General features: G+C 34.5%; 99 protein-coding genes, 1 other RNA gene and 2 pseudogenes (2 of these 102 only partly in view). 83 read left to right on the plus strand and 19 right to left on the minus strand.

The annotated features are described in order from the left end of the window. The 11 genes from ACIQXJ_RS15600 to ACIQXJ_RS15650 all read left to right on the plus strand — a co-directional run. Window positions 1-1,348, plus strand: the 3' end of a protein-coding gene (locus tag ACIQXJ_RS15600; RefSeq protein WP_403055309.1) for a phage tail tape measure protein. Its footprint begins 3,569 nt before the window's first position; only the last 1,348 of its 4,917 coding nucleotides appear in the window; its start codon lies off the left edge, out of view; it ends in the stop codon at window positions 1,346-1,348. 11 nt (window positions 1,349-1,359) lie between these two features. After that, complete coding sequence (locus tag ACIQXJ_RS15605) at window positions 1,360-2,265, plus strand: phage tail domain-containing protein (RefSeq protein ID WP_403055307.1); 906 nt, start codon at window positions 1,360-1,362, stop codon at window positions 2,263-2,265. 2 nt (window positions 2,266-2,267) lie between these two features. Next, window positions 2,268-3,374, plus strand: coding sequence for a siphovirus ReqiPepy6 Gp37-like family protein (locus ACIQXJ_RS15610; protein ID WP_403055305.1), 1,107 nt, complete (start codon window positions 2,268-2,270; stop codon window positions 3,372-3,374). Continuing rightward, on the plus strand, window positions 3,375-5,585 hold the full coding sequence (locus ACIQXJ_RS15615; protein ID WP_403055303.1) for a hypothetical protein: 2,211 nt from the start codon (window positions 3,375-3,377) through the stop codon (window positions 5,583-5,585). Continuing rightward, on the plus strand, window positions 5,582-5,917 hold the full coding sequence (locus ACIQXJ_RS15620) for a hypothetical protein (RefSeq protein ID WP_403055301.1): 336 nt from the start codon (window positions 5,582-5,584) through the stop codon (window positions 5,915-5,917). The genes ACIQXJ_RS15615 and ACIQXJ_RS15620 overlap by 4 nt, the downstream gene beginning before the upstream one ends. A 21-nt stretch (window positions 5,918-5,938) precedes the next feature. Then, a complete protein-coding gene (locus ACIQXJ_RS15625) occupies window positions 5,939-6,091 on the plus strand; it encodes a hypothetical protein (RefSeq protein WP_403055299.1) in 153 nt (50 codons plus the stop codon). An 86-nt stretch (window positions 6,092-6,177) separates the two neighbouring features. Further along, a complete protein-coding gene (locus tag ACIQXJ_RS15630; protein WP_403055297.1) occupies window positions 6,178-6,576 on the plus strand; it encodes a phage holin family protein in 399 nt (132 codons plus the stop codon). Then, window positions 6,573-7,241, plus strand: a complete 669-nt coding sequence (locus tag ACIQXJ_RS15635) for a M15 family metallopeptidase (RefSeq protein WP_403055295.1) — start codon at window positions 6,573-6,575, stop codon at window positions 7,239-7,241. The genes ACIQXJ_RS15630 and ACIQXJ_RS15635 overlap by 4 nt, the downstream gene beginning before the upstream one ends. Window positions 7,242-7,384: 143 nt before the next feature. Further along, entirely contained in the window at window positions 7,385-7,675 is a 291-nt protein-coding gene (locus tag ACIQXJ_RS15640; RefSeq protein ID WP_403055293.1) for a hypothetical protein, read from the plus strand. Further along, window positions 7,656-7,877 (plus strand): transcriptional regulator, encoded by a 222-nt coding sequence (locus ACIQXJ_RS15645; protein ID WP_403055291.1) that lies wholly within the window; start codon window positions 7,656-7,658, stop codon window positions 7,875-7,877. Before ACIQXJ_RS15640 ends, ACIQXJ_RS15645 begins: the two co-directional genes overlap by 20 nt. Then, entirely contained in the window at window positions 7,874-8,233 is a 360-nt protein-coding gene (locus tag ACIQXJ_RS15650) for a YhjD family protein (RefSeq protein ID WP_403055289.1), read from the plus strand. Before ACIQXJ_RS15645 ends, ACIQXJ_RS15650 begins: the two co-directional genes overlap by 4 nt. 22 nt (window positions 8,234-8,255) lie before the next feature. Here ACIQXJ_RS15650 and ACIQXJ_RS15655 read toward each other — a convergent pair whose 3' ends face one another. The 3 genes from ACIQXJ_RS15655 to ACIQXJ_RS15665 all read right to left on the minus strand — a co-directional run bounded on the left by ACIQXJ_RS15655 (window position 8,256) and on the right by ACIQXJ_RS15665 (window position 10,132). After that, the gene (locus tag ACIQXJ_RS15655; protein ID WP_403055287.1) at window positions 8,256-8,525 is read right to left on the minus strand and encodes a DNA-binding protein; all 270 of its coding nucleotides are present in this window, start codon (window positions 8,523-8,525) and stop codon (window positions 8,256-8,258) included. Between the two features lie 432 nt (window positions 8,526-8,957). Further along, on the minus strand, window positions 8,958-9,836 hold the full coding sequence (locus ACIQXJ_RS15660) for a hypothetical protein (RefSeq protein ID WP_403055285.1): 879 nt from the start codon (window positions 9,834-9,836) through the stop codon (window positions 8,958-8,960). Between the two features lie 77 nt (window positions 9,837-9,913). After that, window positions 9,914-10,132: a helix-turn-helix domain-containing protein gene (locus ACIQXJ_RS15665; RefSeq protein WP_403055283.1), complete on the minus strand. Its 219-nt coding sequence runs from the start codon at window positions 10,130-10,132 to the stop codon at window positions 9,914-9,916. A gap of 181 nt (window positions 10,133-10,313) precedes the next feature. Between ACIQXJ_RS15665 and ACIQXJ_RS15670 the strand changes: the two genes are divergently transcribed. The 5 genes from ACIQXJ_RS15670 to ACIQXJ_RS15690 all read left to right on the plus strand — a co-directional run bounded on the left by ACIQXJ_RS15670 (window position 10,314) and on the right by ACIQXJ_RS15690 (window position 14,520). Then, on the plus strand, window positions 10,314-11,201 hold the full coding sequence (locus ACIQXJ_RS15670) for a helix-turn-helix domain-containing protein (RefSeq protein WP_403055281.1): 888 nt from the start codon (window positions 10,314-10,316) through the stop codon (window positions 11,199-11,201). Between the two features lie 136 nt (window positions 11,202-11,337). After that, window positions 11,338-11,505 (plus strand): hypothetical protein, encoded by a 168-nt coding sequence (locus tag ACIQXJ_RS15675; protein ID WP_403055279.1) that lies wholly within the window; start codon window positions 11,338-11,340, stop codon window positions 11,503-11,505. A 705-nt stretch (window positions 11,506-12,210) separates the two neighbouring features. Then, a complete protein-coding gene (locus ACIQXJ_RS15680) occupies window positions 12,211-13,005 on the plus strand; it encodes a basic amino acid ABC transporter substrate-binding protein (protein ID WP_403055277.1) in 795 nt (264 codons plus the stop codon). Window positions 13,006-13,096: 91 nt separating this feature from the next. Next, window positions 13,097-13,801, plus strand: a complete 705-nt coding sequence (locus ACIQXJ_RS15685; RefSeq protein WP_401012929.1) for an amino acid ABC transporter permease — start codon at window positions 13,097-13,099, stop codon at window positions 13,799-13,801. Then, window positions 13,798-14,520, plus strand: a complete 723-nt coding sequence (locus ACIQXJ_RS15690; RefSeq protein ID WP_403055276.1) for an amino acid ABC transporter ATP-binding protein — start codon at window positions 13,798-13,800, stop codon at window positions 14,518-14,520. The genes ACIQXJ_RS15685 and ACIQXJ_RS15690 overlap by 4 nt, the downstream gene beginning before the upstream one ends. A gap of 50 nt (window positions 14,521-14,570) precedes the next feature. On the opposite strand, the gene ACIQXJ_RS15695 is transcribed toward ACIQXJ_RS15690, so the two are convergent. Beyond that, complete coding sequence (locus tag ACIQXJ_RS15695) at window positions 14,571-15,185, minus strand: spore coat protein (protein ID WP_340822526.1); 615 nt, start codon at window positions 15,183-15,185, stop codon at window positions 14,571-14,573. Window positions 15,186-15,345: 160 nt separating this feature from the next. Between ACIQXJ_RS15695 and ACIQXJ_RS15700 the strand changes: the two genes are divergently transcribed. The 23 genes from ACIQXJ_RS15700 to ACIQXJ_RS15810 all read left to right on the plus strand — a co-directional run bounded on the left by ACIQXJ_RS15700 (window position 15,346) and on the right by ACIQXJ_RS15810 (window position 41,552). Beyond that, entirely contained in the window at window positions 15,346-15,927 is a 582-nt protein-coding gene (locus tag ACIQXJ_RS15700) for a LemA family protein (protein WP_403055275.1), read from the plus strand. Next, window positions 15,927-16,700: a TPM domain-containing protein gene (locus ACIQXJ_RS15705; RefSeq protein ID WP_403055273.1), complete on the plus strand. Its 774-nt coding sequence runs from the start codon at window positions 15,927-15,929 to the stop codon at window positions 16,698-16,700. Before ACIQXJ_RS15700 ends, ACIQXJ_RS15705 begins: the two co-directional genes overlap by 1 nt. A gap of 414 nt (window positions 16,701-17,114) precedes the next feature. Further along, entirely contained in the window at window positions 17,115-19,391 is a 2,277-nt protein-coding gene (locus ACIQXJ_RS15710) for a S9 family peptidase (protein ID WP_403055271.1), read from the plus strand. Between the two features lie 310 nt (window positions 19,392-19,701). Beyond that, a complete protein-coding gene (locus ACIQXJ_RS15715) occupies window positions 19,702-19,938 on the plus strand; it encodes a glutaredoxin family protein (RefSeq protein ID WP_403055269.1) in 237 nt (78 codons plus the stop codon). Window positions 19,939-20,240: 302 nt separating this feature from the next. Next, entirely contained in the window at window positions 20,241-20,363 is a 123-nt protein-coding gene (locus ACIQXJ_RS15720; protein ID WP_255313811.1) for a hypothetical protein, read from the plus strand. A 231-nt stretch (window positions 20,364-20,594) separates the two neighbouring features. Next, on the plus strand, window positions 20,595-21,623 hold the full coding sequence (locus tag ACIQXJ_RS15725; protein WP_403055267.1) for a sugar-binding transcriptional regulator: 1,029 nt from the start codon (window positions 20,595-20,597) through the stop codon (window positions 21,621-21,623). Window positions 21,624-21,660: 37 nt separating this feature from the next. Further along, a complete protein-coding gene (gene gap / locus ACIQXJ_RS15730) occupies window positions 21,661-22,677 on the plus strand; it encodes a type I glyceraldehyde-3-phosphate dehydrogenase (protein WP_340822535.1) in 1,017 nt (338 codons plus the stop codon). Between the two features lie 351 nt (window positions 22,678-23,028). Beyond that, window positions 23,029-24,213, plus strand: a complete 1,185-nt coding sequence (locus ACIQXJ_RS15735) for a phosphoglycerate kinase (protein WP_403055265.1) — start codon at window positions 23,029-23,031, stop codon at window positions 24,211-24,213. Between the two features lie 18 nt (window positions 24,214-24,231). Beyond that, a complete protein-coding gene (tpiA, locus tag ACIQXJ_RS15740; protein WP_403055263.1) occupies window positions 24,232-24,993 on the plus strand; it encodes a triose-phosphate isomerase in 762 nt (253 codons plus the stop codon). Further along, the gene (gene gpmI / locus ACIQXJ_RS15745) at window positions 24,986-26,527 is read left to right on the plus strand and encodes a 2,3-bisphosphoglycerate-independent phosphoglycerate mutase (RefSeq protein WP_403055261.1); all 1,542 of its coding nucleotides are present in this window, start codon (window positions 24,986-24,988) and stop codon (window positions 26,525-26,527) included. The genes tpiA and gpmI overlap by 8 nt, the downstream gene beginning before the upstream one ends. Window positions 26,528-26,529: 2 nt before the next feature. Then, complete coding sequence (gene eno / locus ACIQXJ_RS15750) at window positions 26,530-27,822, plus strand: phosphopyruvate hydratase (RefSeq protein WP_401012913.1); 1,293 nt, start codon at window positions 26,530-26,532, stop codon at window positions 27,820-27,822. 514 nt (window positions 27,823-28,336) lie between these two features. Continuing rightward, the gene (secG, locus tag ACIQXJ_RS15755; protein ID WP_173479464.1) at window positions 28,337-28,564 is read left to right on the plus strand and encodes a preprotein translocase subunit SecG; all 228 of its coding nucleotides are present in this window, start codon (window positions 28,337-28,339) and stop codon (window positions 28,562-28,564) included. A gap of 180 nt (window positions 28,565-28,744) precedes the next feature. Further along, entirely contained in the window at window positions 28,745-29,491 is a 747-nt protein-coding gene (locus tag ACIQXJ_RS15760; RefSeq protein WP_403055259.1) for an alpha/beta hydrolase, read from the plus strand. A 38-nt stretch (window positions 29,492-29,529) separates the two neighbouring features. Then, window positions 29,530-31,983, plus strand: a complete 2,454-nt coding sequence (gene rnr, locus ACIQXJ_RS15765) for a ribonuclease R (protein ID WP_403055257.1) — start codon at window positions 29,530-29,532, stop codon at window positions 31,981-31,983. A gap of 57 nt (window positions 31,984-32,040) precedes the next feature. Further along, window positions 32,041-32,508 carry an SsrA-binding protein SmpB gene (gene smpB, locus ACIQXJ_RS15770; protein WP_340822545.1) on the plus strand — a complete coding sequence of 156 codons (468 nt, stop codon included), beginning with the start codon at window positions 32,041-32,043 and terminating at the stop codon, window positions 32,506-32,508. Window positions 32,509-33,188: 680 nt separating this feature from the next. After that, complete coding sequence (locus tag ACIQXJ_RS15775) at window positions 33,189-33,728, plus strand: RNA polymerase sigma factor (protein WP_403055255.1); 540 nt, start codon at window positions 33,189-33,191, stop codon at window positions 33,726-33,728. Continuing rightward, complete coding sequence (locus ACIQXJ_RS15780) at window positions 33,709-35,073, plus strand: anti-sigma factor family protein (RefSeq protein ID WP_403055253.1); 1,365 nt, start codon at window positions 33,709-33,711, stop codon at window positions 35,071-35,073. Before ACIQXJ_RS15775 ends, ACIQXJ_RS15780 begins: the two co-directional genes overlap by 20 nt. Window positions 35,074-35,318: 245 nt before the next feature. Then, window positions 35,319-35,674, plus strand: a transfer-messenger RNA (tmRNA) gene (gene ssrA / locus ACIQXJ_RS15785). A 163-nt stretch (window positions 35,675-35,837) separates the two neighbouring features. Further along, a complete protein-coding gene (locus ACIQXJ_RS15790; RefSeq protein WP_403055251.1) occupies window positions 35,838-36,812 on the plus strand; it encodes a tyrosine-type recombinase/integrase in 975 nt (324 codons plus the stop codon). A 144-nt stretch (window positions 36,813-36,956) separates the two neighbouring features. Beyond that, window positions 36,957-37,688, plus strand: coding sequence for a hypothetical protein (locus ACIQXJ_RS15795; RefSeq protein WP_403055249.1), 732 nt, complete (start codon window positions 36,957-36,959; stop codon window positions 37,686-37,688). A 795-nt stretch (window positions 37,689-38,483) separates the two neighbouring features. Further along, window positions 38,484-38,717, plus strand: coding sequence for an SU10 major capsid protein (locus ACIQXJ_RS15800; protein ID WP_403080875.1), 234 nt, complete (start codon window positions 38,484-38,486; stop codon window positions 38,715-38,717). 232 nt (window positions 38,718-38,949) lie between these two features. Next, complete coding sequence (locus tag ACIQXJ_RS15805) at window positions 38,950-39,135, plus strand: helix-turn-helix domain-containing protein (RefSeq protein WP_403055247.1); 186 nt, start codon at window positions 38,950-38,952, stop codon at window positions 39,133-39,135. A 1,097-nt stretch (window positions 39,136-40,232) separates the two neighbouring features. Beyond that, window positions 40,233-41,552: a hypothetical protein gene (locus ACIQXJ_RS15810; RefSeq protein WP_403055245.1), complete on the plus strand. Its 1,320-nt coding sequence runs from the start codon at window positions 40,233-40,235 to the stop codon at window positions 41,550-41,552. A gap of 896 nt (window positions 41,553-42,448) precedes the next feature. Here ACIQXJ_RS15810 and ACIQXJ_RS15815 read toward each other — a convergent pair. Then, window positions 42,449-43,876, minus strand: a complete 1,428-nt coding sequence (locus ACIQXJ_RS15815) for an SEFIR domain-containing protein (RefSeq protein ID WP_403055243.1) — start codon at window positions 43,874-43,876, stop codon at window positions 42,449-42,451. 256 nt (window positions 43,877-44,132) lie between these two features. Between ACIQXJ_RS15815 and ACIQXJ_RS15820 the strand changes: the two genes are divergently transcribed. The 3 genes from ACIQXJ_RS15820 (at window position 44,133) to ACIQXJ_RS15830 (ending at window position 47,638) form a co-directional block, all read left to right on the plus strand. Next, entirely contained in the window at window positions 44,133-44,870 is a 738-nt protein-coding gene (locus ACIQXJ_RS15820; protein ID WP_403055242.1) for a hypothetical protein, read from the plus strand. A 443-nt stretch (window positions 44,871-45,313) separates the two neighbouring features. Next, window positions 45,314-46,372, plus strand: coding sequence for an SEC-C metal-binding domain-containing protein (locus ACIQXJ_RS15825; RefSeq protein WP_403055241.1), 1,059 nt, complete (start codon window positions 45,314-45,316; stop codon window positions 46,370-46,372). 9 nt (window positions 46,373-46,381) lie between these two features. Further along, window positions 46,382-47,638, plus strand: a complete 1,257-nt coding sequence (locus ACIQXJ_RS15830) for a hypothetical protein (RefSeq protein WP_403055239.1) — start codon at window positions 46,382-46,384, stop codon at window positions 47,636-47,638. 369 nt (window positions 47,639-48,007) lie between these two features. Here the strand turns inward: ACIQXJ_RS15830 and ACIQXJ_RS15835 are convergent, their stop codons facing one another. The 7 genes and pseudogenes from ACIQXJ_RS15835 to ACIQXJ_RS15865 all read right to left on the minus strand — a co-directional run bounded on the left by ACIQXJ_RS15835 (window position 48,008) and on the right by ACIQXJ_RS15865 (window position 54,365). Then, window positions 48,008-49,171 (minus strand): tyrosine-type recombinase/integrase, encoded by a 1,164-nt coding sequence (locus tag ACIQXJ_RS15835; protein WP_403055237.1) that lies wholly within the window; start codon window positions 49,169-49,171, stop codon window positions 48,008-48,010. Between the two features lie 275 nt (window positions 49,172-49,446). Beyond that, window positions 49,447-50,385, minus strand: a complete 939-nt coding sequence (locus ACIQXJ_RS15840; RefSeq protein WP_403055235.1) for a hypothetical protein — start codon at window positions 50,383-50,385, stop codon at window positions 49,447-49,449. A 652-nt stretch (window positions 50,386-51,037) separates the two neighbouring features. Further along, entirely contained in the window at window positions 51,038-51,691 is a 654-nt protein-coding gene (locus ACIQXJ_RS15845; RefSeq protein WP_403055233.1) for a site-specific integrase, read from the minus strand. A gap of 93 nt (window positions 51,692-51,784) precedes the next feature. Beyond that, window positions 51,785-51,955, minus strand: coding sequence for an Arm DNA-binding domain-containing protein (locus ACIQXJ_RS15850; RefSeq protein WP_403055231.1), 171 nt, complete (start codon window positions 51,953-51,955; stop codon window positions 51,785-51,787). A gap of 36 nt (window positions 51,956-51,991) precedes the next feature. Continuing rightward, window positions 51,992-52,201: pseudogene (locus tag ACIQXJ_RS15855) on the minus strand (helix-turn-helix domain-containing protein); the annotation flags it as partial. Between the two features lie 332 nt (window positions 52,202-52,533). Further along, the gene (locus ACIQXJ_RS15860) at window positions 52,534-53,454 is read right to left on the minus strand and encodes a DUF5655 domain-containing protein (protein WP_403055229.1); all 921 of its coding nucleotides are present in this window, start codon (window positions 53,452-53,454) and stop codon (window positions 52,534-52,536) included. Window positions 53,455-53,477: 23 nt separating this feature from the next. Further along, window positions 53,478-54,365 carry an AlbA family DNA-binding domain-containing protein gene (locus ACIQXJ_RS15865; protein WP_403055227.1) on the minus strand — a complete coding sequence of 296 codons (888 nt, stop codon included), beginning with the start codon at window positions 54,363-54,365 and terminating at the stop codon, window positions 53,478-53,480. Window positions 54,366-54,637: 272 nt separating this feature from the next. Here ACIQXJ_RS15865 and ACIQXJ_RS15870 point away from each other — a divergent pair, with 272 nt between their 5' ends. The 7 genes from ACIQXJ_RS15870 (at window position 54,638) to ACIQXJ_RS15900 (ending at window position 66,918) form a co-directional block, all read left to right on the plus strand. Beyond that, window positions 54,638-55,738 carry a hypothetical protein gene (locus tag ACIQXJ_RS15870; RefSeq protein WP_403055225.1) on the plus strand — a complete coding sequence of 367 codons (1,101 nt, stop codon included), beginning with the start codon at window positions 54,638-54,640 and terminating at the stop codon, window positions 55,736-55,738. Between the two features lie 225 nt (window positions 55,739-55,963). After that, entirely contained in the window at window positions 55,964-57,082 is a 1,119-nt protein-coding gene (locus ACIQXJ_RS15875; protein ID WP_403055223.1) for an SIR2 family protein, read from the plus strand. Beyond that, complete coding sequence (locus ACIQXJ_RS15880) at window positions 57,075-58,871, plus strand: ATP-binding protein (RefSeq protein ID WP_403055221.1); 1,797 nt, start codon at window positions 57,075-57,077, stop codon at window positions 58,869-58,871. The genes ACIQXJ_RS15875 and ACIQXJ_RS15880 overlap by 8 nt, the downstream gene beginning before the upstream one ends. A gap of 405 nt (window positions 58,872-59,276) precedes the next feature. Continuing rightward, window positions 59,277-60,161, plus strand: coding sequence for an HNH endonuclease (locus tag ACIQXJ_RS15885; RefSeq protein WP_403055219.1), 885 nt, complete (start codon window positions 59,277-59,279; stop codon window positions 60,159-60,161). Between the two features lie 273 nt (window positions 60,162-60,434). Next, window positions 60,435-63,656, plus strand: coding sequence for a type I restriction-modification system endonuclease (gene hsdR, locus ACIQXJ_RS15890; RefSeq protein ID WP_403055217.1), 3,222 nt, complete (start codon window positions 60,435-60,437; stop codon window positions 63,654-63,656). Between the two features lie 369 nt (window positions 63,657-64,025). Beyond that, the gene (locus ACIQXJ_RS15895; RefSeq protein WP_403055215.1) at window positions 64,026-65,456 is read left to right on the plus strand and encodes a class I SAM-dependent DNA methyltransferase; all 1,431 of its coding nucleotides are present in this window, start codon (window positions 64,026-64,028) and stop codon (window positions 65,454-65,456) included. Continuing rightward, window positions 65,446-66,918 carry a restriction endonuclease subunit S gene (locus ACIQXJ_RS15900; protein WP_403055213.1) on the plus strand — a complete coding sequence of 491 codons (1,473 nt, stop codon included), beginning with the start codon at window positions 65,446-65,448 and terminating at the stop codon, window positions 66,916-66,918. The genes ACIQXJ_RS15895 and ACIQXJ_RS15900 overlap by 11 nt, the downstream gene beginning before the upstream one ends. Window positions 66,919-68,019: 1,101 nt before the next feature. On the opposite strand, the gene ACIQXJ_RS15905 is transcribed toward ACIQXJ_RS15900, so the two are convergent. Together ACIQXJ_RS15905 and ACIQXJ_RS15910 are read right to left on the minus strand one after the other, a co-directional pair. After that, the gene (locus ACIQXJ_RS15905) at window positions 68,020-68,925 is read right to left on the minus strand and encodes an NAD(P)/FAD-dependent oxidoreductase (protein ID WP_403055211.1); all 906 of its coding nucleotides are present in this window, start codon (window positions 68,923-68,925) and stop codon (window positions 68,020-68,022) included. A gap of 75 nt (window positions 68,926-69,000) precedes the next feature. After that, window positions 69,001-69,405, minus strand: coding sequence for an Rrf2 family transcriptional regulator (locus tag ACIQXJ_RS15910; RefSeq protein ID WP_112117987.1), 405 nt, complete (start codon window positions 69,403-69,405; stop codon window positions 69,001-69,003). 411 nt (window positions 69,406-69,816) lie between these two features. Between ACIQXJ_RS15910 and ACIQXJ_RS15915 the strand changes: the two genes are divergently transcribed. The 5 genes from ACIQXJ_RS15915 (at window position 69,817) to ACIQXJ_RS15935 (ending at window position 75,250) form a co-directional block, all read left to right on the plus strand. Next, entirely contained in the window at window positions 69,817-70,293 is a 477-nt protein-coding gene (locus tag ACIQXJ_RS15915; protein WP_403055209.1) for a DUF2975 domain-containing protein, read from the plus strand. A gap of 10 nt (window positions 70,294-70,303) precedes the next feature. Beyond that, entirely contained in the window at window positions 70,304-70,534 is a 231-nt protein-coding gene (locus ACIQXJ_RS15920; RefSeq protein ID WP_403055207.1) for a helix-turn-helix domain-containing protein, read from the plus strand. A gap of 281 nt (window positions 70,535-70,815) precedes the next feature. Further along, window positions 70,816-71,571: an alpha/beta fold hydrolase gene (locus ACIQXJ_RS15925; RefSeq protein WP_403055205.1), complete on the plus strand. Its 756-nt coding sequence runs from the start codon at window positions 70,816-70,818 to the stop codon at window positions 71,569-71,571. After that, entirely contained in the window at window positions 71,568-72,413 is an 846-nt protein-coding gene (locus ACIQXJ_RS15930) for a DUF2785 domain-containing protein (protein WP_403055203.1), read from the plus strand. Before ACIQXJ_RS15925 ends, ACIQXJ_RS15930 begins: the two co-directional genes overlap by 4 nt. An 875-nt stretch (window positions 72,414-73,288) precedes the next feature. Further along, a complete protein-coding gene (locus ACIQXJ_RS15935) occupies window positions 73,289-75,250 on the plus strand; it encodes a methyl-accepting chemotaxis protein (protein ID WP_403055201.1) in 1,962 nt (653 codons plus the stop codon). A 260-nt stretch (window positions 75,251-75,510) separates the two neighbouring features. Here ACIQXJ_RS15935 and ACIQXJ_RS15940 read toward each other — a convergent pair whose 3' ends face one another. Next, window positions 75,511-75,843, minus strand: coding sequence for a cobalamin biosynthesis protein CobN (locus ACIQXJ_RS15940; protein ID WP_403055199.1), 333 nt, complete (start codon window positions 75,841-75,843; stop codon window positions 75,511-75,513). 331 nt (window positions 75,844-76,174) lie between these two features. Between ACIQXJ_RS15940 and ACIQXJ_RS15945 the strand changes: the two genes are divergently transcribed. The 4 genes from ACIQXJ_RS15945 to ACIQXJ_RS15960 all read left to right on the plus strand — a co-directional run bounded on the left by ACIQXJ_RS15945 (window position 76,175) and on the right by ACIQXJ_RS15960 (window position 81,150). Then, the gene (locus ACIQXJ_RS15945; protein ID WP_403055577.1) at window positions 76,175-76,705 is read left to right on the plus strand and encodes a GNAT family N-acetyltransferase; all 531 of its coding nucleotides are present in this window, start codon (window positions 76,175-76,177) and stop codon (window positions 76,703-76,705) included. 590 nt (window positions 76,706-77,295) lie between these two features. Beyond that, entirely contained in the window at window positions 77,296-78,915 is a 1,620-nt protein-coding gene (locus ACIQXJ_RS15950) for a spore germination protein (RefSeq protein ID WP_403055197.1), read from the plus strand. A 13-nt stretch (window positions 78,916-78,928) separates the two neighbouring features. Next, a complete protein-coding gene (locus tag ACIQXJ_RS15955; protein WP_403055195.1) occupies window positions 78,929-80,032 on the plus strand; it encodes a GerAB/ArcD/ProY family transporter in 1,104 nt (367 codons plus the stop codon). Next, window positions 80,029-81,150: a Ger(x)C family spore germination protein gene (locus ACIQXJ_RS15960; protein ID WP_403055193.1), complete on the plus strand. Its 1,122-nt coding sequence runs from the start codon at window positions 80,029-80,031 to the stop codon at window positions 81,148-81,150. The genes ACIQXJ_RS15955 and ACIQXJ_RS15960 overlap by 4 nt, the downstream gene beginning before the upstream one ends. Before the next feature lie 718 nt (window positions 81,151-81,868). Here ACIQXJ_RS15960 and ACIQXJ_RS15965 read toward each other — a convergent pair. Then, a complete protein-coding gene (locus ACIQXJ_RS15965; protein ID WP_403055191.1) occupies window positions 81,869-82,888 on the minus strand; it encodes a 2,3-butanediol dehydrogenase in 1,020 nt (339 codons plus the stop codon). Window positions 82,889-83,620: 732 nt separating this feature from the next. On the opposite strand from ACIQXJ_RS15965, the pseudogene ACIQXJ_RS15970 reads away from it, so the two are divergent. Next, window positions 83,621-83,719 (plus strand): annotated as a pseudogene (locus ACIQXJ_RS15970) (3-ketoacyl-ACP reductase); the annotation flags it as partial. 198 nt (window positions 83,720-83,917) lie between these two features. Here ACIQXJ_RS15970 and ACIQXJ_RS15975 read toward each other — a convergent pair. Next, window positions 83,918-84,652 (minus strand): NADPH-dependent F420 reductase, encoded by a 735-nt coding sequence (locus ACIQXJ_RS15975; RefSeq protein ID WP_403055189.1) that lies wholly within the window; start codon window positions 84,650-84,652, stop codon window positions 83,918-83,920. A 189-nt stretch (window positions 84,653-84,841) separates the two neighbouring features. Here ACIQXJ_RS15975 and ACIQXJ_RS15980 point away from each other — a divergent pair, with 189 nt between their 5' ends. The 24 genes from ACIQXJ_RS15980 (at window position 84,842) to ACIQXJ_RS16095 (ending at window position 113,127) form a co-directional block, all read left to right on the plus strand. Next, window positions 84,842-85,201, plus strand: coding sequence for a winged helix-turn-helix transcriptional regulator (locus ACIQXJ_RS15980; protein ID WP_403055187.1), 360 nt, complete (start codon window positions 84,842-84,844; stop codon window positions 85,199-85,201). Between the two features lie 769 nt (window positions 85,202-85,970). Then, on the plus strand, window positions 85,971-87,632 hold the full coding sequence (locus ACIQXJ_RS15985; RefSeq protein WP_403055185.1) for an ABC-F family ATP-binding cassette domain-containing protein: 1,662 nt from the start codon (window positions 85,971-85,973) through the stop codon (window positions 87,630-87,632). 110 nt (window positions 87,633-87,742) lie between these two features. After that, window positions 87,743-88,501: an SDR family NAD(P)-dependent oxidoreductase gene (locus ACIQXJ_RS15990; protein ID WP_403055183.1), complete on the plus strand. Its 759-nt coding sequence runs from the start codon at window positions 87,743-87,745 to the stop codon at window positions 88,499-88,501. 147 nt (window positions 88,502-88,648) lie between these two features. Next, window positions 88,649-88,798 carry a hypothetical protein gene (locus ACIQXJ_RS15995; protein ID WP_403055181.1) on the plus strand — a complete coding sequence of 50 codons (150 nt, stop codon included), beginning with the start codon at window positions 88,649-88,651 and terminating at the stop codon, window positions 88,796-88,798. Window positions 88,799-89,099: 301 nt separating this feature from the next. Next, window positions 89,100-89,429: a radical SAM family protein gene (locus tag ACIQXJ_RS16000; protein WP_403055179.1), complete on the plus strand. Its 330-nt coding sequence runs from the start codon at window positions 89,100-89,102 to the stop codon at window positions 89,427-89,429. Between the two features lie 130 nt (window positions 89,430-89,559). Continuing rightward, window positions 89,560-90,375, plus strand: coding sequence for a hypothetical protein (locus ACIQXJ_RS16005; protein ID WP_403055177.1), 816 nt, complete (start codon window positions 89,560-89,562; stop codon window positions 90,373-90,375). A 737-nt stretch (window positions 90,376-91,112) separates the two neighbouring features. Next, window positions 91,113-92,054, plus strand: coding sequence for an oxygen-dependent tRNA uridine(34) hydroxylase TrhO (gene trhO / locus ACIQXJ_RS16010; RefSeq protein ID WP_403055175.1), 942 nt, complete (start codon window positions 91,113-91,115; stop codon window positions 92,052-92,054). Window positions 92,055-92,791: 737 nt separating this feature from the next. Next, on the plus strand, window positions 92,792-93,388 hold the full coding sequence (locus ACIQXJ_RS16015) for a DUF1643 domain-containing protein (protein WP_403055173.1): 597 nt from the start codon (window positions 92,792-92,794) through the stop codon (window positions 93,386-93,388). 202 nt (window positions 93,389-93,590) lie between these two features. Then, entirely contained in the window at window positions 93,591-94,889 is a 1,299-nt protein-coding gene (locus ACIQXJ_RS16020) for a DUF262 domain-containing protein (RefSeq protein ID WP_403055171.1), read from the plus strand. Window positions 94,890-94,892: 3 nt separating this feature from the next. Continuing rightward, a complete protein-coding gene (locus ACIQXJ_RS16025; protein WP_403055169.1) occupies window positions 94,893-96,683 on the plus strand; it encodes a DUF262 domain-containing protein in 1,791 nt (596 codons plus the stop codon). A 72-nt stretch (window positions 96,684-96,755) separates the two neighbouring features. Continuing rightward, on the plus strand, window positions 96,756-97,502 hold the full coding sequence (locus tag ACIQXJ_RS16030) for an alpha/beta family hydrolase (protein ID WP_403055167.1): 747 nt from the start codon (window positions 96,756-96,758) through the stop codon (window positions 97,500-97,502). Window positions 97,503-97,846: 344 nt separating this feature from the next. Further along, the gene (locus ACIQXJ_RS16035; protein ID WP_403055165.1) at window positions 97,847-98,614 is read left to right on the plus strand and encodes a hypothetical protein; all 768 of its coding nucleotides are present in this window, start codon (window positions 97,847-97,849) and stop codon (window positions 98,612-98,614) included. Window positions 98,615-98,795: 181 nt separating this feature from the next. Beyond that, window positions 98,796-99,713 carry an HNH endonuclease gene (locus tag ACIQXJ_RS16040; protein ID WP_403055163.1) on the plus strand — a complete coding sequence of 306 codons (918 nt, stop codon included), beginning with the start codon at window positions 98,796-98,798 and terminating at the stop codon, window positions 99,711-99,713. Between the two features lie 366 nt (window positions 99,714-100,079). Next, window positions 100,080-102,884 carry a putative Ig domain-containing protein gene (locus ACIQXJ_RS16045; RefSeq protein WP_403055161.1) on the plus strand — a complete coding sequence of 935 codons (2,805 nt, stop codon included), beginning with the start codon at window positions 100,080-100,082 and terminating at the stop codon, window positions 102,882-102,884. 335 nt (window positions 102,885-103,219) lie between these two features. Continuing rightward, entirely contained in the window at window positions 103,220-103,942 is a 723-nt protein-coding gene (locus ACIQXJ_RS16050; protein ID WP_401012844.1) for a GntR family transcriptional regulator, read from the plus strand. An 85-nt stretch (window positions 103,943-104,027) separates the two neighbouring features. Next, entirely contained in the window at window positions 104,028-105,329 is a 1,302-nt protein-coding gene (locus tag ACIQXJ_RS16055; protein ID WP_403055159.1) for an SLC13 family permease, read from the plus strand. A gap of 10 nt (window positions 105,330-105,339) precedes the next feature. After that, window positions 105,340-106,107, plus strand: coding sequence for an amidohydrolase family protein (locus ACIQXJ_RS16060; RefSeq protein WP_403055157.1), 768 nt, complete (start codon window positions 105,340-105,342; stop codon window positions 106,105-106,107). A 187-nt stretch (window positions 106,108-106,294) separates the two neighbouring features. Then, window positions 106,295-106,867, plus strand: a complete 573-nt coding sequence (locus ACIQXJ_RS16065) for a hypothetical protein (protein ID WP_403055155.1) — start codon at window positions 106,295-106,297, stop codon at window positions 106,865-106,867. A 489-nt stretch (window positions 106,868-107,356) separates the two neighbouring features. Continuing rightward, window positions 107,357-108,661, plus strand: coding sequence for an MFS transporter (locus ACIQXJ_RS16070; protein WP_403055153.1), 1,305 nt, complete (start codon window positions 107,357-107,359; stop codon window positions 108,659-108,661). A gap of 70 nt (window positions 108,662-108,731) precedes the next feature. Then, window positions 108,732-109,337: a TetR/AcrR family transcriptional regulator gene (locus tag ACIQXJ_RS16075; protein WP_403055151.1), complete on the plus strand. Its 606-nt coding sequence runs from the start codon at window positions 108,732-108,734 to the stop codon at window positions 109,335-109,337. Between the two features lie 328 nt (window positions 109,338-109,665). Next, window positions 109,666-110,220 carry a hypothetical protein gene (locus tag ACIQXJ_RS16080; protein WP_403055149.1) on the plus strand — a complete coding sequence of 185 codons (555 nt, stop codon included), beginning with the start codon at window positions 109,666-109,668 and terminating at the stop codon, window positions 110,218-110,220. Then, entirely contained in the window at window positions 110,204-111,247 is a 1,044-nt protein-coding gene (locus tag ACIQXJ_RS16085) for an arginase family protein (protein WP_403055147.1), read from the plus strand. The genes ACIQXJ_RS16080 and ACIQXJ_RS16085 overlap by 17 nt, the downstream gene beginning before the upstream one ends. After that, entirely contained in the window at window positions 111,231-112,130 is a 900-nt protein-coding gene (locus ACIQXJ_RS16090) for a hypothetical protein (protein WP_403055145.1), read from the plus strand. The genes ACIQXJ_RS16085 and ACIQXJ_RS16090 overlap by 17 nt, the downstream gene beginning before the upstream one ends. Beyond that, window positions 112,099-113,127 (plus strand): class I SAM-dependent methyltransferase, encoded by a 1,029-nt coding sequence (locus ACIQXJ_RS16095; protein ID WP_403055143.1) that lies wholly within the window; start codon window positions 112,099-112,101, stop codon window positions 113,125-113,127. The genes ACIQXJ_RS16090 and ACIQXJ_RS16095 overlap by 32 nt, the downstream gene beginning before the upstream one ends. Before the next feature lie 151 nt (window positions 113,128-113,278). Here ACIQXJ_RS16095 and ACIQXJ_RS16100 read toward each other — a convergent pair whose 3' ends face one another. Both ACIQXJ_RS16100 and ACIQXJ_RS16105 read right to left on the minus strand, forming a co-directional pair. Beyond that, window positions 113,279-114,895, minus strand: coding sequence for an MFS transporter (locus tag ACIQXJ_RS16100; protein ID WP_403055141.1), 1,617 nt, complete (start codon window positions 114,893-114,895; stop codon window positions 113,279-113,281). A gap of 193 nt (window positions 114,896-115,088) precedes the next feature. Beyond that, window positions 115,089-115,343 carry the 3' end of a TetR/AcrR family transcriptional regulator gene (locus ACIQXJ_RS16105; protein WP_403055139.1) on the minus strand. It continues 312 nt past the right edge of the window, so only the last 255 of its 567 coding nucleotides appear in the window; its start codon lies off the right edge, out of view — the gene reads right to left on this strand; it ends in the stop codon at window positions 115,089-115,091.

A 115,343-nucleotide genomic window follows, 5' to 3' on the forward strand; every position in this document is an offset into this window, starting at 1 on the left:
AATTGCTGAAATTGAAAAGAAAGCAACAAAAGAATCTGTTAACTTGCTTACCAAAGAGCAACAAGAAAAGTTAAAAGAAATTAAGTTGTTTATTGATAATAAAAAATCTTTAGGTGAATTAAGTCTTGAAGAAGAAGCTCAGATTTGGAAAGAGTCGTTAGATCAATTTGATTTATATTCAAAAGAGCGCGTAACAGCCCAAAAAGCTTATAACAAGGCTATAGATGATTTTAACAAAAAGGATTTAGAGGATATTAAACAGTATATTGCTGATAAAAAATCAGCGGAAGAATTGTCACTTGTTGAAGAAGCGAAGATTTGGGAAAGAACAATTGGGCTATTTGAAGAAGGTAGTAAAGAACGTATAGAGGCACAGAAGAACTACAAAAAAGCTGTAGAGGCTGTTAACAAAGAAATCGTTTCGGTTAATAAGGACTTTCAAGGACAAATGAAAACTGTCATGGATGATTTGGAAAAGCAGGAAGAACAGCAAAATAAAGTTTACGAAGATGCCTTTGATAAACGGTTATCTACCCTTATGTCATTCGCTGGTACTTTTGATGCCTTTAAAATGGAGTTAAATCGCACAGGGTTAGAATTAATGGATAATCTCCAATCACAAGTGGATGGTTTCAAACGATGGCAAGATGAATTTGCTAAATTATCAGAGCGTGAAATTGATGCGAATTTATTAAGTGAGTTGTCAGGGTTAGGTGTTAAAGCATTACCGGAACTAGTTGCGTTAAACAGTATGACAGATGAACAGCTATCCAAATACAGTGAATTGTATCGTGAGAAATCACAATTGGCTCGAGAACAAACTGAAAAAGAATTAGTAGGTATGCGTGAAGATACGGATATGCAAATCCAAAAATTACGTGAAGCTGCTAATGATAAATTGAACCTTATCCAGAAAGAGTGGGATAAGGCTATTCGTAATTTAACGAGAACAACAGCTAATGAATTATCATCCTTACAACAAATCGGAATCGACGCGGGACAAGGCTTATTAAATGGATTAGAGAGCATGCGTGGACCATTGATCGATAAAGCTACCGAAATAGCAAACAGCATTAAAGAAGCTATGCAAGGTGCATTAGATATTCATAGTCCTTCACGTGTAATGAAAGGGTTCGGTATCAACATTGCAGAGGGATTAATACAAGGTATGAATAGCATGATTGCACAAGTTGAACAGTCTTCCACAGGATTGGCTAATGCAGTTGTAGGTGGTCAGAATAGTTATGATTACTCAAAACAATTTAGTCCAAGTGTAAATATTTACACACAAGATAGTGGATCGCGTGAAATGGAGCGTACGTTACGACGTATGGCATTCGGATTTTAGGAGGTGACGATTTGAATATAAAAGAATTAAAGATTACTAATAGTCGTGACGATTCGATAACATTCGGTCGTCATTTCTTTTTGACTGAAGACTTTCAAATTAGTGGACTTAAAGCAAATGTAAACACATCTACCTTTACGAGTGATGGGGCACATTATCAATCCACTGTATTGAATGTACGTGAAGTGGATATTCCGTTTTATATAAAACGCGATGGAAATGAAGCGTGGTGGATTGAAGAAAAACGGCACGAAATGTATACGGTTTGTAATCCTAAACATAATCCGATGCGACTGGACTTCACTACGAAAGCAGGTCATGAGTTTTATCTATATGCGAATGCTGAAATGGCACCAGTCTATAACAATGGTTTTGAACATGACAATAAGAAGTGGCTAAAAGGGTTACTACAATTTGTTGCCACTGATCCATTCATCTATGAAAAAGATGATTATTTTGCAGAAATCGGATTATGGAATCCAGGGCTTGAATTTGCACTAGACATACCTGAAGGCGGAATAGAATTGGGATACCGTACGCCTTCCACAATGATTAATGTGGAGAACACAGGGCAAGAAGCTACTGGAATGATAATTCGATTTAAGGCTACAGCAACTGTGAAAAATCCATCGTTAATCAATGTAAATACGTATGAATCATTAAAGTTAAATACAACTAGGCTTCCAGGTGGTGCGATGCTTCCAGGTGATGAAATCTTCGTAAATACGAATCGTGGTAAAAGATCCATTATATTAAGCCGGAACAACGTTCAGACGAATGTATTTAATATATTGGAATTGTCCTCCACATTCTTGCAGATAGACGCAGGAGACAACCTATTTAGGTATGAAGCAGAGGAAAACATCGACTTTTTGGAAGTGTCATTTAACTATCGCGCTCGAAGAATAGGGGTGTAAATATGGTTGATTTATTTGTCTTTGATTTAAATTTCAATACTCTTGGAGAAATAAGTGAGTATAAAAAGCTTATTCTGCAAAGGAACTATTATAAATTCAGTATGCTTACTTTAATTGTACCTGGAACACCTGAAATGATTGAGCTTCTAAAAATGGACAACATTATTACAACACAATCAGATCCAAATTACGGCTATATCATTCAGCACTTTGATTACATTGATCAAAATGGCAGTGAAATTGAAGTGGTTGCATACTCACTAAACTTCTTAACTTCTTGGCGAGTCATTGAAAGGCAACAACGGTATGTAGGAAATGTGGAGGACATTATTAAATCCTTCATTTCATCTAATGCAATCAATACAAGTCCAAATAAGATATTGCCAAATTTAAGACTAGCGGCGAATACAGGCATAAAGATTGTGGACGACAGCACTAAAACAGGTGGGCCAGTAAGTGAGCATTGTTTTTCATTATGCCAAAAGCACGAAATGAGCTATGATATTTTGATGAATCACAAGGATAAAAAGTATGAAGTGTTTACATGGCAGGGTGAAGATCACAGCATTACCCAAACTTTATTACCACACGTGATTTTTAGCAAAGAGTTTGATAATGTCATTAAACAAAACTATGTGAACAGCAATGTAGAAACAAGAACAACTGCTATCGTGGCGGGTGAAGGTGAGGGTACTGACAGAAAGACTGCAACAGTAAACGATCATTTAAAAGGTTTTAACAGGCGTGAATTGTATGTAGATGCAAGGGACTTACAAAGCAGTTACTTAGATGATAATAATAACAATGTCACATTAACTCCTGTGCAATATATAGCGACTTTACAATCAAGAGGTAATGAAAAGTTAGCTGAATACCAAGAAATCGAAACATACGAAAGTGAAATCGATATGTTCGCTCAGTTTGAATACGGCATCGATTATTCCCTAGGTGATGTAGTTAGTATCCGAAATGATGAGCTTACAAAGGTGATGCATGCAAGGGTAGTGTGCGCTGAATTAACAGTTGATAGGGACGGCCAAGAATTACGTGTAGAATTTGGCTCGAATATTCCTACATTGAACGAGAAATTAAAAAAGGCGGTGAGGTAATTGGCTATACGAAGTGGAATGTTTAATAGTGTAAATGGTGATAGAAAAGTTGATGCAGCATTCTTCTCTTTATTCTTTTCTACTTTTATCGGTGATGGTGTGTTTCCTAATCCATCAACAGGACTACAAATTGTGGAAGGCCAAGGGATGCAGACTATTGTTAAACCAGGTAAGGGGTGGATACAAGGTCGTTTCGTGATAAATGATAGTAACCACATTTTTAAGCATGATATTGCTGACGGTGTATTAAAGCGAATTGACCGTGTGGTGATGCGTCTTAATCATTTAACAAGACAAATTGAAATAGTGTTAAAAAAGGGGTCACAGGCATCAAGTCCAACAGCTCCAACTATTCAAAGAGATGCAGAGGCATATGAATTAGTTTTAGCCGATGTTTTAATTAATGCTGGCACCACTCAAATAACACAAGGTAACATCACAGACCAACGATTAAATAAAAGCTTGTGTGGTATTGTTCATGGCGTTGTAGACCAAGTAGATACAACAACAATCTTTAACCAATATCAATCTTGGTTTAATCAGTATAGTCATGTTAAAGCTCTTGAATTTGAAGAATGGCAAGCTCGTGTTACATCAGAACTTGAGGCATGGATTCAAGCTGAAGAGTTAGATTTCACAGTATGGAAAGCAGAACAAGAGTTAACTTTTTCCCAATGGTCAGAAGGTCGTAAAGACGCATTCGATGTGTGGTTCGCTACAATCAGAGGAATATTGGATGAAGAAGCCGCGGGTAACATTATGAATGTTATTAACGACCATAAAGATTCACCAGTACCTCACAAATATTATGACGAAGAACTTGCTCAACCTATGTTATATGGGTTAAAGCGTAATGCTGATTTAAACACCCCTGCATTTGTTTACGGTGCTACCGAGGCAGGACATCATGACGTGATTAATCTTCCAAATTATGAGCAGGTAGAGGATGTTAAGACAGTACTTACGGCGGCGATGGAAGCCACTGGCGGTAAAGTGGCCGATGTTAACGGTAAGATGTACAAGGCCGTTATGCTTGAAGGATTTGAAATACGACACGGTTTTGGAGCCGATTATTGGGACCCAATTATACAATCATATAAAACGAAGTACCCAAGTCTTGATGCTGAATTTTCCGCGCTTGGTATTATGGCGAATCTTAAAATTAAATTATGGGACGATTTGTATATGGTTACCAACGGTAATAATATAATCGTGTTTATAGATATGGTTAAGTTTGAGACAGTATCGGCCACTAAGATTGTTGCATCTGGTTTATTCAATGGTTTCGTTAAAACTGAGAACGGTTGGTTTGTTGATGCTAAGTATTTATACGTCAGAGGTCAATATGGCACAACTACCAAATTAGTAGTCTTCGATAGAGCGACGTTAAATTATGTCAGAGTAATAGCCCAAGGTGTTGATACAACTGGTTCTTTCACAAACACTGAAACGCTCATTGGTGAAATGGTATGTCTTGATAGCAATTTCTTTGTTATTATGGCAACTAACAATCTTATATGGGTCTATAAAATACATTACGATTCGTCTGGGGTTCCGACACAATGGGTGTATGATTATTCGCGGGCATTCGGAAATGGTAATCAAAGCGCCGTTGCTTTATTAAGTGAGGGTATATACTTATATGTAATAGTGCGTAATGATAGTAGCTCGAATTATGTTGAACAATGGAATTATAACCCTCTAAGTAAAACACTTACTAGGAACTATAATGTTTATAATTCGGCAGCTACCTCTGGCAATAGTAGATGGAACTATAAATATAAAATCGACGGCATTAGATATGTTGTGATGACTTTAGGAAATTCTTCTATACAGATGTATAACTTAACTACTGGTAAACTACATCAATTAATACAGTCGGCACCATTTCTTAACGAATTTCCAACATTTGACTATAAAAACGGGGATAGACTAATAATTCAACCCCAAACTGTTGTCGGTTATGATATATCAGGAAATACTTATAACGTAGTATATGAGATGCATTTATTAGATAATATGTGGATTTCAAAACCATTTTATATGCTAGGGATTAAACCACCTGGGGGAACCACAGCAAGTAATCAAGTTAGTTTCGGTTCTTATGGTTATTATAAAGATAGACAACTTTATGCACGATTTGCTAATGAGTACGCTAGAAAAATTGAAACCGTAAATCTCATTGCGGCATATAAGGAGGTTACTGAATGATTAGAGGCTATGCATATCGTAATCCAGATGATTCTTACACATTATTCTATACTTTAGAAGGTATTCCTGAAGTAATCAAAAAGGACTTAATAGAAGCCGAAGTACCTGATGGAGAGGGTATATTAAGACGTGGGGAAGATGGTTCGTTCTATTGGGAAATTCCTGTCAAGGAACCAGAAGCAATTCCAGAACCCGAACCAGAGCCAGAGCCACCAGTCGAAACAAGCATTGAAAAACGTTTAGAACAAATCGAATTGACATCAGCATATACACAATTACAAGTTGATTATGTAGCATTCTTAACAGAAATCTTGACAACACAACCTAAATAATAAAACTTGGAGGAATTAAATATGAATATCACATATGTAAATGCAAAAAAAGTAATCGGTTCGGGGAATTATAATCCGCAACAAATGATGACATTGCTTGATTTATATGTAGCATACAATCGAATTACTACTGAGCAATATGCTGAATTGATGGATATGATGATTACACAGTAAACGCAAGCATAGCTTAGCGTTATTTTTTATGCCTTCCATAGTATCTGTGGAGGGCTTTTATTATGCCAAAAAGAAGGGTGAGATAAATGGACATGTTAGAATACTTACAACGTTTTTTAGAATCAGATAGCACAAAATTAATTTACATCTTAGCACTAATTTTAAGTGCAAATTTGATAGATTTTTCAACAGGATGGCTCAATGCTAAGTTTAATCCAAAAGTAAAGTTTAGTAGTGCTAAAGCTATTTTTGGTATAGCTCGTAAGTTGATACTATTTATCGTATTGGTTTATGCAATACCTGTAGCATTGTTAATGCCAGAACCTTTAGGAATTAGCGCGCTATACGTGCTGTACATTGGTTATCTTTTAAGTGAAATAAACTCGATATTGAATCATTTCAAGCTAACAGATGATGATAAAAGCATCGACCCATTCATTGAATTTTTTAAAGGGTTAATGAAAAGGGGCGGCGATAATCAATGAGCGTAACTACTACATGCCGAGACTTATTTGAACTATTGCCTGCAGCACAAACAGCATGTCGTTTGCTATTTCAGGAGTGCTTCAAGGCTGGCATTAAAAACATCTTTATTACTGAAACATATCGCTCTCAGGAACGACAAAAATACCTCTATGCACAAGGTAGAACGCGACCAGGGCAAATTGTAACTTGGACGTTAGATAGTAATCATAAATCACGATTAGCATGGGATATCGCTGTTGGCCCTCCACAGTCATTGTATGATGTCGTTACATTAAATCGAGTAGGGGCAATTGCACGAAAGTTAGGCATTACTTGGGGCGGTGATTGGATAGGCAGTATTGACCGACCGCATTTTGAAGTGAAACCAACTTGGTTAATGCCTAAAGGCTATAAATTAGAAGGACAAGTAACTGTTCCGACTAATAGCAAAGGACAAGTTCAATTAATTGTGGAAGACAAGAAGGAGGAAATTATAGTGGCAATTACAAATTGGAATCCAGGTTCACCAGCTATGAAAACTGAGACAGAAAACTTTATTGCTCAGGCTGTTAAAGATGGTATTATTCAAGATTCACACTTGAAAGATTTACAAAATGGTGTGATGACAACGGATCGCTTGATTGGTTTATACATTACAATACAGCAACGGCGAGGAAATAAATAAACAATAATGACCAGGTTATCACTTAATGTGAGCCTGGTCTTTTTTTATTTCTCAAAAATTTACACTTGTCAAAACACGAACGATTGTTCTAATATGTATACAAACAGATGTTCTTGTATAGGATAGGTAAAGGGGAAATTATTGTGCCAATAATAACAAATAATAATACACAGCTGATATTCGGAGTAGGCGATATTTCAATACAAACTGGTTATAAAAGATTTAAAACTCCAGGTATTGTTCAATTTTTAGAAGTGGATTCATTACCTATAGGAACTAAATTAGAAATTGGCACAAATGAAAAAGTTAAGATGGATGAAGCTCCCGTCACATTTATTTTTAATCAAGTTGAAAGTTTAGATGTTGTTATCAATCAATTACTAAAACTACGCGAGGTTATGGGAGGAAAACAAGATGCGAAATCAATTAGTTAAAGCAATGCAACGTAATCAAATTGTGAATATGATGTACTTAGCTAAAACTGGTGAGGTTACCAAAAGACGTATTAAGATAATCAAAGTTGTTGGCGGTACATTTCAAGCATACTGTTTTACAAGACAGGCAAAGCGTACTTTCATGATTGATAGCGTATTAGCAGTTGTTCCAATCATTCACAAGGAGCGTTCAGTTGTATGATTAAAGCAGAGCAAAGACAACTACTTCATAAATATGTCATTTATGATATGGCAGTACAGACATTACAACGTGACTACAAGGTGATTGAAAATCTTAAAATGAGCAATGTTTATTTGCCTATACTCGATAAGCTTTTAGACGACATTTCGCAAGAATGTTACAACTCTAAAAGATTGTTGGCAAAAGATAAAATAAGAGTCGTGAGATGGGAAAAGACTGATGAATACTTTAGTGATTTAATTGTTGCTACAGCAGGTGAGGACCTTGTGTTGACGTATGCAAATATGGCTTTGAAAACGCAAGTGGAAAAATTATTATTAAGTCATCTAAATAAACAACCAGGCGCTCATAGTTAATTGAGTACCTGGTCTTTTTTGTTTATTCATCGTAAGGTCTATATTTTTTACGAAGCGATTCAAGTTCATCTTTTTTCTCAAGCAGTACACTTTTTAAAAACATTTTAGGCTGTTCTTTAGCTGCTATTAACTTTCCGTCTTTTACTAATTGTCCGAGTCGAGCTTTCGATATTTCTAATACTTCAGTTGCTTCTGCTGCAGATAACAACTCTTCGTTTAAAAATTCCAGAAGTTCTTCCGTTGATCCAAAAGTGTATTTATTTTGCTCTTGTTGATTTTTCGACAAGTTCATCACGTTCCTTCAATAATCTTTTTTGCTCACGTTTTAAGAAGTAACCTCTTACATATAACGCAAGCAAGGCAATAAGTAAGACAATGAGTAGGATGCTTAAAATTTTCATTCGCTTGTAGTATACTTAGTGATGAGGGAGGGGATTAACCCCCTCGTCTCATTCTTCTTATTTCTAGCTCTAGCTTCTTGTTTTCCAACTTCTTCTTCTGGTTGTCGAGCCACTTTGAATGAAGTTGTAATACAGTGAATGCTAGGGCTATTATTGTTCCTAAGTATGCCACTTGTTCACCTCCTTTCTATAAATTAATTATACTATATCTATTTAAAAAAGTAAATAGGTTTTGTATATTTATTTTACTTTTATTGAAATAAATTACTGTATCGAGTGAAATAAAAAAGCCACTCGATTGAGTGACTACATTATATTAAATTCTAATGGATTCCAACCTCTGTAGCGTTCATAGCACCTGTCATTCCTACAACGTTATTTACTCCTAAATCAGATGCAGCATATCCATCGCCAGACAATGGTCCCCAAAATTCTAAGATATCTCCATTGGATGCATCTATTTCATGTGGTGTGAAAACAGGCATTACATAACCCTGTTCATTCTTAATTAATAGAGCATCTTCCATGTTGCCGAATAACCCTTCTAACTTCTTAACACCAATTAATTCACCTTTAAAGTAATAATTCATTCCTTTGAATTTTGATTCGGTTTTATCATAAAGCATTGCGCCTGGTTCTGCTGGATATTTTTCGGCATTTGCTTCACCTTCGGTTATATATGTAGGCTCACTTGGTTCTGATTGAGGTTTTGTTTCTTCTTGTTTTGTAATTAGACCATATTCAATAATAACATCTGCTTTTCCACCATTGAACATAATAGTCACAGAAGAATCTTCATCTACGCCACCTTCGCCATCAAAATATAATGACACTACACTTTCATTAAAATTCTTATCGTTAGTAGCTGTACCGCCGATGATTTTTTTTACTTGATCGTAACTCATGCCCGTTTCAATTTGTTTAAATTCTTCAGGTGTAATTGTTGCTACTTTCATCTTTTCGCTATCGGTTGAAGCTGTTATTTTTTCTACATCTTCAGGTTGAGCAGAATCAGTTGGTTCTTCAAATAAACTAGAAATGAGTGATAAAACCATGATTATAGCAAAAGATAACCCTGTGAATTTTAAGAATTTCTTTCCATCAGTTTTATTTTTTTGTTTGAACTTCACAATAGAAACTACAAATAAAACAAACATTACCACGGAAATTAATCCTACAACACTTGCGATAAAATTATACAAATAAATAACCTCCCTCTATATTCCCATTTTAGGAAATTTGGTAATGAAAGTACATACAAAAAAACAGACAACCCTAATTAGTTATCTGCTTCATGTACTGTTTGAAATAATTCACCGATATTATCAATATTTAGAGCAACCATAATTTTTTCTAAAGCTTCCTTTGGATACATCTTCACTTTATTATTGGCAATCTCACTTATTAAGCGTGTAGTCAAGCCTGTTTTCTCCGCTAAATCCTTCTGATTCATATCTCGTTCTGCAAGTAATATTTTTAACCGTGATTTAAGATACACGCATTTCACCTACCTTCATTTCTTATTCCATAATTTAATTATAAATTAATAAACAAAATTACGCAATTAGTAATTGCATTATTATTTTTGTGGTGTTATCATGTGAGTAACGAAATTACTTTATTAATAATTTTTTTATTTCTAAAGTAACAATATTACTTTTTAAGCGAGGTGAAAAACGTTGGCATTCGAATACTTAGCACAATACACAACATTCGATTCAGTAGCAGATATGGATAAGAGTGTGGAAGACCACATGGCGGTTCACTATTACGACCTAACAGAATCAGAACGAGCAATAGTTTACAAACTCGCTAGTCACAGCTTAGAACATACAGGAGCGTGTCATTTAAAAGCTTCTACAATAGCTGATGCTTTGGAAATTAGTACAAAGACGGTTTATCGAAGTGTTAAGAAATTAGTGGAATTAGGAATCGTCGAAAAGGTAGCTCAAAGCAAATTAAACGGCATTAAAGGTGCAAGCATTTATCGCATTCTACCTTATGTCCCATCGAGCGTGTCCCAACGAACGATAGTCGATGAAATCAGTAATGACGCGGTTTGCCGTCCACAATTTGAAAACCAATCATCAAAATCTTTTAATCTTTTAAGTTCTAAACAAGCAAATAATATTATGAGTCTTGGAAATGAATTAGCTTTGCAAGCTGAAAAGAAAAAAGAATACATGAACGAGTACCAGGTGATGCTATTCGATTTCATGAATAGCTTGCCTTTAGCAGATAACCTAAAAGATGAACTACACAAAGTTGTATTAGCTACACAGGTTCAAAATGCACCTGACTTCATTAAAGCGAAAAATGTTCTATTCAAGATTGCTATGGATATTAAAGAAGGTGCTTTAACTGTAGCAAGTACATTAAGAGCTGTATTTGTAGGAGCATATAACAAGGCTGTTGACCGTTTAGAAAGTAAGTCGAGTAAATCTTTAACTATAGAAGAAACCCCTTATAAAGAACGACAAGTACCGTTTTACAATTGGTTAAAGGAACGTGATACCAGTACACAAATATGTAGTAAACCCAATTTAGAAAATTGGTTAGAATGGTGATCGCTATGAACTATAGGGGAAAGAAAAAGGGGTTTAGTCAGTTTGGAGTTCATAGCGATTCCCCCTTACAGATTTCATCATTTACTTAACTGGAATGTTTTAAACAATAAATTATTTATAGAGAGGTGAATAGAATATGACTCATTTCGAATACATGGAACAACAGGGGCAATTAACGATATTTGATTTATTGGACCAATATGAAGAAATTCAATTTAAAAAGCTTTCCACAAATGTTAATAAGCCTGTTGATAAGAAGAAATTAAAAGGGCCACGTATTGTTGGCTATATTGTGCGGAGATAAAAAAATGAACCGCCTATTTAAGGGCGGTCTGAAAAATGTTTTTTTATAATGGACGAATCATAAAATATCTGTTAAAATTTCAAACGTTGGTGAAAGTGTTTTAAAAAATAAAGATTTTACACCAAATTTACACATAAAAAGTGTAAAACCTTATAATATCAAGCCTTAGAAGGGGTCAAAAGATTCCCTCCGAGGGCGCCATTTACTGATTAATTGATTTATTTTTATAGCTCGTTTCTCCTGATAAGTAGCTTAGCAGCCTGCTTAGTGGAGAAAGAGAGGAATATGGTGGAAATCTGCCCCGTAGGCATTATTCCCATAATTATTTCTTTCTAAACCATCAAAAGCAATAACTCCAAAAAGTTTTTTAGTGAACATACTGATCGTGAGGCTAGCATGCTAGCCCAAAAGAAGAATCCTATCTGAGGGGATTCTTTTTTTGTGGTCAAAAATATCTAAAATTAGCATAAAAATCATCTTAGGATTGCATAAGTATACATTTTTCGACACGGATATTGTTTTTATTACATAATTTCTCTACATTCTGTATAGTAAAATTCATTATTATGAAAAAATAATCACTTTTATGCGAAATCGTATTGTATATCAACTCTTTTGACACTATAATTGACCTAATAGTCTAACATTTCCGAATTGATAAAAATGAATTAGTCGGAAAATATTAATTGTTTAGGGGGAAAAACTATGAAAAAACGTTTTTGGACGTTATTGATGATTGTAGCAGCATTTACGCTAGTGCTAGTTGGCTGCGGTACAAAAGATGATGCATCTTCTGGCGACGCAGGTTCTGATGGCGGCGGTAAGGACAAAGTTTATAAGGTAGGTACAGAGGCTACTTTTGCACCATTTGAATCGATTGACGATAAAGGGAATATTGTAGGATTAGATGTCGATATTTTGCAAGCGATTGCAGACGAAATGGGCATTAAAGTGGAATGGGAAAACATTGGTTGGGAGCCTGTATTCCAAACAATTAAAAATGGTGAAACACACATCGGTGCATCGGGTATTACTATTAATGAAGAACGTAAGGCTTCATTTGATTTTACAGAGCCATATTATGAATCTCAATTATTAATCGTAGTTAAAGAGGATTCGGATATTACATCATTAGCAGATTTAAAAGATAAAAAGATTTCAGTACAAATAAATGCAACTGGTCATATGGCTGCGAAAAAATTACAAGGTGATGCAAGCACAAACATTATGGCATTCGAAAGCCAACCTGTTGCTATTCAAGAAATGTTAAACGGTAACGTTGATGCAACAATTGGCGATAATGCAGTTATTTACGAATATATTAAAGCTAACCCAAAAGCAAAACTTAAAGTAATTGAAGATGATGCATTTGAAAAAGAATACTACGGATTCATGGTGAAAAAAGGCAATACAGAATTATTAAACCTATTAAACGAAGGTCTACAAAAAATTAAAGACAATGGTAAATTAAAAGAAATTACTGGTAAGGACTTTAAGTAATGGATGATGCCGTTAGCCTAATCATGCTAGCGGCTCATTTGATTTATTAGCGTATTTAGTAGAGAAATTGATAGGGAAAGTAGGGGTTCTAATGGACATCTTTGATTTACGCTGGGACATAGTTTGGAACTACCGTGATATGTTTATCCGTGGTATTGGTATAACAATCATCTTAACGCTCAGTGGTTATTTTGGTGGTATAATTTTAGGCTTACTGTTAGGTTTAGGGAAAGTATCTAAAAATAAATTTATTTACTGGCCATGTAAACTATATGTAGATTTATTCCGTGGGACACCAATGCTAGTGCAAATTTTATTAATTCATTTAGCGGTTATTCCAACGATTTTTGGCCATTCATTAGGATATATGGTATCAGGTATTACCGCACTTGTATTAAACTGTGCAGCCTATAATGCAGAAATATTCCGTGCGGGTATTCAAAGTATAGATAAAGGACAAATGGAAGCAGCGCGTTCGCTTGGTTTAACACACAATCAAGCGATGAAAAAAGTTATTTTACCACAGGCTTTTAGACGTATGATTCCGCCACTTGGTAATGAATTCATTGCATTATTAAAAGACTCTTCTTTAGTAACGGTTATTGCAGCGCCAGATATTTTATATGCAAGTAAAGTTGTGGCAGGTGCGAGCTTCCGTTTCTGGGAACCGTATATCGTAGCCGCATTACTATACTTGGTTTTAACATATGTTGTAACAAAAGTAGTAGCATTTATCGAAAAACGATTCAGCAATAGCTATGTCCCTCGTAAAGCAGAAGGGAGAGAAGCAAGATGATTAGAATTGAAAACCTACACAAATACTTTGGAAAACTAGAAGTGTTAAAGGGCATCGATTATGAAATACATGAAAAGGAAGTTGTCTGTGTAATTGGACCATCAGGATCAGGAAAAAGTACTTTTTTACGTTGCATTAATATGCTAGAAGAAGTGACAGATGGTGCAATTTATGTAGAGAATGTGAAGGTAAATGGACCAAAAACGAATATTAATGCTATACGAGCAGAGGTCGGTATGGTATTTCAACAGTTTAATTTGTTCCCTCACATGAATGTAATTGATAATGTAACAATGGCTCCAATGCAAATTCGTAAAATGAATCGTGCGGATGCAGAGAAACTAGGCCATGAGCTACTGCAAAAGGTTGGTCTAGATAGTAAGGCTTACAACTATCCTGAGCAGCTTTCAGGTGGACAACAACAACGCGTAGCGATTGCAAGAGCATTAGCGATGAAACCTAAAGCTATTTTATTTGATGAACCAACTTCAGCACTTGATCCAGAAATGGTTAAAGAAGTTTTAGATGTTATGAAAAATCTGGCATCTGAAGGAATGACAATGATTGTAGTGACACATGAAATGGGCTTTGCACGAGAAGTAGGAGATCGTGTTGTGTTTATGGATGGTGGCTATATTGTAGAAGAAGGTACGCCAGAAGAAATCTTTGGCAAGCCGAAAAATGAGCGTACAAAAGCCTTTTTAGGAAAAGTACTATAATGAAAATGGAAAACCATTCAAAGCGAAAGCAATGAATGGTTTTTTTTCATTTAATGGAGGGGATTTGTTGTTGTCGCATAGGCATCAAGCATTGCACGCATATCTTGTTGCGTGTATTGTGGCACTTGATAATAGCCATGCTTATTTTGGTAAATAGATACTTCGTATGCCATCTCGATACAGTTGGGAATACTATCAGCAACAACACGGCGGACAACTGGATTTGTTGTTTCTGTCGCTGCAGCAGTCATACATTTAGCTGAACCTTTATGTGCACCAAGTAAGAAGCCAGAAATGACTTCATCATTTATCTCACTTGCATTTTGCATTGGCTTTTTCGGCTGTGAGGGCTTAATACCATATTGAAAGTTGTTCCCTGTTTGCATTTCATAGCGACCAGTTGGAACTGAAGGATCATGCCCTGTTTTAAAAGATTCCACAATCGTATTGTACATACCGAGCGTGAAATTGTATTGGTTATCCAAAATGCTAAGTAGTTCTGGATCTTTTACTTGTGGACGTAAAATAATGGATAAGTTTAGTCCAGCGATTATTTCGCCAATTGTTTCATGCATGTCCATAACTTCGTGGCCACCATGATTTAGGCTTTGTTGTTGGTTAGGTGTTGTTGCATCATTAGATTCATTATAAAAAGATTGTGACAAAAAAAACGCCTCCTGAATTGTATAGTTTGTTGCAGTTTTTAGTATGTCTTGTTCGTCCTATTTCATACGATGTAAATCCGTTTGCATATATTTAGCATAGTGATGTTTTTTTGTAACACATTAGAGGTATAAGAAAAGAAAGTTAAGGGAGGATATAAAATTGAAAAAAGTACTTGGACCTGTGGGAATAATCATCATTGTTTTAGCTGTATTAGCTTTACTATTTATTCCAAAATATAATGGCCTTGTGACGGCGGAGGAAAATGTTGATTCGAAGTGGGCTCAAGTCGAAAATCAACTACAACGCCGCTATGATTTAATTCCGAATTTAGTGGAATCTGTAAAAGGATACGCTAATCATGAGCAAGAAGTCATTACCAGTATTACAGAGGCGCGTGCACAGATGGGTAATGCACAAACACCAGAGGAACAAGCGAGTGCCAATGATGCGTTAAATGGTGCACTTAGTCGATTGCTTGTAGTCGTAGAAAATTATCCGAATTTAAAAGCCGATGCAAATTTCCGTCAATTAATGGATGAGCTTGCGGGGACTGAAAATCGATTAGCAGTAGCACGGGAAGATTATAATAATGAAGTACAAGGCTTTAATAAAAAAGTAAAACGCTTCCCAGGTAATATTATCGCAGGAATATTTGGCTTCGATCAAAAGGAATACTTTAAGGCAGCAGCCGGAGCTGAAAAAGCACCTGCAGTTGATTTTAGTGATTCGGGTAAACAATAATGAAACGTTTGACAGTAACGCTTTTAGTTGCTTGTTTAATGTGGTTTGTAACAGCTAACAGCGCGCTAGCACAGTTGCCCACACCAATGAAAAATACGTACATTCATGATTTTGCGAATGTGCTTTCAACTTCTGTAAAGGAAGAACTTAATCATTATTCAGAGCAATTAGATAAAGGCACAGGTGCAGAAATAATGATTGTAACGGTGGATAGCATTCAAGGGCAAGAGGCTAAAATGTATGCAACGAAATTAATTCGTGCTTGGGGCATTGGAGATGCAAAGAAAAACAATGGTGTCCTACTATTGGCCACATTTGGGCAAGGACAAGGAAATAATGATGTAGTCATTGCTGTTGGCCAAGGTTTAGAGGGAGCGTTACCAGATGGAAAATTAGGACGTATGTTAGACGATGCTTTTTATCCATACGCGAGTAACGGTGAAGTCGATCAAGCATTTCAAGCGACATATGCTGAATTATTTCAAACTGTAGCAAAAGAATATAATTGGGATGGAGAGATGCCTACACAAGCAGTGGAGGATGAGTCGATGCCTAATTGGCTCTTTGTGTTACTAGTTATTTTAGTACTCGTTGTCATTATCTTCTCAAATGGTGGAGGCGGACCGCGTTCAAGGGGACGCGGAGGTTATCCAGGAGGTTTTGGTGGTGGCTTTGGTGGCGGTTTTGGCAGAGGTGGTGGTTCAGGTGGCGGAGGCTTTGGAGGCTTTGGCGGTGGATCATCTGCTGGTGGCGGCGCCAGCCGAAAGTTTTAAAATTTTAAGTGTCAGGCACCCAAACAATTCTGAAAATTTTAAGTGTCAGGCACCCAAACAATTCTGAAAACTGTAAGATCTGATTTTTATAACTAAGTAAAAATCCACGAAGACTCCTGCGGGAACAGCACCCGACGTAAGACGCAATAATCCGCGCGTAGCGAGGGTTGCGACTTACGCAGTGCCCGCGGAAAGCGAAGTGGATTTTTTACGCTTTAGAAGGACTGAATTGTTTAAGTGTCAGGCACCCAAACAATTTATCAAAGGACTCTCCTTTATAGGAGGGTCCTTTTTACTTGGAGGAAAAGGATAAATAAATAAGTATTATCAATTATTGACAAATTAACTAATTTTGTTATAATTTCATTGTATCGACAAACGTTATAACGCACACTGATATAAGGAGGAATTACTTTGAAAAAAAGATTTTTATCAGCATCTTTAGCGGTCATTTTAACAGCCTCTGTTGTTTATCCTGTTTCAGTACAGGAAGTACGCGCTGCTAATGAAACTAGCAATACTACTATTGCCCAAGAGGAGCGCCTAACAGCAAAAGAATTTCTTGATTTAGCTGTCACATCTTTAACATTCCAACATGGCTCAGAGTCAATGCGTCAAGAAGTAATTAATAAGTGGGTTAAAGACGGAGAATTAGAAAACCTAAGTAGTACGATTAAGCGCGATGAAGCCGCACGAATTTTAGTAAGAGCTCTTGATAAAGAAGAAAAAGAAGTAACACTAGCAGACTATCTGGAAAAAGCAAATAAGCTAGGCTTATTTAATAATATTTCAGAAAATAGTGATACAATTTCAAAACAAGACGCTACTAAAATATTTACTACATTTAAGAGTTTAAAAGATGGTGCTAGTAACGAAGGTGTTAAAGAAATTTCTGTAGAGGATTTTATGAAAAATCCAGGAAACTTCGGCTATCAGCTTTCGCCAGATGGTAATTACATTACGTTTGCATCAGCATGGGAAAACCGTTCAAATGTTTTTGTGAAAAAAATGAATGATGATAGTGAACCTGTTCGTGTATCTAATTCAAAAGATCGTGATATTGCTGGATTCTTCTGGAAAGATGATACATTGCTTTATGCTAAAGATAAAGGTGGAGATGAAAACTTCCACATTTATTCTTCTACATTTAATGGAACAGAAGAAAAAGATTTAACGCCATATCCAGGTGTAACAGTAGCGGTATTAAGTGGGTTACAAGGTGTTAAAGACGAGATTTTAATTATGATGAACAAAGAAGATGCAACAGTATTCGATGTGTACAAGCTAAATGTAAAGACAGGCGAAACAAAACATGTTGCAAAAAATCCTGGTAACATCGCAGATTGGCTAGCTGACCGTGATGGTAATATTCGTATTGCAGTTGTTTCAGATGGTGTAGAAGGCATGATTCTATATCGTGATTCAGAAAAAGACGAATTCAAGCCATTTATTGAAATGGCAGCGGGCGATGAAGTAATGCCACTTGCGTTCTCAAAAGATAATAAGCATATTTACGCAACTTCTAATAAAGGTAGAGATAAAGTTGAAGTAGTGAAATATGATCTTGAAGGTAACGAGGAAGTCATTATGTCTAACGAAGAAGTAGACGTAGCGGGCGTATTATATAGTAGTGAGCAAGATAAAATTTTATACGGTGCATATGTAACAGATAAAGCACATTACCAATTCTTCGATGAGAAATTTGAGCAGTTATTCCGCAAAATTCAAAACAAGCTAGGTGTTGAAGAAAGCGAACTAGGCATCAACGACTACAATAAAGAAATGACAAAATTCATCGTCAGCGTGTCTAGTGATACTGTGTACGGCAAATATTATTACTATGACTCAACTACTGATGAAATGACAGAACTTGCAACATTAAGCCCTTGGTTAAAATCAGAAGAGCTTGCAGAAATGCACCCAATTTCTTATAAGAGCCGTGATGGTCTGACAATTAACGGTTATTTAACATTGCCGAAAAACAAAGAGGCTAAAGACTTACCGCTTATCGTGAATCCACATGGTGGTCCATGGGCTCGTGATATGTGGGGCTTTAACCCAGAAGTACAGCTACTTGCAAACCGAGGATATGCTGTGTTACAGGTGAATTTCCGTTCATCTACTGGTTACGGAAAAGAGTTTTTACAAGCTGGTAATAAACAATGGGGTCTGAAAATTCAAGATGATATTACAGATGGCGTTCAATGGGCAATCGATCAAGGCATTGCTGACCCTGACCGCATCGGTATTTATGGTGCATCATTTGGAGGTTACGCAACGTTAGCGGGTATTGCGTTTACACCTGATTTATATGCAGCAGCAGTTGACTATGTGGGTGTATCAAATATTTTCACATTGCTAGATACAGTGCCTCCATATTGGGAAACTATGCGTAACATGTTCTATGAGCGTGTAGGGCATCCAGAGAAAGACAAAGAACTGTTAACAGCAGTTTCACCAGTCTTCCATGTTGATAAAATTAAAACACCATTATTTGTTGCGCAAGGTGCAAATGATCCGCGTGTAAATCAGGCAGAATCTGATCAAATCGTTGAAGCATTACGTGCAAGAGGTGTGGATGTAGAGTATATGCTGAAAGAAAATGAAGGACATGGCTTCCAAAACGAAGAAAACCGCATTGAATTCTATAATGCAATGGTTAAATTCTTTGATAGTCATTTAAAAAAATAACGATAATGAGGCTGTGCAGAAAATTTACTTGCACAGCCTTTTTTCATTTAAAATAGATGAAGATGAATATGGCCGTTGATTTCCGCGGCGGCAATTGTTTGAGTGCCTGGCACCTTCTAAACGTAAAAATCCACTGCGCTTTCCACAGGCACTGCGTAAGCCGCGACGCTTACTTTCGCGCGACTTGCCCGCGTCTTACGCTGCATATGTTCCCGCAGGAGTCTTCGCGGATCTTTACTTGAATATCTTACTAGCAAAATTCAGAATTGTTTGAGTGCCTGGCACCTAAATAGGAAGGGGGTGTGTGTAAATGAACGTGACTTTTTTTAGTCGTTCGCATTGTGAGCTTTGTGTAGAAGGATTACGTACACTCAAGCTTGTTCAAGAAGAACTAGGTTTCTCAATCGACATCATCGATATAGAAAAAGACGATGCAGTGCATGAAAAATATATGTTGATGATACCGGTAGTAGAAAAGGATGGAGAAGTCATACAGTATGGCAATTTAGACTATGTAACATTGATGGAACATTTGAGCAGTGAATAACCGATGCATCTATGAAATTATTTAACACTTAAAAAATTCGTTATTCACCTAGTGAAGCGCGGATTTTTTTGGTTTCTTCTATTATATAATTAAACCCATTATTCACGTTATTCACAAATTGTTCAATGAAAGCGTTATGAATATGAACAGTTTGTGAAGAACTTCACACAAAGCTTTATTTTTGAAAAAATTGGAGTAGAATAGGAATCAAGTAAGAGGTTGTTATAAAACAGTTTATCAAAAGTATCACATTTTTACGTGGTTGTTATATTACAAAAATAAACTTAAAGGGAGATTTGATTATGTGGGTTATTACAGTATTTGAACAAAAGGACGTTCGTATTTTTGAATACACAAACAAAACGGAAGCAACAAAAGCTTTAGCAGGCTTCAAGAAAAACGCCGTGTTATCTTTCACAAAATAAAAACATGCAGTCCCGTAGCCAAACGAATTGGTTGCGGGATTTTTTATTTTTACAAGTAACGCTTTTTTTACAAACCTTATGTCAATAGCGTATAAAGTGTGTAAAAGCAACCCATACCATTATTTACTTGCTCTTTTTTATAAAGCATATTATAATAAAATTACAAGTGGGACATAATTTTTTATAGTGGGATAAAAGTTGTCCCGTTAAAGTGAGAGGGAGTAGATATAGATGTTAACTGTACCTGAGGCACAGCAAAGACTACTTCCAGAAATGAATCCACTTCTACAATCGAGATACCGTATTTTGCAATCGGTTCAGTTAATGCAACCAATTGGGAGACGAACACTAGCGGAGTCACTCAAAATGACAGAGCGTGAAATCCGTAAAGAAACAGATATTTTACGTGATCAAGGGTTATTAGATTCCCAAAAGTCGGGTATGGTATGTACGAGTGATGGTGAATTAGTTATTGAACAGCTTAGAGCATTAGTTTACGAATGGTCTGGTCTAACGCAGCTTGGCAAAGCGCTCGAAAACCATTTAGGGTTACAGCATGTACTAGTTGTTCCAGGCGATTATAACGATGACGAAACCGTATTAACATTGCTTGGAAAAGAAGCGGCACAGCAATTTCTTTCGACTATTGCTAATGAGCAAGTAGTAGCTATTACTGGAGGAAAGTCAGTCGCTTCGCTAGCGCAGTTTTTACAACCAGTCGATGCTCAGCACAATGTAACATTTGTTGCTGCTCGTGGTGGTATCGGACACGAAATGCAAATGCAGGCCAATACACTCGTTGCAACATTTGCTATGCAGATGGAAGCGCAGTACCGTACATTGTTTTTACCCGAGCATTTAAGTGAACAGGCATATCAGGCAATGTTAATGGAGCCAATGGTTACAGAAATAATGGCTTATTATGACCGAGCTGATTGCGTTATTCATGGTATTGGCTCTGCTGAAGAAATGGCGATTCGTCGTAATTCATCGGCCGAAGATTTACGTATTCTCGAGGAAAAGGGTGCTGTTAGTGAGGCATTCGGCTATTATTTCAATGCCGAAGGAGAAATTGTACATCGTATTCGTACGATTGGCATTCAACTTGAACAAGTTGAAAAATGTAAGCATATTATTGCGGTTGCAGCAGGAAAACAAAAGGTGAATGCAATGCTATCTTACTTTAAGGTGGCGCCGAAGCAAACGATTTTTATAACAGATGAGGCTGCTGCGAAAGCAATCGCTGAACGTTTACTGTAAAAAATAAATCAATAAAACATTATTGGAGGAATTGACAATGGCATTAAAGTTAGCAATTAATGGATTTGGTCGTATTGGACGTTTAGTATTTCGTGAAGCAATGAAACATGATGAGTTTGAAGTAGTTGCAGTGAATGACTTAACAGATGCAGGTCAACTTGCACACTTATTAAAATACGATTCTGTACACGGTATTTATGATGCTGAAGTCAATGCAGATGAAGATTCTTTCGTAGTGAATGGAAAAACGGTTAAAGTATACGCTGAAAAAGACCCAGCACAATTGCCTTGGGGTGAGCTTGGCGTAGACGTTGTACTTGAATGTACAGGTCGATTCCGCTCAATGGAAGAGGTAGGAAAGCATATTGAAGCAGGTGCTAAAAAAGCAATTTTATCTGCACCAGCTAAAGGCGATATGCCGACATTCGTAATGGGTGTTAACCACGAAGATTACAATCCTAAAACAGATGATGTTATTTCAAATGCATCTTGTACAACAAACTGTTTAGCGCCAGTAGCTAAAATTTTAGATGAGAAATTTGGCATTGAGCGCGGTATGATGACAACAATTCACTCATATACAAACGATCAACGTATCCTTGACTTCCCGCACTCTGATCCACGTCGTGCACGTGCAGGAGCAGTGTCAATGATTCCAACAACAACAGGAGCAGCAGTAGCCGTTTCTAAAGTATTACCTCAATTAAAAGGTAAGCTCGATGGATTCTCTATGCGTGTTCCTACACCGAACGTTTCATGTGTGGACTTAGTTGTAGAACTTAAAGCAGATGTAACAAAAGATTCCATTAATGCGGCTTTAAAAGAAGCTTCAGAAAATGAGCTAAAAGGTATTTTAGGCTACAATGAACTACCATTAGTATCAATTGATTACAATGGCAACCATAACTCTTCAACTGTTGATGGCCTTTCAACAATGGTTTTAGAAAATAGCATGGTGAAAGTTCTTGCTTGGTATGATAATGAAATTGGTTACTCTACTCGTTTAATGGACCTTGCATTATATATCGCACAACAAGGATTAAATCATAAATAAGTGTCATAATTCGCAATTTGAAGTAAAAAGTGTGACATAATACGGCTTTTTACGCACAAAAAGTATAGCCTTTATAATATCGAAAAGATATAATAAACAAGGGTAATAGGAGTAGGGGACGTTTACCCTACTCCTTTTTAAATACAAATATCTTGGATAAAATATGGATGACTTGCTATCGTGTAAATAGGTAGTAGTCACCTTGTCTTTTACGAGACACCGAACGTTACTTTTGCTACTATAAAAGCTAATAAAGGTATATTTTAACTTGGTCTAAAGTGTGTAAAGCCAAGATGGGTGGAGCACATTTTATTTATGTCCGTATTACAAAACTTTGAAGGGGGTTTCTTCATGTTAAATAAGAAAACAATGAAAGATATTGATGTAAAAGGTAAGCGCGTCTTCGTACGTGTCGATTTTAATGTACCGATGGCAGATGGGGTAATTACAGACGAAACACGTATCCGCGCAGCTATTCCAACAATTGAATATTTAGTCGAACAAGGTGCAAAAGTTATTTTAGCGTCTCATTTAGGTCGTCCAAAAGGCGAAGTAAAAGAAGATATGCGTTTATCTGCTGTTGGTATCCGCCTTGCTGAAATTTTAGGTAAACCTGTTACTAAATTGGATGAGTCAATCGGCGAAGCAGTAGAAACAGCTGTTGCGAATATGCAAAACGGCGATATCGTTCTACTGGAAAACGTGCGATTCCATGCTGGTGAGGAGAAAAACGATCCTGCACTTGCAGAACAATTTGCTAAACTAGCAGACGTTTATGTGAACGATGCATTCGGTGCTGCTCACCGTGCACATGCCTCAACGGAAGGTATTGCGAAACACATACCAGCTGTATCAGGCTTCCTTATGCAAAAAGAATTGGATGTGCTAGGTAAAGCACTATCAAATCCTGAACGTCCTTTCACTGCTATTATTGGTGGTGCAAAAGTAAAAGATAAAATTGGCGTTATCGAGAGCTTACTTGAAAAGGTAGACCACTTAATTATTGGTGGCGGTCTGTCATTTACTTTCATTAAAGCGCAAGGTCATGATATCGGTAAATCTTTATTAGAAGAAGATAAAATTGAACTAGCAAAATCGTTCATTGAAAAAGCACATGCTAAAGGCGTGCAGTTACATATGCCAATTGATGCAGTGGTAGCCAATGAATTTTCAAAAGATGCGGAGACTAAAGTTGTCGATGTAGATGCTATCCCAGCTGATTGGATGGGTCTTGATATAGGACCAAAAACAGCTGCTCGCTACGCAGAAGTTATTCAACATTCAAAATTAATCATTTGGAATGGACCAATGGGCGTTTTTGAATTAGAACCATTTGCAAATGGTACGAAAACTGTTGCAGACGCGATGGCAGCAACTGCTGGCTATACTGTAATTGGTGGCGGAGATTCCGCAGCGGCAGTAGAAAAATTTGAAGTAGCTGATAAAATGGACCACATTTCTACGGGTGGCGGCGCTTCACTTGAATTAATGGAAGGCAAAGAGCTTCCTGGTATTGTAGCATTAAACGATAAATAATAGATAGGAGGCATAACGATGCGTAAACCAATTATTGCAGGTAACTGGAAAATGTATAAAACATTTGAAGAGGCAATACAGTTTGTCGATAGCGTGCAGGATAATATTCCTTCCAATGACAAAGTAGATGCTGTTATTTGCGCACCGGCACTTTTTCTACCAACACTTGTGCAGGTCGCTAGTGAATCTGAACTAGCAATCGGTGCTCAAACAATGCATTACGAAAACGAAGGTGCGTTTACAGGCGAAATTAGCCCTGCGCAGCTTGCAAGCGTTGAGGTAGACTATGTGATATTAGGACACTCCGAACGACGTGAATATTATAACGAAACAGATGAGGCTATCAATAAAAAGGTGGCAGCAGCACTTTCTCATAATATCGTGCCAATTATTTGCTGTGGTGAAACACTAGAAGAACGTGAGGCAGGTACGACAGAGCAAAAGGTAGCTGATCAAATTACAGCGGCTCTTGCAGGTTTTGCCGCTCAGGATGTAGAGCATATGGTTCTTGCCTATGAGCCTATCTGGGCAATTGGGACAGGGAAAACAGCAACAGCAGAAGATGCCAACCAAGTATGTGGTGCCATTCGTGCAGTTGTTGAAAAATTATATGATAACACAACAGCAGAGGCTGTACGTATTCAATACGGCGGTAGCGTAAAGCCTGATAATATTAAAGAATTATTGTTAAAAGAGCATATCGATGGTGCGTTAGTCGGTGGTGCAAGCTTACAAGCTGATTCATATTTAAAATTATTGGAGGCGGCAGCAAATGCCTAAAAAGCCAGTAGCATTAATTATTTTAGATGGTTTTGCATTTCGTGATGAAACATTTGGGAATGCGGTTGCTCAAGCAAAGAAACCAAATTTTGATCGCTTTTGGAACCAATTCCCGCATGCAACTTTAACAGCATCAGGTGAAGCAGTAGGGTTGCCAGACGGTCAAATGGGGAACTCTGAAGTTGGACACTTAAATATTGGCGCTGGCCGTATTGTGTATCAAAGCTTAACGCGCTTAAATAAATCGATTCGCGAAGGAGACTTCTTTACGAATCAAGCATTTTTAGATGCGGTAGCCCATGTTAAAGCACATCAATCAAAGCTACATGTCATGGGCTTACTATCAGATGGCGGTGTACATAGCCATTATGAGCACCTGTTTGCGCTGTTAAAGCTTGCAAAAGAACATGGGCTGGACGAGGTATTTATTCATGCATTTTTAGATGGTCGTGATGTTGGACCAACAACAGCTATCGGCTATATCGAAGAAACTGAAAAACAAATGGCTTCGATTGGCATTGGTAAATTTGCTTCGATCCATGGACGTTATTATGCAATGGACCGTGACAAGCGTTGGGATCGTGTGGCATTAACTTATAATGTTCTTGTTGATGGGGTTGGACAAACGGCGGAAAGCGCAAAGGGTGGCGTAACAGAATCCTATGAGCGTGAAGTAACTGACGAATTTGTTATTCCATTTAGCATCCAGGAACATGGAGAGCCAGTTGCGACAATTGAAGATAATGATGCAGTTATTTTCTTTAACTTCCGACCGGACCGTGCTATTCAATTATCAAAAGTATTTACGAATTCGTCATTTGACGGCTTTGCCTTATCAGCAAAACATCCGCAAAATGTAAAATTCGTATCGTTTACACATTATAGTGATGAAGTGAACGCACAAGTTGCTTATGAAAATGACAACTTAAAAAATACGATTGGTGAAGTGTTAGCCTCTAATGGTAAAACACAGCTACGTATTGCAGAAACAGAAAAGTATCCACATGTTACATTCTTTATGAGTGGTGGTCGTGAGGAGAAATATAACGGTGAAGAACGTATTTTGATTGCTTCTCCAAAAGTTGCCACATACGATTTGAAACCTGAAATGAGTGCGTATGAAGTAACAGACGCATTGCTTGCAGCGATTGCAACTGACAAATTTGATGGCATCATTCTAAACTTTGCGAACCCTGATATGGTGGGACATAGTGGAATGCTAGAGCCAACAATTAAAGCAATCGAAGTTGTCGACGAATGTCTAGGAAAAGTAGTAGATGCCCTGCTTGAAAAAGGCGGAGCAGCTATTATTACAGCTGACCACGGTAACTCTGACGAGGTTGTAACGTTAGAAGGAAATCCGATGACAGCTCATACAACAAACCCTGTTCCAGTAATTGTGACGAAAGCAAATTTAATGTTAAGAAATGGTGGCATTTTAGCCGATTTGGCGCCAACCATGTTAGAATTATTAGAGGTGTCACAACCTATTGAAATGACAGGTAAATCACTAATCGAAAAAGAGGAGAATTAATTATGCCATTTATTACACAAGTTTATGCGCGCGAAGTTTTAGACTCACGTGGGAACCCAACAGTAGAAGTTGAAGTATTTACAGAATCAGGTGCTTTTGGTCGTGCAATCGTGCCATCAGGTGCCTCTACAGGTGAATACGAAGCGGTAGAATTACGCGATGGTGACAAATCACGTTACCTTGGCAAAGGTGTATTAAAAGCAGTCGAAAATGTCAACACAATTATTGCACAAGAATTAGAAGGTAATTTCTCAGTTCTTGACCAAGTAGTAATCGACAAAGCTTTAATCGAGCTAGATGGCACAGAAAACAAAGGTAAACTAGGAGCTAACGCAATCCTAGGTGTATCAATGGCAGTTGCACATGCTGCAGCAGATTATTTAGATGTACCTCTTTATCAATATCTTGGCGGTTTCAACTCAAAACAATTACCAGTACCAATGATGAACATCTTAAATGGTGGTGCACATGCGGATAACAACGTAGACATCCAAGAATTCATGGTAATGCCTGTTGGCGCAGAAAACTTCCGTCATGCATTACGTATGGGTGCTGAAATTTTCCATAGCTTAAAAGCAGTATTAAAAGACAAAGGCTACAACACAGCTGTAGGTGATGAAGGTGGTTTCGCTCCAAACCTTGGTTCGAACGAAGAAGCAATTACAGTTATCCTTGAAGCAATCGAAAAAGCTGGCTACAAAGCTGGTGAAGAAGTGAAATTAGCAATGGACGTTGCGTCTTCTGAATTATTCAACAAAGAAGACGGCAAATACCACTTAGATGGTGAAGGCGTTGTGAAAACTTCTGAGGAAATGGTGGACTGGTACGAGCAGTTAACTGCGAAATACCCGATCATCTCAATCGAAGACGGCTTAGACGAAAACGACTGGGCTGGTCATAAATTATTAACAGACCGCATTGGCGCTCGCGTACAATTAGTAGGAGATGATTTATTCGTAACAAATACGAAAAAATTAGCTGCGGGTATTGAGCAAGGTGTTGGTAACTCAATTTTAATTAAAGTAAACCAAATCGGTACGTTAACAGAAACATTTGAAGCAATTGAAATGGCGAAACGTGCTGGTTACACAGCAGTTATTTCTCACCGTTCTGGTGAATCAGAAGATGCGACAATCGCTGATATCGCTGTTGCAACTAACGCTGGTCAAATTAAAACAGGTGCTCCATCTCGTACAGACCGCGTTGCAAAATACAACCAACTTCTTCGCATCGAAGATCAACTTGGTGCAACTTCAGAATATCTTGGTTTAAAAACTTTCTATAACTTAAAATAAGTGAACGGCTAGTAACTAGCAGTTCCTTTAATGAAAATTGCCTCGAAAGCATGGATGTGCTTTTCGAGGCAATTTTTTTGAGTAAATGAATAAGCTCAGCGCGTAATTGAGACGGAGAGTTCTACAACGATGATTTCCGTTGCGGGCGGACGCCTTCCGCTGCAATCAACAAAATTGTGTGAGTGCCTGGCACTTTTCATATCACTTCGCTTTTCGCGGGCATGTTGTAAGTCGCAAAGCTCGCTGTCGCAGGAGTATAAATGTGGAAAAATTCAAAATTGTTTCGGTGCCAGGCACTGCATTTTGGATTTGAAATGTTTTTATATTTTTTTGTATAATAACAGTAAAGTAGACTGAGTCTTCTCCTTTTTAATAATTTTCAAGTCAATCTTTTATGTATTGTACATAGTATTTGGAAAAGTAATACCATTTTGTAATCTGTGTTTGTCATGGGAACCTTTATTTGTTATAATATAGTGTGTTGTGATGTTTCAAAGTTCGGGAGGTGCAGTGGATGCATACAGCAGTATTAATAGCTTTAGTTATCGTATCATTAGCATTGGTTGTCGTAGTTTTATTACAATCTAGTAAAAGTGCAGGCTTGTCAGGTGCCATCTCGGGTGGAGCTGAACAACTATTTGGAAAGCAAAAAGCACGTGGTATGGATTTAATTCTTCACCGTGCAACAATTGTTTTATCAATTTTATTCTTTCTTTTAGCAATCGCTATTGCAAAAATATAATAGTTGAAGATATTCCGCCTAACCTAGAATGGTTGGGCGTTTTCTTTTATTTTCAGTACATAGATGAACTTAGACGAATAATGTAGATTTTATACGTATGAAAGATGCTAAATTACGCCAATGTATAATGGATATGGCTATAATAGAGTGAATATGTTTTACAGTGAAGGAGAACTTGCCATGAACAAATCATTATCTCAGCCATTTTTCTTTCAAGCAGGTCCGCGTGCAGTGTTATTATTACACGGATTTACAGGTAGCTCTGCAGATGTGCGTATGCTTGGTAGATATTTAGAGAAAAAAGGGTATACTACATTAGCGCCTCATTATAAAGGGCACGGTGTGCAACCTGAAGAACTCATTACAACAGGACCTGCTGATTGGTGGCAAGATGTCAAAGCTGCGTACCAACAATTACAAGATGCTGGCTATGAGGAAATTGCCGTAGCAGGACTATCACTTGGCGGTGTGATGGCTTTAAATGTAGCGCTAAACAATCCTGTAAAGGGCATTGTAACAATGTGTGCACCAATGATGATGCGAACTACAGACGTTATGTTTGAAGGTGTATTGAAGTATGCAAAGGAATACAAAAAATTTGAAGGCAAAATCGACGCAGAAATTGAAGCGGAAGTGTCGTTAATCGCTGAAAAAGGTATGCCATCATTACAACAACTTCGTGAGTTTATTGCGCAGACTCGAAAAGAAATAGATATGATTTATGCCCCTATTTTTGTCGTACAGGCGACAAATGATGAGGTAATAGAGACAGAATCTGCCAACATTATATATAATCAAACTGAGTCACTAGAAAAATACATCAAATGGTATGAAAACTCAAAGCACGTTATAACATTAGATCAAGAAAAAGATCAATTACATGAAGATATTTATCGTTTTTTAGAAGGCCTAAATTGGGCACACTAAAAATGATTTAGGATTTTTACATGAGGGAGGGTATAAGTATGACGGACAAAAAAGATTCACTACAAAGTCGATTACTCGATTTTTTCGGTGAAGAAGAATATAAACCTTTAACCGTTGGAGAAATTGAAGAAGAATTTGGGTTTGAGGATGCAGAGGAATTTAAGGAGCTCGTTAAAACGCTCGTGCGAATGGAGGGGCAAGGCTTAGTTGTACGCTCACGCTCGAATCGTTACGGCTTACCAGAGCGCATGAACTTACTACGTGGTAAATTTATCGGCCACGCAAAAGGATTTGGCTTTGTCGCACCTGATGTTGAGGGCATGGACGATGTCTTTATTCCACCGCACGAAGTAAATGGTGCCATTAATGGCGACACAGTACTTATTCGTGTGTTAAAGGAATCATTTGGCGATCGCCGCGAAGGTACAATCACAAAAGTTGTAGAACGCGGGCAAACGTCATTTGTTGGAACATTCCAAGCAAATAGGGGCTTCGGCTTTGTCGTATTGGACGATAAAAAACTACCAATGGACATTTTCATCGCTAAAGGCGATACATTAGGCGCTGTTGATGGGCACAAAGTTGTCGTTGAAATCGCGACATGGCCAGAAGATTTAAAATCAGCAACAGGCTATATTACAAAAATTTTAGGACATAAAAATGACCCAGGTGTCGATATTTTATCAATCTTATATAAGCACGACATTCCACCAGAGTTCCCTGAAGAAGTCGTTGCTGCTGCACAACGAGTGCCAGATGAAATTTCTCCTGCCGATTTAGAGGGACGTCGTGATTTACGTCATGAAACGATTGTCACAATTGATGGTGCAGATGCAAAAGATTTAGATGATGCGGTAACTGTTACAAAAAATGTCGATGGTACTTACAAGCTTGGCGTACATATTGCAGATGTCAGCTACTATGTAACACAAGGCTCTGTAATAGACATTGAAGCATATGACCGAGCGACAAGTGTATATTTAACAGACCGTGTTATTCCAATGATTCCACATCGACTATCGAACGGTATTTGTTCTTTAAATCCACAGGTAGATCGACTAACGCTATCGTGTGAAATGATTATTGATGGCAATGGTAATGTCATTTCGCATGAAATTTTCCAAAGTGTCATTAAAACGACAGAGCGTATGACTTACAAAGATGTTTACAAAATTTTAGAGGAACAAGATGAAGAGCTAATTGCTCGCTATGAGCCACTTGTACCGATGTTTAAACATATGTTAGAGCTTTCAAAAATTTTACGCCATAAACGTGAGCAACGCGGTGCCATTGACTTTGATTTTAAAGAGTCGAAAGTGATCGTCGATGAAGATGGATGGCCAGTAGATATTGAACTACGTGAACGAACTGTAGCAGAGAAATTAATTGAAGATTTCATGCTTGCTGCCAACGAAACCGTTGCAGAACATTTCCATTGGATGAATGTACCGTTCCTATATCGTATTCACGAAGATCCAAAGCCAGAAAAGCTACAACGCTTCTTTGAATTCGTAACGAACTTCGGTATTTTAATTAAAGGTACAGGCAATACGGTGCATCCAAAAGCATTGCAAGATGTCTTATCAGCAATTGAAGGCATGCCAGAAGAACCTGTTATTTCAACGATGCTACTACGCTCAATGCAACAAGCGAAATACTATCCAGAAAGCATCGGTCACTTCGGTTTATCGACTGATTTCTATACACATTTCACTTCACCAATTCGTCGTTATCCGGACTTAGTTGTACACCGTTTAATTCGCACGTACTTAATTAATAAAGACACGTCGCAAGAAACGGTTGCACAGTGGTCGATGGCAATGGATGAAATTGCCGACCACACATCAGAACGCGAACGTCGTGCAGTCGATGCAGAACGTGATACAGACTCGCTGAAAAAAGCACAATATATGTCAGATAAAATCGGCGAAGAGTTTGAAGGCATTGTTTCTTCTGTCACGAACTTCGGTATCTTTATCGAGCTACCAAATACGATTGAAGGACTTGTGCACATTAGCAATATGACCGACGATTATTATCGCTTCGATGATCGCCAAATGATTATGATTGGCGAACGTACGAACCGTCAATTCCGCATCGGTGATGAAGTAAAAGTACGTGTAGCAAACGTCATTATTGAGGAGTCATCGATTGACTTTGAAATCGTAGGAATGGTAACTTCTTATGGAAGAACAAGAAAAGCAACACCTACAGTCATTCATGCGCGTAAAAATTATAATGATAATAAAGATGGCCGCAGTAGCCGTAGCAGTCGTTCAGGTTCAGGCGGTGGAAGAGGTCGCCGTGACGATGAAAAACAAAGCAATGGTGACTCACAAAAACGCAGAGAACGCGGTGGAAGTGACCGTGATCCACGTGGCCAACGCAAAGATAGCTCAAGCCCAGGCCCTAAAAAAGGCGTAAAGCAAAAGCAAAAGTTTTACGAAGGCATCGCCAAAAAAGGCAAAAAGAAAAAAACAAAACGTAAATAAAAAATCCAGCGTGAGCAGGCTAAGTCCTGCTCAACCTTTGAATTGAGGGTGAACAAGATGGCAAAAGGTACTGGGAAAGTATTAGCACAAAACAAAAAAGCAGGGCATGACTACTTCATCGAAGAAACGATTGAAGCGGGCATGGTACTAACAGGCACAGAAATTAAAGCCATTCGTGCAGGTAAAGTCCAATTACGAGACTCTTACGTTCGAATCACAAGCGGCGAAGCATGGATTAGCAACATGCATGTCAGCCCATTCGACCAAGGTAACCGTTTCAACCACGACCCACTACGCGCCCGCAAATTGCTCCTACATAAAAAGCAAATCGGCGAACTAGTTGGCGCGGTCAAACGTGATGGCTACACAATCATCCCATTGAAAATGTACATTAAGGACGGCTATGCCAAACTCCTTATCGGCGTCGGCAAAGGGAAAAAAGACTACGACAAACGCGACGACATGCGCAAAAAAGAAGCAAAACGCGAAATGGAACGTACCTTCAAAGCAAAAAATCAATATTGATAGATTAAGAGGGAAGCTCACCACTTGTGTGGTGAGCTTTTTTCTTGCGGGAGCAAGGTGAAGACCTTGGGCACAGGTTATCAGCGAAGCGGGTGAGATTTCCGCTACGGGCGTGCGCTTTCCGCGGGCACGGCTCCACCATTACTGCGGCCACTCGCCGCAATAATGGTTTGAGAAAGATAATTCCGCGAAGTAAGGTGAGGATTCCGCGAAACGAGGAGCTAATTCCGCGGAACAATGAGATATTTCCGCGAAACAGGGGAGAATCCCGCGGAGCAGGAGGTTAATTCCGCGAAATAAGGTGAGGATACCGCGGTACAAGGAGGTAATTCCGCGGAACGAGGAGCTAATTCCGCGAAGCAGGGGAGAATCCACGAAATGAGGGGAGAATCCCGCGGAGTAGGAGGTTAATTCCGCGAAATAAGGTGAGGATTCCGCGGAACGAAGAGGTAATTCCGCGGAACAATGAGATAATTCCGCGAAGCGAGAGGATAATCCCGCGGAGCAAGAACAATTCAAACCCATTAAAAAATGAGATGGAAAAACTTCGTGTTTTTCCATCTTTTATTATTTTCTTGTACAATAAAAAGAATGTTTCGACGTTCATTTCAAAATATATTTCCGCGTAGGTGAGATTTTTTTAAAGATTTTACGTTTTTAATGTAAGGAGGTGTGGTCTCATGGAAATGCAGCTGATACAAAAAATCATTGCCGGGGATCAACAAGCATTTCGCATCATTGTTGATACATATAAGCAGCCACTTGTCAGCTATTTAACCTATCAAACGAATGACGAGGAATTGGCGAAGGATATTGCACAAGAATCATTTATCAAATGCTATGAAAGCTTACTTCATTTTAAAGGTGGATCTTTTAAGGCATGGCTTTTTCGTATCGCGATTAATCAACTGATTGATTTTAAAAGAAAGCATAAGGAAGATGCAACACCACTTGAAGAAACGCCCTCATTAGAAACACCTGAATCGTTAATAATCGAAAAAGAACAGAACGAATTGCTTCAACAATGGCTTAAAACATTGGAACATACAACGTACCAAGTTTTCGTCCTGAAGTATGCTAGTAATTGCTCTTACGAAGAAATCGCTGAGACACTTAATATTCCAATATCGGAAGTACGAAACCGACTGCATAGAACAAAGAAACGGCTAAGAAACGCTATGTTGAAGGGGGAGATTAATAATGAACTGCTTATCAACTGAAGAAATGCACGACTTTATTGACGGACGAATAGAAGATAACACAATGATGCAAATGGACAAGCATATTCAATCATGTGCAACCTGCTCTGCATTATTGGATGAACAACTTGAAACAGAACAGCTCATAAGCTCCCTGTTTCCTGTAGTGCATGTTGACGATACATTTACAAATCAAGTGATGGATCAATTACCAAAGAAAAAGACTTCCCATACAAAAAAGCGCGGCTGGCGAGCAACTTTTGTAGCAGCCGCATTCGTCACAGCCGCATTATTATTTCTATTAATTTCGACTGTGAAACAGGAGCCTGTAACTAGTTCTACGCCTATTACGATAAAAGTAAAAGACGTTAAACTAACAGATGCTTTCATAACAGTAACGTTAGCTACATCTGGCTATAATGGTAAGGAAATGTTCTTTAATGAATCAACCAAGGGTGATGTTGCACTCGTGCTACCAAATGGGAAAAGCGAAGCAGCAAGTTACGCTGCAGATCAATCAGCGAATGAAATCACCTATGAATTCCCATTATTTAATATGACGCATGATGAATTTAAGCTTCTATTTAACTACCAACACATTTATGACGAGGATGGTCAGTGGACTCTTGAAGTACCGATTGATCGCAAGGAATTGTTAGCCCAAACAGAGACTGTCACACTACGTTCTACGTTTGAGAAAGACGGCGTTGACGTAAACTTTATCCGTGCACAACATGGACCACAGAACTCTCTCTTCAAATTTGAAACCAAATTTACGGAGGAGATGGCAACATTCGTAGAGCAACAAGTAGAAAAATATACAGCTGATTTACCGCTAAAGGAAAAGGAAGCTTATGCAGGCTATAATGCACAAATACTTTATGACGTTATTGACGCTGATGGACAAAAATTAAAACGCTCGGTTCCTGAAGATAATATAAATATTCAAAATGATCGCTACGCGCATACCGATACAATAAGTGCCTATCCAAGCGTACAAGAAGGAGGTTATATAGCTGTTACTGGTGCCAAGTATGAGTTGCCAACGAATGTCCGACACCCGCTAACATTGGACCAATTACCTTACACCTTTACTTATAAAGATACAGTATATGAAGTAAAGCTCTTACCCGACCAACGTCTTGAAATTTCATCAGACGCAAAGGCAACGACAATTAAAGACTGGCATATTACAGTGAATAATAAAACAGCATGGGATACAGCCCGATTCCGAGAGGATAAAGAAAAAAAGTATACAACAATCACATTCGATGAGGGGATTCAATTAGATTCGTTTATCCTTTATGGTCAAACAGAATTAAAATATGTTTACTTTGATGAACCGATTCGTGTGGATATACGATAATAGCTTAGATGAAAAAAACACCTTTATTATTTTCAAAAAGGTGTTTTTTGCTATGCATTTTAGGAGTGGATATAGAACTATAAATCTGTAAATAAGGCACTATACTTGAAGTACAGCTAGGTTTGTTTTATAATAAGTATTGTTAATGCCAGCATGTATTGAAGCGTAGTACTACTCTTCAACCGTACTAGAAGCAATTCTAGCTCTTTGTTTGATCGAGGCAACAAGCTTCGCATCATATTCAAGGGGACGTTACGGATTCGACAGGGATGGTTCAAGCTTTGGTCGCGCGTCGGAGGTCTCGGCTCCGTCATCAACGGAAGTTATATAATAACTGGCAAACAACAAAACTTAGCTTTCGCAGCGTAAGCTCGTAAGCGCTCTGCCTCTCTATCGCCCATGTAGAGAACGTGGGGCCCAACTTTAGTGGGATACGGTCGATGGTGCCACCTGAGTCACCGGCAAGAGATTTCCAGGTTAGCGTACAGGACGCCTGTTTGTCGGCATAATGCTACGCGAATTGCGAATGGACAAACTACACGCGTAGAAGCTGAAGTATTGGAGTCTTTGGACGCGGGTTCGACTCCCGCCGTCTCCATACAAAAAGATGCTACAAACATAGTCATATCAACGATTTTAGAAGCTAGGGATATTGAACGGGAGTTGAACTCTTGTTGAATATCCCTTTTTTCATACCTACATATTTTATGATAATTTGGCTCCTAGACCTTCTAATTCAAACTTTGTATTGGGAGGTTTTTTGTATGTCAAAAGGACGTAAACATGGCATATTTGCCGTTAACGGTGATGTATTAGTTATGCCTACAAAGAAGAAAGAGGAAAGAAAAGATGAAATAACAATTGAAGCGGCTCTTAATACAGTATTTCAGCAAATGAGAATAGCGGGGAATAGACCACGTACTATTGATAGTTATTCGTATAACTTTGAACAGTTTACTTCTATATGTCATATCGAGTATGTAGAGGATATTAACCTAGATAAGCTCTATCATTACTTGGATGTTTTAGAAGTAACCCCTGCTACAAAATTAATACGCTTAAAGTCAATTAAAGCTGTACTAAGTAAGTTCTATAACAATGGATGGATTAAAGACCGCTTCTGGAGCAATATTCAAATTAAGATTGATAAGGAAGTGAAGAAAGGAGCTAAGGAAAGTGACATTGATATGCTATTGACGCTCATTGACCAAACAACCTTTATAGGTTTTAGAGATGCTTGTGCGGTCAAGTTGATGTTCAAGACAGGTATTCGTATACGTACTTTAGGTGAGCTTAGAGAGCGTCATATAGACTTTGAGAATCTATGTCTGAACCTTGATGGCTCGACATTGAAGAATCATAAATTTTTAAAGTTGCCAATTGATAATGAGGTGGCTGAAATGTTAAAAATGCTTATTAAGCTGAATGAAGGAATCCGCACTTACTATCGTGCGGACAATAGGAACGTCTTTATCACTCAGAATGGGTTGGCGATGAATACGAGTAAGTCGTCTAACTGTGCTATCTCAAAGCAATTGAACAAATATGCGAAACGCTTTGGACTTGAGAATATCAATGCACATGCTATTAGACGAGCTTATGCGAAGAATTTGCATAATAAAGGAGCTAGTATAGCCTTAATCTCAAAAGCTCTAGGTCATTCAGATTTAGCTGTCACAACTCAGTATCTTGATTTAGATGTTGAAGAAGTAGCGAATGATTTGAGGGAGTATCTATAAATTTTTAGTAGCTGTCCATTTCATAGATTCTTTTCAGTTAGTTTCTAAAACTTAGGCAGTCCTTTAACTACCGACTTAGGCTTCATGGTAAGGTAAAGTTAATTGAATAATCAAGTGATTATGAATATTTGAGGGGGCGACTGTATGGGTAAGATATATACTCGATTCGGTATTGATATACCATGTGTAGGTGGTGGAATTGTTACAAAGGCATACAATCTTCATGAACCTGAGGAATTGTACTATAAATTAATTGGATTGGAACTACAAGATTTTAAATGTTATTTAGATGATATGAAGGTAAGTGTAGAGAAAATTAAGAACGAAATGCTTGAAAGAGACTTAGACGCTTTTAATCTCCTGTTGTCTAATGACTATGAGTATGCACACCGTATTGATATTAGGTATCCGCATTTACTTAATAATTCTGTATTCATAAGTATATATAGTCTTTTAGAGGATGTTCTTTTCAGGTTCTTTGAAACTTGTAAGTATCGTTTGAAGAAAGATGTGAAGTTAAAAGAAAATAAAAGGTTATCCATACTAAGCAAGTATTTTAGCGCCATAGAAGAAGCCTTGAATTATAATATTTCTAATAACTTTAAAAAGGAATTTTCTAATTATCGAAAAGTAAGGAATTGTATTATTCATAAAAGAGGATATGTTACTTGGGCGGGAGTAACAGATGAAACTGTACTGATGGCGGTAAAGAGTTTATCTGATAAAGGAATAAGTTTATCAGATAATAAAAAAGGTATTAATTTAAGTGAAGAAGCCTGCGATAGTTTTATTATAGAGATAGAAAAACTATTTAGATTACTATGTGAAGTTCTAATAAAAGAAGAATCTAAATTGGATGGTCTGAGTCTCTCATAACAGTAGAATAAGCATTTACGCTACGTGTAAGGCACGTATAAGGATTACAACAACTATCGGGGGCAGAAGTAGATTAGTAGATGTATTGTTCGAGAGAGCGCATTTAAACAAGGGCATACATATACGGATTCGTGTGGCAATGACTGCCTAAGTTTTAGATTCTATTTAATTAGTTTCTAAAACTTAGGCAGTCATTTTTTTGCACCAAGCCGTTGTCCTCAATTCATGCTTTAGGATGTGGTAAGTCGAAATTATTTGTCAACTATAATACTATCATATAACCAAACTATTTAATTGATTCTGAAATCATACAGACGTTCTAATAATATAGTCGATACATTTATCATGTTAAATTTATTATACCTAAAATCAATTGGAATTAATTAAATATGAGATGATAGATAATACCTTTTCTTTAACTGGAGCGTAGAGTGCAGCAATCTTAAAGTAGACACATAGAATATTATTTTGCTTTCCAAAAATGATAAGCAAAAATGGAATAAAGGTTGATTGTCCGGACGCTCTGTCTGAACTGACCCACATCATGTAGGTGTGTCAATTTCCACAGATATTTCTAGTATCCCAAGGAATCTATTCTAACTCTAATTAATTCCTAGACTTAGTAGTGGGGATGTGATTTTTCAAACGTAGCGCAGAGAACGCAGCCTCCAAAGGAAGCTGAGGATATTATTAAATCATTTATTAAGAGCAGGATTCCTCATTTCTTTGTATATGCCAAAGACAAAGGGGAGAGATTGATATGGCTACACTCATAAAACAATTAACTCTGTTCTAATCGTTGATACTCTTAACACTAACTTTGGTGTAGTAAACGTTGTATTGTCTCGTTATATCCCAAAAGAGAATATCGTTTTATTCAATGATGGCTATGTTGATTTAGTTGCATTACGTGATGCTCATTTTGAGCCACTTGCTAAGACAGGTGATAGCGTAAAGGGTCAAGTAGTCGGTGAGTATTCTCTCAAAGTTGCATCACCAAAAGCAGTAGCGATTTTAAAGGTAGTTTAATTTAAAGGGCAGTTACACGATGTAACTCTCATTATATTTTAACCAAGTATGAGAGGGACACGCTGTCCCTCTGTTCTTTAATTTCGTTGTTCCACTCAGGTACATCGGATTTTACAACTAAGTAGGAGAGGTACACGATGTAACTCTCTTCTAACTAAGTAGGATGTTGCTCAGAGCAACATCTTTATTCTTTATCAACTTTTCAACTAAATCTAATCAGAGGGGAATGCAAATGTCAAAATTAGAATTATATATGTTACGCAAAAAAAAGAAAATCAGACTACATGAAATAGCAGAGTATATTAATTGTTCAGTTGCATCCTTATCATACTTTGAAAATGGCGAGAGAAGTTTTGATACGAAAAAACTTGAACTATATTCAAACTTTATTATCAACTATGTACCAACTAAGAAATAAATAATGAGCAAAAACTAAAATGAATTACAAAGGATGTGGGAAAATAGGTGAAATTAAAACTATTTCTCCTTTTATCTAAAACCTGATATAGCAAAATGTTATGAGAGGTTCATTGGCAGATAAAAGGAGAAAGGTACCTATGATGATATTCGAGGATATATTTAAGTTTTAAGTGACAGTCCAGATTTGGACTCATCAAATTTCCTCATTATGATGATGTAGGTGCTTATATGGTGAATTACCGTAGTAGTGTTGCACAAAGCAGCACTAGCCAAAAAGTAGAAATAGGATTATCTTTCCTATTCAAATATGATGATATCAGAATTAAAGAATTTATTTCCTCTATGGGTGAAGACAAATCAAGATAGAAATTTAATTATGTCAAATGACTTAGATAGTATTCTGTCATGTACTCTATTAAACATAATATTCGGATATGAAATTAATGGTTACTATTCATTCGAGGAAGGTCTTGGATTCTAGGCTTTGAGGAATTAATCGAATTTGGCGAACGTCATAATAAAATTTAAAAATAAATACAGAAAAATTTTGTCTTTATAAGCCAGTCTTGTATATGATATAGATAGTGGTAAATTTATAAAGGATTGTAAAGAGATAGAATTATTTATCCCTACTTAACAATTCCATTTACATATAGAAATTCAATCGGTTTGTAAAACATTGTGGGATGCTCACCATTTATCTAAAGATGTGGATGAATTTTCTTTTGCTGTTATAAGTCCGGATAAAGTTATATGTACGACTATTGTTAATTGAAAAATCATAAAGCATAAGGAAACTTTAGTTTCTGTTGCTAAGTGTTAATTGTTACTGAATCACCATGAGCGAGGTAGCGAATGGATGGTGAAGTTATATTAACGCAATAGTGTAAGAGATAATAGACTGAGGGAGAGCATAAACCTTTGCAAGCAAAGCTTTATTGCTTTTTGCATCCCCCAGACCCCCTGCGCGGTCTCTATAAATATATGAATAAAAAATTCCCACACATTAACTGTATATAAAGAATATATTATTATATACAACCAATGTGTGGGAATTTCAAAAATAAAAGTTTAATTATAGGAGAGTAATAAAAAATGGCGGAATTACGATTAAAAGAGATAAAAACAATTGAGTTAACAGTAGAACATGGTTATGACGGTGAAGAGTTAGATTCAGCAAAGTTTAAAAAGAATGGATGCCTCGACGGTGAACGAGATAAAGTAACAGGTGAGTTCAAGAATCGTTCAATGATTAAATTCATTCGTAAACTTGAAACAATTTATGAATCAGTGAGAGTAGAGGGGAAAGGTAAAAATCGGGAATATATCCTTAATGGTAAACGTGATGAAGTATTAGAAATGGAAGACAAGCGTAAGAATAACGGTATTACAGACGATGATGCTATTATGTCTAAATTCTTCTTTAATAGACTCACTTATATGAACGCAGATAAGCCAAAGACATTGTATCAATGGGCAGTAGATGTTGGTGCATACAATCCTAAATTGGTGAAAATCGAAAGAATAGAGCGTATTTTCGGTGATATGTATTATGGTGAAGATAATTATTTTATTTACAATCAATTCATTACTTACATGAAAAATCGCAATCGTGCGGTATCGGATATGTGTATTAAACTATTAAAGCGTGATGGTAGAATCGACACGATGGAATATAAAATGGGCTTAGATGAAAACGATGAAGTGGTAGTCATTACTGAAAATGAATACAAATACTATGCTTCACGCAAAAATGAAATTTTAGGTAGGTATGAATTAACTGCTTTTAACTATGAACATCATTTAAAAAAGAATGATTTATTAAAGAATGATATAGAAAAATTGATAAAAGAGACTGGATATCAAAGTGTATGGATTGCATATAAGATTGAACTGATATCAACGGAACAGTTTGAAAATGTTGATTATAATTCATTTCAAGAAGCATATTGGAACAAAACTGCATTGTTAATCGATAATTTAAAAACAGATGAGAGTAAGCTATACTCATTTGCTAACGTTTATAAAAAGTTTAATCTCGCAACTATTATCAAATCTGTAGGATTCAAAAATGAAGCAATTGATAGCATTGCTAAAAAATATCAACCAACACAAGTTGATATAGACAGTACGATGCATATTAGAAAAGATAAACACTATAAGATGCCGGATAGTTGGACTATTGAACAAGTTAATAAGATAAGAGAGAGTCAGTCTTCAATTAAAATAGAACAAATTCATAATGATGCTACAGACAAAAGTGTTAAGAGCATGACAATTGATGATATCGTTGATTTTGATTCAATTGTTCTAAATGAATATGACGGTTCATCTATGGATTCTCTTATTGATATAGAAGATACGAATAGATTTATAGCATATGATACAAGCGTATATGACAATGAAGTTAAATAATGTAGTTAATATGTTTAGAAATGAATTTAACAAATCTATTGAGAGCCAACCAATAGCGGTTGGTTCTTTTTAATCTACATGTATCTGCTGTCACAGTTAACATAACGCCTTGAGGTAGTCCAAAAATGGATTATCCTTTATTAGTTGAATGAGACAAACTTATTTAAATTTAGTACATTAAATTATTTAAGTATGTGTTACAAACGTACACCCATATTATATACCGATGTCGAATGTATTAAAAAAAGGCACCATCAAGCTAACATAAACATATTTGAAATCCATTAAAACCTATGTAAATAAGGGATTTAATGCTATTCGACAAATTGTATAATATAGCATTATCAATCGTAAACGCACTCGCAGCACCCCGACTAAAACCTGAGTTTATTAGGGTTAAACATAAATGAAATTCATGTCAATTTTCCGGATGCTTGATTTTTAAGTGGGAATAGGTCACGAACGTTGACTACTGGGGGTTTTAGCGATAACAAATAAAACAATCATTTTATTGTAAGTATTCCCGATATTATGCATAAGCGTATTAATACAGAAGTGTTAGCGGAATGTAGTTAGGATTTATCTCTGTTCATCAAACACGCTTGTATGATTAAACTAGGTACTATATACGGGGGCTATTTAACATTAATTAGGTAATAGTTGGTTAGACAGAAAGCCATACCACTTACATCTCCACACCATGAATTAAAAATATAGTGATGGTCTATGTTTACAAGTCCTAATTTTTTTGTCTAACTTAATGTAGCTTATTCAGTTAATGAAAGTTCAAATGAAAGAAAGGCAAATTTAAATTTGATTAAAATTATGTTTAAAATCAAATATAGCGTTTCTCATTTTATACAGAGAAACGCCTGAGGAAATCAAGTAACTTGTAGTCAAGCCAATGTGCAGACAGTAGTTGTATCAATTTTTGTAGATGGGTGAGGAATACCATGCCATGACCCACTATAACCTCTATCTAACTGGAAATTAGTGATTTTATTAGTTAAGTCAGCCTCATCATCTACACCAAAAATAGATTTTACTTCGTTAAAATGATTTTTTGATTTAAGCTTTGTTAAGAAGCGTATCGGTTTATTTATCGATAAATAGAAATACGTGATTGGGAACCAAGAGTAGTAGTCATCAAATTTAGAATTAATTTTGGAAATATAATAAAGAATTAAATCAGTTTCTAAAAGCTCGTTACCATACTTTTTATGTTTGAAGTTATTAATTAAGTCTGCATGTACGCTTAATCGTTTTGCATTTGCACCAACTCTTTCTAATGATTCCAAATAGAATCTAAATTGAACGAAGTTTGCAGACACGTGGCTAGAGGTACGAGATTCTAAATGGAAATCTGAATTAATAATTTCAGAAATAACGTGATATTTTTTAATTTTGAATAAAATCGTAATTACATATAAAAAGGTTTCCATTATAAAAAATCTGAAATGGTCATGTTGGGATTTATAGAAACTTCCATTCCCTTGGAACTCACTGAATTTGAAAATTTCCTCAAAGAATTCAATGATTGTATCACTATCGATAGAGTTTGTCATAATTAATAGTTCAATTGCATCTACAAAATCATTCCTTAAAGGAATCATTAGCTGTATTTTTTCGACTATTAAATTATCTAATCCTTCTGGATTATCGATATTTAATTGAAAAGTATCTAGTGTATCAAAGAGGTTCTCCTTAAATTCACCCCATAAAAACTGCATTTTGTGAGGGAATTTCTCGCTGGCTACTTGCATTTTATTTAAGATAGGAGTAGTCAAGTATCTCGGAGCGTATTCATCTGAAAGAAAGCTAGGAGTTTTCCCTAAAGTAGGCTTCCTATACATAGGTTTATTGTAAATGCTTCGTAGTAGTCTTTCATAATTATCTTCAAATGCTTCTGTTGAAGATAAATCGACATACAATCTAGAAGCAATATAATTAGGGATAAAGTGTTCTCCAGAAATATCTCTTTCAGCAATGATAGGAATGAATTTTTCTTGTTGTACATCAGTATAAATATTCGGTGTAATTATTTGTGATTCGACACCAACACCACCTAGACGATTATCAGCCTTTTCTTTATAACCTCTATCACATATTATTAATACTTTATCAATTGCATCATCATCATGAATCATAGTTTCCATAAATCTATGTATATCATGCCCTTCTCTAAGGTCCCATTTATCTAAGATTACTTGTACACCATCTGAAATCAGTCGAGTGGCTAATTCAAGTACCCATTCTTCATGTTCAGGAGTTGTCCAACTGTAAGATATAAAGGTCTTAGGAGCTACTAAATCATTTGTGCTCATAAAACATACCTCCAATCAATTTATTTAAAATTCTTTATTTGAGTCTTTATACTATTATACAATATAAACATATTTATCCAATGTAAAAGTGCTTCAGTTTATAAAGGGAAAAGGTAATACTTAATTGAGAGGTTAATCCAATCTAACTGTTAAATGTTCAATTATGTAGCAGCGTTTAATGTGATATAGGGGTTTGTACTTATAGCAGGAATCTTAAAATCAAAAATGAGTGGTAGATATTAAAGGAGAAGATTGTTTGGTAACTACAAATAAATGGATAAGTAATGATGTTTTTAATCTTGAATATGAAACTGATTCATCAATTGTATTAAATATTGCTGATTTGAAGCGGGCTTATGAAGTATGGGAACATGCAAGGTCTTTGATAGAAAAAAGTGAATCGGCGTTTCACCTATCTGATGGAATTACAAATTTAAAAAGGGCACTAAACCAAAGGTTACAACTTATTGAGAAAATTTATAATTTCAAGAATATTAATTTGAAGGGAAAACACAAGGGATATTTAGAGTTATTAGAGTTCCTCGGTATCGTTAGACCTTTTTTAATGAAACAGTTATTAACAATAAGAAATGATATTGAACATAGAGATGCTGAACCTCCCTCATTTGAAAAATGCTTAGAGTTACTAGACGCTGTATGGTATTTTTTGAAGTCGACTGATTATTTAGTTCGATATTCTACAAATACAATACTTTTCGAAGAAGATAATATTATTCCAGAGGATGCAAGTTGGGTTGAATTAACATATAGATTTGACATACATAAATTTAATATTAGAGGAAGATTATCTTATGATTATGTATCTGATTTACCAACTGAAAATTCATTTGAAATGGAATGTACAGTATATGATACAGACAAGACAGATATGGAGGTTAGGGGAGGTGAAGATTTTAATTATTTTGATGGAGAATTAAACATAGTTGATGTAGAAAAGACATTTTTAATTAAAAAGTTTTTATTAAATTTCTAGTAAAAATCAAAATCATTTTTTTGCCAAATGCGGTTATTAAAGTATTTTGCCTTAGCTTGTACAGTTAATTTTCTTCAGGGTTCTTTATGAAATAATAAAAAAAATAAGAGTACCTATTGAAGCTAAATGGAAAGAGGGGTTAATTGACGCCTCAGATTTAGATGCATTCAACGGAAAAATAAGTAGGAAATTAGATAATACTCTGGGCTTATTTTTATCTATTAAGGGGTTTTCAAAAGAGGCGATTGAAGTACATTCAAATGTAAGAAGCTCTTTATTATTAATGGATGCTTTGATTAAATGTCAGTTTTAGAAAATCAAATAGATTTGAAAAACTTAATAATTAGAAAAAAAGACACGTTGCACAAACAGGAAGGATATTTTATAAAATTCCGTGAAATAAATTAGTTACAGATTTTTTAAAAAACTAATGAGGTGACGTAATGGCAATTGGAAGAAACGATGTTTGTTTATGTGGTTCAGGAAAGAAATATAAAAAATGTTGTATACAAACAGATATTATAGCAGAAAAAGAAAAAATGTTAGAGAAAAAGAGGAAGTACATGGAGGAATTTGCGTTACATACATATACTTCGTATGGAATGATTTGTTACCCTAATAAACTTAAAGAAATTAAAAAAAATGGGAATAACTTTAATTACCATATTTATATGATAAACCAAATACCTAAGTTAACAATTATTAGAGATAGTATAGTAATTGAAAAAGAGAGAATAAACTTAGATGTAAAAATAGATGATGGGGAGTTTTGTACCATTGAGCGTATATCTTTTAGTTTAGATTATAAAATAAACCATCATGAATTTAACGTTATATTAGATGATAATGAGAAAGATTTGATAGTAAAAAATAATTTAGGTGGAGGTCTGTCAACTAATGTTCTTGCACTATATAGTAAGTATTCTTCAAATAGATTACATTGTAAAGTACTTTATATAGGACAGGCTTATGGGAGAAACGGAAAAAGAACAGCTCTAGATAGGCTAACTAATCATGAAAAGATGATTGAGATTTTAGGAGACACGTTATATTCTGGTAAAACAAATGATATTGCTATTACTTTATGGGAATTTACTCCAAGATTAATCGCTTCCATAGATGGAATAAGTAAAAGATATGTAGTTTCTCCCGAAGCTGATGAAGAGAGGGTTGAAAATATTTTAGCAGAGCCACCTTTGATTATAGATAATCAAATTATAAATATAACAGAGGCGGCATTAATAAATTATTTTAAACCTATTTATAATGAAAGACTTAAAGATAATTTTCCAGATGTAAAACACAAAGGATATAAGTATTACTATGAATATGATTATAATTCAATTTGTGTTGAACTTGATGTATCTGCTATAAATTTAATTTTGTCTTCGGAAAAAATCCCTAGTCATAATGAATGGAATTTTATTGAGTATAATCTGGATAACGATAAAAAACGAAAAGATTTATTTGAGATTTTTGAAAAAAATACTAATCAGAAGTAGGAGCTAATAATGTCAATTGGAGAAATTTTATACGAATTAACAGAAGCGAAAGAACCTTTTGAAGTATTAAATGTTTGGACAAATTATAACCATATTTTAAAAGATTATAAGCTGATAATTAATATCGAAAAATATAATAATATATTCCCACCCAACTTATTAAATAGTACAGAAGCGGAGGATACAGATTTAATTTCATATTTTCCTACAGGAAATCTTATATTTGTAGATAATGAAAATATAGAGCAAATGATTTTAAATGATACAGTAGATATAAAATGGGATTACTCCATAATGCTCGATACAAATTACACAAGTTATATAGAGAAATTTATAAATAATGAAATGGATTTTCATCTTGAAAGTGTGTATAAAACTTTAGATATTCTTTTACAAGAAGATTTTAATTATGACTATACATTCTATTTAATTGAAAATTATGCAAATATATTCGAGAGTGGTAGCAAAATGTATTCAATAAAGAATGCAGGTCATATTGCGCTTTATAAAAATTTGTTTAGTTTAGAAAAGTTTAAAAGTATTGATTCAGCGGAGTATAAAAAAAATAAAAATTTTATCTATCAATTAGAGGAATCCGAAGCACATTTAAAAACAAGTACCTTGATAACTAATTTATTGGGAAATGAAAATTCACTTGAAAGTATTTTAGAAAGTCATAAAGCAATGACACTTTTTTTAATTGGGGTATGGAAAATACAATTTGACAGTAAGGCAAGTGCAAAAAATAAAATAAAAAAGTTAATGGATTTTGTTACACAAAAAGTAGGTATATACTTTGAAAGAGAATTTATGATTGCCTATAAGTATTTTGAAAAAAATAATTCTATAAGCATGTTGAATAAAATAAATAAAGGTGGCAAACATAATGGCTTGCTAGATAAAATTGAAAATATCGCTTGGGATTTTATGATTCCTAGAATTATGGAAATACACATGGCTAATGGTAAATCTAATTACTTTATACCCTTTATCTTGTCACATGATAAAAAATTAAAGGAGCTATTAAAGCAATTTGAAGTAAAAGGATTCTTATATCATAAAAATAACTTCGAATTTTATCCAATTTCATTGATAAATACGACAGAGTTTTTCGAAGAAAAGGGCTTGTTAGATGAAATTATGGAATTTGGTAAATTGCAAACACAAAAAGAAAGACGAAAAACTATGGAACGTAATAGAAAAGAAGGTTTCAAAAATATAGAAAACGAGTTGAAATCTCTAGAAAGCATTTTAAAATCTTCATGATTAGTATATGATTTAGAGAGAGGTCTTTGAACCAAGTTCGTAAATATGTAATACTCCCTAGTGGAGAAAATCGTTGAATATAGAGGTGTGGAGAAGTATCCAATCTCTTGTGGCTGTAAGTCTCGGCATAATGCTACGCGAATTGCGAATGGACAAACTACACGCGTAGAAGCTGAAGTATTGGAGTCTTTGGACGCGGGTTCGACTCCCGCCGTCTCCATACATTTGAAACAATATAGTTTCAAAAAGTGTCAAATTCCTTGATATATCAAGGGTTTGGCGCTTTTTTTATTTCAAAAGCTTTCAACTGATATCAAATGGTTTTGGGTCATTTTTGGGGTCAAACTAGGTCAAAATTGGGTCAAAGAATTAGCGTGAATTGATGTATGCATCAAACTTTTCAATTGTGCTAGCTTTGGTTTTCTTGGTTACATGCGTATAAATGTCCATTGTCGTTTTAACATCTGTATGTCCTAGCCTTTCTTGTACTTCTTTAATACTTGCACCCGCTTCAAATAATAGTGAGCAATGGGTATGGCGTAAACCATGTGTAGTAATAGGCTGAAGCTTGTATTTATCAATTACTTTATGGAGCCACTTTTGCGTTTGAACAGGTTGGATGAAGCGGTTATGTTTATTGCTAAATACGAGTTGTTTTTTATTAGATGTATTAATGCCTTTTTCTAAATAAATCTTACTTTGCTGGAACTTCCATTTTAATAGTAAAGACATTGACGTTTCATCCATTTTAATTGTTCGCACTACACCATTTTTAGTTGTCTTCAGGTACAATTGACAATCCTTGCCACGTGAAATCGCTTTGTTAATACGAATTTCACTTCGTTCAAAGTTGATATCATTCCACGTCAGTGCTAATGCCTCGCCTTTACGCATACCTGAATAGCTCAATACATGAAATATTGTATAAACCATTAGATTATCTTGCTGTTCAAAACTTTGAAGTAGTTTTATTAATTGTTCTCGTTCGTAAAAGTTTTCAAATTCTGCCTCATCTAAAACGATTTGCTTTCGCTTCTTAGGCATCTCAACCAATGTAAAAGGATTTTTATCAATGTAGCCATGTTTAATCGCATAATCGAGAACTTTTGCAGCATAGGACTTAACCATGCGAAACCGCTTTAGCTTTTTAGCCCACTGATTTACATGCTTTTGGCAAGTTGCAATATCAATCTTGTCAACTTTATAAGTACCCATAGAAGGTAAAATGTGATTTTTAAAGATACCAATAGTTTTTACAAATGTACTTTCTTCAACGCTGTTTTCGTACTGCTCAACCCACATGTTATAAATATCTTGATACGTTTCATATTGTTGTTTTTTATATGTGCCACTGTATACCTCGAGCTGTAACTTATTCATAGCATTTTGAGCTTCTTTACATGATTTAAAACCACGTCGAGTAGTAGTTAAAGGCTTTCCAGTTAATGAATCTGTACCAAGGTAAAACTTAAACATAAAACGCTTTTCGCCATCTTTTAATGTGTACTCTTTGATTTGAGGATTTCTCGCCAAAGTAATTCCTCCTCTGTTCTGCTTACGGAGACAGAGTGTGAGGTAGGGTAGTATCTTACATACTTATCATATTATGTATTGGGTTTGAAGACAAAAAAGAATAAGTCTAAAAAAACGAAAGCCCTTAATCAAACACGCATATAAATAGTTTGGCACTCCCGGAACGACATAATAAACGAGGGAGGTGCCATTCTTATGCCAACACTGAATAGTAGCATACTTTATGGAATAAAAAGAGCATGGCTGTAAGAACCATGCTCTTTTTAAAAAATATATTAAGAGATTTTTTTATCGGTGTGATGAGGAAATAGTTCTGCAATTTGTCTCTTCCAGCCATCAAGATGCACAAAGCGATGCTTATGGATATCAGAAGCAATAATTTCGGCTTTTGTCATTTTGGAAAGCTGTTCCCAATCGCCTTCAAATACATACGTGGCATTGCCATATTCAGCGTTTTCGAAGATATAAAGATTCTCCCTCGTAAAGCCAAAAATGATGTATCCTTGATAACCATTGTCTCCGATAGCATGGAAATCTGGATTGTATTTAGAAATTGTTTCAAGTCGTTCAGCAATAATGATTTTTTTGCCCTTCGATTTACTGTTGAGTACAGGTGTAAGATGATGTTTGAATGTCTCCCACGGCATTTCTCCCTCAGGAAGTATATCCCAGCCAAGTTTGACCGTTCTAGGCACTTCGTATCGTTCCAATTTCTCCTGAAAGATTTCAGCTTGTTTAAAAATCGCCAACATAAGATTGATACGATGGACGATGTCCGTTTCTTCTGTTTGACCTTTAGTAATAGTATCTCCAGCAATCACAAACTTGTTTTCACCTGACTGTACAATCATCAACTCTACCCATGGGGCTGGAATCCATTTTCTCGGATAACGTTGGTAGGGAATATCCACGGTACGAGAGTGAGAATTTCCACCCCAGTCCGTCCATGACCAATATTGCTGACGGTAAACAGTTTCTTTGGGCTTGTCCTTTTGTGGTACATCTTTTCCGTTTACGTTGAATTTACTAACAGGACCAAATTTTGGTGCGGGTACTAGGGATTCACCTGATAGTAAAGTTTTAAATCCAATTTCTTGTAGCTTCACTGCAATTTCTGCCGTGATAGCAACTCCAATATTTGCCTTACCACCTTCATTGATGTGAGACATATATTTTTCTGAATTTCTAATTCTTTTTTTTCCTGTAATTTTCAAGTTGCATTCTCCTTAAAATTTAATATTTTAAATGGAGTAAGCAATGTATCTATTTAATTATAAAAATCCAACCCTCCTAATTCTGCTCCATTAGAGGGTTATTTCAACTAATCATATGTATTTTACATCTATAAGTAATACTCGAACGAAAATCGAACGTAATGTGAAATTTGCAAATAACACAAATTACCTCTTGCTTTCGATCTTCGTTTTATTATAAGATATAAACGTATTAACCTACATAATAAATTAAGTTAGAAAATAACCAAATCTGATGTTACCAGCATCAGACCAAATGAAGAAAAGATTTAATAGAGTACATTTTTACTCCATCTTATAATATATTATAAGATGGCTATTTGTGTTGTGTCAATGTGAAAATATGAATTTTCAAAATTTTTATGCATAAAACTCCTGTGCGATTCATAGGAGTTTTTTGCCGATTTTAGGGGCTGTTAAAGTGAATAAGTAGTAAAGACGCAACAAAAAGGGTGAGTTGCATAGAATACCACTTTTATTCTGCCTGCGATGAAAATGATATTCAATGCATTAGGGATGTAAGAAAAGTAACTCCTTCAAATTGAGACGTACCTAGAGACACTGCTCATTTTTTATGCGTTGGTTTGATTACAGGCTTACAAAGAAACTTGTTCTAGTAATTCATATATCGAATATAGTTTTCAAACGCATTATTCTTGATTTCATCCGTTTCGATAATATAAACATCTGAAGTAATATCATTAAAGCTATGACCTAACCTTTTCTTAATTTCATAATGTGTTGCGCCACTCATATAGTACATTGTTGCATGTGTACGTCTTAGGTCGTGAGGTGAAATCTTTTTAAGTTTATATTTTTCTTGAATTTTATTGCACCAGTCCCACGCTTTTGAAGGATAAGAAATATTATTTTGTTTATCAGAAAATACAAGGTTTTCAGTACTTATATTACAATGCAAATCAGATTGAATTTGCTTCCATTCATTTAAAATTGTAAGTGTGCGATCATTAATCTTTAATAGTCTATGATCAGATGTTTTAGTAGTTGAAATAATTAATTTCCCATTTTCATCATAGGTGACAGCTTTGTTAATTGTAATTTCCTTCTTATAAAAATTGATGTCACTCCATTGTAAGGAAAAACCTTCTCCTCGCCTAATACCTGTATAGCAGAGCAGTCGTAAATAAGCATACTTTTTTATATCTTCATTTTTAATAGCTTCTAAAAACTCTATTAGTTCTTCGCGGCTATAGTAGTCTTTGGAGGATTCCTTTTGCTTTTTAATGGGTGTCGTTACATCCTTCATGGGATTTCGTTCAATAACACCTAATTTCCTCGCATAATCAAATACTTTGGCTGCAGAATGTTCGACTGTCTTTTTCTCTGGGCGATATCCGTCTTAAAATTTTATTAAATATTCGTTAGTAGCGGCAGTAATTGTTTTAAATCCACGACGAGTAGTTTCAATTCGTTTACCTGTAATAGGATTGGTTTCTAAATAAATTTTGAATTTAAAGCGGGTTTCACCAGCTGCTAATTTATATGGTTTTATTGCTTTAATTTTGGCCATTTGTATACCCCCATTAATAGCAAATTCTTCAATAAATTTGTCTAACTCATGTTTATAAATTCGTTTAATGCCGTCCACTTCAAATATTTTTAATCCCTCGTACCTAAATTTTTGAAATGTATTATATGATACCCCTAAATATTCTGCGGCCTCCCTAACTGTGAGTAACTGTTTATTAGGTTTGGATATTTGCTCAGTAATAGCTGTAATTATTTCAATTTCAATTCTTCTAGATATAGTTTTAATGCTCGTTCTGTCATTTTAATGGCTCCTTTGCTTTTGGTATAAAACAATATAGCCCACGAATTTAAATATTTTAAGAGGAATTCTAATTTTTTTCTTCTTTTCTGGGAGTGGAGAATTAAAAGACAATATACTACACTTTATCTAACCTAGTTTTAACAGAACTGAATATTTATCGAATGGCCTCCTATTAAAACGCGCCAATAGTTTGAATTAGGGGGGCATTTTCATTTATGGTTAAAAAATCTTCATTTTATTTTTTACAATGGAACAGTAAAGCACACCAAACTGATAGTTGGTGTGCATTTATATATTATCGATCCCATTAAATAATATCAACTAACCTCAAAGGATTTAACAATCAATTCCTTCGCTTTTTCAAAGTCAGTATCATTTTTAATTTGGATTTCTAAATCACCTGTGCCGTAGTGACCGATGTTTCGAACGTCTCGAGTAAAACCGGGTTCTAATTCTATTGTCGTTGGATCTACTTTTACGTATACAAGGAGGATATTATTTTGTGTACGTAATTCAACACATGCGAAGTTTTTAATGCGTTTAAAGGCAATGTAATACTTTAAAATGCTTTCTTGTACATCATCACTTAAAGCGAATAAGAATGCCCTGAGTGCCTCGTATCGATTAATGAGCTCTGTATCTGCTTGTGCCATATAATCTGCAATCGTTTTCCATGCTTTAGGTTTATCTGTTGAAGAAATATTAGCAGACATTTCTGTAAGTACAGTTTGTGCCATCGTTGCATTTACTAAATCTAACATTAAGAAGCCTTCATCGTAATGCTTATATTGGTAAAGCTCGATATTACGGTTGATCTGTTGAACAGCATGCTCGTCGTATTTTGTGAAACTACCAGCGATACATAGTAAACGTGGACTGCTCCAATCAATTTTGTTTGCGAAATCTTGGCCAAATTTATTTAAAACGAGTAATTGAAATTCAGCTTTATGGTCTAGTAGCCAGTCTAAATAATACAAACCTTGGTTCATAACGTTTTCATTCATAGATCGCTTATATTCAATAATAACAGGAGAGTGATTTTCATCGATTCCTAATGTATCTATACGTCCACCATGCTTTTTCCCAGTTGAATATTCTGAAGCTAAAAAGCGAATCCCTAAAAATGTATCAAGGTTACCCTCGATTAAACTCTGTAACGATTTTTCTAAAGCAATAGATTTTCCTTGTAGCTCTTGAATATTATCGTTGTTGATTTTGTAAAACTTTATGTCTCCCATTTTAAATCCCCCACTTTAAATTTCTATTTATTGATTAACTTCACTTTCCAAAGAAATTCTCCCTTAACAAGTAAAAATCCTTTGTGATAGATGGCAGTATACTCGTTATCATCAGCATCGATTAATATTACTTTATATGTAAGTGTTTTTTGGGTAACTCCATCTTCATCAACTTCTAATGGAAAGCATTGTGATGAGGTGAAGCCAAAATGAAAGTCAGTTACAATTTCATCTTTAGGTGTTAATTTTAGTTGGAAGTCTGCGCCTTCGTGGTTGTCTTTTATCCCGTATAATCTATGCTCAGTTAGCTTAGTTTCACCTTCGTATATCTCTAAACAGCCCCACACGATTGTTGTTGTTTTATCAGTGTGGTTACTTAATCTGCATTTTAACTCAGCGCAGCCTAATTCAGGTTTTGTTGCATATAAGAAGCCATCTGTAACCTGTAACTTCACTTGTCCCTCGTTGTACATTTTATCTAAATCCGCGCGGGTGGTGAAATCGTTTGTAGCACCGCGTCTGATTTTCATGAAGCCTTTATTTAAAGTGCCATATTGTTTCTTTAAAAGATAAGGCCGCTTTTCAGGTCTGATTTCTATTACATGAAATCGCTTTTCTTGATAGGAAATAGCATGCAACTTGAAGGATAAGAAAGGTTCAATGTTTTCGAAAATTAGTTGTTCAATTATAGACTGATCTGTGAATGAGTCTAGTCCAACTAAATCCTTAACACCATTCTCCTCTTTAACACCACAGACAATATATTTAGAATTTTTACTGTGAGCATTCGCAAAAGCAATTAAATCTGTAAGTAGGTCTACATAACGCTTCTTTACATAAAACGTCTTCTTAAAATCCAAAATTTCACTTTCATCTAACGTTAATAATTGCTCGAATTGGTCCAGATTCATATTGTATCAGCCACTTTCTAATTAATATTAGATTAATCTCGTTTTGTCTATATAATAGTAATTATACTAAAAAGGAAATACAAAATGTAAAAAATGTGAAAAAAAACAGGTGGTTAGAAGTATGGAAACGACCATAAAAGAACCTTTGTTACCTTTTAAATAAGAAAGAATTAGTTCCTAAGCTGATGAAGAGAATGTAACTAATTATGAAATCTGTATTGATGTGTTATGTTAGAATTCCAAATTAATAAATAAGATATGGAGGGAAGGCTTTGTATTCAAAAAAACAAGAACAAATAATTAATGCTAAATTAAAAGAAGCAATAAAAAAAGTAATTGAAGGGGAGAATAAATGTTATTTTGATGAAGAAACCACTTATAATCATCTAGCTATTAAATCGCATTCGATTTGGGATTCTGGAATTTTAAAGTTACTTTCTGATGATAATAATAAAATTTTTTGGATAGATCCAAAGAAAAGGTATAAGATTTTTGGTGCAGATCTGGAATTATTCCAAGAGATCATAACCAAACATGCTACAACATATAGAGGATTTTGTAATGAACATGATAATGATTTATTTGAAACAATAGAAAAGAATAATGAATATAGAGAAGAATTAATCCAAAAGTTTTTATATAGTTATAGAGCTTCTTCATATCAACATGTGCAAAATACGTTATCTAAACAAGCCTATCAGATACTATATGAAGAAATTTATAAGTTTAGCCTAAACAAAATAGAAGGGTTTAATAATAGAAAAGTGCGGATACTTAAACAATTGATAGATTTACAAAAAGCTAGAGATGCAAGAGGTGATAAGATTTTTGAAGTAACTAAAAAAATATTTCAGGGAACTTTTAAGAAAAGAGAAAGCAGCAAAGTAGAATTAGAAAGGTCTATAGAAGAAAATTTCATTTTAAAATCTTATAAAATAAATAAGAAAATAGAATTTGCTTGTTCTGGAATAGGAGATCCCCTAATTGATACTAAGGATAGAAAAATAATCACTCAAAGCAGTGGGTTTTTGTTTCTTAATATATTCCCTAAAAATGAAAATGAATCTTACTTTATTCTAGGATTATTAAGAAAAGATGAAGATACGTATGAAGATATTCTAGGATTTTTAGATTTAGAATATGCAAAATATCGAAATAATGAGGTTAATATTTTTCTATTAGTTTTGCAAAATCTAATAATTAACGGTAGTGAGAATATTGTAATGTCACGAAAACTTCATGGTTATTTAGAAAAAAATGAATGTTTATATAAATTGGTTAATCAATTTATCGGAAGCATTGCGTTAGATGTTAATAGTCAATTGTATTATCAGGATTTAAAAAAGGATCACGGATATACTCTTTTTGTATAATCAGCTATTCTGATGTATATCAAAAGATGGAGATTAAATTAATTTGGTATTAAATTTAGATTAAACAGTTGAAGAAGAAGCTGAGACATAACCGTTCATAGCGCTTAAAAAGCGTGAGAAGCAAATTTTTAAATTGGTGATTTTTTGTGTTTTGTCGAGTGTAGTTGTTATAACCTACGTTTGTTGAAATATTGATAATATTACTTTTTTTGGAGGTCTAGTTAAATGTCAGAGGAAAAATTTTTATATCATTTAAGAACTGGAGTTAATCAATTAGATAGGCTTAGTTTTAAGGATCAAAAAGGAAGAATAAAAAAGGTATTAAATGAATGTTTGATGAGTAAAAATTTAAATATACTTATTGGTTCAGGTTGTTCTGTTCCAGCTGTCCCACTTATGGGTGTTACTTTTAAAAAGATTAAGGAAGAAAATCCTGATTTAATCTTAGGAAAGTTTTGTGGAGATTCTTCTGACATTGAGGGGTATTTAAATTGGTTAAATACTGGTATGAAATTCTTGCAGGATTCTGCGAGCGAATTTGAGATTGCAAGCGAATTAGAAAAATATAAAAAATCCTTTGAAGTTACTAAAAAAACTTTATTAAAATCAATACCTCGAGAATACGATGAGCTTAATCAGATGCAAGTAGATGTTAAAAGAAACTATATAAAATTTTATAATACAATATTTTCCGTTAGAGGAACTAAAAATTATTCTCCGCCAAATATTTTTACTACTAATTATGATTTATTTAATGAAGTTGCAATGGAGAAGTTAGCTATTCATTATACTAATGGTTTTAGAGGACATGTGAAAAAAGTTTTTGATCCGACAGTGTTTCAATTGCGATTAGTAGACGATCAACATCGATATAAAGAAAAATGGAGTGTAATAAGAAACTATGTAAAGCTTTATAAGATTCATGGTTCGATTGATTGGCACTTTAATGACACAAGGGTAATTCAAAAAAGTTCGGATGATGATATAGATAATGTTGTAATCTATCCAACTATAGATAAACATTTGGAAACACAACAAACTCCATATTCAGAGCTGTTCAGGGCTTTAACCATTAGCCTACAAAAGCCGGATTCAACATTATTGGTTTTAGGCTATGGCTTTCCAGATCAACATATTAATCAATTAATTTCACAGGCATTATCTAATGAAGATTTTACTCTAATCATTTTTGGTAATAGAGAAGAGGAAAATGCGGGAGCATTTTTGAAAGAATTTCAAGATAAAAAAAATTTACATTTTATTGGTGGCACTATAAATAATAAAAACGATGGACATCATTTTTTAAATGTAATTAATTATATTGTAGGTGATACCGATGAATAAAAAGTGGATTGGACATATTACTAAGGTTTTCTTTAATAAAATCGTTTTTGAAGTACCAAATCTAGAAAGTTTGAGGTATAACTATCTGGGTGATTTATATATAGGTAGAGGCTTAAATGACTATATCACAATTTTTAATGAGATAAATAAACGTTATATTTTCCAAGTAATCGGTCTATATGAGCAAGAGAGGCCTTACTTAGAAGATGAAGAATCTAAATTCAAAGAAAAAGCCTATTTTGAAGCAATACCTATTGGTGAAATAAGTGATAATGGTTTTGAATATGGACTTGCTTCTTTTCCAATGATAAGTGAAGATGTTTATTTAACATCAATGGAAGATTTAGAAAAAGTTTTCCATTCAGATAGTGAAAACTTATCAATTACCTTAGGTGAACTTTCAACTAACGATTATTTACCAAGAATCAATATTAATAAACTATTAACAACACATATGAGTATTTTAGGGAATACAGGTTCAGGTAAGTCTACAACTATTAGGAAGCTATTATCAGAGATGATAAGATTACAAGAAAAAGAAGTTGATATTAATCAAATGAATTTTTTGATTTTTGATATACATAATGAATATAAAATTTTTCAAAATGGATATGTGAATCAACTTTCAATTAACGAAATATCTGTTCCCACGGAAACATTAACAATAGAGGATTGGATTAACCTCGTTCAACCATCTTCAGCAGCTCAACTACCAATATTAATGAACGGTTTACGCATGGCAAGTTTATTAAAAGATGGTTCTGAACATAGCTTATGGATTAGAGCATACAGTGCCTTAGAACTTTATAATAATCAGCAGACTGATGCAGTTACTAAAAGAGCTAAGATTGTGGGGTTATTAGAAAAATTACAGTCTCCTGAAGTTGCAGCAACAATTACTTCATATAATGCACAATACGGGAATTTTACAAATGGTGGAGAAATACAATTTAAACAAGAAATTAAAACATATATATTTGAAAGCTTTGGTTATAGATATGAAGAATGCCAGGAGCAATTAATTAAATTATTGTCTGAAGAGGAAATTAAGATTCAATCAATTAAAGATTTATGGTTAGGAATTGAATTAGTAATTTTATTGGAAGAAGCAAAAGGGAATGGTCAAATTAGATCGTATTGCTCTACTTTGATGACTCGTATTGAAAATATTATTCATACTTATTCTAAAACTTTATTTGATGTATCCACTCCAAAAAAGAAGAAGTTTGATGATATGATGAAGTTTGAAAAAGGGTTTACAGTAATAGACTGCTCTACAATGGAGGATTCAGACTTATTATTCTTTAGTGGGTATCTACTTAAAGAAGTTTTTAATAAGCAAAAATCTATTAGAAATGAAAGGTCTTATGTTGATAGAGCATTTCATTTTATTTTAGACGAAGCTCATAGATATCTGTCTGAAGCAAACTCTGAGGATTCTTTGAAGTCACTGAAAATTTTTGAAAGAATATCAAAAGAAGGAAGGAAGTTTGGCTTATTTTTAATTGTAGCTAGTCAACGTCCAGGTGAGCTTTCGAAAACCGTATTGTCACAATGTAATAATTTTATACTCCATAGAATTCGAAATAATATAGATTTAGAGCAAATGAGAAAAAGTATCCCATATTTAAATGATATGCAGCTATTTAGATTATCTTATTTACGAACTGGAACAGCATTAACTGTTGGAGAAGCATTTTCTATTCCAATGGAATTAAATATACGTGGTCAAGAGTATGGTATTTATTCTGAGACAGTGAATTTAAACAAATTGTGGATCAATAAATAATGCTTATATAGGTTCTAGGATAGTAAAGAGAACGAAAGATGTTAAAAAATCATAAACTATTAATTAGAAATTAATAGTTTATAAAATATAATAATATTTATTTATTTATTTATTTAATTGATTGTATTGTTGTAGGAAACTCTTGGAATGCCAGTTATAAAAGTATTTCCTAGTAGGTATGTAAGAATATCTGCTGTCCTAGTTCAAGAGAAGTAGTTAAACAGTCATTTATGTAGCTTTAAAAACTAGGGATATTAAACTGGGGTTGAACTCATGGCAATATCCCTTTTCTTATACTTACAAAAATTAAGAAGAATATCGAAATAGATTGAATGTTGGTAAAATATGTATATAATTTAGTTGGTAACGACTAGCAATATCTACTTTAACAATAGAGGTGTATACATGAATAAGTTTATTGTAATGCAAAACGCTACACATGGTGAAGAAATTAATGGTGGGTATATGTGGTCACCGCAAAAAGATAAAAGGGGTGCTAGTAACCATGCTTATCTACGAATGACAACTATAAAGGCCGGGGATAAGATTTATAGTTGCTACGATAAAGCCATACGTGCGATTGGTATTGCTAAGTCTGATTGCTATATTGCAGCTCAACCACATGAACTACAGGAAAAAAATCTATGGTCAGATGCAGGATATAAGGTAGATGTAGACTATACAATTTTAGAACAGCCAATTATTATTGCTGAAATTTGGGGAGAAATGGAATTAGGTCGTCCACCAAAATATTCAGCTTTTCAAGAAGGGGGCAAAGGTAATCAAGCATATCTCTTCCCTTGCCCAGATGAATGGGATAGTTTATTCAACAGTCTTTATACGGAATTTGTCCTAGAAAAAGAAACAAGTAAAGATGGGATTGAAAAAGATATTGATGTTTTAATGATAGATATAGAAAAAGAAGCAAATTACTTATCATTAGAAGAACTTGCTATAAAAGCGAGTCACACATCAGAAAAGGATACAAGAAGGGTATCAATAAGAAGTTATAATCGTAATCCTTATGTTGTTTTGTATGTTAAAAAAAGAGCAAAAGGTGTATGTGAGTTGTGTGAGCAGCCAGCACAATTTAATGATAAAAATGGTAATCCATATTTAGAATGTCATCATATTGAGTTCTTATCAGAAGGAGGGCCAGATATAATAGAAAATTGTGTTGCTTTATGTGTTATATGCCATAAAAAAGCACATATTCTTAATGAACCAGCAGACAAGTATAAAATGTTGAAAAAAGTTGGGTTAAGAGGACCTTTGCAAGAAGTATGGTAATGTGTTGTTTTATAAAGTAGATGTATTCTTCGCAAAATATACTATTAGTTTTATTAATAACCAAACATCAAAAATCGACCACATGAGCACTATTCATGTGGTCTTGTTATGTCGTGGAACATATTTTCTAAACCTGAGCATTTATACAATTAGGCAAAATGGCCCGATTGCATTATACATAAGGTAAGTTAGTTTTTTGCAAGAATAGTTATTTTACTAGTCTGAAATTTTTCAATATAGTACAATTGGATTAAATACATAGAAAAGCGGTGAATGGTAATGAGTAACTTTTCTTTTTTTAAGGGCGATTGGGAAGTTTTAGCGAAGCTCGGTGAAAGTGCTGAGCGTAATCTTTATAATGATCCGCATACTTCCGTTATTAAATTACGTTTACTTGGCGAATCAATCGCAAAGGCAATATTAGCTTCGGATAACATTCGTGAAACGTATGATACAAGACAAGTAGACCGTTTAAATACAATAAAAAAAGAAGGCTTAGCAGAGCCTGAAATGTTAGATATATTTCATACATTACGCAGAAAAGGAAATTCGGCTTCACATGAAGCAGCTTATGGTACGACAGAGGAAGCAAAACAATTATTATCACTCGCTTATCAAATATCGATTTGGTTTATGGAAGTGTATGTTGATTGGGAATTTGTTGCGCCAACATATAAAGAACCAGAGCCAGAAGTAAGTTCACAAGAGCTTCAATTGAAAGTGAAAGCATTAGAAGAAGAAATTGCGAAAAAAGAGCAGGAAATGTTAACGCAGTTGGATAGATTGGCTGATGATGCGGTGGCTAAAGATATACGGGTAAGACGTAAAGAGAAGTCTAAGCTTCATGTTAAGAAACATAGTCTATCAGAAGCCCAAACACGTATTATTATTGATGACAAATTGCGCGCGGCTGGTTGGATTGTTGATACAGAAAAATACAACTTTAAAAAGCATAAAACATTGCCTGAAAAAAATAAAAATATGGCGATTGCAGAATGGAAAGTCGGTTCGAAGTATGCGGATTATGCTTTATTCATTGGCTTTCAATTAGTCGGTATAGTGGAAGCAAAAGCAAAGCATCGAGATATTCCAGCAGCACTTGAAAGCCAAACGAAAGTGTATGCACGTGAAATTCAAGAAATAGAGGGCATTGATTTATTGCCCCCTAACGGAGAATATAAAGTACCATTCCTTTTTGCTTCGAATGGTAGACCATACTTAAGACAGCTAGAAGATCAGTCAGGCATTTGGTTCTGGGATTCACGTAATCCAACAAAACGAGCACACGCTTTAGAAGGATGGCACTCACCTGATGATTTGAAATTGCTTTTAGATGTAGACGATAGAGAGGCAAATGAGCGCCTTAAGAATGAAGATATTACGAAGTTCGGTTTACGTGAATATCAACAAAAGGCGGTATTAGCAGCAGAAGAAGCACTAATGCATGGTACTAGAAAAATGCTCGTTGCAATGGCAACAGGTACAGGGAAAACACGTACAGCGATTGCTCTTATGTACCGTTTAATTAAAGCTAAGAAATGTCGTCGAATTTTATTTTTAGTTGACCGTAATTCTTTAGGTCAGCAAACTGCCGATGCACTCAAGGATTCGAAAATGGAAAATGGGTTACCGTTTTCATCGATCTATGATGTGAAGTCGCTTGATGATATGACACCAGATATGGAAACGAAGGTGCAAATTGCTACGGTTCAAGGGATGGTAAGACGATTATTTTATAGTGATAATGAACAACTTCCATCTGTTGGACAATATGACTTCATTATTGTGGACGAAGCTCACAGAGGTTATACAAGTGACCGGGAAATGACAGATGAAGAGCTATTATTCCGAGATCAAAACGACTATGTAAGCCAATATCGCAGAGTGATTGATTATTTTGATGCGGCTGTTCTTGGATTAACCGCCACACCTGCACTTCATACAACAGAGATTTTCGGTTCACCAATTTATAAATATTCGTATACAGAAGCGGTTTTAGATGGCTATTTAGTAGATCATGAGCCACCATACCTTTTCGAAACAGAGCTTAAAGAACATGGTATTAAGTTTGAAAAAGGTGATGAGGTCGAAGTATATGATCCAGAGCAAGGTGAAATTGTTTTAGAACAATTAGAAGATGAACTGAAATTTGAGATTGAGCACTTCAATAAACGTGTCATTACGGAAGGCTTTAACTGCGCAATTTTAAATAAACTCACGGAATACATCGACCCAGAGAGTCAAGAAAAAACATTAATTTTCGCGGCAACAGATCAACACGCTGATTTAGTCGTTCGTTTACTAAAGGAAGCATTTGAAGCGAATGGTGATGAAGTATCAGATGATGCCATTGTGAAAATTACGGGTTCAATTTATCATCCAAATGAAATGATAAAGCGATTCAAAAATGAGCGTTTACCAAATATCGTTGTGACGGTTGATTTATTAACAACAGGAATCGATGTACCTGCTATTACAAATATCGTGTTTTTGCGTCGCATTAAATCACGTATTTTATATGATCAAATGTTAGGTCGTGCTACTCGTCTATGTCCTGATATTGAAAAAACACACTTCCGTATTTTTGATGCGGTTGGTATTTATAATCAGTTACAGCAATACACAGAGATGAAGCCTGTCGTAAAGCAACAAAATCAAACGATTGAGCAGATTCATAGTGCATTTGTACAGGCAGAAACACAAGATGAAGCACAGCACTTTTTAGACCAATTAGTAGCGAAAATCCAACGTAAAAAGCAAAAGCTAAATGATGAAGCCAAACGACAATTTGAACAGCTTTCAAAAGGTTTAACAATAGATGGGTGGGCGAAAGAACTAAAAGAATATACACCACAGCAGGCACAGAATAATAGTGTGTTATTTGACTATGTAGCGACTTATAAAACTCAGAGAGAGCTACAAGTGATTGCCAACCATAAAGATGAAGTGACAGATGTTAAACGTGGTTATGGTGAAGGAAATGAGCGACCAGCCGATTATTTAGATGGCTTTGAACAGTTCATTAGAGAAAATATGAACGAAATTCCAGCACTTCAAATTGTATGTACGCGACCAAAAGATTTAACTCGTAAAGATTTACGTGAGATTGAAGTGATTTTAGCAACGAAACATTTTAAACAAGAGCATTTGCAAACTGCATGGAAACAAGCAAAGAATGAAGAAATCGCGGCTGATATTATAAGCTTTATTCGTCAAGCAGCATTAGGAGAAGCTTTAGTATCTACGGAATCACGTGTGAAAAATGCAATGCAAAAAGTATATTCAATGCATGACTGGACACCGAGACAGCGAAAATGGTTAGACCGTATTGAAAAACAGCTTATCGAAATGCCTGTTCTTTCCCCTAACCCACAAGATGCCTTTTCAGAAGAGCCATTTAAAAGTCAGGGCGGTTATACAAGGTTGAAAAAAGAGCTAGGTGAAGAAGTGGATCAGATTGTGAAGCTGATAAATGATAGCTTATATGCTAGTTAGGAAGGTGTAGTAAATGGTAGAAAAATTTGGATTAGTATTATTGAAAATGAGGGTGAGATTTTCAAGCAAATAAAGGGTAAAGAATTTACTTATCAAATCGTTGGGAACGGATTAAAACTTTCTTTCCACTACTAATCAAATTATTAGTAAATCTATAATTGAAAATGCAATTGAGTTACTACCTGTTGAAAATACTGTTCCGTTCCAACATTTACGTGCACCTTCATACTTATATGCCATTTTGACGGATAAACGAATAATTGAATGATGTGTTAAGGAGTTCTAGAAATAGAGCTCCTTTTCTAATAGAGCTGTTAACCTAAAAAGGTTATAATGTGCATAGATCATAAGAAAGTATGGTGGAAGAACATGAATAACACAGAAATCGTCTCAAAACTTTGGGGATTAGCGAATGTATTACGTGATGATGGGATTACATATCAACAGTATGTAACGGAATTAACATATATCCTATTTTTAAAAATGATGAAAGAGCAAGAGATGGAAGTGGTCATTCCAGAAGGCTATCGCTGGGATGATTTACTTGCAAAAGAAGGTATTGAACTTAAAGAGTTCTATCAAGGGCTATTGTTAAAGCTTGGAAGTAGTGAAGTTAAAAATGAGCGCCTACGCCAAATTTATAACGGTGCTGCAACTAGTATTGATGAGCCGAAAAATCTTGAAAAGCTAATTAAATCAATTGATGCACTTGATTGGTATAACGCAAAAGAAGAAGGCTTAGGTGACTTATACGAGGGCTTACTTGAGAAAAACGCGAGCGAGAAAAAGTCTGGTGCAGGTCAATACTTCACACCACGTGTCTTAATTGATGTAATGGTGAAGCTAATTGACCCGAAAATTGGTGAACGATGCAATGACCCAGCTTCAGGAACATTTGGCTTTATGATTGCAGCAGACCGTTATTTAAAAGAGAAAACAGATGATTATTTTGATATTTCACCAGAAGAAGCGGAATTCCAAAAGAAAGAAGCGTTTACGGGGATGGAGCTTGTAAAGGATACACACCGTTTAGCGTTAATGAACGCATTGCTTCATGATATGGAAGGTCGTTTAGAGCAAGGTGACAGCTTATCCACAAACGGTAAATGGATGAAAAATTTTAATGTTGTACTCACTAATCCACCTTTTGGTACAAAAAAAGGTGGAGAACGTGCAACACGTGATGATTTAACTTTTGAAACGTCAAACAAACAACTAAACTTTTTACAAACGATTTATAATTCATTAGTAATAGATGGTACAAGTAGAGCTGCTGTTGTTTTACCAGATAACGTTTTATCTGATAATGAAGTGGGTGTAAAAATAAGAAGAGACTTGATGAATAAATGTAACCTGCATACTATATTACGTTTACCTGTAGGTATTTTTTATGCAAAAAATGTTAAAACAAATGTGTTGTTCTTTGAACGAGGTATAACGGACGAAGGCAATACCAAAGAAGTTTGGATTTATGATATGCGTACAAATATGCCTAAATTTGGTGCTCGAACGCCATTTACAGAGGAATACTTTGAAGGATTTATTAATGCATATAATGCAGAAGACCGAGCGAAAGTACAAGATGAAAGATGGAATTTGTTTACACGTAATGAGGTTGCAGCAAAGGGTGATAGCTTAGATATTGGTTTGATTACCGATGAATCTCTATTAGCCTATGATAATTTACCAGATCCGATTGAAACGGCAGAAGAAGCTAGGGTAAAACTAGCCCAAGCGATGAGTCTTTTAAGTGAAGTGATTGGAGAATTAAAAGCAATTGAGGTGCAGGATGATGAGTAAAAAAAGAAAATCTCAAACGCTTGAAGAGCTCTTAGAGGAAGCAATAATATCAGAGGATGAAGTACCCTACGATATACCAGAAAATTGGGCTTGGGTGAAATTGGGGGAGGTTGTAAAAATTAATCCTCCTAAACCTAAATTAAATTATGACGATAATTTATATTGTAGTTTTTTGCCTATGAACATGGTTAATGCTGAAAAAGGTAGTATTAGTGAGTTAAAAGAGAAATCTTTTCATAAAGTAAAGAAGGGTTACACATATTTTGAAGAGGGAGACATTTTATTTGCTAAAATTACACCTTGTATGGAAAATGGAAATACAGTAATAGCAGAGGGTCTATTAAGTGGATTTGGTTTTGGTTCAACAGAATTTTATGTTTTAAAACCGTCAAAAGGAATATTAGGGAAATATCTTTACTATTTAGTTAGATCCAAGAGTTTCAGATATGAGGCTAAACAAGTTATGTCAGGAGCAGTTGGACAGCAAAGAGTTCCTAAATCATTTCTTGAAAAATATCCATTTGCATTACCCCCTTTAAATGAACAAGAAAAAATTGTATCTAGATTAGATGAGTTATATTCAAAAATAGAAAAAGCCCAAAGGTTAATTGAAGAAGCACGACAATCCTCTGAACTTCGTAGAGCAGGCATTATTCAAAAAGCTTTTAGTGGAGAATTAACAAAAAAATGGCGGTTAGAAAATAAAAATAGTCATGTACGACATATAGTAAAGAGGTTAAAAGAACTTTATCCTAAAAAAACTTTTGAGATTATAGAAGGTGCCTATAATATTCCAGATTCTTGGCGATATATAAAGTTAGGGGATATTTTAGAAGTAAATCCTAAAAAAGAAAAGATAGTTAATGTTAAAGATGAAGATAAAGTTTCATTTGTACCTATGTCAGCAGTGAGCGATTTAACAGGCACAATAGAGGGTATGGAGTATAAAGAATATGGTATGGTAAAAAAAGGATACACTTATTTTAAGGGACGCGATATCCTTTTTGCAAAAATCACACCATGTATGGAGAATGGAAAGATAACAATTGCGAGTAATTTAATAAATGGATTTGGTTTTGGATCAACGGAATTTCATGTACTCCGAACTCCAGAATGTGTAAATGAAAGGTATGTTTATTATTTGCTTAGATCAAATAAATTTAGAGGAGAGGCACAAGCCCAAATGACAGGATCGGTTGGACAACAGCGTGTACCTAAAAGTTTTTTAGAAAATTATTCATTCCCGTTACCTCCAAAAGAAGAACAAGATGTAATAGTAAGTATTTTAGATAATATACGAGAGAATGAAGATGTAAATGAAAAAATATTAAATATGAATGATGATATTGAAATACTGAAACAATCTATTTTCTCAAAAGGTTTTAAGGGTAAATTAGGCACATGTGATTTAACCGATGAACCGGCCATTGAATTATTGAGATCTGTTCTTCAAGAAAAATAACAATCACTGTTTATGCTAATATCCATATATAACAAATTTGTCCACTTGATTTAATATCAAGTGGTTTTTGTGTTTAAAATAATGAAAAGATTACTTTTTAAAAGTGCGCTCTATAGGATGCAAGTCTCAAAATCCGAAGACAGAAGTAGTAGTTAGCCAAAAGTAAGGGGGGCGTGGTGATGCAGAATATAGAGGCAAAGCCCCGGTCCGATTAACACTGATCTTGAAAAAACTAGGTATTATTAGGGGTAAGTCTATCTAAAGTTACGAAAGGTCTGAAAATAGGGGAATGAATAATTATCAATATTCATATTTTTGATGGTGACGAACTCTCATTTTAGGTGGTTTATTAAACTTTATTAGGAATTAGTGCTGATACCACAGATATTATTAAGCATGGATAGTTACTAGCGATATTTTTGGTAAAAGGTTATCTTTAGCATTACTGATAATATCATACGAAGTCAAAAACGTAGTCAAAAAAATCAATCGCCCCCGCAAGCATTGATATATCAGTACTTTGAGTCGGTTGGTTCGACTCCCGCCGTCTCCATACATTAGTTTTTAGCAGTACAAATACTGTTAAATGTAATTTTAAGTATATTTTTGCCATTTTGGCAAGGGTATACTTAATTTTATTTTGGGCAAGGTTATACTTAAAAAATTCATACATGTGATTATGAAACCACATCCAGATAAAGTAATTTTTTCACTCGATGGTTTTGATCTAAAATATGACGTAAAGCATAAAATTTCCGTTTGGAAATTTTATGCTTGATTTTCAAATTAGATGATATAAAAAATCACCTTGCCTCTAATTGGACTTATAGAGGCAAGGTGATTTTTTCTATAGTTGTTGCTTTTAAACTAAAATCACATTATACATGAAAAGATACGATATTGAAAAAATTAAGAAGTTTACTTTTAAAGCAGGTCATCTTAGGAGGATTTTTTGTTAAAGAAAAATGATTTCTAAATTAAAAAGTGTATTAGTGTTGATTAACAATAGAGTTATTCAACAAACGGGCCATTTAATGGAGTAAGTTAGACCTATAATAAAAAAGCTGATGAGTTTGCATTTATAACTCATCAGCTTACATTTTAAAATCTATCTATTGTTATATCCATGTTTATGCTTGAAGCAGCCTTATTGCCATCGGCTGCAGCAATCATCAAAGAAGAGGGTCCTGCCTTTTCAGTTTCACCTGCAATATAAACCCCATTTGCTGTTGTTCGTCCAGCACCGTCTGTGATAATTCCTCCGTTTTCATCAGGTAGACAATGTAATTGCTCAGCAAATTTATTTAGGCGATAATAACTAGGAACTACAAAACCACCACTTCTTAGAATATTTTCACCTGATTTTAATTCAATACTTTCTAAGTAACCATTATCTCCATGTAAGTTTTTAATAACTTCTGTATAAACCTTAATCTTTTTACTTTCAAAATCAATTCGTATTTTCTTGGATAGTTGATGACCATTAGTAAAAACGATTAAATCCTTTGACCAATTAAAAACCAATTTAGTCATATGAATAATGTGGTCATCATTTTCTGCAATTATAGCTAACGGCTTGTCTCTAAGCTCCCAGCCATCACAATATGGACAACTGAATAAACTTTTACCGTAATATTCTCTAATCTGTAATAATGGAAATACTTCTTGAATACCGGTAGCCAACAGTATTTTTTCTGTTATATAAGATTTATTGTTCGTTGTATTGACTAAAAATAAATTATTTTGAACATCTTTATTTACCTCCATAACTGTCTCATTTGAAATTGACACAGAAGGATAAGATTCTAATTCTTTAATTGCAATATTTTTAAATTCTTGTGGTTTAATTCCATCTCTTGTTAAAAACCCGTGTGACTCTTGCGTTACACGATTTCGATTTGTTCCATTATCAAATATGGCAACTTTTCTACGCGCTCTCCCTAAAGTTAAAGCTGCACCTAATCCAGCTGGTCCTGCACCAATTACAATACAATCATATTTATTCATCAATTATTTCCTCCTTCTCTATAATGTATATTATAGAGTTGTAATATCTATAATTAGGATAAAAGAAATCATGATTTACATAGATTTCTCATTCATTTTGTTAGCCAAATCAACTATACGTGTTTGATTCAATTCATTTAAAAGCTTTTCCTCCGCTGATTCGATCGCTTTCTGAATTAAGCAATCAGGATTATGACCGAGACAATAATCAAAAATAGGCGTCAAACCTTCAATAGCTTTTATAACATCAAGTAATGAAAGTTCTTCCCAACCCGGTTTTAATTTATAACCACCATTTGCACCAGTGACAGATTCAATCATACCGGACTTTACTAACATTGTTAGTATTTTAGATAAATATGTTGTTGAAACTTCTTGGCGTTCAGCCAATTTTGCCACACCAATATGCTCATTGGGGGGATTAACAGCTAAAAATAGCATGGTGTGGAGAGCGTAGTTAGTTGCTTTTGTTAACTTCATATGATTACTCCTATTGTAGATTTAATATATCTATAATATCTACTTAATTTTTTGAAGTCAAATACTAAGTTTATTTAATTAAACGGACGCAATTCTTAAAGATGTTTTTGCCTTTTTCAGCAATCGGGCCATATTGTTGAATAAAAATATGTTGGTCTATTTTTTATGATTCTGTTCGTAACGATTGTTGTTTTATCTTGTCTTACTTAACTAACGGAGCAGTTTAGTTGAAGAATGTTGTTTAACTTGTGTTCAAAATAGGTCAATTTAATTGAAAATTGAATAAGAGATGTGGAACATTTCGTTTTTGTCTAAAAACAATAATATATCACAAAAGGATAATAATTTATTGTAAAACGATAAATTTTGTATTAAACTTAAATTAACGATAAATAAATGAGGTGCTTTTATATGAAACAAGGGACGATAATTTTTTTAAAAATAGCTGTTTTCCTTATTGGGATTACGGTACTTGTCTTGTGTATATTTTGGTTGCCTTGGTTAGCAAATGATACAGCAGAAATGTTTTCAGAGTTAGCTTATTTGCAATATCCCGTTTTAATCGGTTTGTATGTAACGACGATACCGTTTTTCCTTGCTCTGTATCAGGCTTTAAGACTTTTGAACTGCATTGAAAATAACAATGCTTTCTCGGAATTGTCTGTAAAGGTTTTAAAGTATATAAAATACTGTGCAATTACTATCAGTATCTTATATGTGATAGGGACTATCTTTTTTATGTCACAAAACGCTTTACACCCAGGAATAGCAATTATAGGATTTACAATTATTTTTACTTCTGTTGTTATTGCAGTATTCACTGCGGTTCTTCAGAAATTATTAAAAAATGCTTTAGATATAAAATCAGAAAATGATTTAACGGTCTGATGTGAAAGCAGTGGCGATTATAATCAATATTGATGTGATGTTAGCGAAAAGAAAAATGAGTGTAACAGAACTATCTGAAAGAGTTGGAATCACAATGGCTAACCTTTCTATTTTGAAGAATGGAAAGGCAAAAGCGATTCGATTCTCTACTTTAGAAGCTATTTGTAAGGCTTTGGACTGTCAACCCGGGGATATTCTTGAATATCAAAGTGACATTGACAATCAAAAATCAACCATTTGATAGATTAAACTCATTAAGAAAGGATTTAATTATTTATTATTCAATTAAAGGGCGCGATTCTGTAATAAGAATCAGCGCTCGTTAGCATTAAAGGGCCAGATTGTTGAGGAACATTTTCGATAAATTGGATATTATTGTTGAAATATAGAGTAAGACTGTGAAGTTTCTCACTTAAACTAACGGAGGACTTTGGCAAATTATTACTGAGTTACATAAACGGTCCTTTTTTTATATTGTAGAAATAATAATGTAAAGCTTATAATTTAATTAGGTGATTAAAAATGAGGATACAACATAAAAAGATAATCAATTTCTATGATAGGCGTATACTGTTCAATAAATATCGTAAAAATATACCCAGCGTAATCTTTATTGCAGGGTTAGGCGATAGCCATGAAACATGGAAAAAGGTCCAAGACCGAATATCGGATGAAACGTCAACCTTGTCTTACGACAGGGCGGGTATTGGCAGGAGTCAAGACATAGCTGTCCCGCGAACTTGCTGTGATCTTGTTGAGGAGCTCTCCGAATTGGTGCAAGCGCTTGACGTGGAGAAGCCTTATATATTAGTAGGCCATTCCTTTGGTGGACTGGTCGCCAGATTGTATACCAGTCTTTATCCGCTGGACATCTGTGGTATGGTTTTGGTTGACGCTGCACCGGAATATAAAGAACTTGCCTATGAAAAGGTTCTACCAGAAAATCTACTTGCAGGAAATAGGGAATATTTCAAGAATCCTATGTTGAATAGTGAGAAAATTGATAAAATACAGAGTTATAAGCAAATTGTTGATTATTCAAAACAAAGTGACATCCCTCTCTCAATTATTACAAGAGGTTTACCCGATAATAATGAAGATGGATGGCCCACTCAAGAAATATTAGGAATTGAACAAAGTCTACAAGCAGAATTCCAATGGCTGTCAACGTCAAGTAAGTTCCGAATTGCTAGTCGTAGTGGACATTATATACATCATGATGAGCCTGATATTGTAATAGAAGAGATTTTATTAATGTTAAAGGGGATGGGAAAGTGAACGATATAAGGTTGAAACTTATGGAGGATTTGCAAAGAATTGAGGAAAATGAGTATCAGTTAGGTGAAGGTGAGCAGCATCAAGATTTTTTACCTTTGTTACTTGAATATATTGGCGATTCTCAGCCAGAATTGCGGGATAACTTGATTTATCCGATGTTTTATATGTGGATTAAGGAAGAGAATAGGTTCAGTGAAGAGGAGTTACGTAGTCTCTTAACTGTTCTGACTGATGAGAACCATTTGTTCTATAATATTGGCAGCGAGGAGGATCAGTCAGTTTTTACAAGGACGTTTTCTGCCTTGCCTATCGCTTTGATTATACAACGCCACAGACAGAATCCATTTTTAAATCAAGAAGAAATTGAGCAATTAATGCAAGTAATGCTCCGTTATTACAATGAGGAGAAGGATCTGCGGGGTTACCTTTCAGTAGGAGGCTGGGCTCACAGCGCGTCTCACGGTGCAGATGTTTTTGTTGAGTTGGTGCAGTGCGAGGAGAGCAGCGTTGCAATGCTACGTGAGGTTCTTGTCGCTATTTCTGACATGCTACATAATGGAATACATATTTTTAGTGATGAGGATGATGAGCGGTTGGTCAATATCGTGGATACGATGATTGACAAAGAGTTACTTCCACATCAAGAAATTGCTGATTGGATTAGCTGCTTAGCGCAATACTGCAATTTGCCGAGAAGTCGGAGTCAGGTGATTGCTCGCGTGAACAGCAAGAATTTTTTACGCAGTCTCTATTTCAGAAGGGGACAAGATAGCCGAGGGAATGAGCTTAATACTGTCATACTTGGCACTGAGGCAAAATTAAACAGGTTTTCTATCAGTTAAAGGATTAAGGGGTTGTCACAATCCATGGAATTGGTTGAGGGATTTACTGGTTTATTCCGCCATTAAAGCGCTTTTTAATGGCGGAAATATTATAGAAATGATCAAACTTTTTTATAAAAGAATGATTCGATAAAATATATAATGAGCATGTTTTGATTAATCTTTTTTAAAACATGCTCTTTCTTTTTGCCTGGTTATCAATGCTATTAGGTATTAATTTGAATAATCTTTATTATAAAGCTAAACCACGTGCATCAATTTTTATGGGCTGACGAGTGGTTGTGGTGCGGTCACATTTATGGATTTTATTTTGAAGATAAATAATTTGGATTTTTTGATTGCATGTCATCAAAAGTAGATCAAATGCTAATTTTTGTACTAAAAATGTGGAACGAAGATAAATATAAGTTATTCCATTAAAGGGCCATGTATTTGAATAACATTTCTAAATTAAAAAGGGGATTTGAACTGTACCTTTATTAGATTTCCCTTTATCGTTGGAGAGTGCAGATAAAAAGTATAAGGAAATAAATAATACAAAAATGTAAATGTTAGGTTTTTTCCTTTTCATCATAGTTCAGCCTTAATAGTTAATATCACAAGAAAATTTAACATTTGCTTATGATTCAATAGACTTGTTATTTACTTTGACTGAAAGCGAATTCTCCTTATATTGTCATCAAAATTGTGGTGATTATAGGAGATTTTTATTTTTCCTTAAAAACTGAATAGTAGGAAAATCATAAAGGTTGTTTGAAAAACAATTTTTCGTCCGATAAAAGTTTAGTGAGAAATGTTAAACAGATAAAGAGAGGAAAAGGTTGTGGAAAATAGTTAGTAATTTTTCACGAATTGAATCAAAAGGAGATTGATATATGAAAAAAATATTTAGCAGTTTTAAGGTCAAACTTTATACGCTATTTGCATTTGTATTACTTATCCCAGTTATAGCTGTAGGGAGTTTATCTTACTTATCTGCAAAAGATTCCATCGAAGAAGAAATTTTATTTAGTGCCAATGAAAGTGTAGAACTTTTAAATCAGCTTATAGATAAAACTATTAGTGAGAGAATCAGTGACGCTAACGTGTTTAGTAGTGAAATAGACGCTTTGCAATATAAGCAATCGCATGCATCTATTCTGTTGAAGCTTCAGCAATATGCGAAGCTCCACCCAGATGTTTTAAGTATTTATATTGGTATGAACGACGGTGATTTTACACAGGAGCCTAGATTAAATGATGCGGACTATAATCCTTTAGATCGTGATTGGTATAAAGAGGCAACAGCTTTAAAAGGAGAAACCTTAATTACGAACCCATATAAAGATGCGGGAACTGGAGATATGGTTGTCACAGTTGCCAAACAGATTAAGGATCACTCTGGTGTTTTAGCAATCGATATCAAGCTAACAGATCTTCAAAAAGTTGCGGATTCTATTCAAATCGGGAGAAATGGATACTCCTCTATTTTCGGCGAAAATAACTTGGTGATCTCACATCCGTCGTTAGAAGCAGGCGGAGAGCTGAAAGAGAGCTTCCTTGATGAAATGTACGAAAACTCATCGGGCACTTATGATTATATCTTTGACAATGATGACCGGATACTATTCTACACAACAAATGAATTAACGAATTGGAAAATTACCGGAACTATTTTTGCTAAGGAAATTGATGAATCAGCTTCATCCATTTTGTATCACACAATTCTTATATTAGTAGCAGCTATTATTATTAGTTTCATCGTCTTTTATTTTGTAATGAAGGCCGTTATTAAACCAATTAAAGCCTTAAAGGATAGTGCCGTTACAATTAGTGAAGGTAATCTGACAGAGATAGTTACGGTTACTTCAAATGATGAGATTGGTCAATTAGGACAAGCCTTTAATGATATGCAAGAAAGTTTACGGACACTTATTCAAAAAATTGAACAAAACGCAGAGGAAGTTGCTTCGTCGGCAGAAGAGCTAACAGCTAATGCGAATCAGACAAGTATTGCTACTGAAAAAGTAGCCATTTCGATTCAGGATGTTGCAACAAGTGCAGATTCTCAAACGATCAGCGCCAATAAAAATGCTGAGTCACTGCACGAACTTTCAACAGCTATTCTTCATATTGCAGAAATATCCTCTGCTGTGACAGATCTTTCACAACATGCAACATTACAAGCAGATGAGGGCGGACAAGCCGTTCAAAATACGAAAAATCAAATGCAATCCATTCATTTATCAGTTGCGGATTCTAATGCGAAAATCCAAACATTACATGAACGATCACAGCAAATTACGACCATATTAGATGTCATTACAAGCATTGCAGATCAAACCAATTTACTGGCACTAAATGCAGCTATTGAGGCAGCAAGAGCGGGTGAGCATGGAAAAGGCTTTGCAGTCGTGGCAGATGAAGTGCGCAAGCTAGCAGAGCAGTCACAGGAATCGGCAAAGCAAATTTTTGAGCTTATTCGAGGAATTCAGCAAGAAACAGAGCAATCAGTTAAGATTATGGCGAAGGTGACGGAGGATGTGCAAAGTGGTTTGCATATTTCTGATGAAGCCATTACAAAATTCCAAGTAATCATGACAAGTATGAATGAAATTACACCTAAAATGGAGGAAGTATCTTCCGCCTCGGAACAAATGTCAGCAGGTGTCCAAGAGGTAGCTGCAGTCACGGAAGATTTGGCATTCTCAGCGAAAGGCAATTCAGCTGCGTCTGAGGATGTGGCCGCATCGACGGAAGAACAATTAGCTTCAATGGAAGAAATTAATGCTTCCGCTCAAGCACTCGCCCATATGGCAGATGAATTAAAACAACTCATTAGTCAATTTAAATATTAAAGCAAAACGCCACTCCTGTTAAACTAGGAGTGGCGTTCGTTGTTTTTATCGATCTTCATCCTAAAAATCCGAATTTATTAAAAATCGATTTTCACTTTCGCTCCTGCTTCTTGCATTTGTTTAATTTATTTATTTTTTCGTTAAATTTGTTAAGAGATTTAATCGCAACACTATTTATTAATTAATTGGTTTTTAATTATTTATTTTCTATTTTCTATTTCTAGGGTTTCAATATTTTTAGTAACTGGTAAATAGTGAATTTAAGTTCCATCTGGTAAACCCTTGTATGTATCGCTCATTATTTGATAAACTGTTTCATCTATTTCAACTGAAGTCGTTGCAATACTTTTGCCATTATCATTAATCTCAATATAGCATTTACCCTGTGCTATTTGTACTTCTCCAGCTTGCAATTTATAAAAGTCGAATCCATATATACCTAAAATGATTCCAGTTAAAAGTAATAGAGAAGATAAAGCTAGGACATTACCGCCTGTTGCCCTATTATGTTTTATGAGATGGAACAAATAACCAATCGTGAAAATGAATAAAATGAAAAAGATAATGAGGGTACTATAAAAAGCTATTAACATCTTTATCACTCCGTCTGATTAATAGTTACTATACATACGTTTTGTAATCGTGAGAGTTTCATAAAAGTGGCACAAATTCACCCAAACACCGCTTTTTGTCTATTTTCATTCATCAACAAACGGGCGCGATTCTGTAATAAGGATCAGCGTTTGTTTTCATTAAAGGGCCATTTAATTGAATAACACTTCTAAAACGAAAATGGGATTTTATGTTAATGTTGATATAAGTTCGTGAAATAATGTACTTAAGCTAACGGGGTAGGTTAGTGAAAAGAAGGAGTTTACTTTAATTTCTAGAACTATTATCAAGATATACGAAGATAGGGGGGGAATAAAGATGACGAAAAGAAATATCCAAGTATCCCTAAGAAAAGGAAACATAAATGATGCAGAAGTGGTGTTAGAACTTCAAAAGGAAGTTCTTTCAGAAAGTGAATTTATGATTACGGTAATAGAAGAGTATGAAGAAACATCAGAGCAACTAAGAAACTGGATTGAGAAAATCTTGGGAAATGAAAGAGAAATGCTAATTGTGGCTGAAAGCAAAGGGAAGATTGTTGGCTTGATTGTTTTTCGCTCAAAAAGTACTAAAAGGCTATCTCACACCGGTTCTTTTACGGCAATGGTCAAAAAAGAGTACCGCAATCACGGCATTGGTAAATTGCTAATTAAAGAATTATTAAACTGGGCAGAACATAACCCTTTAATAGAAAAAGTTAGTTTAGGTGTTTTATCAACAAATTTACGAGCAATCGAATTGTACAAAAGTATGGGATTTGTTGAAGAAGGACGTAAAATTAAAGAAGTTAAATTTAGCGATGATTTATATGTAGATGATGTACTTATGTATAAACTGGTTTAACCTTTTTTCCAACTTTTTTATCAAACGGAGTGCTCCTATATAGGGTAGTATTTTTGATTTGTGAAGAAATACACTTAAACAAACGGTGCATTAGTTCAATAACGATCTTCAACAATCGGGCGCGATTCTGTAATAAGGATCAGCGCTCGTTTTCATTAAAGGGCCGTATTGTGGAATAACAACTTTTAAAAAAGGATTACCAAACGAAGCTTAGAATTGTACTTTTATTTTGCAAGTTTTAGTTATATTCATCCACAAACTACATTTCTCTTCAAATAAATCACTAATAAAACAAGATATTACTTCTCCTTCAAATATCTTTTCCACCCTATAATTAAATCCATATTTAAATAGGTTTGGAAGAAATCTATATAACCTCTAATTCTTTAAAATCCACTGCTAAATTAAAAAGTTTCCATCTATTAAGATTAAAATTTAAAATTTATGGACATTATGAATATAAATCTACTAAAGAGTTTGATGGTGTTTATAATTTCACTAATCTTCAATTATTGTATCTAGATAAAAAGAAAGTAGTTATTTTATCTATCTTCTCATGCAATAGAAAAAAATGAAATGGAGGGGTTCTTTTGTTTTTTAGAAGAAGAAAATATGTTTCATTACCGAAAACAACAAATTCTAATGAGAGCATTGATAGAAGTATATCGAGTCGATCAAATGAAAATGTTCTAACGAAAAGTAATCAATTAACGAAAGAAATATCAAGTAGTTCATCTGCTGAAAAAGATCTGAATGGTGATATAGCATCTTCTACTGAAGAATTTATTAAATCAATAACGAAGAAACTCCATTCACCAGCTGATTTAGTAACTCATTATGTCAATGATACCATCACAGTTGTATTTCTCGAAAATTTAATAAAAGAAGATGTTTTGAATGAAAAAATACTGCCTAGATTGCAGTACATTAATGAAGAAACACCGTCTATCATTCAAAAAATCTTACCACTACCACAAGTTACTATATCTGATCAATTGAATATGTCTATTGATACCATGTTGACAGGTGCTGTCATAATTCACATTGAAGGATATTCGCAAATTGTTTTAGCTAAAATACCAACAATTGAATCACGCACTTTATCTACACCTGAAAATGAATCACAGGTAATAGGTTCTCAAGTAGGTTTTAATGAAAGTATTTCAACAAATATATCTCTTATTCGACGTTATATTATGAATCCGAATCTTTGTAATGAAAAAACGAAGCTTGGAAAACAAACAAACACCAATATTACCTTGCTATATATTGACGGTATTGCAACAGAACAAAATGTTAATACCGTACGCCAAAGAATAAAAGCTTTGGACATTGAAGACTTACTTGACAGTGCAGTGCTTGCGGAACTAATAGATGATAGCTCCTTATCTATCTTTCCTCAAATGTTACTGACAGAACGTCCTGACCGATTTTGCGACGGTTTATTAAGTGGGAAAGTAGGCATTCTTGTGGATGGTAGTTCGATGGGGATTCTTTGTCCTTATTCATTTTTTGAGTTTTTCCATAGCAGAGAAGATAAGAATTTACGATGGCCAGTTGCCACATTTATTAGATTACTAAGGTTTGCTGCTCTTTTTATTTCTATCTTTTTTACACCTATGTATGTAGCATCTCTGACTTACCATTATGAAGTGATTCCACAACCGCTTTTAGTTCCACTTAGTGAATCTCGAGCTATTGTGCCATTTCCACCGATACTGGAAGCTCTGTTTTTAGAATTAATTATTGAATTACTTCGTGAGGCAGGAGCACGATTGCCTTCTAAAATTGGTCAAACCATTGGAATTGTTGGGGGGATTGTACTCGGTACAGCTGCAGTACAAGCAGGTATAACGAGTAATATTCTTATTATCATTATCGCTTTATGCGCACTATCTTCTTTTACTACACCCAATTATTTAATGGGGAATGTAATCAGAGTACTTCGATTTCCCATAATTCTTTTAGCTGGATTCTGGGGATATTATGGAATTATCCTTGCTTTTTGTTTTCTACTAATTCATTTATTACGTCAAACAAGTTTAGGTGCACCTTATATGTCACCATTTTATCCGCCTAGATTTAAAAGCTGGGGGGATAGTATCATTCGCTTACCGAACCCATTCGTGATTCGAAAGTCACCAAATGCAAGAGTAAATAATTCAGATATTCCATATGTCAGTACGACAATTGAAAGCAAAGAGAAGTGAAAGAGTGAACAATATGATACAAGTTAATTCTACTCAAAATTTTAACGCTTCTCTTCTCTTTTTTATTATTTGCAAGGTTCAAATTGGTATAGGAGTCTATGGATTCCAAAGTGCCATATATGAAGAGGCAAAACAAGATTCTTGGATCTCTATTATTATTAGTTTTCTTGCAGCACACATTTTGGTGGTTGTTCTATTTAAGACACTTGAAATGTACGAGTCGAATGATATTTACGGAATACACTTGGATTTATTTGGTAAATACTTAGGTAATTTAATTAATCTATTTTTCGTTGGTTATTATACATTATTATTTACCGTTATCCTCAAAAACTTCACTGAAGTCATTGTTACATGGGTATTTCCTGATTTAAGTCCATCTTTTATTGTCATTACAATATTATTACTCGTGATTTATGCATTTACTGGTGGTCTACGATTAATCATTGGCCTTTGTTTTTTTTGTTTCTTTTTACCCCAATGGATGATGGTTGTTCTATTTTATCCATTAGAATTTGCTAATATTAACTACCTTCTTCCAATCCTTGATAATGATGTGATAAGTCTACTAAAAGGAGCTTACGCCATGACCTTAACAATTGTGGGTTTCGAAGTAATAAATGTACTTTACCCTTTCGTCAAAGAAAAGAAGAAGGCGAAAATGTTTGTACATCTAGGATTACTGTATACCATGGTAGTTTATCTTTTCGTTATGCTAGTTTCCTTAACTTTTTTTAGTGGAGAGCAACTTGAGAGAGTAGTCTGGGCAACATTGTCTCTGTTTAGCATTATTCGTTTCCCCTTCTTCGAAAGAATTGAAATTTTTACTGTTTGTTTTTGGCTAATTATTATCCTACCAAACCTCTGTATATTTGCTTGGTCAGCGTATCGTGCTTTTAAACGAATCATTAAGACAAACGAGAAAAAATTTATTTTAGTTTTTGCAATGTTTATTTTTGTTGGATCCTTACTTATTGAAACACAAACTAAATTAGAGGAAATTACTAAGTTAGTTGGGCAAATTTCATTTTATTCAGTGTATGTATTTCCAATGTTCGTATTTTTGATTGCATTTTTAAAGAAAAAAATCACAAAACGACAGGTGGGAAAAAGTTGAATTCCTTTAAATTATTATTTTTATTCATAACAACCATCATGATTTTAGTTGGATGTACAGAACAGCAAATTCTCGAAAGAACTAGTTTAACGACCTTAATTGGTTATGATTTAGCAGAGGATGATCAGATTACTGCTACAGGTGCTATCCGACAAATCAATCCCGATTTAGAAAGTAATGTAGAAATACAATCTGCAACAGAAAGAACAAGTAAAGGCGCCCGTTTGAAAATCGAACTAAAAACGTCAAAAAAAATTGGCACTGGACAATTAAGGGTTGTATTATTCGGTGAGGAGTTAGCGAATGCTGGTGTAGCTGATAGTATACACACTTTAAAAATGAGTCCTGAAATAAGTAATGGCATATACTTAGCTGTTGTTGAGGGGAATTCAAACGCATTAATTGAGAATAACTATAAAAATATCACAGACATTGGTCAACATCTTTTTCAATTAATAGAGCATAATATTGACCAAAATCATATTCTATCATCAACCCTTCATGAAACAAATCGCGATAACCTTTCTAAATTAGGGGATTATTCTCTACCGATGTTAAAAAAGAAAGGAGAATATGTTGAGATCTCAGGGACTGCTTTTTTTAAAGGAGATAAAATGGTTGGAAGTCTTCCTGCAGAAGATAATATATATATTAAAATGATTCGAGATAATCTACAAGAAGGCTCACTTGAGTTGGCATTACCCACTACAACTTTTGAATTAACCTCTGATGATTCTTCTGAAGAAATACTAATTGCCCTCGACTCTATTAAATCGAAGCGAAAAAACAAATTAGTTGATAAAAATGTACCCGAATTTGATTTAATAATCGAACTTGAAAGTCGATTATTAGAAGTTCCTTCAGGTTTACGTATGAAGGATTTAGAATTATCAGGATATCTCGAAAAAGAAATAAATACTAAAATAGAAAGTGAAATAAATCGAATTATTCAATATAGCCAGGAAATTAATTCCGATATTTTTAGATTTGGTGAACGCTATAAAGCCCAAGTTCGGAAATCAAATATTGATTTAGAAAAATGGCATGAAATGTACCCGCAACTGAAAGTAAACGTCAAAGTAAATACACAAATCGTTCGAGATGGTGTGTTTCAATAATCAATAAAACGAACTGATTTCAACAAAAGGGGATTCTTTTCCAAATGAAAAAACGTATGCTTGCGTTTAGTGTGTTACTGAACAGTTTGAGGAAAGAAACTATATAAGGGTCACTAGGGATAGTAGTGACCCTATAGTAACGAAACTGGAGGAAGTTAAACTAATTTAGCTTAACACTACTATTTATATGCTTTATTAGTTTGGGTTTTATAGTTTATAGCTTTAGAAAATAGAAAAAGCTGCAGCGTTCACAGACGCAACAGCATAATTATAAACAATAGGTAGATAACTGCTAGGAAATCAAATGAGTTTTCAAATTCAGCTGTACACTGGGAGTTATACAGTATCAGAAAGAAGATATCCAGCACTAATGCCCGAGTATTATATGTCATTCAGGCAGGCTTTACAAATTCATTTTCTAAATTAGTCTTTATATTTTTATAATTTAATGAAAAACATAACCATTCAGATAAGTTAACTTATGACACTTGTTGATATAAGGATAAAATGAGTCTGAATAATTTCTATATGCCACAATATCCCGTAATAGTCCGGTTGTTAGAGCCACTGTGGTTCAAAGCTTTTTTCTTCAAAAGGTTACTAGGTTACCGCTTTTTCAGTTATTGAATTTAGATGCGTTAACAAAGTTCTGATACTTTAGTAACGGGTATTGCTTTGATAGAGACAGTTATTTCGGTGTTAACTCAAGAAAGCAGTCTTAAAGACTCATATTCACTAATATTTTACATTGACTACGATCTTTTGTTAACATTTCGAATCCTTTAATAACAATGTCGTCCAATGCAATATTACTTGTAATGACTGCATTACCATCAATACTGCCACTTGCCAGTAGACGAATGACTTCTGGGAATAAGCGGACATATGCATAAGATCCACTGATTTTAGCCTCAGTTCTAACAATCAAATTAGGATCAAAATTTACTGGTTTCTCCCATACACTAACAATTTTAAATTCACCTCCAGGGCGAACTGCACTTACTCCGCTTGTAAATGTAGCTTGAACACCTGCAGCATCATATGCAACATTTACGCCACCGTTTGTTTTCTCACGTATAAATGCAACTGCATCAGTATCAATTGGATTAATGACGTAATTTGCTCCTAGTTCTAAAGCTTTTTGACGTCGTTCATCTGATACTTCGACTACAAAAATCTCACTAGCTCCTGCTGCTTTGACAGCTTGTAATAACAATAATCCGATGGGACCAGCACCAAAAATTGCAGCAGAATCTCCAAGTTTTAATTGACTTTGACGGACTGCATGCACTGCAACTGCAGTTGGCTCAGCGAGAGCACCAAGCTCTAAACTCATATTTTCAGGTAAATGGAAAATATTCTCTTGTTTTACGATTGCAAATTGGGCAAATCCACTTGAAACTGTATATCCATACCCTTGACGCTCAGTACATAAATTCATAAAACCTCGTTGACAATTGTCACATTTTCCACAAGGAATAAGAGGTTCAACGGCTACTCGATCTCCGACTTTCGCATTTGTTACGTCATCTCCTACTTCCACAACTACACCCGAAAACTCATGGCCCAAAACAGGTTGTGTACGCATAGGATAAGTACCTGCTAAATACTCATGCATATCACTACCACAAATACCAGCGTATTCAACTTTCAACTTAACCATACCTTTTTCAAGGGAAGGTAATTTTGCTTCTTCTATTCGAATATCTTTTGCTCCATATATTTTTGCTACTTTCATCTACTTTACCTCTTTCCTTTAAGTTGCTTTAGATCACTTTCTTAATTGAAGTGATCCTTTTTTATTTGAAATGTATAAAATTTAATACAAGTTGGAAAGGATGAAAGTGTCACTATTACATACTTTTCCTTGGGCTATAACGACCTCGCCGTTATAGCTTTTATAATTTCTTTTTAAAAGGCTATGAACTATACAAATATAGTTATCCAATCATATTAATAGTAGTGTTAAGCTAGTTTCTTAGTTTGACACCTCTTGATTTGTTGGTTTGGGGCCACTCTGGTCAGGTGGCCCTTTTAACCCTTTTGTAAATCACATATTCATAGTAGTAATATTTTTTACTTCATTACATATATTAGCTTCGGGATGGTAAACATCGCCCCAGATGTTTTTACAATGCTGTCCCTCTTTACCAATCAAGAATAAAGATTCTGGTCTTGTGTTTACAGGATTAGGTATTAAATTAATGTCTACAAAACAACAATAATGAATCAGGAGACTTTGCCGGACTGATGCCCTCATTTTCATACGGACAAAAAGGTACATAAATCATTTTGTTAGCTGAGAGGGTTCTAATTTGTATTACTAAAACATGTTTTCACAAGTTTTTAACATGGATACTGCAAATTTCTTTATCATGTAAGGGTAATGTGAAATAATATTTTAAATCAACCGTATATACTACTATTTAAACTTAATTGTTGGAATATTCGAACTATTAAGTCTGTTAATGAAGATGTTGCTAATACTGTTATTTTCCTATTGTCAGATATATCAAAGCATTACACAGGTGCAACATTTGATATAAATAATGGTGTATATCTAAGGTAGTTCAAGAACTTATTCAACTGTTATGCTAAACTAATTATTTACTCAACAATCGGGTGCCTTTATTTAGGAACGCGTCTTTTTCTTTTAAAGGACCAGATTGTTTAGTTACGCTTAGTAAAATGAAGAAATGTTTTAAAAATAAGGACAGGGATATTTGGGGCAACCAAAAAGGTGCACTAACGAGTGCACCTTTTTGATTTATGAATTATATATAAATCTGTTCATATTTACAATGTCTTTATGTGAAAGGGGGCTAAGGTTAGGATTTGAAAGCATTTCTATTACCTTATCTCGTAGGAATGGGGCTTTTTCTTTATTTGCCTTTTTCAATACTTTTGTTAGTTCTTCTTTTGTTAGTTCTGTGCAGTATGCAGGAGTTCCCGGCTGTTGTCTCCACGAATCACTTAAAGAACCACCATCTACTGTATCAAAGCCTAGCTGGTTTACTACATCCATGATTATTTGTTTTTGCGATACGTCATTACCAGCAATCGCCATAGCAATGCGTTCAATAGTACCTTCTAGCGTTCCTTTATTTTCTAAAGTATAGGCTAGTAAGTTATTGAAAGCTTTGATGGTAGGTCTACCTAATTGATTTGAGACCCAAACACTTTCAACCATCCCGTTCTCGATTTCTTCAATTTTATCGTCTCTAAAAGGATAATAATTAGAAGTATCTACAATGATTACTTCCTCTCCGACTTGATCGATAATGTTCCGAATACTTGGTATTGCTTTTGTAGGGAGAGGGAGGATAAGAACTTCAATATTTGTAATTGCTTCCTCTGCACGCACAGGTATTCCAGCAAGATCTTTCCCTTCTAAACGTTGAATTCCTAGTGAATCTGCAATTTTAACATCATGCCCATTCTCAATTAATTTTTTAGAAATAATTGCCCCGATTGTTCCTGCACCTATAATTCCAAATCTCATTATTGTTCCTCCTATAGAATTTTTATATTACATATCAAAACTTAGACCTATCTTTTTGATATTAAAAACGTATTGAGTATTCTTGTTACATATACTAGAATAAAATCATTTCTCACTTTTTTGAAGTAGGCAATAAAAATTGATGTAGTACATTTTTTTGTACTTAAATAGTAGGAAGAAGGTGAAAAGGTGGCTAGAATATCTAAGGTTGGATGTGACAAAGAGTATCTTAAGGAACACAGAGATGTACATGGCATTACCTATACCCAAAATATACTTTCTGGACGTTGGAAATATCTTATTCTTTGGTATTTAAAGTCTAAAGAGCGTCGTTATAGTGAAATCAAAGTTTTTTTAGGAGATATTTCACAAGGTTCTCTTACAAAGCAACTTCGAGAATTAGAAGCAGATGGTTTAATTAACCGCAAAGTTTTTCCAGAGGTGCCTCCTCGTGTAGAGTATTCATTAACCTCAAAAGGGAAAGAACTCATTCCTATAATTGATTTGATGGAAGAGTTCGGGAAGAAGTTTGCGGAGCAAGTAGACTAACCAGATGCATTTTTGCATTTACTACTATTCAACAATAGGGCGCTATTCTGTAATTAAGATCAGCGCTCGTTTTCATTAAAGGGCCATTTAATTGAATAACTCCTTTGATAAAATTAAAGAATGTATATTACAATTTAGGCAAGAATAAAAAAGTCGTAGAAAATCCGACAAAGGTTTATCCATTACAAAGAGTATTGTGTCTATATTAATTAGAATTATGGTAGATAAAGGGCTAAGCGTCATTAGTGTTGACGGGGCATTACTAAGGGTTGTTTTTTAATCAATATGTATTATAATAGTTAATATTATAAGTGAGAAAGGAGGCAAAAAGTGATGGAAACTGTTTTTATGAACATGGAAAAAGAAGTAAAGTCGTATAGATTGTTAGGGGATTTGCTTACAACGGGATTAGTCTGCCCTTTTTTAAGCAAACTTCATATAGAAAACAGCTACCGGAAGCTTTTTGCATTCTTATTTTAGAATTTGTAAAATATCTTTAAATGACTGACTCTTTGAGTTTTGATTAAATAGATGCATTTATTAGGCGCCGGTTACGGCGTCTTTTTGTGTTTTAAAGCAAAATTTGTAGGATATTACTAAACAATTTTGTACTTATTAAAGGTTTACGCAATCTTTAGGCGCCGGTTTATTCGGCGCCTTTTTTGCGTTCTAAAGGAGGAAAATTGATATGCATATGTTTTTGTGGCTTCCTGTTTGATGAAAATCATGAAACAGGCTGCTCAATATTTATAAAGAAAGAGTGATAAAAATGTTACTTCAATTAAACAATATTAGTAAAAGTTATTTAGGTGATCCAATACTTTCAGATATATCAATGAAAATTGAGGCAGGCGACCGGGTTGGTCTTATAGGAGTGAATGGCGCTGGAAAATCAACCTTATTACAGATGATTGCTGGGGATATCCCTTACGATAATGGGGAAATTTATATTGCAAAAGAAACAAAGGTTGGCTATTTCCGCCAAAATAGTGGACTAGAAATGGAAAATACGATTTGGAATGAAATGTTAAATGTCTTCTCTTATCTTCTTGAAATTGAAAAAGAACTTCGCGAGTTAGAAAGAGCAATGGGTGAACCTGCGTTAATAGCTGATCCCGTAAAATATGAAAAAATGATGAAGCGTTATGCAGCAAAATCAGAATGGTTTATGGAGCACGGTGGTTATGAAATAGAAGCAAAAATTCGTGGTGTTCTGCATGGAATGGGCTTTGGAGATTTTTCTAGAGACACACTCATTCATACGTTAAGTGGAGGTCAGAAAACGAGGCTTGCTTTAGCTAAAATCCTATTGGAAAAGCCTGATTTGCTTATCCTTGATGAGCCAACAAATCATTTGGATCTTACTACTTTAGCTTGGTTAGAAGGTTATTTACGTTCATATTCTGGTACTATCCTTGTTGTTTCACATGATCGTTACTTTTTGGATTCACTTGTAACCATTATTTATGAAATTGAGCGGACAGAAGCACGACGATATGTAGGAAACTATTCGAAATATGTTGAGAACAAAGTGAAAGACCGTGAACTTCTAGCTAAGAAATATTCAATACAGCAAGAACAAATTGCAAAGATGGAAAATTACATTCAACGGAACATTACCATGGCAACGTCTTCTAAAAGTGCAAAAAACAAACGAAAGCAGCTTGAGAGAATTGAACGTATTGATACACCTATCAAAGACTTAAAACGTGCACAGATGTCGTTTTCAATAGAAAAAGCGTCTCATAAAGAGGTGTTACAAGTTAGAGATATTGATATCTATGTCGGAGTAGGTACTGAACAAAAACCTCTATTAAAGAATATTAGTTTCCAGCTACGACGAGGTGAAAGGGTAGCATTAATTGGTTCAAATGGTGTTGGAAAGTCAACATTACTTAAGACGTTACTCGATGTTTATAAACCAAAAAGTGGCGTAATAACTTGGGGAAATGGAGTTACGATTGCTTATTACGATCAAGAGCAGTCAGCTTTACATTCCAATAATACAATATTAGATGAGGTGTGGAATGCATTCCCTCATATAGAAGAGGCTAAAATTCGTACTGTACTTGGGAATTTCTTGTTTACGGGCGAAGATATTTTTAAGAAAATCTCTGCTCTTAGTGGTGGTGAAAAAGCACGTGTTGCGTTATCCAAGCTTATGTTACAAAATGCTAATGTTCTTATTATAGACGAGCCAACAAATCATTTAGATTTATTTAGTAAAGGGGTGTTGGAATCTGCACTAAAGAATTATGAGGGTACATTGTTCTTTATTTCTCATGACCGTTATTTTTTGAATAAGCTGGCTGACAAAATGTTGGAACTCTCTCCAACAGGAGTCAATGTATATGACGGCAACTATGATGACTATGTTGAAGCAAAATCGCAAAAAGAGAAAGAAGTAGCTCGTCTCTTGGCTAGGGTATAAAAAAATGATGAAGAAGGAATGCCTATGTAGGGGGCCACCGACTACTTAAAAATCAAATTTTAATAACTCAGGTTCAAATTGAAAAATAACATAGAAAAGAGGAAATATATATGTTTAATGAAAATCAAGTTGCTGTCGTAACAGGTGCAGGTAGTGGAATCGGTAGAGCTACAAGTATAAAATTCGCTGAAAATGGGTATAAAGTGGTGCTAGTTGATTTCAACGAAGTTACAGGTCAAGAAACTCTTAAGCTTGTTCAAAACAAAGGTGGAGAAGGTATTTTTATAAAAGCAGATGTCTCGAACGAGGAAGATGTTCAAAACTATATAAACCAAACTATTGATAATTATAATCGTATTGATGTCTTTTTCAATAATGCGGGTATTATTCAAAAATTTGCACCATTCACAACTGTGGAAACAAAAGAATACGAAAGAATTATGGACATAAATGTAAAGGGGATTTTCCTTGGAATGAAATATGTGATCCAAGTGATGGAGAAGCAAGGTAAAGGATCTATTATCAATACGGCTTCATCAGCAGGCATTCGTCCAGAGCATAGCATTGCTGTTTATTCTGCAAGTAAACATGCCGTAATAGGTATGACTAAAGGGGCTGCAATTGAATACGCTAATAAAGGTATTCGAATCAATGCTGTTTGCCCAGGAGGAATCGTTACACCACTATTTAAAAGTGTAGGGGAAACTCTAGAAAAAACAGGATACGTACCAGAAGAAATGTCGCGTGTTAGAATGGGGCGTCATGGAGAACCTGAAGAGGTTGCAGAAGCAGTTTTGTTTTTAGCTTCCGATAAATCAAGTTTCATGGCTGGTTCGGTTATAACAGTTGATGGTAGCTTAACAGTATAAAAATAATATCTTTTAAGCAATGAAGAAATAAGAGGGTGTCTCGTTTAAACTAGAGACAACCTCTTAATGAAATGTAATCCTTGTTGCTTTATTAAATAAATATTTGTATAGAAAATTATTATTGAGTATGAAAGGAGGCAAAAAGTAATGGAAACTGTAACTAATGTAGTGTTATCAAAAGAAGTGAAAGCACATTTGCTATTTGGAAGGGTTGCTTGTAATGGGACTAGTCTGTCCTTTTTTAAGCAAACTTCATATAGCAACGGTGGCCAAAGGCTTTTTGCATCCTTATTTTAGCAAAAAATGTTTAATACAGATTTGAGAATTAGCTTAAATAAACTTAGTTATGACTAGGCGCCGGCTCTGCTAGGCGTCTTTTTGTGTTCCAAACTAAAATACACAGTATAGTCTCGAGTTTTTTAATAAGAGTACTATACACTTTTTAGGCGCCGATTTGATTCGGTGCCTTTTCTTTTTTTAAAGAAAGAAAATGTAGAGTTATTCTTTAGAGTTAATCGCATTGTTGTTGATACGAATCACTCAATTAATATTTAGAAAATACGGATATCTGACAGTCTAATAATCGGAGGATCATATAATGAAACATATAAATACGAAGACTAAATATGAAAGTATAAAGCAATTTTTAAAAGAACTAGGACAACCAAATTATAGATACAAGCAAATGACTGATGCTATTTTTAAGCAACGTATTAGTGAATTTGAACAAATGACTATATTACCAAAAAAAGTTCGTGAAGAACTAATAAAGGAGTTTGGGACAAATATTCTCAACATCAAACCAGTATTTGAACAATCATCAGATCAAGTTAGAAAAGTCCTTTTTGAAATCTCAGGTAATGATAAGGTGGAGGCAATAGGGTTGAAATATCGAGCTGGATGGGAATCATTTTGCTTGTATATATGAACAAAAAAATGAAAATAAGGCCTATGAAAAGCTTATATGGTCCCTAAATTCAGTTACACTATGTTTAATTCATAATTGTTATTTGGAATCAATTTGTCCGTTCTGTAAAAAAGAAAATAAACAGTTAGATTTGAATTCTGTAATTGGTTTTTGTTCGAAATGTAAGAATTGGTTAGGTTCTAATCTTGTAATAAATAATAATACATGTGATGAAACTACAAAATGGCAGATGTGGGTATACAAAAATGTTGAAGAACTTATGAAAAGTGAAATGAAAGAGTTTCTCAATCGTGATTATATTTTAAATGCAGTAAGTAATTTATTGACTGAATATTTCAATCCAACTAATAATTCGATATACAATTTAGCGAATAATATTGGTTTTGATAGAGCAATTATAGTTCAATGGAAAAAGAAAACTAAGAAGATTTCTTTTGAATCTTTATTAATATTAAGTTTTTGCGTAAACGTTTCTATAGAGAAAATACTATTTAAGGAAAATGAGTTTAGTATTAATAAAAATCAAATTAGAAGAATTAACAAAGAGTTATTTAACAGAAAGAGTTTTATAAGACTTAGCATTGAAGAAAAAAGAATTGCACTTAATAAGTATATTAATAGTGAAGAGTATCCACCACTTAAATTAAGTGATGTAACTAAACAAATTGGATATAAAAGTAATGAATCATTAAGGTCATTTTTTCCAGAAGAATGCCGATTAATAAGCGCAAGATATAAAGCGTATAAATCCAAAGAAAAATCTGAACAACTAAGTAAAATAAAACAGCAAATTAGTGAATGTGTACTTACAGCTTTTGAAGAAGGGAAAGTGCTTAATAAGAATTACATATATAGCAAAGTTAAGGTAGGGAAGCAATTTGCAAATACTGAAATTCGGGATTATATAAAGAAGGTTTTAGAACTTAACCGTAAAGACCTTTATTGAAGAAATCGAAAAAGGTTAAATATTCTTGTGAAGTGAATCATGCATTTAGCTTCGAGTTCAGATAGAATATGTCACAAGAGCTCTTTGCTGTTTATTGACATAAGGGGATTTTATTTTGTTCGATGCCTACAAATGATTAAAATTGTAGGCATTTATTTATTTGATTTTCTACATAATGAACTGACTAGTTATCTATTGTAAATCTTTAATCATACATATGCCAAAAGTAAAAAAATTAATCAAAATAATGCCAAGAGTAATAGTTAAATTCAATTGATATCAATATAACAACTTTAAATACATAGGGTATTTAAAGCAAGTAGCTTGAAAGGGGTGGCATTACTGTGTTGGCAAGTATATCGTTAAGAAATTGGCGAAGATATACTTAAAATCACATGTTAAATTGTGACGAAAAGCATAAATCTCCTAAATGGAAAGTTTATGCTTTATTTTATTTTAGGAAATTTTATAGTTGAATATTCACATCTTAGGTAATCCAAAAAATTTTGTACTATTAAAAATAAGTATTTTATTCAACAATCGCGCCATATTGTGCAAAAACACTTCTTTATAAAAAAGCTCCGCTAACCTCTTCACAAATTCTTAAAAAATAATAATTATACTCATTTCAGCCTAATTACCGATAGCATATTAAATGATTATTCTTTATGATTAATAGGTCGTAAAAGAGACTATCAGGTATATCCTGCAAATATATGAAATGATAGGTGGAAACAATGAATTATCAAGTTTTATTATATTACCATTACACGAAAATTGAAGATCCAGCGGCGTTTTCGGAAACGCATTTAGCAATGTGTAAAGAAATCGGTTTAAAAGGTCGTATTTTAGTAGCCAATGAGGGCATTAACGGTACGGTATCAGGTACGATTGAGCAAACAGAGCAATACATGGCAAACATGCAAGCTGACTCGTTATTTGAAGGCATTGTCTTCAAAATTGATGCGGCAGATGGCCATGCATTCAAAAAAATGCACGTACGCCCACGTCCTGAGTTAGTAAACTTAGGCTTAGAAGCAGACGTTAACCCGCATGAATTAACAGGTCGCTACCTGTCACCAGAACAATTCCTTGCTGAAATGCAAGATGAAAATACAGTAGTATTAGATGTGCGTAACACGTATGAATACGATGTCGGCCATTTTCGTGGCGCGATTCGACCAGATGTAGAAAACTTCCGTGATACACCGGAATGGGTACGTGAAAACCGCGAGCTATTCGAAGGGAAAAATGTTTTAACATATTGCACGGGTGGGATTCGTTGTGAGAAGTTTTCAGGTTGGATGAAACGTGAAGGCTTTGGCGATGTCGGTCAATTACATGGCGGTGTTGCAACATACGGAAAAGACCCTGTTGCGAAAGGCCAATTATGGGACGGTCAAATGTACGTATTTGATGAGCGTTTAACGGTGCCAATCAATCAAGTAGAGCATGTGATTATCGGTCGTGATCACTATGACGGTGAACCTTGTGAACGTTACATTAACTGTGCAAACCCTGAATGTAACAAGCAAATCATCGCATCTGAAGAAAATGAATCCAAGCATTTAGGGGGCTGTACAATCGAATGTACAACGCATGCGCGTAATCGCTACATCGTGCGTCACAATTTAACAGAAGAGCAAGTAGCTCAAACAATTAATGCGTTACAAGCATAAGCATAAAAAGCTGTCTAAACAAAAAACGTCATTAAATATCTTTCATAACCTCAACCAACTATATAGAGGTACTTAGACCACTCTATGTAAGTGTTTAAACTATCCATTTCAAAATTGGACTAGTCTGCTCGCTTACATAGGGTGTTTTTTCTTCAATGTAATTTTATTGGAATACACTACTAGCAAAAAATGTTTGAGTTTAAAGAATCTTGTCTTTTAATAGATGGGATTCTTTTTTGTCTTATTATGGGTATAAGCAGAGAAGCACACTTAAATTAATAAAATTACTGTGGATGCTAGGAGTTAGTACATCCTGCACTTCTAATTAAAGAATCTTTACAATAATCACATTCTACTTTTACTTCAACACGGCTACAATCCATTAAATCATTGACATTTACTTCGAGGTTGTCAAAAAGACTTGTAAAAGTATATTCGTTTTCAATTCATTATTTATTATTTATTATTTAATTATACTGTTTATTCTGAATACAAAGAAAAATTATGTAAAGGAAGAAAAAAAGGGCGTATAATAAAAATTAATCCGGATATATAAGATGGGCAATTATAACAAAATTTATCTTTATTTAATTATAAAGCATTAAGGGTTAGTAGATTTAATATTTGAAAGTTTTTCATTAACAGAAATCATACAGATTAAATAATCTGTTGATTTTTGTAATGAATACATTGAAATATTTACTCCATAGATATTTCATATATAGAGGAGGGGTATTATGGAAAGAGTAAAAAAAAGGATTTTTCACTATAAGAATGAGTATGTGAAAAATGTTAAATTAGTACAGCATGATATAGCTACTAATAGGAGATATAGGTTAGATATAGAATTGAAGAATGGTGATAACGACAAAGCGGTCCATTTAATGATGATCAATCCAAGTAAAGCAAATGAGGAAATTTCCGACAACACTCTAAATCGTATTATAAAATACGTTTCTTTAAATAACTCTGCTGGTGTTTTACAGGACATAGGGAAAATTATTATTACTAATCTTTATGTAGTATGTGAGATATATCAAGAAAAAGTGGATGAATATATTTCAGTACAAAGTTTGGATTTTGTTAAAGGGATAGATACTGACGGAAAGTATAATAATAATATGATAATTGAAATGGCTAACAAAGAGGCTCAGTTTATAATTATTGCTTGGGGAAAAGGTGACATATTTGGTTACGACAATAGGATTCAAGAAATTTTTTCTTTAATTAAAGACAAGGAAATGTATCATATGGAGGATTTGACGCAAGAGGGGTATCCAAGGCATCCTCGGACTTGGGCTTATTCTTGGAAATTAAAAAGATATAAGATTTAGGGATAAAGTATTGGGAATTAAATATCCTATTCCCCTATTAATTAATCTATAAAATGTAAACCTTAGTTTAATATCTAGAATGATGTAGCCATCTCATTAGAGGTGGTCTTTTTTATTTACGAAATAAGTTGCACCTCCTAGTCCAAACGACATGTGGGTGCTATCATTGAAATAATGTGTAACTTTATCGGGGGGATTGAAGATGGCTCTACTGCAAGAAGAGTTGAAAATAACGTGGATGCAAGACTTACTTGGTATGAAATTAGCTTTACCATCATATCAACGTCCGTATAGTTGGAGTGTGCAGTCCACAAATACGCTTTTTTTCGATACATATCAAGCTTATCAAGAAGGTATAAAAGAATACAGAATTGGTTCTGTTATTTTACATAAAGAAAATGAAAAATATAATATTGTTGATGGCCAGCAGCGATTGACAACCCTTTCGATTCTTCTTTACTGCTTAGGCGATGAAGCGCAAGGGCTATTACAAGAAAAATATAGTCAACTATCGAATGATGTAATCGTCACAAATTATAAAATTTTATCGAAGCGGCTTAGTGAATTTTCTGCAGATGAGCTAAGCGATTACAAAAGGTATTTACTATCACAATGTAGTGCAGTGCAAATTGTTACAAACAGTGAGCAAGAGGCTTTTCAATTTTTTGATTCACAAAACTCGCGGGGGAAAGAGTTAGATCCACATGATTTATTGAAGTCGTATCATTTACGTGAGATGGAAGATGCGGATGAACAACAAAAGGTCAATATTATTAACAAGTGGGAAAATTTAAACCAAAATCATTTGAATGACTTATTTAAAAATTATCTTTACCCTTTGACACAATGGTATAAAGGAAAGAATGGTGTGGATTATTCTTCAAATAAAATCGATGTCTTTAAAGGAATAAAAAGCTCGAATGTGTTTAATTATGCAATCTATCATAAAGCAAGTAACCTTTTTGTAGATCAGTTTAATGCAAATGGCAGTAGTGAACTACTAGCAACTAGAGCTTTAAATCAATTTCAATTAACACAACCGCTGATAGCTGGAAATCGATTTTTTAATTATACGCTGCACTACAGAAAGCAACTTGAGGAAATACAAAAATTAATTAAGAAAGTTCATACCAATGAACAAGTTCCAGATAAGGGTTCGGGCAATGTATACATTAAACAGCTATATGAATGTGCGTTGTTATTTTTTGCAGATCGGTTTGGCTTGGAAAACCTATCTAAAGGTGAAATGCAGCAACTATATTCATGGTGCTTTTCATTAAGACTGACGATGGAGTCTGTGCGTCTGCAAACAATTAATAAATATGCAAGAGGAAAACATGAACGTTTAAACAATGGTTTGGAGCTGTTTTCAAAAATTAGTGAAATGAATCATCCAGAGGAATTAAAGTTGATTGTTTTAGAGCAACCAGCTTTTGATAATAAAAATATAGAAAAGTATAAAGCGGTGTACACGTTACTTTGTGAATGGAATAGGTGGTAGGCAGTGGATAAAAATTTAAAAGTCATCCCGGTATCAAGCATTTTTGCTAATTGCAGTTACAAAGTGCCGATTTATCAACGTAACTATGCTTGGGGAGAAATGCAAATTGAACAACTTATAGAAGATATTTTAGGTTCAATTAACGATCCTAGCAAAAACTATTTTCTTGGCAATCTTATTGTGAATCAAACGGATATAAATGTTTATGAGGTAATAGATGGACAACAACGACTGACAACATTATTTCTATTAGAAAATTATCTTGGCACAAAATTTGCGCAGGATGCGTTAATATTTGAGGCGCGAGATAAGTCAAACCGTACACTTACCATGTTAAATAAAGGCGATCATGATGGATTAATGGAGGAGTTATCTGCTAGTGAAATTTTGAACGGATATCAAGTTATTGATAACTATTTTAAAACGAAAAAAATAGACAAAATTGAGTTGAATAAAAAACTTGAAAAGGTTTTTCTTGTTCGTGTACAAGTTCCACAAGATATCGATTTAAATCATTACTTTGAAATTATGAATACTCGAGGAGAGCAACTTGAGCTCCATGAAATAGCAAAAGCAAAGTTTTTAGAAGTTTTAGATACAAAACACGATAAAAAAACGGCAGCATTGATTTGGGATAAGTGCGCTGATATGGATTCGTATATCCAAATGAATTTTGACCCTACTGTTAGAAATGCACTTTTTACAAACGATTGGACGAGCCTTAAGGATAATATAAACGATTTTGATTCTATTAAAATGTACGTTCCGACTGCTGAAGATGACAATACAGCAGTTCCACTAATTGATATTTTAAAAGAAGGTAAACTTCGTCATACTGCAGTAAGTAAGGAAGAGGTGGAGACAGAACGTTTTGAATCAACTGTTTCATTTCCTAATTTTTTACTGCAAGTAAATGCCGTTATCGCTAAGTTAGCAGAAGAAGATGCAACACTTGATGATAAACACTTTTTAAATAATTTATCTTGGGCGTGGGCTGATGCAGAAAAAGCAAAGCACTTCTTATACCATATGTTAAAATGTCGAGTGCTGTTTGATAAATATATATTGAAACGAGAATATGCTAAAAACTATAAAGAAGAGGGAAGATGGTCATTACTACGTTTGGAGAAATATAATGATCAGAGGGGAGCTAAACCCAAATATGTAGGCACTTTTGGGGATGACGATAGTCAGAGCAATAAACAAATAAGAACGCTGCAATCCTGCTTACGTATAACGTATACATCCCCTAAGACGATGCATTGGATTTCAGTAGTTTTAACAAAGTTATTAGCAGATGAATCATGTAACATGATTAAAATTCTCGAAGACTACTGCACAACAAAAATTAAGAAATCAGAATTTGAGGATAGTAGTGGATTTGGCTTTGAACGAATCGTATTTACTTACCTTGATTATCTATTATACAAAGATGGTTATTCTTACTTAAATAAAGAGCTTATCCAACCAATGCGCGACGATTGGCAATTTCAATTTAGAAGTTCCATTGAACACTTCTATCCACAACATCCAGTGGAAAGTGAACCTTGGGAATCAGATGACCTCCATGGGTTTGGCAACCTAGCCTTAATAACGGTATCAGGAAACTCGAAATTTTCCAATGTATCGCCAGAGGGCAAAATCAGCACGTTCCGAAAAGTCATTGACCAAAGTTTGAAATTAAAAATTATGAGCGAATTAGTCAATCTAGATGATAAAAAATGGACCAAACAAAAAGCAAGCGAGCATAAAGAGGAAATGTTTAAGATTTTAAAGGCTAGTATTAATGGGTGAAGTGGATACTGAGGACACAATTAAAACATTTTTGCAAAGCTGAATATAATAAATAGGATAGGAGGATATACGATGAAACAAAAGAAATCTTTAAAGTTTAAAATTTTCACTGGAATTTTTGCTTTGTTAATACTACTTGTTGCGGGATTTTTTATTTATGTAAGTTCATACTATAAGGCCAGCTCGTTAGCTTTGGATAGTTTAAAATCTGACGAAGTCGTTAAAGTCGAAGAAAATGGAGATATTTTATTTGAACCAGTATCGAACGCTAAAAATATCGGATTTATTTTCTATCCAGGAGCAAAGGTAGAAGCTTCAGCATATGCACCTTTAGCTAAAGAGATAGCAGCAAAAGGTTATACAGTTAGTATTGCTAACATGAGCTTTAACTTAGCCATTTTTTCACCGAATAAAGCAGACAATATAATAAGTAATCATAAAGAAATTGATACTTGGGTGATTGGAGGACATTCTTTAGGGGGTGTCATGGCAGCAGATTATGCACTGAAAAATGATAAAATAAAAGGCTTGGTACTATTAGCATCTTATCCCCAATCAAAAACAAATCTAAGTAGTCAACCAATAAAAGTCTTATCACTATGGGGAAGCAATGATAAAGTTGCAGACTTAAACAAAGTAAAAGATGCTAAAAACATTATGCCGAGTGACGCACGTTTTATCGAAATAAACGGTGGCAATCATGGAGGTTTTGGAGATTATGGTCATCAAAAGGGTGACGGTGAGTCTTCTATTACAAATAAACAGCAGATGATGGAGACTTCACAATATATTGTTGAAATGTTGGATAGTTTGAATTAGGAATGATTCGGGAAACTCCAAAATTGAACTGCACCCCAATTGTTAGACACAAACTTAATCATTGGAGGTGCAGTTTTTTTTGTGGTACAAATGAATAGATCCTTGCGGAGTAAAGCACTGAAGTGTTAACAGTAAATGATCATATTAGTTTAGTTTCTACTTATGAAGATCATCAAACTACTTTCAATGAATGTTGATTGTACTCTTTATGTTTTAAAATGCTTATACTATAATTATAGGAAATATTGTATTTTTTACCAATGTAAATATTTTATCCAGTACAATTATTTTCTGATTGATAATGAAATAAAGGGTATTTTATAGAAAAGAATAAGGTGAAAACTATGCATACACTTGATGAAAAAATATTAAGTAGACTACAACAGAGTGCACCAGAAAATTGCACAATTGTCCCTAGAAGTACGCCTGTAATTGCATTTGGGAGGTTTAGAACTGCAGAGATTGCTACTATTAGCTTAAATCCGAGTTATAAAGAATTTGATTTGGTTAATGGGAAAAATAGGTTTCATACTCTGGATAGTTTAGGATTACATAGTTATGCTGATATTAAAGCAGAACATGGAGAACAGATACTAGATTATTGCGAAAGATACTTTGAGAGAAATGTGGTTTATAAAGATTGGTTTAATCGAATTTCAACATTTATTAAGAATTCCACTGGATACGATTATTATGAAGGAACAGCTTGTCACCTAGATTTAAGCCAATGGGCTACAAAAGACATATGGGGAAAATTAAATAATTATCAACAAAAGGATTTAGTAAGTACTGGTGACATAGAATTGCTAGGGGAAATAATTAAGTATGGGAATTTTCATACTTTATTTTTAAATGGAAAGAAAACTACAATGGAGATTTTTAATTTCTTTGATGTACAACCTAAAAAGGTATTGTTACGTCAAACAACAAAAATAGATGGGAAAATTAAAAATAAAGTTGAAGGGTTCGTATCTACAACGAGAAGTATTGCTGGGGTAGAAATCGGAAGAGAAATTACATTAATAGGTTGGAATACCTATGTGAAATATGCAGGTGAAGATGTTTTGATGTTAATTTCTGAGTGGATAGAAAACGAATTAAGTAAAAGATGACTATTTATAAATATTGAAGCCATAGGTTGCTCAATTGAAAGGAGCTACTATGGCTTTTATTATTTGTAATGAACGAATACGTACTTAAAAAACGAGTTTATGTATTAAAACAATTATATATACATAAATACTTTGAAGACTTTAGCTATAATAGAAGTAATGAATAGAAGAGGAGAACATAATGAACCACTATATCGTCATGCAAGGGCACACCTATCAAGAAGAAAAAGAAGCAGAAATCATTTGGTCACCACAAAAAGATAAAGGCGGAAACACTCCGCACTCATGGCGACGTATGGAGGAAGTTAGCTCAGGAGATCGTATTTTTCATTACGTAAAAGGAAAAATCGTTGCGATTAGCATTGCGCTGTCTGATTGTGAGGAAGGCAAAAAGCCTGCTTCTCTAACAACATATGACCAGTGGGAAGAGCAAGGTTTTCTCGTGAAGCTGCAATACCATGAATTAGAACAACCATTAATGATTAAAGATTACTTTAATGAGTTGAAAGTGTTATTGCCTGTTAAATACTCAGCTTTCCAGCAAGATGGGGATGGAAACCAAGGCTATTTATATCCATGTAATGAAGAACTTGCGATCAAGCTATTAGATATTATTAGTGATATGAATATTTATCAAGTGGATGATGAACAGCTAGAATTTGCGATTGGCACGGTAGTACGTACAGAACGAAATACGCTTATTCCAGTGATTACCGAAACAGAAGCGGAAGCGAAACGTAAAATTCGTATTGGCCAAGAGAAATTTAAAGCGGCTTTAATCCCTTTATGGAATCATCAATGCGCACTTTGTGGTATTGAGCTACCGGCGCTTCTACGCGCAAGCCACTCTAAGCCTTGGCGCGAAAGTTCGAATGAAGAACGCCTAGATCCGTATAATGGTGTATTGCTTTGCTGTAATCATGATGCATTATACGATCAAGGTTATATTACATTTGATGGAACAGGCTTAATTCACATCTCAGAACGAATTCCAGCAGCGAATTATGGAATGTATAACATTCATCAAAAGATGAAGGTTTTAAGATATGAAGAGAATAAGCAGTATTTTAGATGGCATAGGAAAAATATATTTCGATAATATGAAATGCAGGATGGGTTTAAAACCTCTCTGCATTTTTTTATGCTTTGAAAACCCCTTCATGTTTTATGTAACCCTGCACTCTATCAATAATCTCTAGCATATAAATATCGCTAAGAGGTTATTTTTTGAATGTTAATGCTCTAATGATTAACATTCGTCAGTATCACCATGTTTTTATCTATAGTACTTTTAAAGGGTATGTACTTATTACTATAGAATACATACTTATAAAAAGTGAACTGAAGATCAAGTTAAAGGAGGTAAGGTGAGATTCCTCTGATATCAGAAGATAGGCTTCTAGTTTGAGAAAGAATATTGCTCGTCAGAATAGAAAGATAGAATTAAAAGGAGAGGATGTTGATAGTGGTTAAAAAAATGGCGTTGCTTGCTGTTTCATTGATGATGGTAATATGCATTTTAAATTTTGGAACTCAGAAGATAGATGCTGCTTCTACAACGTTATCGCCGAAACTAACAGCGACATTTGATGGGACCTCATCTTATGTAGGTGGCTACAGTGGGGATTTGTATGCTGGTTATATTTCTGCTGCAGGTTCGTTTAAATCGGGGTTGGGTTTCGTTTTGTCTAGTATTACAGGAGTAAGTACAGCTTCAGGCGACCCCATCTTTAGTTTCCCAGTTGCCCAAGTGAATACAGTAATTGACAATGGAAATACTGCGCCAACAATGACGGGAATTGGTAATAAAACAGTTAATGAGGGCAGTCAGCTGACATTCACTGCATCAGCAACAGATGCAGATGCAGATATACTAACTTATAGCTTAATCAATGCACCAACAGGAGCGAGCATAAATGCTACGACAGGCGTATTTACTTGGACACCAACAGAGGCCCAGGGGCCAGGCATCTATGCATTTACCGTGCGTGTGAGTGACGGAATGTTACTAGCTGAAGAAAGTATTACAGTTACGGTGAATGAAGTAAATAGTGCTCCAATGTTACAAGCAATTGGTTATCAAACAGTTGATGAGGGTAGTCAGTTGACATTCACGGCAATAGCAACAGACGCTGATTTACCAGCCAATACGTTAACCTATAGCTTGGTTGGTGCACCAACAGGAGCGAGCATAAATGCCCTGACAGGTGTATTCACCTGGACACTAACGGAAGCACAGGGGCCAGGCATCTATATATTTTCAGTGCGTGTAAGTGACGGAATGTTACTAGCTGCAGAAAGCATTACGGTTACGGTGAATGAAGTAAATAGCGCCCCAGTGTTGCAAGCAATTGGTGATAAGAGAGTTAATGAGGGTAACCTGTTGACATTTACGGTGACAGCAACAGATTCAGATTCAGCGATATTAACATACAGTTTAGTTGGCGCACCAACAGGAGCAACTATAAATGCCATGACAGGCGTATTCACTTGGACACCAACAGAGGCCCAGGGTCCAGGTATCTATACATTTACCGTGCGTGTAAGTGACGGAATGTTAACAGATGAAGAAAGCATTACGGTTACTGTGAATGAAGTAAATAGCGCTCCAGTGTTACAAGCAATCGGTAATAAAACAGTTGATGAGGGCAGTCAGTTGACATTCACGGCAATAGCAACAGACGCTGATTTACCAGCCAATACGTTAACCTATAGCTTGGTTGGTGCACCAACAGGAGCGAGCATAAATGCCCTGACAGGTGTATTCGCCTGGACACCAACGGAAGCCCAGGGGCCAGGCAGCTATACATTTACTGTACGTGTAAGTGATGGAATGTTAACAGATGAAGAAAGCATTACGGTTACGGTGAATGAAGTAAATAGCGCCCCAGTGTTACAAGCAATCGGTAATAAAACAGTGAATGAGAATAGTCAGCTGAAATTTACTGCTTCAGCAACGGATGCAGATGGAAATATACTAACTTATAGCTTAGTCAATGCACCAACAGGAGCAAGCATAAATACCACGACAGGCGTATTTACTTGGACACCAACGAAAGCACAGGGTCCAGGCAGCTATACATTTATCGTCCGTGTAAGTGACGGATTATTAACAGATGAAGAAAGCATTACAGTTACGGTGAGTAAAGTAAATAGCGCCCCAGTGTTACAAACAATTGGTAATAAAACAGTCAATGAGGAGAGTCAATTGACATTCAAAGCTTCAGCAACGGATGCAGATGGAGATACATTAACTTACAGTTTAGTAGGTGCACCAACAGGGGCGAGCATCAATGCGACGACAGGCGTATTTACTTGGACACCCACGGAAGCACAGGGGCCAGGTAGCTATACGTTTATTGTGCGTGTAAGTGACGGAAGGCTAACAGATGAAGAAAGTATTACGGTTACGGTGAATGAGATTAACAATGTTCCTATATATAATAATACCGATGCTACGTCAACAACACCTATTAAATTAGAGCCAATTAAATATAAGATTATTTTTAATACAAATGGTGGAAGTGCCATTGGTATTAAAAGCTTAGAAAAAAATAAAAATATAATAAAACCTGAAAATCCCAAGAGAGAAGGTTATCTATTTGAAGGGTGGTATAAAGACCCTGAATTTAAAGTTAAATGGGATTTCGAAAAAGATGTTATAACTGTATCAACGACCTTGTATGCAAAATGGATTGAAAATAGTAAAGAAATTGTTGAGTCCAAAGAAGAAGAAAAGCCGACTACCTATAATTATTTTTCAGATGTTTCAACACATTGGTCGAAAGAAATGATTGAAGAAATAGCCGCTTTAGGTATTATTAACGGTTATCCAGATGGAACATTCCGTCCAAATGAGCCGATTTTAAGAAAACATATTGCTATTATGATTAACCGTGCCTTGGATTTAAAACCAATACGTGAAAATGCTTCATTTAGTGATGTATTACCAAATCATCCTTACTATAAGGAAATTCTATTGCTTCAACAAGCAGGTATTGTCGATGGCACAAATGGTCAATTTAAACCTGATGAATTTTTAACTCGCGCACAATTGGCAAAAATTATTGTAATTGCTTTTGATTTTGAACTAGGTGATGAAAGTAATTTTGAAGACTTATCTAAAAATCATTGGAGTTATCGATACGTTGCTGGTTTAGAAAAATTAGATATCGTGCAAGGGGATAATGGGAAATTTAATCCTCAAGATTCTATTACAAGAGCTCAATTCGTTGCAATCTTGTATAGAGCGTTAAATTTAACAAAATAATAATGCATTAAAATATAGTACAGAACTTAAGCCATCTAAATATAGATGGCTTAAGTTAATTCAACAAATATAAAGCGTATAAATCAAAAGTAAAATCTGAACAAATTGCACGGATACAATTTGGGTTTTGTTTGAGTCTTCTATTTAGATTGTTATCTCCTTAGGTGTATTACCACTATTTTTGTATTTATCTCCAAAAACCCCCTTAAATACAAATAAAAAATTCAAAAAATTATGTTGATTCTTAACTTTTGGTTCTGTAAAATGTAAAACAAGTCATCTAGATGTATAGATGATATGGGGTGTAATATAATTTAATTCATAGGAGGGTGAGCATGAGTAATTATAATTCTCTGATACCAAAGTATGTTCAGATTGCAGATAGGTTAAGAATAAAAGTAGATGAAATGTATAAAGAGGGAAATGAAAAGTTTGCAAGCGATGATGAACTAATAAAGATGTTTGATGTCTCTAGAATGACGATTCGTCAGGCGGTTCAAGTGCTTGTAGAGGAAGGTCTTTTAAAACGTATCCAAGGAAAAGGGACCTTTATTGTTCGAAAAGAAAAATTGAAGACCGATATTGCTAAATTAGATACTTTTTTTCGAGGATGGTACCTAGAAAACTTTACTGTGGAGTTGCTATATCGGGGATCTGTTCCTTGTCCAGTAGGATTAGAAGAAAAATTGGGGGTACAGCCTGGAGAGGAAGTTTATCAAGTTAAACGCCTACGTCTTTCAGAGGGTATCCCAATTGTTATTGATAACCGCTATCTTTTAAAAAAGTACGGTGAACAAATTACTGATGAGGAATATGTGAATTATTCTTTTTCACATTTATTTTTAAATAAATTTAAGATGGCGCTTACTGAAGGGGAAATTGAAATAGAAGCAGTTCTTGCTAATCAAGAGATTTCCGAAATTCTTGGCATTTCTGAAGGTGCCCCAATTTTATATAGAAGTGTGGACTTAAAAGTAAAAAATGGCTGTGTTTTAACAGGTGCTTCTTCCTATCGTGGAGACATGTATAAATACAAATCATTATTAAGTTTAGACTAAGAAAAAATAAATATTTTTGGAAGCGCTTCATATGCAGGAAAGTACACACTATATAAATGACAGATAAATGAAGCAGGAGGAAATTATGTTTTATTCCATTTTAATCATCTTGGCAATAATTATTGCTATCTATATGGGTGAAAAACTTGATATAAATACTGGTTTAGTAGCTTTAGCATTCGCTTATTTAATTGGTTGTTTTGTGTTGGGGATGTCTATTAATGATTTATTGGCAACATTCCCAACAAAATTATTTTTAGTTATTTTCACATTGGCGCTCTTTTTTAATTTTGCAGTGGTCAATGGTACTTTAGAGAAAATAGCTCAATTATTACTTTATAGATTTCAAAAGCAAACAAAATGGTTGCCTTTAATTTTGTATTTTATTACAGCGTTAGTTTCAGGAATGGGCGCAGGTTTCTTTACTTCTGTAGCAGTTATGGGTGCCATTGCAATGGCATTATGTAAATCTTCAGGGATGAATAAATTAAATGCTTCATTCGCCGTTTCATTAGGTTCCCTTTCTGGTGCCAATTTCATGTATAGTGCGCATGGGGTTCTCTTTAACTCTTTGTTAAGCAAAACAGGTGTGGCTGAACAGGCTGATATTCTGACAAGAGATATTTTTGTTGTATCATTTATCTATCCGATATTTATCATGTTGATTCTGATGTTTTTTGATAGAAAAAATAGTCAAAACACTGTGTTGAATATAGAAAAACCAGAAGTTTTTACAAAAAAACAAAAAGTAAATATTGCTTTAATTATTCTTCTTATGGTCATTGTACTAGGAGTACCGATGCTCTCTAATTTCATGCCTGAGAATGAAATTATTCAGTTTATTAACGCACGTACAGACATTACTTTTTTAGCAATTGTATTTGCAATCGCTGCGTATATATTAAAATTAGCTGGGGACAAACCTAAAGAAGTAATGGCAAGAATACCTTGGAGTACGTTATGGCTTGTTTCAGGGGTTGGAATGTTAATTGATGTTGCAGTTGAAGCAGGAACAATCGATTTGTTAGCTTCTATGATTAATAATATGCCGACTTTTATTGTTCCTATTGCGGTAGCACTCATTGCGGGTGTAATGTCGATCTTTAGTAGTACGTTGGGTGTTGTGGCACCGCTTATGTTCCCTATGATTGCTGGTATAATAGATTCAACAGGTTACAGCGCTTCGTTAATTGCAGTTGCTATTATTATCGGTGCCCAATCGTCAGCGTTAGCGCCATTTTCTACGGGTGGGAGTTTAATCCTTGGTAACAGTGGTTTAAGCGAAGAGGAGTCTAAGAAGTTCTATAATGATTTGCTTTATAAAGCAACACCATTAGGGTTAGGGTTTGCTGTTGTCGCAACTTTGATTTTAATGTTTATTCTGTAGGGGGGTAGTTATGCAAAAAATATTTGACACTCATTTTCATATTATTGATCCGAAGTATCCTCTTGTAGAAAATCAAGGATTTGTCCCTGACTTTTATACAGTTGATGATTATTTACAGGAACTTAAGGAAATGTCGATTGAGTTAACTGGTGGCGCCATTGTATCAGGCTCATTTCAAGGGTATCATCAGCATTATTTTGAAGAGGCAATTTCAGAATTAGGTAATAATTTTGTGGGTATTACTCAGCTTCCATTTGATACAACAGATGAAGACATTTTAAAATTAAATGATATCGGAATAAAGGGAATAAGATTTAATCTCTACAGAGGACTATCTGCTTTACCAAAAGAAATTAATGAGCTATCAGAGAGAGTTTATAATTTATGTAATTGGAAAACTGAACTTTATGTAAATTTGCAAACAATTGATAAAGAAATTGAAGAATTAATGTTTACATTACCAAAAGTATCCATTGATCATCTTGGGATGCATAAGTGTTCAGTTGATAAGTTGAAAAAAATTGTTAATGCTAATATTCCAATTCGCTTAACAGGCTTTGGTCGAGTGGGATATGAGCGTGATGAAATACGTGAATTAATAACAATATTATTTAGCGAAAATCCGAGCAGCCTTATGTTCGGCAGTGATTTACCTTCAACTCGAGCAAAAGAGCGATTTTCCTACGATGATATTCAATTAATTAAAGAAACAGTAGGTAGAGAAGCACAAGATAAAATTTTCTTTGAAAATGGTGAAAACTGGTATCTTGATAAATAACTGATATTTATATCCCCCTATAGTAGACGGTAAAATGAAAGAACATTACTGTTACTATGGAGGGATTTTTTATAAATAGCAGTTTAAAAAAACACTTTAATACAAAGATAGTAATACATTTCTTCAAATTACCATCCATCCTAAGCTATACTAATATTTAACGCAATCGAATGGAGCTGGATAATAGGTGTTAAAAACCCAAATAGAATCATTAATAAACGAGCAAGCCAATATTAAATTAATCGACGTAGAAAAGTCGTATGCTCAAAAGCACGCATTGTTAAATGAGAGTGCAACGGTAGAAACGATTTCCTTGCAATTTGACGTGATTGAACGTTGCAATAAGGAAACTGAAGAGTTAGTAGCAGAAGAAACAACTTCGTTTCTGACAAAGCCTGTTCAATATTTAAAAGAGCATGCAAATGAATTTATGTATGTGACGTCTGAACGTTTTGATGTAATTCGCGTGGATTCGTTTGCGCTTGAATTTGATGGGGCGTTTGGTGTGTATAGTGCTTTGTTTGGACTACGATTGCAAAAGAAGTACAGTGAGTTTTTGCATTCGTATTTTAAAGCACATTTGCAAAATGAGAAGATGACGTATAGTGCGGCATTTTCTGGGGAAGACGGTCTTTGGGAAGTAAATCTTGCGTTAGATGCGCTGGATGGATTTAGTGAGCAGCAGTCACTTGACGAAGTGTTAGCACAATTATATTCTTTTGTTTTTGCACTTCTTGAGGAACTTGAAGCGGCTGTCTGATTTAGAATGTTCTTAGCAATCATAATAAATTAGAAGAGAACGCTAGTTGATTGTAGCGTAGGCGGTGACTCCTGCGGGAACGCACGCAACGTAAGACATGGGCAAACCGCGCGTTAGCAAGGGTTGCGGCTTACGTTTGTGCCCGCGGAAAGCACTGCCGTAGCGGTCATCAACGTATAAGCAAAAAAGTGTTAGCTTAATCGCCATCAAGCTAACACTTTTTCTCTAATAGATTTTTCACTTAAAATCTAATTTAAGAATAATGAAAGTAAAAAAATCATACCATGCTAAACAACAATCCGAAAAAAGAGGGATTTTCATTAAATGTGGGGGGGCTGCAATATAAAAATAGATAGTTAATTAAAAATAATTAGAAAAAATAAAAATGATATAGTATGATTGGAATTAAGAATTGCTCTTGAAAAAAGGCAATTATTTTTTTGAATTTAAAAAACTAACCAGTCAGTTTTAATAAGAGGAGGATATTAAATGATACGAGTATTCTTGGAAAGGGTAAAAAAGTCAAAGGCATTTTTCAGCATAAATAAATCATTTGTTTTCTTTGGTGTTGCAGCTCTTTTTCTTTATTTAACGAACCAGTTTTATATGCTTGGTCAAATAAACAAGTTGCTTGAAATAACGAATTCAACAGTTATGTTAGCTAGTGTATTAACGGTTATGGTGATACCTAGATTAATCATACTTCCTTTAGCGGGAATTTTAACAGATAAATATAATGAGAGGACTATTATGTTATTTGGATTTATAGGACTAACAATATTGATGGGATCAATGGGAATAATTGAACAGATGGATCTTCTGTCATTAAAAGTATTAATGATATATGCAGGTGTGTTTGGTGGAATTAGTGCAGTGATTTTACCGTCAACTTTCTCCATCATTCCTAAAATTATTAATCAAAACAATCTACCAAAGGCTAATGCTGCTATTCAACTAATTAACCAACTAACAATTTTTATTGGGCCAGCAATTGCTGGTATATTGTTAGGTTTTATACAACTAAAATTCTACTACGTAATAATTAGTGTCATGATGTTTTTATCAGTAATATTAATCTACTTTTGCAAATTTAGACTGTTAGATCATGAAACCGAAAACTTTGAACAAGTAGAAAAACAGCCACAGCCCGATAAAGGCATTAAAGGTTACAAGGTTATTTTTAGTACACCTATTTTGATATTATTATTATTGTTTACCGCGGTATTAAACTTGGGTGTTGCAGGTCCGCAACAAATAGGGCTTCCCATTTTGATTGATAAAGAATTAAATTTAGGCACTACGGAGTTGGGGTATTTACTGTCGGTTTTAGGGTTGGGTTCCATTGTGGGATCAGTATTAATTGGTTTTTTTAGTAAAAGAATGAATTTATTATTTTCGCTATCATTATTGGGTATCGTTTTTAGTTTATTGTGGTCATTCATTGTAAGACCAGATCATTTTATATTAATTAGCGTTTTGTTAGGTTTAGCCGGTATAGCAATAGGAAGTATTAATGTTATTTTTATTACCTTGCTTCAACTCCATAGTCCCCAGGAGATTCTAGGTAAAGTAATGAGTATACAATTAATGGGGTCAGTTGGGTTACAACCTCTGTCTTTTCTTATCTCTGGAATATTAATAGATAATTATGGCTTGCAAACTGCATTTTTATTAGGTGGATGTAGTATTTTTGCTATTTCTCTCATTCTACTTTTTATGTTTGTAAAAGGTAAAAAAGAAATAAATAAGAAAAAAAAGGGAAAAATGTTGACTAATTTTTCTGAACAATGTTAATATTTTTATAGAAACGGAATAGTCAGTTTTTATTTATTTATATATAACATATAACTTAAGGGAGTTTCATATGCCTAAAATATCAGAGGATAAAAAGATAGAAAGAAAAAAGAAGATTTTAGCTGCTGCACTTAACGAATTTTCTGAAAAGGGATATTCTGCAACGTCCGTAGATGACATTATAAATAGAGCCAATATAAGCAAAGGATTAATATATACGTATTTTAAAAGCAAAGAGGAAATCTTTTTGCAACTAGCGGAGTATTGGGAAGAAATGACCGATCAAAGGAAAGTTTTAAATTTTGAATTTCCTGAAGAATTTACTTTAACCGAAAAATTAATCACCATCTGGGATGGAATTGTGGATACTTGGACTTTAGAAAATTTACAGTTTGCACGTATACAGTTTGAATTTTGGTTTGAGTCTTCTAAAATACCTCAATTAAAAGAAACAATGAAGAAAAAATCGAGTAACAGCTTTCTGATAATTGAAAACATCATTATTAAACATTGCCCATCAATAGATAGAAATTTGCTAAATGCTTTTGTTAGGTTATGGTGGTCACAAGTAGACGGTTTAGTTATTTATTTTGTAAGTCATTCAACGTTACCTAATCCTAAGGAAATGGAAAAGATAAGAGGGATTATTGAGAAGATGTGTGAAATTCTAGAATAATTTAAGATATTTAAAGGAGGTGATACATATGAAAAAACAAACAAACAATCAGCCAAAACCGCTTACTGTTGAAGAGTTAATTAAACTAGAGGCAGATCGTAATGTAATTCGTTGTGTTATCCGTTGTTAGTTAACTTTTTATTATTAACTCAAGGAGGTGATACATATGAAAAAACAAACAAGTAATCAGCCAAAACCACTTACTGTTGAAGAATTAATTAAGCTAGAGGCAGATCGTAATGTAATTCGTTGTGTTATCCGCTGCTAATAGCTATAGACAGAAGGAGTTGCCGCTCTTTCTGTCTGTCTTAATATATGGGGTGATAGTTTGTTTTTTACAGATGTATTCTCTTTTATATTATACATTATTTTAATGATAATAATTCATGAGTTTGGACATGCAATTGCAATGTTATTAATCGGTGGAAAAATTAAAGGTTTTGAAATTTCCTTATCATCAGTTAAAGGAAAATTTCAATACCCTAATAAAATTAATATTCCCAAATATCTATTTTTTACTTTAAACGGTGTCCTTTTTCAATTATTAGTCTCATTGATTTTCATTATTACATGGAAAAGTACAATGTTAAGCATCTTTTCTCTTTTTTATTTATGTGTTATTGCTATAAATTTTGTACCTTTATCAATCACAGACGGTTCATTTGTATATAAAATTTACCCTGCTTTCAAGTTGAAAGTATTGCTATGGTCAATAGCAATACTACTGATTATTCTATCATCAATTGGCCTTTTATTTTTATGGGAAAGCAGTATTTACTTTAAATGGATGATGACTGCTATTTATTTACTACTTATTACAATGACTTTAAGAAGAATAGGATATTTATATTTGGAGGATAAGAGAATTGACCATCACATATGAAATCGTATCAAAAGATGATGAAAAAATAGTATTACGAGATATAGAAAAGAATGCATTTTATAAGATTGAAAATACAATCCCGTTCAACATAAAAGTTAGCGCATTTTTGAAAGAAGTAAAACCAATATTCAACTATATTTTTATAGATGAAGAACCAGATGTATTATTATTTGGTATTCCATTTAATCAAGGGAGTCGTAATCCTTTATCCCAGGTTAATCAATTTCCTCGATTGTTCAGAGAAGCCTCTCTAAAGCTGACACAGTTAAATCAGTATCCTATATCAAAATCCTTAAACTTTTTCGAATTAGATACCCAACAAAAAATAGATTGTGGTAAGGTATTAGACTTAGGAGATATTAAAATTTTCGAAAATCAGAATGAGCGGGATTCCATTCAAAAAGTAACTAATTACTGTTTAGATTCAACATTGCCATTTATATGCATAGGAGGCGATCATTCATATACATATGATATTATTTCTTCGTTCTCTAAATTCGATAAAAAAATTGTCATATGGGTACTTGACGCACACAATGATTTATTTGGTAATCCAGAAAAATTAGATCATGGAAATGTTTTCTTTAATATTGCACAACTGCCGTTTGTTGAAGCCATTATTCAAATTGGCGCAAGGGGATTTAGAACAGATAGTCAGTTGGTTCACCATCCCAAAGTTATTCAAATCACTAAACAACAAGCAACATGTGAAAAAATTTCTGAACTATTAGAGAAATATAAACATTTAGATGGCTATTTATCGATCGATATGGACTCTTTAGATCCAATTTATTTCCCTTATGTCGATTTCAGAGTCCCAAACGGTTTTAATAATGAAGAGTTACTGGAGATTATCAATTTAATTTTTAAACTTTCTAATATAAAAGCGGTAGATATTGTTGAAGGAACGGTTGGAGGTAATAGTAGTGGGGGAGACTATGACATACCATTACATATATTAATAAGAATATTAAATAATTTTTTTGTACGTAAAGGAGCGAAGAAAATAAATGAGTTCATCAAATAAATTACAATTCGATTATTTAATGGCATTTTCTAATATTATAAAAGAACTAAGGTATTTTGGAAATTACTCACCGCTGAACGTCTTTAACAAATATTCTGAGTATATAGCAATTTGTGATCAATATAGAATAAATAATAATTTCCATAAAGGTTTTAAAAAGACAGAGGGGTTCAGTATTGAAAAACTACAACAACTATATACTGAGACGGGTTTTGCCATAATTGGTATGCATTATGGTGCATATAAACCAGTACAATATAAAATTACTGATGAATTAATCAAAGTACATCCTGATAAGAAAATTTTATTAGTAGTTGATGAAGAATCTTATAATAGTGAAAGTGCTTCAATAGAAGTAGTAAAAACATATAGCAGACAAAATGTTGAGATGATAATTGCAGAAAAGTCAAATTCAGCATTAAAAATAGTACGTCATTTAAAAAATGGCGGTGTAGTAATCCTTTACTTAGATGGGATGACTGGATATGGGGAAGATAAGTACCCTATCCAATTACCATTTATTAGTTCTGAAATTAAAATAAGAAGTGGTATTTTTAGACTGTTAGAAAAAGTAAAGGTTCCAGTTATAGGAGTTATTACGCCTGAAATAGATGAAATATTGATTTCACTTCCTATTCAAACGAATAATGTAAATTCAACAGCATCGAATGTATTGAGTTTTTTCAGACCAACTATATTAAAAGAACCATCTCTTTGGAGATTATGGTATAGACATCATATGTTTTGTGAAAACTATCCTAATGTTTTAGACTACTCGAATGAAAATGTGGATATCGAAGATTGGATTTGTGAAGATATTTCTCCAACATTAGTCTTGAACAAAGAAACAGGTGATATTTATCAAAAAGTGGGAAATAATTGATGATAATATTGTATTGTGTGACAGAGAGAGTGGGAAATTAACAAATTTAAAACATTCTAAAATAGTAAGAAAAAAATTAACTTATAAATATTGGGATTACTTAGCGTGGGCAGTAGCTACAATTCCAAATAATAGAGTGTTATCAATAGGATTTGGGGCTGGAACTTTTGTGCAACTATTAGAGAAATGGGGCGCACATTCAAGTGGGGTCGGGCTAGAGATAGATGATAGTTTTGATGATTTTAATAAGTTGTATGCTAATTATGATGTAATATACGGTGATTTTAGAAACACATTACAAAGTGTTCATTCTGATTACGATACAATCATAGTAGATGTATACAATGAACAAGGATATGTAGAAGAAGCCTACGACTCTGTATGGATAGAAAAGTATCTTTCTTTAAAGAAAAAAGATGGAATAGTCATATTACATTGTTTAGATATTTTAGGAACCTTGACAGCGGCAGACATATCAGTACCAAAGGTTTCAACAATACTTAATTCTTTAATAAGTTCGGTTAGAAAACTTACAAATGAAGAAATATATATTGTACCTTTGTGGACAAGTTATTTATTGTGGATTGGTCCAGTTCCTAGACGAATTGATACAAATGTAGAAGAATTAAATTGGTTGGACAAATTTTTTAGACTTCGGTTGTGTCAGGTAGATATTCTAAATAATGACTTACCTGTTCTTGATACGCCCTGGTCATATCAAAGAATAAATCAGGTTAATTCTTCTATAGTTGAGTCTTTAAAAGAGCTAGATTATAGTGAATACGATAAGTATTCTAATCTTATCAAAATATTAAGTAATGTATTACAAAAAGAACCTACAATTGATGAAATCAATATGAGCATTGATATGTTGGAAAACTTAAATATAGGTGCAAATCCTAAAATCCATTTGTATAGCTTTTTATTAGCGATGAAAGAAGAATGGGTAAACGCTGAAAATGTTTTAGATGATAACAAATTAACTATTCATATTTAATGGTAAATGGTAACTTTGGGATTAATTCAATTATATACAAATATAGGAAAATTGAATGAATCAACTTTAACTCATGTAATTAAAATAGTAAAAGAACGTCCAACAAAGTCCACTAAAAGACTTCGTTGGACATTTTTCTTCGCTCCAAACCTTAAGAAACCGTCTCCTCCACAACGACCATTTCCTGCGCAATAACCGCCGTGGCCGGTGTCTTCTTCGCCTTCGGAATTAAGAAGCATAGGAACAGAATCGTAGCAAACAGTGCCATCGCAATGTAGGCGATGGTATGGACAGCGGACGTAAGACCTGCTGCATTTGCCGCGGTAAACATGGATTCGAACGATACCCCTAAAGATGTAAGATGTTCAGCTAATGCACCATTTTCGACAGTACCTGTTTGACCGGCGGCTATTAGTGCTGCTGAATGTTCGCTTGCAATGCCGGCTTCAGATGCAGAAGCGAGTAACGTTTCTTTAAATGCAGCGTCTTTAAAAATGGAGAATAGTACAATACCTGAGACAGAGCCTAATGGTGTGCCGAAATCGCGGATGAATGAAAATAGTCCTGCACCTGCCGCTAGTTTTTCTTTTGGTACTTCGTTTAAGGCAAATTTCATTAAAATTGGTGTATTGGCACCGGATACGAAACCAAGACAAATCGCTAATACCGCAATAATATTAAATGGTGTTGATGCGTCAAGCATAGTAAAGATGAACATTATAATCGTTGGGATAAAGAAAATCGTAATTAAAATGGAACGGCCATTGATTTTATCTGATAAGCGACCTACGACTAAGCCCCCTATCGATGATGCCCCGTATAAAAACATGTAAAATAATCCTGTTTGAGAGGCATCCCCGCCTGGACGTGAGGAGATAAAGAAATTCATGCAATAGATGAATAGCATAAAGGTTGCGACGATGAGCAAGTTAATGCCCACAGCCATACTAAATAGTTTAATTTTCAATAGGGATAGCTCGATTAGTGGATTGTTCATGCGATTTTCGCAAATCCACAATAGCACAATTGCCACTAAGCCTACAAATAACGTAATGATTGTATACGGTGAAAAGAAGCCAAACATTTTACCGATTGTTGACACGGACAATAATGTTATCGATGTAACAAAGATAAGGATGAGACCGATGAAATCAAAGGATGATTGCTTTTCTCCCTTCGATTCCTCTACGAAAATTAAGACAACAATTAAGCCAAGAAATGCTAATGCCGCACTAATCCAATAAATAATGGGCCAGCCATATTGTAATATCAAATAGCCTGCAATTGCAGCGCCTGACATGGCAGCGATAGCTTGTACGGATGAAAAGATGCCCGATGCCATTCCTCGTTTTTCGGGTGGGAAAATGACCCCGATATAAGCAATGGCGATTGGTAAAATAAAGCCAACCGCTACCCCTTGGAATACCCGCGCAACTAGGAAGACTGTGAAATCCGGCGCTATTGCAGCGGCAACTTCAGAAATAGTGAAAATCACCATGCCGATAAGCAACATCTTTTTTCGACCATACTGATCTGCTAGACGACCTACAATGGGATACAGTGTAGCGGAAGCAACATAAAAAGTTAGTAAAATTAAACCAGCTAAGTAGGTTGGAAGTTTAAAATGTTGCGAAATTACCGGAATGGCCGGTGCCTGAAATGCCATAGCCTCAATTGCTACAAATGCCCCGAAAACTAATGCTAAAAATTGAATCCATTGCGCTCGTGTAACCTTTGCATCTTGTGGTTTGTTTTCCGTACTTGCCATTTCTAATCATCCCCCTTAATAATAATAAAGCGTTTACAATCCAATGCATCTCCTTCTGCAAGAATTTATTAAGCCTCATTATAAGAGATATAATTTTCGGATTTCAATCCACAAATTTTATGAAAATGTCGTATAAACAACAATGTTTAGTGCTTTGATGGATTTTTACTAACATTTCGACAGTATTCTACTTTTAACTATTTAATTGCTGACAAAGCATGTTTGACTCAAAAAGTTTTGTCGTTTCTTGCGCTATAAATTGTGCGGAATATTGATAATATGTTTCAACACTCCAATGATAAATCATGCCTGTAATGACGGAGGCATAATACGTGGCAGCAATTTGAGGTGCTGGCATCTTGTCTTTTACTATAGTTAAAAATTGGTTATAGATCTCAGAAGAAAGTCTTTTCATAAAAGAATCGCTAAAAGTTAAAAATGTGTGGAA

Source organism: Lysinibacillus sp. NPDC097868, assembly GCF_044761135.1.
Classification (GTDB): Bacteria; Bacillota; Bacilli; order Bacillales_A; family Planococcaceae; genus Lysinibacillus.

What these genes read in the sequence shown, in the direction of transcription:
- ACIQXJ_RS15610 (WP_403055305.1), top strand. Translation starts at nt 2,268, where the DNA reads ATGGTTGATTTATTTGTCTTTGATTTAAATTTCAATACTCTTGGAGAA.
- ACIQXJ_RS15620 (WP_403055301.1), top strand. Translation starts at nt 5,582, where the DNA reads ATGATTAGAGGCTATGCATATCGTAATCCAGATGATTCTTACACATTA.
- ACIQXJ_RS15625 (WP_403055299.1), top strand. Translation starts at nt 5,939, where the DNA reads ATGAATATCACATATGTAAATGCAAAAAAAGTAATCGGTTCGGGGAAT.
- ACIQXJ_RS15630 (WP_403055297.1), top strand. Translation starts at nt 6,178, where the DNA reads ATGGACATGTTAGAATACTTACAACGTTTTTTAGAATCAGATAGCACA.
- ACIQXJ_RS15635 (WP_403055295.1), top strand. Translation starts at nt 6,573, where the DNA reads ATGAGCGTAACTACTACATGCCGAGACTTATTTGAACTATTGCCTGCA.
- ACIQXJ_RS15645 (WP_403055291.1), top strand. Translation starts at nt 7,656, where the DNA reads ATGCGAAATCAATTAGTTAAAGCAATGCAACGTAATCAAATTGTGAAT.
- ACIQXJ_RS15650 (WP_403055289.1), top strand. Translation starts at nt 7,874, where the DNA reads ATGATTAAAGCAGAGCAAAGACAACTACTTCATAAATATGTCATTTAT.
- ACIQXJ_RS15655 (WP_403055287.1), bottom strand. Translation starts at nt 8,525, where the DNA reads ATGAACTTGTCGAAAAATCAACAAGAGCAAAATAAATACACTTTTGGA.
- ACIQXJ_RS15675 (WP_403055279.1), top strand. Translation starts at nt 11,338, where the DNA reads ATGACTCATTTCGAATACATGGAACAACAGGGGCAATTAACGATATTT.
- ACIQXJ_RS15680 (WP_403055277.1), top strand. Translation starts at nt 12,211, where the DNA reads ATGAAAAAACGTTTTTGGACGTTATTGATGATTGTAGCAGCATTTACG.
- ACIQXJ_RS15685 (WP_401012929.1), top strand. Translation starts at nt 13,097, where the DNA reads ATGGACATCTTTGATTTACGCTGGGACATAGTTTGGAACTACCGTGAT.
- ACIQXJ_RS15690 (WP_403055276.1), top strand. Translation starts at nt 13,798, where the DNA reads ATGATTAGAATTGAAAACCTACACAAATACTTTGGAAAACTAGAAGTG.
- ACIQXJ_RS15705 (WP_403055273.1), top strand. Translation starts at nt 15,927, where the DNA reads ATGAAACGTTTGACAGTAACGCTTTTAGTTGCTTGTTTAATGTGGTTT.
- ACIQXJ_RS15715 (WP_403055269.1), top strand. Translation starts at nt 19,702, where the DNA reads ATGAACGTGACTTTTTTTAGTCGTTCGCATTGTGAGCTTTGTGTAGAA.
- ACIQXJ_RS15720 (WP_255313811.1), top strand. Translation starts at nt 20,241, where the DNA reads ATGTGGGTTATTACAGTATTTGAACAAAAGGACGTTCGTATTTTTGAA.
- ACIQXJ_RS15725 (WP_403055267.1), top strand. Translation starts at nt 20,595, where the DNA reads ATGTTAACTGTACCTGAGGCACAGCAAAGACTACTTCCAGAAATGAAT.
- gap (WP_340822535.1), top strand. Translation starts at nt 21,661, where the DNA reads ATGGCATTAAAGTTAGCAATTAATGGATTTGGTCGTATTGGACGTTTA.
- ACIQXJ_RS15735 (WP_403055265.1), top strand. Translation starts at nt 23,029, where the DNA reads ATGTTAAATAAGAAAACAATGAAAGATATTGATGTAAAAGGTAAGCGC.
- tpiA (WP_403055263.1), top strand. Translation starts at nt 24,232, where the DNA reads ATGCGTAAACCAATTATTGCAGGTAACTGGAAAATGTATAAAACATTT.
- gpmI (WP_403055261.1), top strand. Translation starts at nt 24,986, where the DNA reads ATGCCTAAAAAGCCAGTAGCATTAATTATTTTAGATGGTTTTGCATTT.
- eno (WP_401012913.1), top strand. Translation starts at nt 26,530, where the DNA reads ATGCCATTTATTACACAAGTTTATGCGCGCGAAGTTTTAGACTCACGT.
- secG (WP_173479464.1), top strand. Translation starts at nt 28,337, where the DNA reads ATGCATACAGCAGTATTAATAGCTTTAGTTATCGTATCATTAGCATTG.
- ACIQXJ_RS15760 (WP_403055259.1), top strand. Translation starts at nt 28,745, where the DNA reads ATGAACAAATCATTATCTCAGCCATTTTTCTTTCAAGCAGGTCCGCGT.
- rnr (WP_403055257.1), top strand. Translation starts at nt 29,530, where the DNA reads ATGACGGACAAAAAAGATTCACTACAAAGTCGATTACTCGATTTTTTC.
- smpB (WP_340822545.1), top strand. Translation starts at nt 32,041, where the DNA reads ATGGCAAAAGGTACTGGGAAAGTATTAGCACAAAACAAAAAAGCAGGG.
- ACIQXJ_RS15775 (WP_403055255.1), top strand. Translation starts at nt 33,189, where the DNA reads ATGGAAATGCAGCTGATACAAAAAATCATTGCCGGGGATCAACAAGCA.
- ACIQXJ_RS15780 (WP_403055253.1), top strand. Translation starts at nt 33,709, where the DNA reads ATGAACTGCTTATCAACTGAAGAAATGCACGACTTTATTGACGGACGA.
- ACIQXJ_RS15790 (WP_403055251.1), top strand. Translation starts at nt 35,838, where the DNA reads ATGTCAAAAGGACGTAAACATGGCATATTTGCCGTTAACGGTGATGTA.
- ACIQXJ_RS15795 (WP_403055249.1), top strand. Translation starts at nt 36,957, where the DNA reads ATGGGTAAGATATATACTCGATTCGGTATTGATATACCATGTGTAGGT.
- ACIQXJ_RS15805 (WP_403055247.1), top strand. Translation starts at nt 38,950, where the DNA reads ATGTCAAAATTAGAATTATATATGTTACGCAAAAAAAAGAAAATCAGA.
- ACIQXJ_RS15810 (WP_403055245.1), top strand. Translation starts at nt 40,233, where the DNA reads ATGGCGGAATTACGATTAAAAGAGATAAAAACAATTGAGTTAACAGTA.
- ACIQXJ_RS15815 (WP_403055243.1), bottom strand. Translation starts at nt 43,876, where the DNA reads ATGAGCACAAATGATTTAGTAGCTCCTAAGACCTTTATATCTTACAGT.
- ACIQXJ_RS15825 (WP_403055241.1), top strand. Translation starts at nt 45,314, where the DNA reads ATGGCAATTGGAAGAAACGATGTTTGTTTATGTGGTTCAGGAAAGAAA.
- ACIQXJ_RS15830 (WP_403055239.1), top strand. Translation starts at nt 46,382, where the DNA reads ATGTCAATTGGAGAAATTTTATACGAATTAACAGAAGCGAAAGAACCT.
- ACIQXJ_RS15845 (WP_403055233.1), bottom strand. Translation starts at nt 51,691, where the DNA reads ATGAAGGATGTAACGACACCCATTAAAAAGCAAAAGGAATCCTCCAAA.
- ACIQXJ_RS15850 (WP_403055231.1), bottom strand. Translation starts at nt 51,955, where the DNA reads ATGGCCAAAATTAAAGCAATAAAACCATATAAATTAGCAGCTGGTGAA.
- ACIQXJ_RS15860 (WP_403055229.1), bottom strand. Translation starts at nt 53,454, where the DNA reads ATGGGAGACATAAAGTTTTACAAAATCAACAACGATAATATTCAAGAG.
- ACIQXJ_RS15865 (WP_403055227.1), bottom strand. Translation starts at nt 54,365, where the DNA reads ATGAATCTGGACCAATTCGAGCAATTATTAACGTTAGATGAAAGTGAA.
- ACIQXJ_RS15875 (WP_403055223.1), top strand. Translation starts at nt 55,964, where the DNA reads ATGTCAGAGGAAAAATTTTTATATCATTTAAGAACTGGAGTTAATCAA.
- ACIQXJ_RS15880 (WP_403055221.1), top strand. Translation starts at nt 57,075, where the DNA reads ATGAATAAAAAGTGGATTGGACATATTACTAAGGTTTTCTTTAATAAA.
- ACIQXJ_RS15885 (WP_403055219.1), top strand. Translation starts at nt 59,277, where the DNA reads ATGAATAAGTTTATTGTAATGCAAAACGCTACACATGGTGAAGAAATT.
- hsdR (WP_403055217.1), top strand. Translation starts at nt 60,435, where the DNA reads ATGGTAATGAGTAACTTTTCTTTTTTTAAGGGCGATTGGGAAGTTTTA.
- ACIQXJ_RS15895 (WP_403055215.1), top strand. Translation starts at nt 64,026, where the DNA reads ATGAATAACACAGAAATCGTCTCAAAACTTTGGGGATTAGCGAATGTA.
- ACIQXJ_RS15900 (WP_403055213.1), top strand. Translation starts at nt 65,446, where the DNA reads ATGATGAGTAAAAAAAGAAAATCTCAAACGCTTGAAGAGCTCTTAGAG.
- ACIQXJ_RS15905 (WP_403055211.1), bottom strand. Translation starts at nt 68,925, where the DNA reads ATGAATAAATATGATTGTATTGTAATTGGTGCAGGACCAGCTGGATTA.
- ACIQXJ_RS15910 (WP_112117987.1), bottom strand. Translation starts at nt 69,405, where the DNA reads ATGAAGTTAACAAAAGCAACTAACTACGCTCTCCACACCATGCTATTT.
- ACIQXJ_RS15915 (WP_403055209.1), top strand. Translation starts at nt 69,817, where the DNA reads ATGAAACAAGGGACGATAATTTTTTTAAAAATAGCTGTTTTCCTTATT.
- ACIQXJ_RS15925 (WP_403055205.1), top strand. Translation starts at nt 70,816, where the DNA reads ATGAGGATACAACATAAAAAGATAATCAATTTCTATGATAGGCGTATA.
- ACIQXJ_RS15935 (WP_403055201.1), top strand. Translation starts at nt 73,289, where the DNA reads ATGAAAAAAATATTTAGCAGTTTTAAGGTCAAACTTTATACGCTATTT.
- ACIQXJ_RS15940 (WP_403055199.1), bottom strand. Translation starts at nt 75,843, where the DNA reads ATGTTAATAGCTTTTTATAGTACCCTCATTATCTTTTTCATTTTATTC.
- ACIQXJ_RS15955 (WP_403055195.1), top strand. Translation starts at nt 78,929, where the DNA reads ATGATACAAGTTAATTCTACTCAAAATTTTAACGCTTCTCTTCTCTTT.
- ACIQXJ_RS15965 (WP_403055191.1), bottom strand. Translation starts at nt 82,888, where the DNA reads ATGAAAGTAGCAAAAATATATGGAGCAAAAGATATTCGAATAGAAGAA.
- ACIQXJ_RS15975 (WP_403055189.1), bottom strand. Translation starts at nt 84,652, where the DNA reads ATGAGATTTGGAATTATAGGTGCAGGAACAATCGGGGCAATTATTTCT.
- ACIQXJ_RS15985 (WP_403055185.1), top strand. Translation starts at nt 85,971, where the DNA reads ATGTTACTTCAATTAAACAATATTAGTAAAAGTTATTTAGGTGATCCA.
- ACIQXJ_RS15990 (WP_403055183.1), top strand. Translation starts at nt 87,743, where the DNA reads ATGTTTAATGAAAATCAAGTTGCTGTCGTAACAGGTGCAGGTAGTGGA.
- ACIQXJ_RS15995 (WP_403055181.1), top strand. Translation starts at nt 88,649, where the DNA reads ATGGAAACTGTAACTAATGTAGTGTTATCAAAAGAAGTGAAAGCACAT.
- ACIQXJ_RS16000 (WP_403055179.1), top strand. Translation starts at nt 89,100, where the DNA reads ATGAAACATATAAATACGAAGACTAAATATGAAAGTATAAAGCAATTT.
- trhO (WP_403055175.1), top strand. Translation starts at nt 91,113, where the DNA reads ATGAATTATCAAGTTTTATTATATTACCATTACACGAAAATTGAAGAT.
- ACIQXJ_RS16015 (WP_403055173.1), top strand. Translation starts at nt 92,792, where the DNA reads ATGGAAAGAGTAAAAAAAAGGATTTTTCACTATAAGAATGAGTATGTG.
- ACIQXJ_RS16020 (WP_403055171.1), top strand. Translation starts at nt 93,591, where the DNA reads ATGGCTCTACTGCAAGAAGAGTTGAAAATAACGTGGATGCAAGACTTA.
- ACIQXJ_RS16030 (WP_403055167.1), top strand. Translation starts at nt 96,756, where the DNA reads ATGAAACAAAAGAAATCTTTAAAGTTTAAAATTTTCACTGGAATTTTT.
- ACIQXJ_RS16035 (WP_403055165.1), top strand. Translation starts at nt 97,847, where the DNA reads ATGCATACACTTGATGAAAAAATATTAAGTAGACTACAACAGAGTGCA.
- ACIQXJ_RS16040 (WP_403055163.1), top strand. Translation starts at nt 98,796, where the DNA reads ATGAACCACTATATCGTCATGCAAGGGCACACCTATCAAGAAGAAAAA.
- ACIQXJ_RS16050 (WP_401012844.1), top strand. Translation starts at nt 103,220, where the DNA reads ATGAGTAATTATAATTCTCTGATACCAAAGTATGTTCAGATTGCAGAT.
- ACIQXJ_RS16055 (WP_403055159.1), top strand. Translation starts at nt 104,028, where the DNA reads ATGTTTTATTCCATTTTAATCATCTTGGCAATAATTATTGCTATCTAT.
- ACIQXJ_RS16060 (WP_403055157.1), top strand. Translation starts at nt 105,340, where the DNA reads ATGCAAAAAATATTTGACACTCATTTTCATATTATTGATCCGAAGTAT.
- ACIQXJ_RS16070 (WP_403055153.1), top strand. Translation starts at nt 107,357, where the DNA reads ATGATACGAGTATTCTTGGAAAGGGTAAAAAAGTCAAAGGCATTTTTC.
- ACIQXJ_RS16075 (WP_403055151.1), top strand. Translation starts at nt 108,732, where the DNA reads ATGCCTAAAATATCAGAGGATAAAAAGATAGAAAGAAAAAAGAAGATT.
- ACIQXJ_RS16090 (WP_403055145.1), top strand. Translation starts at nt 111,231, where the DNA reads ATGAGTTCATCAAATAAATTACAATTCGATTATTTAATGGCATTTTCT.
- ACIQXJ_RS16100 (WP_403055141.1), bottom strand. Translation starts at nt 114,895, where the DNA reads ATGGCAAGTACGGAAAACAAACCACAAGATGCAAAGGTTACACGAGCG.